The organism is Synechococcus sp. PCC 7335 (assembly GCF_000155595.1).
Classification (GTDB): domain Bacteria; phylum Cyanobacteriota; class Cyanobacteriia; order Phormidesmidales; family Phormidesmidaceae; genus Phormidesmis.
Genome location: NZ_DS989905.1, coordinates 55,484 through 141,789, shown reverse-complemented (window position 1 = coordinate 141,789; position 86,306 = coordinate 55,484). Strand labels below are relative to the sequence as shown.

82 protein-coding genes and 5 pseudogenes (1 of these 87 cut by a window edge) are annotated in these 86,306 nt (G+C 50.7%); 40 read left to right on the top strand and 47 right to left on the bottom strand.

The features are described from left to right. Positions 1 to 338 precede the first annotated feature (338 nt). The 4 genes from S7335_RS20425 to S7335_RS29555 all read right to left on the bottom strand — a co-directional run bounded on the left by S7335_RS20425 (position 339) and on the right by S7335_RS29555 (position 3,397). Positions 339 to 749 carry a hypothetical protein gene (locus S7335_RS20425; protein WP_157620599.1) on the bottom strand — a complete coding sequence of 137 codons (411 nt, stop codon included), beginning with the start codon at positions 747 to 749 and terminating at the stop codon, positions 339 to 341. A gap of 349 nt (positions 750 to 1,098) precedes the next feature. Continuing rightward, entirely contained in the window at positions 1,099 to 1,911 is an 813-nt protein-coding gene (gene istB, locus S7335_RS20420; RefSeq protein ID WP_083785156.1) for an IS21-like element helper ATPase IstB, read from the bottom strand. Next, complete coding sequence (locus S7335_RS29560) at positions 1,826 to 2,548, bottom strand: hypothetical protein (protein ID WP_071777033.1); 723 nt, start codon at positions 2,546 to 2,548, stop codon at positions 1,826 to 1,828. Before S7335_RS29560 ends, istB begins: the two co-directional genes overlap by 86 nt. A gap of 54 nt (positions 2,549 to 2,602) precedes the next feature. Beyond that, positions 2,603 to 3,397 (bottom strand): DDE-type integrase/transposase/recombinase, encoded by a 795-nt coding sequence (locus tag S7335_RS29555; RefSeq protein ID WP_006458193.1) that lies wholly within the window; start codon positions 3,395 to 3,397, stop codon positions 2,603 to 2,605. Between the two features lie 188 nt (positions 3,398 to 3,585). Here S7335_RS29555 and S7335_RS28970 point away from each other — a divergent pair. Further along, a pseudogene (locus S7335_RS28970) lies at positions 3,586 to 3,717 on the top strand (IS982 family transposase); the annotation flags it as partial. A gap of 143 nt (positions 3,718 to 3,860) precedes the next feature. Here the strand turns inward: S7335_RS28970 and S7335_RS20410 are convergent. Beyond that, entirely contained in the window at positions 3,861 to 4,202 is a 342-nt protein-coding gene (locus S7335_RS20410) for a DUF5615 family PIN-like protein (RefSeq protein WP_006458298.1), read from the bottom strand. Next, positions 4,199 to 4,432: a DUF433 domain-containing protein gene (locus tag S7335_RS20405; RefSeq protein ID WP_038019613.1), complete on the bottom strand. Its 234-nt coding sequence runs from the start codon at positions 4,430 to 4,432 to the stop codon at positions 4,199 to 4,201. Before S7335_RS20405 ends, S7335_RS20410 begins: the two co-directional genes overlap by 4 nt. Positions 4,433 to 4,629: 197 nt before the next feature. Between S7335_RS20405 and S7335_RS20400 the strand changes: the two are divergent. Beyond that, positions 4,630 to 5,450 (top strand): annotated as a pseudogene (locus tag S7335_RS20400) (IS1 family transposase). Positions 5,451 to 5,663: 213 nt separating this feature from the next. Here the strand turns inward: S7335_RS20400 and S7335_RS20395 are convergent. Then, positions 5,664 to 6,164 (bottom strand): DUF3368 domain-containing protein, encoded by a 501-nt coding sequence (locus tag S7335_RS20395; RefSeq protein WP_006458039.1) that lies wholly within the window; start codon positions 6,162 to 6,164, stop codon positions 5,664 to 5,666. Beyond that, positions 6,161 to 6,280, bottom strand: a complete 120-nt coding sequence (locus S7335_RS28025) for a UPF0175 family protein (RefSeq protein WP_006458346.1) — start codon at positions 6,278 to 6,280, stop codon at positions 6,161 to 6,163. Before S7335_RS28025 ends, S7335_RS20395 begins: the two co-directional genes overlap by 4 nt. 89 nt (positions 6,281 to 6,369) lie before the next feature. On the opposite strand from S7335_RS28025, the gene S7335_RS20390 reads away from it, so the two are divergent. Continuing rightward, positions 6,370 to 10,314: an Ig-like domain-containing protein gene (locus S7335_RS20390; RefSeq protein ID WP_006457754.1), complete on the top strand. Its 3,945-nt coding sequence runs from the start codon at positions 6,370 to 6,372 to the stop codon at positions 10,312 to 10,314. Positions 10,315 to 10,417: 103 nt separating this feature from the next. Further along, positions 10,418 to 11,398: a tyrosine-type recombinase/integrase gene (locus tag S7335_RS20385; RefSeq protein ID WP_006458341.1), complete on the top strand. Its 981-nt coding sequence runs from the start codon at positions 10,418 to 10,420 to the stop codon at positions 11,396 to 11,398. Between the two features lie 361 nt (positions 11,399 to 11,759). On the opposite strand, the gene S7335_RS28535 is transcribed toward S7335_RS20385, so the two are convergent. Beyond that, entirely contained in the window at positions 11,760 to 11,957 is a 198-nt protein-coding gene (locus S7335_RS28535) for a hypothetical protein (protein WP_198011487.1), read from the bottom strand. 12 nt (positions 11,958 to 11,969) lie between these two features. Here S7335_RS28535 and S7335_RS20375 point away from each other — a divergent pair, with 12 nt between their 5' ends. From S7335_RS20375 to S7335_RS26280, 4 genes and pseudogenes are all read left to right on the top strand, one after another. Then, the gene (locus S7335_RS20375) at positions 11,970 to 12,719 is read left to right on the top strand and encodes an IS6 family transposase (protein WP_006457764.1); all 750 of its coding nucleotides are present in this window, start codon (positions 11,970 to 11,972) and stop codon (positions 12,717 to 12,719) included. Between the two features lie 75 nt (positions 12,720 to 12,794). Further along, a pseudogene (locus S7335_RS20370) lies at positions 12,795 to 14,828 on the top strand (glycogen/starch/alpha-glucan phosphorylase); the annotation flags it as partial. A 321-nt stretch (positions 14,829 to 15,149) separates the two neighbouring features. Next, the gene (locus S7335_RS20365; protein WP_006457833.1) at positions 15,150 to 15,593 is read left to right on the top strand and encodes a DUF2267 domain-containing protein; all 444 of its coding nucleotides are present in this window, start codon (positions 15,150 to 15,152) and stop codon (positions 15,591 to 15,593) included. Between the two features lie 310 nt (positions 15,594 to 15,903). Then, entirely contained in the window at positions 15,904 to 20,199 is a 4,296-nt protein-coding gene (locus S7335_RS26280) for a PAS domain S-box protein (RefSeq protein WP_227500081.1), read from the top strand. 36 nt (positions 20,200 to 20,235) lie between these two features. Here the strand turns inward: S7335_RS26280 and hypF are convergent, their stop codons facing one another. Beyond that, complete coding sequence (gene hypF, locus S7335_RS20350; RefSeq protein ID WP_038019305.1) at positions 20,236 to 22,548, bottom strand: carbamoyltransferase HypF; 2,313 nt, start codon at positions 22,546 to 22,548, stop codon at positions 20,236 to 20,238. A gap of 87 nt (positions 22,549 to 22,635) precedes the next feature. Next, positions 22,636 to 23,043, bottom strand: a complete 408-nt coding sequence (locus tag S7335_RS20345; protein WP_006458177.1) for a hypothetical protein — start codon at positions 23,041 to 23,043, stop codon at positions 22,636 to 22,638. 285 nt (positions 23,044 to 23,328) lie between these two features. On the opposite strand from S7335_RS20345, the gene S7335_RS20340 reads away from it, so the two are divergent. Together S7335_RS20340 and S7335_RS20335 are read left to right on the top strand one after the other, a co-directional pair. Next, on the top strand, positions 23,329 to 23,676 hold the full coding sequence (locus S7335_RS20340; protein ID WP_227500080.1) for a hypothetical protein: 348 nt from the start codon (positions 23,329 to 23,331) through the stop codon (positions 23,674 to 23,676). Further along, a complete protein-coding gene (locus S7335_RS20335) occupies positions 23,657 to 23,902 on the top strand; it encodes a hypothetical protein (protein WP_050766026.1) in 246 nt (81 codons plus the stop codon). Before S7335_RS20340 ends, S7335_RS20335 begins: the two co-directional genes overlap by 20 nt. On the opposite strand, the gene S7335_RS29260 is transcribed toward S7335_RS20335, so the two are convergent. After that, complete coding sequence (locus tag S7335_RS29260; RefSeq protein ID WP_255346486.1) at positions 23,895 to 24,029, bottom strand: hypothetical protein; 135 nt, start codon at positions 24,027 to 24,029, stop codon at positions 23,895 to 23,897. The two genes, S7335_RS20335 and S7335_RS29260, sit on opposite strands and share 8 nt — an antisense overlap. 179 nt (positions 24,030 to 24,208) lie before the next feature. Between S7335_RS29260 and S7335_RS20330 the strand changes: the two genes are divergently transcribed. After that, positions 24,209 to 24,697 (top strand): universal stress protein, encoded by a 489-nt coding sequence (locus S7335_RS20330; protein WP_006458211.1) that lies wholly within the window; start codon positions 24,209 to 24,211, stop codon positions 24,695 to 24,697. A gap of 137 nt (positions 24,698 to 24,834) precedes the next feature. Then, the gene (locus S7335_RS20325; RefSeq protein WP_198011472.1) at positions 24,835 to 25,011 is read left to right on the top strand and encodes a hypothetical protein; all 177 of its coding nucleotides are present in this window, start codon (positions 24,835 to 24,837) and stop codon (positions 25,009 to 25,011) included. A 39-nt stretch (positions 25,012 to 25,050) separates the two neighbouring features. On the opposite strand, the gene S7335_RS20320 is transcribed toward S7335_RS20325, so the two are convergent. The 3 genes from S7335_RS20320 to S7335_RS20310 form a co-directional block, all read right to left on the bottom strand. Then, a complete protein-coding gene (locus tag S7335_RS20320) occupies positions 25,051 to 26,613 on the bottom strand; it encodes an NAD(P)/FAD-dependent oxidoreductase (RefSeq protein WP_006458253.1) in 1,563 nt (520 codons plus the stop codon). A gap of 115 nt (positions 26,614 to 26,728) precedes the next feature. After that, positions 26,729 to 26,917, bottom strand: coding sequence for a DUF4278 domain-containing protein (locus S7335_RS20315; protein ID WP_038019302.1), 189 nt, complete (start codon positions 26,915 to 26,917; stop codon positions 26,729 to 26,731). 187 nt (positions 26,918 to 27,104) lie between these two features. Beyond that, entirely contained in the window at positions 27,105 to 27,641 is a 537-nt protein-coding gene (locus tag S7335_RS20310; RefSeq protein WP_006458301.1) for a universal stress protein, read from the bottom strand. A 61-nt stretch (positions 27,642 to 27,702) separates the two neighbouring features. Here S7335_RS20310 and S7335_RS29255 point away from each other — a divergent pair, with 61 nt between their 5' ends. The 3 genes from S7335_RS29255 to S7335_RS20300 all read left to right on the top strand — a co-directional run bounded on the left by S7335_RS29255 (position 27,703) and on the right by S7335_RS20300 (position 28,940). After that, on the top strand, positions 27,703 to 27,825 hold the full coding sequence (locus S7335_RS29255; protein WP_006457895.1) for a hypothetical protein: 123 nt from the start codon (positions 27,703 to 27,705) through the stop codon (positions 27,823 to 27,825). A 149-nt stretch (positions 27,826 to 27,974) separates the two neighbouring features. After that, complete coding sequence (locus S7335_RS20305) at positions 27,975 to 28,670, top strand: 2,3-bisphosphoglycerate-dependent phosphoglycerate mutase (RefSeq protein ID WP_006458267.1); 696 nt, start codon at positions 27,975 to 27,977, stop codon at positions 28,668 to 28,670. 21 nt (positions 28,671 to 28,691) lie between these two features. Beyond that, the gene (locus S7335_RS20300; protein ID WP_157620595.1) at positions 28,692 to 28,940 is read left to right on the top strand and encodes a hypothetical protein; all 249 of its coding nucleotides are present in this window, start codon (positions 28,692 to 28,694) and stop codon (positions 28,938 to 28,940) included. A gap of 122 nt (positions 28,941 to 29,062) precedes the next feature. On the opposite strand, the gene S7335_RS20295 is transcribed toward S7335_RS20300, so the two are convergent. Beyond that, entirely contained in the window at positions 29,063 to 29,287 is a 225-nt protein-coding gene (locus S7335_RS20295) for a hypothetical protein (protein ID WP_006458007.1), read from the bottom strand. A gap of 233 nt (positions 29,288 to 29,520) precedes the next feature. Between S7335_RS20295 and S7335_RS20290 the strand changes: the two genes are divergently transcribed. Both S7335_RS20290 and S7335_RS20285 read left to right on the top strand, forming a co-directional pair. After that, positions 29,521 to 29,706 carry a hypothetical protein gene (locus S7335_RS20290; RefSeq protein WP_006458228.1) on the top strand — a complete coding sequence of 62 codons (186 nt, stop codon included), beginning with the start codon at positions 29,521 to 29,523 and terminating at the stop codon, positions 29,704 to 29,706. 138 nt (positions 29,707 to 29,844) lie between these two features. Next, positions 29,845 to 30,111, top strand: a complete 267-nt coding sequence (locus S7335_RS20285) for a hypothetical protein (protein ID WP_006457825.1) — start codon at positions 29,845 to 29,847, stop codon at positions 30,109 to 30,111. An 81-nt stretch (positions 30,112 to 30,192) separates the two neighbouring features. On the opposite strand, the gene S7335_RS20280 is transcribed toward S7335_RS20285, so the two are convergent. Next, positions 30,193 to 31,200 carry an alpha/beta fold hydrolase gene (locus tag S7335_RS20280; RefSeq protein WP_006457824.1) on the bottom strand — a complete coding sequence of 336 codons (1,008 nt, stop codon included), beginning with the start codon at positions 31,198 to 31,200 and terminating at the stop codon, positions 30,193 to 30,195. 500 nt (positions 31,201 to 31,700) lie between these two features. On the opposite strand from S7335_RS20280, the gene S7335_RS26275 reads away from it, so the two are divergent. The 3 genes from S7335_RS26275 (at position 31,701) to S7335_RS20265 (ending at position 36,204) form a co-directional block, all read left to right on the top strand. Then, positions 31,701 to 33,524 (top strand): ATP-binding protein, encoded by a 1,824-nt coding sequence (locus tag S7335_RS26275; RefSeq protein ID WP_006458114.1) that lies wholly within the window; start codon positions 31,701 to 31,703, stop codon positions 33,522 to 33,524. A 129-nt stretch (positions 33,525 to 33,653) separates the two neighbouring features. Beyond that, positions 33,654 to 35,612 carry an ATP-dependent zinc metalloprotease FtsH gene (gene ftsH / locus S7335_RS20270; RefSeq protein WP_006458408.1) on the top strand — a complete coding sequence of 653 codons (1,959 nt, stop codon included), beginning with the start codon at positions 33,654 to 33,656 and terminating at the stop codon, positions 35,610 to 35,612. Continuing rightward, a complete protein-coding gene (locus tag S7335_RS20265) occupies positions 35,596 to 36,204 on the top strand; it encodes a DUF3122 domain-containing protein (RefSeq protein WP_038019296.1) in 609 nt (202 codons plus the stop codon). Before ftsH ends, S7335_RS20265 begins: the two co-directional genes overlap by 17 nt. Here the strand turns inward: S7335_RS20265 and S7335_RS20260 are convergent. The 3 genes from S7335_RS20260 to S7335_RS20250 form a co-directional block, all read right to left on the bottom strand. Next, positions 36,151 to 37,467: an FAD-dependent oxidoreductase gene (locus S7335_RS20260; protein ID WP_006458108.1), complete on the bottom strand. Its 1,317-nt coding sequence runs from the start codon at positions 37,465 to 37,467 to the stop codon at positions 36,151 to 36,153. The genes S7335_RS20265 and S7335_RS20260 overlap by 54 nt on opposite strands. 62 nt (positions 37,468 to 37,529) lie before the next feature. Then, complete coding sequence (locus S7335_RS20255; protein ID WP_006458303.1) at positions 37,530 to 39,065, bottom strand: NAD(P)/FAD-dependent oxidoreductase; 1,536 nt, start codon at positions 39,063 to 39,065, stop codon at positions 37,530 to 37,532. Between the two features lie 259 nt (positions 39,066 to 39,324). Beyond that, positions 39,325 to 40,620 (bottom strand): trans-acting enoyl reductase family protein, encoded by a 1,296-nt coding sequence (locus S7335_RS20250; RefSeq protein WP_006457787.1) that lies wholly within the window; start codon positions 40,618 to 40,620, stop codon positions 39,325 to 39,327. Positions 40,621 to 40,754: 134 nt separating this feature from the next. Here S7335_RS20250 and S7335_RS20245 point away from each other — a divergent pair, with 134 nt between their 5' ends. Further along, positions 40,755 to 41,105 (top strand): SDR family oxidoreductase, encoded by a 351-nt coding sequence (locus S7335_RS20245; RefSeq protein ID WP_006457853.1) that lies wholly within the window; start codon positions 40,755 to 40,757, stop codon positions 41,103 to 41,105. A gap of 56 nt (positions 41,106 to 41,161) precedes the next feature. Here the strand turns inward: S7335_RS20245 and S7335_RS20240 are convergent, their stop codons facing one another. Then, positions 41,162 to 41,911 carry an IS6 family transposase gene (locus S7335_RS20240; protein WP_006457764.1) on the bottom strand — a complete coding sequence of 250 codons (750 nt, stop codon included), beginning with the start codon at positions 41,909 to 41,911 and terminating at the stop codon, positions 41,162 to 41,164. Positions 41,912 to 42,508: 597 nt separating this feature from the next. On the opposite strand from S7335_RS20240, the gene groL reads away from it, so the two are divergent. From groL to S7335_RS20225, 3 genes are all read left to right on the top strand, one after another. Continuing rightward, positions 42,509 to 44,134, top strand: coding sequence for a chaperonin GroEL (gene groL / locus S7335_RS20235; protein WP_006457968.1), 1,626 nt, complete (start codon positions 42,509 to 42,511; stop codon positions 44,132 to 44,134). Positions 44,135 to 44,234: 100 nt separating this feature from the next. Then, positions 44,235 to 47,045: a cation-translocating P-type ATPase gene (locus S7335_RS20230; protein WP_006458482.1), complete on the top strand. Its 2,811-nt coding sequence runs from the start codon at positions 44,235 to 44,237 to the stop codon at positions 47,043 to 47,045. A 163-nt stretch (positions 47,046 to 47,208) separates the two neighbouring features. Next, on the top strand, positions 47,209 to 47,769 hold the full coding sequence (locus S7335_RS20225) for a hypothetical protein (protein WP_198011471.1): 561 nt from the start codon (positions 47,209 to 47,211) through the stop codon (positions 47,767 to 47,769). On the opposite strand, the gene S7335_RS20220 is transcribed toward S7335_RS20225, so the two are convergent. From S7335_RS20220 to S7335_RS20210, 3 genes are read right to left on the bottom strand one after another with little or no spacing between them, the layout of a single operon-like run. Beyond that, the gene (locus S7335_RS20220; protein WP_006458138.1) at positions 47,756 to 49,303 is read right to left on the bottom strand and encodes a WD40 repeat domain-containing protein; all 1,548 of its coding nucleotides are present in this window, start codon (positions 49,301 to 49,303) and stop codon (positions 47,756 to 47,758) included. The genes S7335_RS20225 and S7335_RS20220 overlap by 14 nt on opposite strands. Beyond that, complete coding sequence (locus S7335_RS29250) at positions 49,282 to 52,194, bottom strand: HAD-IC family P-type ATPase (protein ID WP_006457990.1); 2,913 nt, start codon at positions 52,192 to 52,194, stop codon at positions 49,282 to 49,284. Before S7335_RS29250 ends, S7335_RS20220 begins: the two co-directional genes overlap by 22 nt. Positions 52,195 to 52,223: 29 nt before the next feature. Next, on the bottom strand, positions 52,224 to 52,646 hold the full coding sequence (locus S7335_RS20210; protein WP_006458124.1) for a hypothetical protein: 423 nt from the start codon (positions 52,644 to 52,646) through the stop codon (positions 52,224 to 52,226). A 315-nt stretch (positions 52,647 to 52,961) separates the two neighbouring features. Here S7335_RS20210 and S7335_RS20205 point away from each other — a divergent pair, with 315 nt between their 5' ends. From S7335_RS20205 to cydB, 3 genes are all read left to right on the top strand, one after another. Beyond that, positions 52,962 to 53,939: an NAD(P)/FAD-dependent oxidoreductase gene (locus tag S7335_RS20205; RefSeq protein ID WP_006457847.1), complete on the top strand. Its 978-nt coding sequence runs from the start codon at positions 52,962 to 52,964 to the stop codon at positions 53,937 to 53,939. A gap of 113 nt (positions 53,940 to 54,052) precedes the next feature. After that, the gene (locus S7335_RS20200) at positions 54,053 to 55,492 is read left to right on the top strand and encodes a cytochrome ubiquinol oxidase subunit I (protein WP_006458481.1); all 1,440 of its coding nucleotides are present in this window, start codon (positions 54,053 to 54,055) and stop codon (positions 55,490 to 55,492) included. 48 nt (positions 55,493 to 55,540) lie between these two features. Beyond that, on the top strand, positions 55,541 to 56,554 hold the full coding sequence (gene cydB, locus S7335_RS20195; protein ID WP_006458225.1) for a cytochrome d ubiquinol oxidase subunit II: 1,014 nt from the start codon (positions 55,541 to 55,543) through the stop codon (positions 56,552 to 56,554). A gap of 138 nt (positions 56,555 to 56,692) precedes the next feature. Here cydB and S7335_RS20190 read toward each other — a convergent pair whose 3' ends face one another. From S7335_RS20190 to S7335_RS20175, 4 genes are all read right to left on the bottom strand, one after another. Further along, positions 56,693 to 57,160, bottom strand: a complete 468-nt coding sequence (locus S7335_RS20190; protein WP_006457852.1) for an Hsp20/alpha crystallin family protein — start codon at positions 57,158 to 57,160, stop codon at positions 56,693 to 56,695. A gap of 139 nt (positions 57,161 to 57,299) precedes the next feature. Next, the gene (locus S7335_RS20185) at positions 57,300 to 58,223 is read right to left on the bottom strand and encodes a lysophospholipid acyltransferase family protein (RefSeq protein WP_038019292.1); all 924 of its coding nucleotides are present in this window, start codon (positions 58,221 to 58,223) and stop codon (positions 57,300 to 57,302) included. Positions 58,224 to 58,268: 45 nt separating this feature from the next. Further along, the gene (locus S7335_RS20180; RefSeq protein WP_006458223.1) at positions 58,269 to 58,874 is read right to left on the bottom strand and encodes a pentapeptide repeat-containing protein; all 606 of its coding nucleotides are present in this window, start codon (positions 58,872 to 58,874) and stop codon (positions 58,269 to 58,271) included. Positions 58,875 to 58,907: 33 nt separating this feature from the next. After that, on the bottom strand, positions 58,908 to 59,426 hold the full coding sequence (locus S7335_RS20175) for a pentapeptide repeat-containing protein (protein ID WP_006458289.1): 519 nt from the start codon (positions 59,424 to 59,426) through the stop codon (positions 58,908 to 58,910). Between the two features lie 247 nt (positions 59,427 to 59,673). Between S7335_RS20175 and S7335_RS20170 the strand changes: the two genes are divergently transcribed. The 3 genes from S7335_RS20170 (at position 59,674) to S7335_RS20160 (ending at position 62,885) form a co-directional block, all read left to right on the top strand. After that, complete coding sequence (locus tag S7335_RS20170) at positions 59,674 to 60,876, top strand: HlyD family efflux transporter periplasmic adaptor subunit (protein WP_006458106.1); 1,203 nt, start codon at positions 59,674 to 59,676, stop codon at positions 60,874 to 60,876. After that, positions 60,873 to 62,060, top strand: a complete 1,188-nt coding sequence (gene devC / locus S7335_RS20165) for an ABC transporter permease DevC (protein WP_006457889.1) — start codon at positions 60,873 to 60,875, stop codon at positions 62,058 to 62,060. Before S7335_RS20170 ends, devC begins: the two co-directional genes overlap by 4 nt. Before the next feature lie 114 nt (positions 62,061 to 62,174). Next, a complete protein-coding gene (locus tag S7335_RS20160; RefSeq protein WP_006457769.1) occupies positions 62,175 to 62,885 on the top strand; it encodes a DevA family ABC transporter ATP-binding protein in 711 nt (236 codons plus the stop codon). Here S7335_RS20160 and S7335_RS20155 read toward each other — a convergent pair. The 4 genes from S7335_RS20155 to S7335_RS20140 form a co-directional block, all read right to left on the bottom strand. Beyond that, entirely contained in the window at positions 62,882 to 63,271 is a 390-nt protein-coding gene (locus S7335_RS20155) for a hypothetical protein (protein WP_038019290.1), read from the bottom strand. The two genes, S7335_RS20160 and S7335_RS20155, sit on opposite strands and share 4 nt — an antisense overlap. Before the next feature lie 135 nt (positions 63,272 to 63,406). After that, positions 63,407 to 64,090, bottom strand: coding sequence for a phosphoribosyltransferase (locus tag S7335_RS20150; RefSeq protein WP_038019288.1), 684 nt, complete (start codon positions 64,088 to 64,090; stop codon positions 63,407 to 63,409). Further along, positions 64,087 to 64,857, bottom strand: coding sequence for a hypothetical protein (locus S7335_RS20145; RefSeq protein ID WP_006458262.1), 771 nt, complete (start codon positions 64,855 to 64,857; stop codon positions 64,087 to 64,089). Before S7335_RS20145 ends, S7335_RS20150 begins: the two co-directional genes overlap by 4 nt. A gap of 332 nt (positions 64,858 to 65,189) precedes the next feature. Continuing rightward, positions 65,190 to 65,939 (bottom strand): IS6 family transposase, encoded by a 750-nt coding sequence (locus tag S7335_RS20140; protein ID WP_006457764.1) that lies wholly within the window; start codon positions 65,937 to 65,939, stop codon positions 65,190 to 65,192. 12 nt (positions 65,940 to 65,951) lie between these two features. Here S7335_RS20140 and S7335_RS28530 point away from each other — a divergent pair, with 12 nt between their 5' ends. Continuing rightward, positions 65,952 to 66,095, top strand: a complete 144-nt coding sequence (locus S7335_RS28530; RefSeq protein WP_198011486.1) for a hypothetical protein — start codon at positions 65,952 to 65,954, stop codon at positions 66,093 to 66,095. A gap of 116 nt (positions 66,096 to 66,211) precedes the next feature. Here S7335_RS28530 and S7335_RS20135 read toward each other — a convergent pair whose 3' ends face one another. Both S7335_RS20135 and S7335_RS20130 read right to left on the bottom strand, forming a co-directional pair. Further along, positions 66,212 to 66,667 (bottom strand): hypothetical protein, encoded by a 456-nt coding sequence (locus tag S7335_RS20135; protein WP_006458317.1) that lies wholly within the window; start codon positions 66,665 to 66,667, stop codon positions 66,212 to 66,214. A 96-nt stretch (positions 66,668 to 66,763) separates the two neighbouring features. Continuing rightward, complete coding sequence (locus S7335_RS20130) at positions 66,764 to 67,081, bottom strand: DUF1830 domain-containing protein (RefSeq protein ID WP_006458281.1); 318 nt, start codon at positions 67,079 to 67,081, stop codon at positions 66,764 to 66,766. A 239-nt stretch (positions 67,082 to 67,320) separates the two neighbouring features. Between S7335_RS20130 and S7335_RS20125 the strand changes: the two genes are divergently transcribed. The 5 genes and pseudogenes from S7335_RS20125 to S7335_RS20110 all read left to right on the top strand — a co-directional run bounded on the left by S7335_RS20125 (position 67,321) and on the right by S7335_RS20110 (position 71,893). Beyond that, positions 67,321 to 67,611 (top strand): Nif11-like leader peptide family natural product precursor, encoded by a 291-nt coding sequence (locus S7335_RS20125; RefSeq protein WP_006458005.1) that lies wholly within the window; start codon positions 67,321 to 67,323, stop codon positions 67,609 to 67,611. 161 nt (positions 67,612 to 67,772) lie between these two features. Continuing rightward, positions 67,773 to 70,250 (top strand): phosphoketolase, encoded by a 2,478-nt coding sequence (locus S7335_RS20120; protein WP_006458110.1) that lies wholly within the window; start codon positions 67,773 to 67,775, stop codon positions 70,248 to 70,250. Positions 70,251 to 70,394: 144 nt separating this feature from the next. Next, positions 70,395 to 70,772, top strand: coding sequence for a response regulator (locus S7335_RS20115; protein WP_006458401.1), 378 nt, complete (start codon positions 70,395 to 70,397; stop codon positions 70,770 to 70,772). A gap of 110 nt (positions 70,773 to 70,882) precedes the next feature. Further along, positions 70,883 to 71,047 (top strand): annotated as a pseudogene (locus S7335_RS29550) (helix-turn-helix domain-containing protein); the annotation flags it as partial. 312 nt (positions 71,048 to 71,359) lie between these two features. Continuing rightward, positions 71,360 to 71,893, top strand: a complete 534-nt coding sequence (locus S7335_RS20110) for a CBS domain-containing protein (RefSeq protein WP_006458372.1) — start codon at positions 71,360 to 71,362, stop codon at positions 71,891 to 71,893. A 35-nt stretch (positions 71,894 to 71,928) separates the two neighbouring features. On the opposite strand, the gene S7335_RS26270 is transcribed toward S7335_RS20110, so the two are convergent. Next, the gene (locus S7335_RS26270) at positions 71,929 to 75,489 is read right to left on the bottom strand and encodes a PAS domain S-box protein (protein WP_006458239.1); all 3,561 of its coding nucleotides are present in this window, start codon (positions 75,487 to 75,489) and stop codon (positions 71,929 to 71,931) included. Between the two features lie 54 nt (positions 75,490 to 75,543). Next, positions 75,544 to 77,466, bottom strand: coding sequence for a response regulator (locus S7335_RS20100; protein ID WP_006457957.1), 1,923 nt, complete (start codon positions 77,464 to 77,466; stop codon positions 75,544 to 75,546). 922 nt (positions 77,467 to 78,388) lie between these two features. Here S7335_RS20100 and S7335_RS29545 point away from each other — a divergent pair. Beyond that, positions 78,389 to 78,490: pseudogene (locus S7335_RS29545) on the top strand (hypothetical protein); the annotation flags it as partial. 73 nt (positions 78,491 to 78,563) lie between these two features. Here the strand turns inward: S7335_RS29545 and S7335_RS20095 are convergent. From S7335_RS20095 to S7335_RS28520, 4 genes are all read right to left on the bottom strand, one after another. Continuing rightward, a complete protein-coding gene (locus S7335_RS20095; protein ID WP_006458271.1) occupies positions 78,564 to 78,893 on the bottom strand; it encodes a DUF433 domain-containing protein in 330 nt (109 codons plus the stop codon). Between the two features lie 334 nt (positions 78,894 to 79,227). Further along, positions 79,228 to 79,332 carry a YHYH domain-containing protein gene (locus S7335_RS29540; RefSeq protein WP_227500101.1) on the bottom strand — a complete coding sequence of 35 codons (105 nt, stop codon included), beginning with the start codon at positions 79,330 to 79,332 and terminating at the stop codon, positions 79,228 to 79,230. 188 nt (positions 79,333 to 79,520) lie between these two features. Further along, the gene (locus S7335_RS27450) at positions 79,521 to 79,775 is read right to left on the bottom strand and encodes a YetF domain-containing protein (protein ID WP_157620591.1); all 255 of its coding nucleotides are present in this window, start codon (positions 79,773 to 79,775) and stop codon (positions 79,521 to 79,523) included. Positions 79,776 to 79,971: 196 nt separating this feature from the next. After that, positions 79,972 to 80,160, bottom strand: a complete 189-nt coding sequence (locus S7335_RS28520) for a hypothetical protein (RefSeq protein ID WP_198011484.1) — start codon at positions 80,158 to 80,160, stop codon at positions 79,972 to 79,974. Positions 80,161 to 80,172: 12 nt separating this feature from the next. Between S7335_RS28520 and S7335_RS20085 the strand changes: the two genes are divergently transcribed. After that, entirely contained in the window at positions 80,173 to 80,922 is a 750-nt protein-coding gene (locus S7335_RS20085; protein ID WP_006457764.1) for an IS6 family transposase, read from the top strand. A 52-nt stretch (positions 80,923 to 80,974) separates the two neighbouring features. Here S7335_RS20085 and S7335_RS20080 read toward each other — a convergent pair whose 3' ends face one another. From S7335_RS20080 to S7335_RS28010, 3 genes are all read right to left on the bottom strand, one after another. Then, positions 80,975 to 81,562, bottom strand: a complete 588-nt coding sequence (locus S7335_RS20080) for an alpha/beta fold hydrolase (protein ID WP_006458266.1) — start codon at positions 81,560 to 81,562, stop codon at positions 80,975 to 80,977. Between the two features lie 156 nt (positions 81,563 to 81,718). After that, a complete protein-coding gene (locus S7335_RS20075; protein ID WP_038019283.1) occupies positions 81,719 to 82,138 on the bottom strand; it encodes a GNAT family N-acetyltransferase in 420 nt (139 codons plus the stop codon). A 289-nt stretch (positions 82,139 to 82,427) separates the two neighbouring features. After that, positions 82,428 to 82,628, bottom strand: a complete 201-nt coding sequence (locus S7335_RS28010) for a hypothetical protein (protein WP_006458488.1) — start codon at positions 82,626 to 82,628, stop codon at positions 82,428 to 82,430. Between the two features lie 717 nt (positions 82,629 to 83,345). On the opposite strand from S7335_RS28010, the gene S7335_RS28005 reads away from it, so the two are divergent. Then, entirely contained in the window at positions 83,346 to 83,645 is a 300-nt protein-coding gene (locus S7335_RS28005) for a hypothetical protein (RefSeq protein ID WP_157620589.1), read from the top strand. A 480-nt stretch (positions 83,646 to 84,125) separates the two neighbouring features. Here S7335_RS28005 and S7335_RS20070 read toward each other — a convergent pair whose 3' ends face one another. Both S7335_RS20070 and S7335_RS20065 read right to left on the bottom strand, forming a co-directional pair. Beyond that, positions 84,126 to 84,455 (bottom strand): helix-turn-helix domain-containing protein, encoded by a 330-nt coding sequence (locus S7335_RS20070; RefSeq protein ID WP_006458107.1) that lies wholly within the window; start codon positions 84,453 to 84,455, stop codon positions 84,126 to 84,128. Further along, positions 84,448 to 84,837, bottom strand: a complete 390-nt coding sequence (locus S7335_RS20065; RefSeq protein ID WP_038019281.1) for a type II toxin-antitoxin system RelE/ParE family toxin — start codon at positions 84,835 to 84,837, stop codon at positions 84,448 to 84,450. Before S7335_RS20065 ends, S7335_RS20070 begins: the two co-directional genes overlap by 8 nt. Before the next feature lie 154 nt (positions 84,838 to 84,991). On the opposite strand from S7335_RS20065, the gene S7335_RS28000 reads away from it, so the two are divergent. Next, a complete protein-coding gene (locus S7335_RS28000) occupies positions 84,992 to 85,162 on the top strand; it encodes a hypothetical protein (RefSeq protein ID WP_157620587.1) in 171 nt (56 codons plus the stop codon). Positions 85,163 to 85,257: 95 nt separating this feature from the next. On the opposite strand, the gene S7335_RS20060 is transcribed toward S7335_RS28000, so the two are convergent. Together S7335_RS20060 and S7335_RS20055 are read right to left on the bottom strand one after the other, a co-directional pair. After that, positions 85,258 to 86,007 (bottom strand): IS6 family transposase, encoded by a 750-nt coding sequence (locus S7335_RS20060; protein WP_227500079.1) that lies wholly within the window; start codon positions 86,005 to 86,007, stop codon positions 85,258 to 85,260. Between the two features lie 233 nt (positions 86,008 to 86,240). Further along, positions 86,241 to 86,306: the end of a F0F1 ATP synthase subunit gamma gene (locus tag S7335_RS20055; protein ID WP_006457790.1), read on the bottom strand. 888 nt of this gene lie beyond the right edge of the window; the window shows 66 of its 954 coding nt (coding positions 889-954); its start codon lies off the right edge, out of view; the stop codon is at positions 86,241 to 86,243.

Below are 86,306 nucleotides of genomic sequence, written 5' to 3'. Positions count from 1 at the left end.
GACCGCCACAACAGGCGGCGTCAATACTGACTGTACAGCTCTAGGCTTCAGAACAGGCTTATAAACTTCAACCGTTATAACGCAGATAATCGCAATCAACAGCACCCATTGTAGTGATCGCGCCACACTCTATACCCTTGCTGTCTCAAGATGTTTACAGAACTTGTCTCTGAGTAAGAGGGTAGTGCCTATCGCTACGATTTGTAGATGCGTTTTTATCAGTTCACGCTCTCAACCAGCACGGTAATCTTATGTAACTTAAGCCTACTTATCTAAAAGCTCCTGAGTTACATAAGATTACTGCAACTCGCTTGAGTGGGTAGTCGAACGAGTCGTGCTTATGACTTCGCTGACAGATTAGGTAGTGCTACCAGCTGCGGGCTGCGATAGCGTAGATAGGCCACATCTGTAAGTACCTTCCGGTCGTTTTTCCTTAGGTGGTTGTACTCTGCTTTGAGCTGAGGTCGAGCCAGGATCAGCGACTTCAGCGTAGCGACTTCAACCCCAAAGAGTTCACCTTTGCCAACGACCTGACTGTAGGTTATTGGATCGTGCGCTAAGTCCCAGAGAATATCACCGCCCTCAACGAACTCGAATTGCTGGCCACAGGCCGTGTAGGTGTTCGCAAAAAGTGGCTCGTACAAGTGCTCAGGTTTGCCATACGGGCAGTCGAACCCGTCCCAGGCTCGTCTCACCTCAGCCGAGTAACGCTTCCTCCCCGACTTCCCTAGCAGTATGCAGTCGTTCATAGAAACGATAGTGACGATACAGCGAGTACCGTTTTCGTTGACGTACTCACCTGCGACCGCCGAGCGGATAGCGGGACAGCGTGTTGTTATTGAATACCTTGAACAGACGTTTAATCTCGCGTTCTACCTGTGGCTGTTTAGGCAGTATTAAATGTCAAGTGACATAGGCGAGTAGACGACAGGAGGTTGTCGAGTTGGTGCCGCGAGTAAGCGCCTGTCAAGACTCACAATGAGACGACAGTAAGCGATCTAAATGACAGATGGCGATCTGAACGACAGATGGCGATCTAAATGACAGTCGGTGATTACTTTTAAGCTATCGAGGTCTATAAGTGTTTTTTGGCGTCAATTAGTTCTGATTGCGAGCAGCGGCTTGTTGCTGCCGATAACTCTCAGCTTTAATCTCGAAAATGACCGCGTGATGCACCAATCGGTCAACGGCCGCGACCGTCATCATCGAGTCAGGGAAAATGCTGTCCCATTTGCTAAACGGCTGATTGGCCGTGATGAGTAGGCTCTTGCGCTCATAGCGATGAGCAATCAGCTCGAAGAAAACAGAGGTTTCGGCCTCAGACTTTTGCACATAGCCCAAGTCGTCGAGAACAAGCAGGTCAAAGCGGTCAAGTTTCTTCAGTCTGGACTGTAGCAACAGTTGTTGTTTATCTTGCTGAAGCTGTTGGACTAGCTCCAGTGCATTGAAGAACTTCACGCGCCGTCCGGCCTCTAGCATGGCTTGCGACAACCCAAGAGCTAAGTGCGTTTTTCCCACCCCGCTCGCCCCGAAAAGTAAGCAATTGGTGGCACTATCAAGCCAGCTATCGTCATCAGCTAACTGCATCAAGGGCGCTGGATTGAAGCTCGGGCAGTGCTCGAACTCAAAGCTGGTTAAACTTTTTACGGCGGGCAGTTGCGCTTCCTTTTTTGCTCTTTTTAGCCGCATTTGGTTTCTTCTGTCTGCCTCTTGTTGGCACAAGCTGAGTAAAAATTGTGCGTAAGACCATTGTTGCTGTAAAGCCTGGCTCTCGGTAGCTTCCCAGTGGGTAAGTATGTTGGTGAGCTTGAGTTGTTTGAGCAGACTACTCAGCTCTTGATATGGGCTGACTGTCGTTGCTTTCTGTGGTGTCGCTACTGTTGTCGTCTGCGCTGCTGAGGAGTTGGTCATAGCTATCGAGCGAATGTTGTTGCGTTTCTATCGGTGGTAAGGCGGCTACTGAGCTAGGGATGAACTGTTGCTGTAGACGTCTCAGCGTCAACTGCTGCTGTGCCAGCGCTTTGTTCATGTAGTCTGCAACGGCCTGTTCCTGGTCATAGGTGGCGGCGATGTAGAGCGCTTCGACCATCAGCACAGCCGCCTGGTCGCGCTCGAACTGCGCCTTCAATTGCTGCCAAAGCTGACGAAACTCAGCGGTCGGCAACAAGTCGCTTTGCCACTTGCAAAAGATGAAGGCACGTGGCTTCTTTCTCAGTCCGCCTATCAGATGCCGATAGTCGATACAACGCCCGCGTCGCTGTCCTTTACCACTAGCCCGCATTCGGGTGAGTTCAAATACCTGCTGCCGGGCAAAGTAGCCGACTAGACGGTCATGATAGAGATGAATTTCGATGCGCTGACCTATCAGCCTGGACGGTACGCTGTAGAGAATGCAGCGCACGTCTATCGTGCTATGACAGCTCACCTTAGCGCTGAGAATCTCGTAGTCGGCTACTCGACGTTTGGGCAGCGATTGCAGCACCGCTTTCTCGGCTTCATACTTGTCCTGGCACTGTCGGTTCAGTCCAGCAGCAGCTTGGTCTATCACCGCTTGGTAGTCGGCAATACTGGCAAAGTCGCTGCTGCCGCGCAGGTAGATGGCCTACTTGATCCGGTTCTTTAGATGACCGTGTGGACTTTCGACTGAACCATTTTCATTCGCTTTGCCCTTGTTGTTTCTCGTCGGCACCATCCGGTAGTGCTCGCACAAGTCATCGTAGAACCGCGTTAGTTCCTTGGTGCGATGTCCACCCGAATTACGGTAGGCCGCGCTTAGGCTGTCAGTGCGATGCTCCTTCAGTGCCCCACCGCTAGCTGCTAGCGCATTCTGCAACCTTTCGGATAGGGCTACGAAGCTCTCACCACCCTGAATAATTTGCGCATATTGCCAGCGGTAGGACCCCGCGTCGCTTTGCGGCGCTAGGGAATGCCTACCAAGACAACCGCTGTAGGCCAAACGGTAGTGGTAGATCAGGTGCTCGAACGGCTCGCCGCCAATGGTGATCTCCATTCCCTTTAGTTTGGTGAAGTCCGAGAGTCTCATCACCCCTGGTTCGTGACGTAGCATGAACATCACTTCTGGCTCTGGCCCGTGCAGCGCTTTCCACTCTCGCACTCGGCGCTGCAACGTCCGCAGTACTTGCGGATACTCGCCCGGATACTGCTCTTGCAGATACTCGAATAACGTGGTTGGCTTTAGTCTTGGTTCCCGGCACAGTATCGGTTCTAGTTCTCGCTTCCAGACCTCTGCTAAAGGGTCTCGGCGCTGCGGCGCTGCAATCGTAACGCCCCGGTTGGAACGGTGGCGATCTGCATCAATCCGTTGGCCCGTGCGCTCTGATATTTTAGCTATCGTCGGCGATGCCGACTGGGTCAGCCCCAGCTTCCTCGCGTTCATATAGGCTCTCTTCTGGTATAAGTGAATGGCTTTGGGCACAGAACATAGCTCTCTTTCGTAGGAGATCTACCTGTGTCTTTTTCTTGGCTTTTCGGCAAGTTGCCGTTGCTAGTCGGTCTCACTTCGCTCTAACCGAACACGACAACCCGGTTTTACAACCCGCCTATGTCACTGTCGCCTAATACTCACAGATTGAGCATTCTCGTCATCGCAGTCCCGTCAACTGTTGGGCGAATATCATCTGTGGCCTGATTGCTTATTGCCATCAACCGAAAAAGCCTACACTCCATATGGAGTGGGAACTGCTCCCTGCGGCTTAACCCGAACTCACGTTAGTTACATAAGAAAAAGAGAGCGCTTCAGATTATCGAGCAGCGATGAGCCAACGGATCGAGAGCTAGCGGTTGCTCACAGGGTTGAGTACGATTGCATAGACCGAGCAGGTAGCATCTACTCAATGAGTTTATGTGTTGTCGCTAATCTCTACGATCGTTTCTCCTTGTTGCAGCTCTTTCAATGCATCAGGCAGAGTGTTTAGAAGCAACCGTTTCAGGTTGCGATTTGTGACGTTCCCACAGGTCAGCCATAAAATCTGAGGCGGGGGCCCTAGACGGCAGACTAAATCAATGAAGTCACTATCTTTCGTCAAGATGACAACGCTCTCAGCTCTTGCCGCTTCAAAGATCTCGATGTCTTGTGCGTCTCTAAGCAACAGTTCTCTTAAGGCAAAAGCTTCCAAACTAAATCGAGCCTTCAGCCAATTAGCTAGAATTGGAGGTAGCTGAGCGTCGATCCAAATTTTCATGCGGTCAGTCTAGGAAAGTCGGTGCGTTTGGCTGCAAAGAGTAAGCACGCTTGAATGTCTGCTAGTTCTAAGTCTGGGAAATCCTCTAAAATCTCAGTTGTGTTGACGTTCTCAGCTAGCATTTCAAGGATGTCGGTGACCCGAATTCTCATGCCTCGAATGCAAGGACGACCGCCGCACTGACCAGGCGTTTGAGTGATACGAGTTAGTAAGTTGTTCGTTGAATTCATAATCATATTAGTGAGGTGAGCTTTTTGCTATAAGCTTACTTAGCTTTCTTGTGGGATGAGCGTTTCTTTTTCTTCTTTGTGACTTCAAGTTTTTCGCGTTCGGTACGGATGCGCTCTAAGAGGGTGGTAGCGGGTTCGTCGTTGAGGGTAGTCCTAAAAGGATAAAATTAAGACGATGCTGCTATCCACTCTGGCTCATCGTAGACCACAAGCCGACCTGTCCTGCTTGTCACTCAAAGCAAGTGGTTAAGAACGGTAAAATTCACACCGGGAAGCAGAACCATAAATGCCGAGACTGTGGCCGTCGTCTTGGTGCGCATTCCCTAGCGCCGCAAAGCGACGCGGGGTCGCACCGCAGTTTGTTGAAGACCCTCAACAAAAACGGATTAGTGATGCCACTAAAGCCCTGATTGATGACCTCTTGCTAGAGCGGCTATCGATGGCTGGCATTGCCAGAGTAGCGAAGGTTTCAGAGCCCTGGCTGCAGCAGTATGCGAGCGAGGAATACGCCGATGTGCCCCGTCAGGCAAAGACAAGCCCCAAAAAAGGGCCGCTAACACTGGAGTGCGATGAAGCGTGGTCGTTTGTTGGCAGCAAAAGCAATAAACAGTGGATCTGGTTAGCGATTAATCGAGATACTCGAGAGACCATCGGCATGCATATTGGTGGTCGTAACCGTGAGGGTGCGCGTTCTCTTTGGGCCTGCTTACCACCTGTCTATCGTCAGTGCGCCGTTTGCTACACTGACTTTTGGGAGCGGTGCGACCCCGCGTCGCTTTGCGGCGCTAGGGAACGCGCACCAAGACAAGCGTATGAAATCGTTTTGCCGAGTAAGCGACATCGTGCAGTTAGCAAGAACAGCGGTCAAACCAACCATATCGAGCGATTCAACTGTACGTTGAGACAACGAGTTTCAAGGCTCGTCAGGAAGTCACTATCGTTTTCCAAGAAATTAGAGAACCATATCGGCGCTATCTGGTACTTTATTCATCACTACAATACCTCCTTACTGCTTTAGGACTACCGTCGTTGAGGTCTTGGGGGATGAGTTTGCCTCGGAAGGCTTTAGCGAGGATGGATTGATCGAGTTGTCTGCAGTCGGTTGAGATATCTTCTAATTCGGACTCAAAATACCTTGTATACTTTTTGTGTTCTCTCAGTATTCTGAGAATCACCTCTTGTTCATCTTTGGGAGGTGTCGTTAGAGTAAAAGATGACCTCGCAGTTCGATCTACTCAGTCTCCTCTCCCGAAGCGACCATAACCTCTCTGTAGAGCTGACTGCTGATCCGAAACCCAGCCTTACGAATTAATGCGTCTACAGTTGGACGAACTACACCAACCAGTCCCTGCTTTTTTGCTGCTAACAAAATACCTAGCATTCCAGTAATAGAAAGGCCCAAACGACTTGCTTCGCATCTACCTAAACGCTCATCAATCAACAGCGCATCTGCATCTAACCCCAGCGCCAGTGCGATCGCCTCCGACTCACCCTTATCCAACTTATGAACCGCTTGTAGCTCATCTATTAGACGGTAATTTGTCGAAGGCTGAATTTCTAACCAGCTTAGCGTTAGCAATTGAGAAATTTTCGGCTCGTCTTGACCGCCGCGTCTAGGTCCACACGCTACCGCCTCTGGAATTACTATCTGCCCATACAAAGCTTGTAGCAAAGAGAGCTTGCCAACGATGGCTAACCCGCTGAGCGCAGACGTATCGCTGACAACGATCAAAGTAGTCCTTGCACCTTTAGTTGCTCGATATCTTCTTTAAACTCAGCCACATCGTAGTGAACACAGATGCCTCGATCTGCAATCAGACGCTGAAAGCGAATCTGTGACATATCCATATGATTGCTGCTGCCTACGCCACTTACTGATTTAAACTGGCAGCGGGTAGAGATAACTGAGCGACCTATTGATCGAGGAACCTAGGCCCATGAGTTTTGACGCAGTATTTAATCTAGCCGACCTCGATGGCACCAACGGCTTTGTCATCAACGGTATTGCCTTAGGTTACAGCTCTGGCAATACAGTCAGTAGTGGGGGCGATGTCAACGGCGATGGCTTCGATGACTTGATTATCGGCGTACCCGATGTCGGCGCGAGCTTTGTGGTATTTGGGGCCGAGGATAGCTTCGCGCCTAGTCTAGAGCTCTCAGCCCTTGATGGCAGCAACGGCTTTGTTATCAACGGTATTGGAGGCTCTTCAGTCAGCAGTGGGGGCGATGTCAACGGCGACGGCGTTGATGACCTAATCATCGGCGCGCCCGGTGCCACCTCGAATGGAAAACGTAGGGTCGGTGAAAGCTATGTAGTGTTTGGTTCTGAAGGTGGCTTCGCGCCTAGTCTAGAGCTCTCAGCCCTCGATGGTAGTAACGGCTTTGTTCTCAATGGCATCGATGACGGTGACAGCTCCGGCTCTTCAGTTAGTAGTGCGGGTGATGTCAACGGCGATGGCTTCGATGACCTGATTATTGGCGCACCCGGTGCCGACCCGAATGGAAACAATAGGGCTGGCGAGAGCTATGTAGTGTTTGGTTCTGAAGGTGGCTTCGCGCCTAGTCTAGAGCTCTCAGCCCTCGATGGTAGCAACGGCTTTGTTCTCAATGGTATCGGTGCCTTTAATAGCTCCGGCCGTTCAGTCAGTAGTGCGGGTGACGTTAATGGTGATGGCTTAGATGACCTGATTATCGGTGCATCCTCCGGTAACACTTATGTTGGCGAGAGCTATGTAGTGTTTGGTTCTGAAGAGGGCTTCGCGCCTAGTCTAGAGCTCTCAGCCCTCGATGGCAGTAACGGTTTTGTTCTCAATGGCATCGATGACGGTGACGCATCTGGCCGTTCAGTCAGTAGTGCGGGTGATGTCAACGGTGATGGCATCGATGACCTAGTTATCGGCGCGCCCAACGCCGACCCGAATGAGATCCGTAGTGCTGGCGAGAGCTATGTGGTGTTTGGGTTTGAGGGCGGCTTTGCGCCCAGTCTGGAACTCTCAGCCCTCGATGGCAGCAACGGCTTTGTTATCGAAGGTATTGATAGAGATGACCGTTCCGGCAGTTCAGTCAGTAGTGCGGGTGATGTCAACGGCGATGGCTTCGATGACCTGACTATTGGTGCAGGCTATGCCGGCGAGAGCTATGTGGTGTTCGGGGCTGAAGGCGGCTTTGCGCCTCGCCTAGAGCTTTCGGCTCTCGATGACAGCAATGGCTTTGTGATCAGCGGTATTTATGCAAGTGACCGCTTCGACTATTCAGTCAGTGATGCGGGGGACGTCAACGGCGATGGCTTCGATGACCTGATTATTGGCGTAAGCTATTCCGACCCATATGGAATCTACAATGCTAGCGCGAGCTATGTTATCTTCGGTCAGCTGGCTAGGCCCGCACCATCAGCAGCGGATGATATCGTCACCACTGATGAAGATAGTCCTATTAGTGGCAACGTCTTAGACAACGACAGCGATGTTGATAGCAATTCTCTCATGGTCACTGCCGTTAACGGCGCGGCAGCCAATGTGGGCGGTGAGATTACCCTGTTTTCTGGAGCGCTACTTACCCTGAACGCAGACGGTAGCTTCGTCTATGATCCGAACGGTCAGTTTGAAGCTCTTAGCGATGGCGAGACCGATAGTGATCGCTTCATCTACACCTTCAGTGACGGTACAGTAACAGGCAGAGCCACTGTCACAGTGACTATCGATGGCAACATAGGATTTAACGCAGCATTGAATCTAGCCGACCTCGATGGTAGCAATGGTTTTGTGATCAACGGCATTGATGACTTTGACCTCTCCGGCCGTTCAGTCAGTAGTGCGGGCGATGTTAATGGCGATGGCTTTGATGACCTCATCATCGGCGCACCCAATGCCGACCCGGATGGAAAACTTGATGCTGGCGAGAGCTATGTGGTGTTTGGTGCTGCGGATGGCTTTACCCCTAGTCTGGAGCTTTCGGCGCTTGATGGCAACAACGGCTTCGTGATTAACGGCATAGATGCATATGATATCTCTAGCTATTCAGTTAGTAGTGCGGGCGATGTCAACGGCGATGGCTTCGATGACCTGATTATCGGCGCACGTTTTGCCGATCCAAATGGAAACACTAATGCCGGCGAGAGCTATGTAGTGTTTGGTGCTGCGGATGGCTTTACTCCTAGTCTGGAGCTTTCGGCGCTTGATGGCAACAACGGCTTCGTGATTAACGGCATCGATGCATATGATATCTCCGGCCGTTCAGTCAGTAGTGCGGGCGATGTTAATGGCGATGGCTTCGATGACCTCATCATCGGCGCACTCCTGGCCGACCCGAATGGAAGACTTGATGCTGGCGAGAGCTATGTAGTGTTTGGCGCTGCGAGCGGCTTTGCACCTAGTCTGGAGCTTTCGGCCCTTGATGGTAGCAATGGTTTTGTGATCAACGGCATCGATGACGGTGACTACTCCGGCCGTTCAGTCAGTAGTGTGGGCGATGTCAACGGTGATGGCTTTGATGACCTCATTATCGGCGCACCCGATGCCGATCCGAATGGAAGATTTTTTGCTGGCGAGAGCTATGTGGTGTTTGGGGCCGGGGACGGCTTTGCACCTAGTCTGGAGCTTTCGGCCCTCGATGGCAGCAACGGCTTTGTCATCGACGGTATTGATGACGGTGACTACTCTGACCGTTCAATCAGTAGTGCAGGCGATGTCAACGGCGATGGCTTTGATGACCTGATTATCGGCGCAGACTATGCCGACCCAAATGGAAACATTAGTGCTGGCGAGAGCTATGTGGTGTTTGGCGCTGCGAGCGGCTTTGCACCTAGTCTGGAGCTTTCGGCCCTCGATGGTAGCAATGGTTTTGTTATCAACGGCATCGATGACGGTGACTACTCTGACCGTTCAGTCAGTAGTGCGGGCGATGTCAACGGCGACGGCTTCGATGACCTCATTATCGGCGCACCCGATGCCGATCCGAATGGAAGATTTTTTGCTGGCGAGAGCTATGTGGTGTTTGGGGCCGGGGACGGCTTTGCATCTAGTCTGGAGCTTTCGACTCTCGATGGTAGCAACGGCTTTACTATCAATGGTATCGATAGAAGTGACGCATCTGGCCGTTCAGTCAGTAGTGTGGGCGATGTCAATGGCGATGGCTTCGATGACCTCATTATCGGCGCACCCAATGCCGACCCGAATGGAAACACTGCTGCCGGCGAGAGCTATGTCATTTTTGGTCAGGCGTCTAAGACCGATGGTTCTCCCGCCAATACCCGCTTCGGTACCAGCGGTAACGATGCGCTCATTGGCGATGTTTTGGCCAATAGCATTGATGCACTTGGAGGTGATGATACCGTTGCTGGCAAAGCGGGTAACGACATTCTCTTCGGAGGAGATGGCGACGACATCCTTCGAGGTGACGCAAACAGCCGCAAGCCTCAGGATAATGAAGGCGGTGGCGATGACATCATCTTTGGCGGTAACGGCAGCGATCGCATCGGCGGGAAAGCAGGCAATGATATCCTCATTGGCGACGCCGGTAATGACTTCATCTGGGGCGATGATGGTGATGACATCCTCTTCGGTGGCACTGGCAACGATACGCTAGTTGGCGATAACTTCTCCGATGGCAGCGGCAGCGATCTGTTCGTCTTCGGCGCTGGCGACGGCACCGACACTCTCCTCGACTTTGAAGTCGACATCGACCGCATTGGTCTGGTAGAGGGTGAACTCACCTTTGCTGAGCTGGCCATCTCTCAAGACAGCGGCAGTACCGTACTAGGCGTAGTGAGTACAAGCGAGACTATTGCTATTCTCAACGGCGTTCAGGCATCGAGTCTGAGCGAGAGTAGTTTTGCCGTAGTTACAGATGTCTCGAATCTAGAGGAAGCCATGGCTTTTATCTAGCTATGCCTGTTGAAGTTGAACATGCTATGCATTTGACGGGTGTATTGATAGGCGATCGCGCACAGTGACATAGCGAACTAGAAATATAGGGAGTGGTTTTTCGATGCTTCGTGAGGTTCCTCAGCCTAAATTCATCGAGGTCGGTCAGCCCGCGGTGCCGCCGTCCGCGCCGCCAGCTGACTTGAACTGGCAGCGGGTAGAAGAGTTCTTGCGGGTGCGTGAGCTGGCTGAGAACACGCGCAAAGTATACGAGCGGCAGCTGCGGCAGTTTTATGAGTGGGTGAAAAAGCCCTGGCAGCAGGTGACTCACCGCGATATCGACCGCTATAAGCAGCATCTGAAGGCGCTACCGAGTAAGCGGGGTGGTTCGCTGTCGCCTGCGACTATCAATCAGTCGATTAACTCGCTGAAGAGCTTCTTCAAGTGGCTGACGGTGAAAGACTATATTTCACGCAATCCTACACTAACCATTGAGCAGTTGAAGGACGCACCGAAGCCACCGAAGGACTTAGATGAAGCTGAGGTCGATGCGCTGTTCGATGGACTGAACTACAGAGGGGAGTCTGAGGTTCGAGACCTTGCTATCTTGCAGCTACTCAGTCATGGGCTTAGGGCTGGCGAGGTGAGTGCGCTCAATATTGAAGACTACGATGGAAAACGAGTCCATGTACTAGGTGCGAAGTGGGGTAGTGACGGTAAGGTGCCTTTGAAGCCGGAGGCGATCATGGCTTTAGATAGCTACTTAGGCTGGCTGGTAAGACAGGGCATGGCCACGACGCCTGAGTCTCCTTTATTGGTTAGCTTGTCTAGGAACAGCAGAGGCAAGCGACTGGGTTATCGTGGCATCTATGACTTGGTTAAGGAGTTGGCTGCGGCTAGTGAGCTGGAAGATGTTCATCCCCATCGTCTCAGGCATACCTGTGCAACGTCTTTGGTGGCGCAGGGAATGGATAGTATTTTGGCGAAGCGGTTGGTCAGGATTAAGTCAGATCGCGTCTTTGCTCGGTATAGCGATCACGCCCTCGATATGAAGATGGAAGAAGCCTTTGATGAACTGTATGGACAATCGCAAGATAGCCGATGACCCCACCTTGATGTCTTATCTACAATTATAGAAAGGAGCTTGAATAGCTATGAATACAAGGAAAGTTGGACTAGCGGGGGCATACGCGCAAAAAGTTACGGTTATGAGTTGAGAGACTGAAATCGGACTAGATTACTTTCCATTGGTGTCCTGGAACCCCTAATTTTCCGCTCAATAACTTTTCTGAAAGCCATAAAAATCAAAGATTAGTTGTTGTACGGAGCAAACAGCCAAATCAATAAGAGCCTTGAAAATTCTCTGTACACAAAGGTTTCAAGCGGAACCGTAACTTCCTGGCCAAATGCCTCCGCTGGTCCTATTGATGCTGACGTGGCATACAGGCTTAGCATCGCCACTAAAACTACTGCTGAAAGCTGGTTGGATATGCAGCAAGCATACGACCTTTGGCAAGCTGAACAGACGATACTGTCAGCCCTGAGTAGCCAAAATAAAGGATTCGGCCAGCTGATAGGCTAGGTGCGATCAGCTCTACCTCTACCTCATGGATTGTCCGCATTGCCACTCGCCTCATATCTCGCAGCTCCAGCGCAAAACCCATCTAGGCTATACCATGTTTCGCTGCAAACGCTGTCGCCGGACGTTCAATCAGCGCACAGATACGCCATTTAATTTTGTGGAAGTCCCAACAGACATTATCTTCCAGGTGTTGCTCTGCCGCGTCCGCTATAAGCTCAGCTATCGGGATGTGGCTGAGTTCTTTTTGCTTAGAGGCTTTCAGTTTACCCACGAAACTGCAAGGGATTGGGAGGAACGTTTCCTACCTCATTTTACAGAGCAGATTAGAACAAAGCGAAAGGGCAAAGTCGGCAAATTATGGATGATTGACGAGACTTACGTGAAAGTCTGTGGGCAGTGGTGCTACCTCTACCGAGGCATTGATGAAGATGGCAATCTGGTAGACGTTCGCCTTAGCAAAACTCGCGACATGGCTGGCACCAAAGCCTTCTTTGCTCAAGCCATCGATCTGCACGAGGACGCTCCTGACAAGGTCGCGACCGATGGCTTAGCATCTTACCCACGGGCGATTGAAGAAGACTTAGGTGAGAAAGTTCAGCATGAAGTCCGCCCCTGCACAGCCAATCCAGTTGAACAAAGTCATCGGCGCATCAAACGCCGCTATTATCCAACCCTGGGGTTCGGTGAGTTTGAGGCTGCGCAGAGATTTTGCAGAGCAGTCGATGAAGTTGGCAACTTCCTGAGGCCTCGTAGCCGAATGGCAGAATTCGTGTGCCTTGGCGATCGCAGAGCGCAGTTACTGAAGGGAGTTGAAGAATTGGAAGATCTGTTCCAAGCTTCCTAAACAGAAATAGGGGTAGGTGCGATCACACTACTGATGAGCAGGTGAATTGTGGCTACTCAGTCCTGACAAATTCGTTGGCAGGTCGAAATTGCTGATAAGTGGCTGCGCTTTGGCAATCCCTGGGAAATCGTGCGGCCTGACTGGGCCGTTCCGGTAAAGTTTGGCGGCCATACCGAATGCTTTATTGATGACAAGGGCAATGACAAGGGCAATGAGCGCCGCCGCTGGGTGGCGGGGTGGGAAGTGAGGGGCGTTCCTTACGATACGCCGGTATTGGGCTATCGGGTCGATACGGCGAATACGCTGCGGCTGTGGAAGTCAGAGGCACCAGAGTCTTTTGACCTGGGTGCATTCAACCGGGGTGACTACTACGGCGCAGTCAACAGCAGAGTAGCTTCTGAGAATCTGAGTAAGGTGCTCTACCCCAACGATGAAAAGATTGGCGGCAAGCAGCTGAGGCTACAACAACAATACTTTTTTGCGTCCTGTTCTTTGCAGGATATGCTGCGAATGCTGGCAGAGCAGTCACTCCCAGTTGAACAATTTTCGCAGAAGTTTACAATTCAACTCAACGATACCCATCCGGCGATCGCAGTTGCTGAACTGATGCGGTTGCTATTAGATAAACATTCTCTCGATTGGGAGAGCGCTTGGGCGATCACCCAGCAATCTTTTGCCTATACCAACCATACACTGCTGCCAGAGGCGCTAGAAAAGTGGCCAGTCAGCTTCTTTGAGACGCTGCTGCCACGACACCTCGAAATCATCTATGAAATCAACGCCCGCTTCTTGGAGACTATCCGCATTTGGTGTAAAGGTGACAACGAGCGACTGGCCAGAATGTCTTTAATTGACGAGAGCGGCGAGCGCTATGTGCGAATGGCTCATCTTGCCTGTGTGGGCAGCTCGTCGATCAACGGCGTAGCGGCGCTGCATACCGACCTGCTAAAACAAACAACACTCAAAGACTTTTACGAGTTCTCTCCAGAGAAGTTCAAGAACGTGACCAATGGCGTTACCCCCCGCCGCTGGATCGTGCTGAACAATCCGCGCCTGTCAGATCTGATTACTCGCAAAATTGGGCATCGCTGGATTACGCATTTAGAAGATATTGCTCAAATAGAAGAGTTTGTAGAAGACGTAGGCTTTCGGGCCAATTGGCAGCGCACTAAGCAGGCAACCAAGCAAGATTTGGCTAAGCAAATAGAACAGCAGCTTGGCCTGGTCGTCGATCCTCAGTCTCTATTCGATATTCAAGTCAAGCGGATTCACGAATACAAGCGGCAGCATCTCAACGGGCTACACATCATTACTTTGTACAATCGCCTCAAGCAAAATCCCAACCTGGATATGCCCCCGCGCACCTTCATCTTTGCGGGCAAAGCGGCCCCTAGCTACTATATGGCCAAACTGATGATCAAGTTCATCACGTCTATAGCTGATGTGGTGAATCGAGATCCGGCGGTGCGCGATCGCCTAAAAGTTGTTTTCATACCCGACTTCAATGTCACCAACAGTCAAAAGATCTATCCTGCCGCCGACCTTTCCGAACAGATTTCTACCGCTGGCTACGAAGCGTCTGGGACAGGCAACATGAAGTTTACGATGAACGGGGCGCTGACAATTGGCACCCTAGACGGCGCTAATGTCGAGATTAGAGAGGCGGTCGGAGCTGACAATTTCTTTTTGTTTGGGATGACGGTCGATGAGGTGAAGGCGCTGCGGCATCAGGGCTATCGACCGCGCGACTATTATGAACAAGACCTAGAGCTAAAAGAAACAATTGACTTGATTGCATCGGGCTATTTTTCTAAGGGGGATGGCGATCTGTTTCGGCCCTTGGTAGATGAGCTGCTCGGGCGAGATGCTTATTTACTTTTGGCTGATTATGCTTCCTATCTAGCGGCTCAAGCACAGGTAAGTCAGACGTATTCAACGCGCGATCGCTGGTGTCGTATGTCTATTCTCAATAGCGCTCGCAGTGGCCAGTTCTCTTCTGATCGCGCGGTCAAAGAGTACTGTCAAAAAATTTGGCAAGTAAACCCAGTGCCAGTGGATTTGACGGCCTACAGTTTCGATGCGGGCAGCTGTCAGCTCCCTCAGCCGTAGCTTTGTTCTAGAGGGTTTGTTTGTAAGGGTTCATCTCCAAAGGTTCATTCCACAAGTGCATCTCCAAAGATTCATTTCCATAACCTCACGACTTGCTCATAAGTCCTAGGTAGGGTGGAAGTGCAGTTAGCGCAAAGGGATGACAGTATGTCCTCACCTACCGATCAAACAATCCTCATTCCTGATCCCATTCCTGAGAGGGGCGATCCAGCAACAGAACGGTTTCACCTCAGAAGCATGTCTTTCTATCTACGCTAAGAGAGAGGCTAAGAAACAACGCTTTTTTAAGCAGTAGAAAATACACAGCAAATAGGTATAGAGATGTCTGCAACAGGTTTAGTCACTTTCGATAAAACACTACAGGTCACTAATATTTGGCTCAATGAGCTAGCTGAAGAACTGGGCTGGGACGATCGGCACAAAGTGTTTCAGGCGCTACGGATAACACTGCATGGACTACGCGATCGCATTTCGGTCAATCAGGCGAGCAAGCTGGCCGCTCAGCTGCCGGTGCTGCTAGTGGGGTTCTTTTATGAAGACTGGCAGCCAGCCGCGACGCCTCATAAGGAGCGAACCAAAGCGGCTTTTTTCGCCCATATGAACGGTCAGCTAGAAGAGATTTATCCCGATATTGATAGTGAGTATGCGGTCAAGGCGGTGTTTAGGCTACTCGCCAAAAAGATCTCGCCCGGTGAGATTGAAGATATCAAAAGTATGCTGCCTAAATCACTAAGAGCGCTTTGGCCAGTTGCCGTGCAGGCATAGGTGAGGTCGTAGATCATTCCTTTCAGCGCGGTATAAATCCGGCTGAAAGGAAGAGATGAATTGCCTAGTGAAATTGCAGAGGTATTGCAGCATCCTTTGTGGAAAAGCTGCTACATCGAGAGAACACCAGCAAGGCATTGCGCCAGGATGCTTAGTGCATCACGCGCCTTATGAAAGGTTTTATGAAAGTTGCGCTGATCATTACTGTCTCTTAGTGTTGAGTGACAATTGATACTCAACTTAACAATCGATACTAGACAAAGTGCTTTCATCAAACGCCGTAAGCCCCACGCCGTAAGCCCTAACTGTCATGCAGATAATGCCGCAAACCAAAGCGCCGACTTCTTCTGTGTATCAGGCACTAGATATTCAGCCCTTAAAGGTCAATCCGCAAACGCCCTTAAATGAAGTTATTCACTTAATGACTCAGGCTTCCGCGCATTGTCATATCCCTTTGCAAAATCGCAACAGCTTAGAGCCTTCGGCGATGGCCCAGCACACCGACTGCGTACTAGTGATGGACAATCACCAGCTGGTTGGCATTCTGACAGAAAAAGACATTGTCAGGCTGAGCGCCACCAATACGACTATCACAGGCCGCACTGCGGCAGAGGCAATGACCCATCCAGTACGGACGTTGGCTGCGGAGGAAGATCTGGATATCTATTCGGCGCTGAGCAGGATGCATCGCCACAACATTCACCATCTACCCGTGGTGGAGGCCCAAGGCGAAGTGATCGGGTTGGTCACCCCTGAGCGGTTGCGTAGCCTGATGAAGCCAGCCGATTTCATGCGGTTTCGATTGGTGCAGGAGGTGATGAAAACTGAGGTAATCCATGCGCTGACGAGCGCGTCGATGATGCAGATAGTGCATCAGATGCTGACGCACCAGGTGAGCTGCGTGGTGATTGTGGATGCACCTAAGGAGCAAGCTGAGGGACAGGTTACTACAGAGCCAGCAACTACAGAGCAGGTAAATAGAAGGCAGGCGAATGCGCTAGTCCCCATCGGCATTGTCACTGAACGAGACGTTGTTCGGGTTCAGCGTTTAGGGTTGGATTTAAAGGAAACTCAGGTACAGGACCTGATGAGTGCGCCGCTTTTCTTAGCGAGTCCGCAAGACTCCCTATGGGAAGTAGACAAAATTATGAGAGCCCATAAGGTGAGGCGGTTGGTGGTAGCCGATACGCAAGGGCGACTAGCTGGCATTATCACTCAGAGTTCCTTGCTGCCAGTAAATCCTACTGAGCTGTATCAGGTGCTAGAGCTACTGCAAGATCAAGTAGGTCAGCTTGAGCAGCAAAACGCAGAGCTGCTGCAGCGGCGTAATCAGGAGCTAAAGAGCCTAGTTGCCCAGAAGGTTTCTAGGCTGCAGCGCCGCGAGGAGACGCTGCGTAATCTGGCTTTAGGCGTTGGGACGGAAACGGGAGAAGACTTTTGGCGATCGCTGGTCACCTACCTCACTGAAGCTCTACAAATGGATTATGCCGTAGTCGGCAAGCTTGAGGGGGACAGCCGCGTGCAGACACTGGCTGCGTATGGTGATGGGCAAGTCCTACCCAATTTTAGCTACAGCCTTGAGGGAACGCCCTGCGAAGACGTGGTTACTCGACAGGTGTGTGTCTCTCATCAGGCGGTGCAGCAACAGTATCCGCAAGATCAGATGCTAAAAGAGCTACAGGTAGAAAGCTATCTGGGCACGCCGCTACGAAACACCAAAGGCCAAGTGGAAGGACTACTCGTGGTCATGAGCCATGAACCTAGAACAGAAACAGGCTTTTTAGAAGAGGTTTTGAGCATTTTTGCGGTGCGGGCTAGCACTGAGATAGAGCGTCAAAAAATGGCTGCCGAACAGCAGAGCTTCTTTTCGCTTCCGCTAGACTTAACCTGTATTGCCAGCCTGGATGACGGCCACTTCAAAAGGCTCAATCCCGCTTTTGAGGAAACGCTGGGCTACTCTACAAACGAGCTATTGTCTAAGCCCTTTCTAGAGTTCGTCCATCCAGAAGATAAGGCCGCGACAAAAGAGGTCGCAGCGCAGCTATTGACGGGCACTTTGATTACCGCTTTCGAGAATCGGTATCGCTGCAAGGATGGTTCCTATCGATGGCTGCTGTGGGCGGCAACAGCCGTGCCTGAACAGCGGTCGATCTACGCGACGGCGCGAGATATTACCGAGCGAAAAGAGATGGAACGCACGCTGCAAGACAGAATCAAGCAGCAGATGACTGTGGCGGAGCTAGGACAGATAGCTTTGTCTTTAGATGACTTAGCTGACTTAGACGAGTTGATGAATGCGGCGGCGATCGCAGTGGCCCAAACGCTAGATGTTGACTATTGCAAAGTGTTAGAGCTGCTGCCAGACGGTGAGTCTTTACTGCTAAAAGCAGGCGTAGGCTGGCAGCCTGGGCTGGTTGGCAACCTAGTTATTGGGACAGAGTGCAGCTCTCAGGCGGGCTATACTCTCAGATCTGATCGCCCAGTTGTTGTCGCCGACTTACGCACAGAAACGCGGTTTAGTGGGCCTGAGCTACTGAGCAACCACAATGTTGTGAGCGGCATGAGCGTGATTATCTTCGGGCAGCAGCAGCCCTACGGCATTTTGAGTGCTCATACGACTCAGCTCAGATCTTTTAGCGACGAAGATACGGCTTTTTTGCAGTCGGTGGCTAACCTACTGGCACAGGCTATCGAGCAAAAGCATGCTCAAGCCATTGTTGTTCAAAGTGAACAAGACTATCGAACGCTAGCCGAAAACTTACCGGGAATGGTCTATCGAGTTTTCCCTGATCAGCAGTGGCGGATGATGTTCTTAAACAATCAGTGCCAGACTCTCACGGGCTTTACCCAAGCAGAACTTCAAGGCGGGGAAGTCTGTTCGATTGATTCTCTAATTGTGCCCGAAGATCGGCCCCAGGTGATTGAGGTTGTGCGGGCGGGCGTGGCCCAGCAGACTCCCTTTCAGGTTGAGTATCGCATTCGAGATAAAGCGAGAGATATTCGCTACTTTTGGGAAAAGGGACAGCCCATTGCCGCCAACAACGGACAGCCTGCCCATATCGACGGCGTTATTTTTGACATCACCAATCGCAAGCTAGCCCAGCAAAGAATAGAAGAACAAGCCGCCCTGTTGGACGTGGCGACTGATGCCATCTTTGTCTATAGCCTGAGCGGCGAAATCTTGTTTTGGAACAAGGGGGCAGAAGCGATCTACGGCTGGAGCGCTGAAGAAGCGCTGTCACAAAACGTATATCAGCTTTTGTACCCTGAAGACAGCCAAGAGAATGAGGTCAGCTTAGAAAGGCTAGCGCCAACCGGAAGCTGGCAGGGAGAACTCCAACAGATCACCCAGCAAAAACAAATTATCACCGTGATGAGTCGCTGGACATTGATGAAAGATCAGCAGGGAAATCCCAAGTCTATTTTAAGTGTGGATACCGATATCACAGAGGCTAAACAGCTCGAAGCGCAGTTCCTTAGAGCGCAGCGGCTAGAAAGTGTTGGTACCTTAGCTAGCGGCATTGCCCATGATTTAAACAACATTTTGACTCCGATCTATGGGGTTGCTCAGCTGTTGTCTATGCAGCTTCCTGACGCCGATGACCCAATCCGACAACAGCTTCAGCTCTTGAAAACTAGTGCCAAACAAGGCTCTAGAATGGTGAATCAGGTGCTGTCTTTCGCGAGGGGGAAAGAGGGCGATCGCGCCCCGCTGGCCATCAAGCATTTAATTGTAGAACTGAGGAACTTTGCCACCCAGACCTTTCCCAAGTCGCTGACAATCACGGCGAATATTCCCAATGATCTACGGATGGTCAACGCAGATGCCACCCATCTCTATCAAGCGCTGATGAATCTGTTGGTGAATGCTCGGGACGCTATGCCAAACGGCGGTCAGCTGACGCTATCTGCGGTGAACCTCGATCTGGATGAGGCATTTGCCTCTAGTCACATAGATGCCAGCGTAGGCCCCTACTTGCTAATTACGGTCAGCGATAATGGTGTTGGCATTCCAGCCGACCAGCTCGATCGTATCTTCGAGCCATTTTTTAGCACCAAGCAGTCTATCGGCGGCACCGGGCTAGGACTCTCGACCGTTCACGGTATTGTCAAGAATCACGATGGTTTTGTCACAGTTTATAGTGAGGTGGGTAAAGGGACTCAGTTCAAGATTTATCTACCCGCGATAGAATCAACAGATACGAATGAAGACACAGTCTCGTTTCCCTCCGGTAACGGCGAACTGTTGCTGGTTGTAGACGATGACAAGCCGATCTGTGACGTGGCCAAGATTGCCTTAGAAAAGCACAACTATCAGGTGCTCGTCGCCGAGGGTGGAATCGAGGCGATCGCGAAGTATACAGAACACAAAGCCGACATTGAAATGGTTCTTTTAGACATGACGATGCCTGACTTGGACGGTTCTACGGCCATTCGCATCCTGCGTCAAATAAATCCTAACCTCAAGATCATTGCCGTCAGCGGGCTACCCGGCAACGAACGAGTCGCGGCCGCCCTAGGCGACAGTATCAAAGCCTTTTTACCCAAGCCCTATTCGGCGGCAGTACTGCTACAGACCGTCCATGAGATTATCGAGCGCGAATAGTTATCGACATCATAGCGAAGGGATAGCGCCAATTTATCAGCGCCTAGCATGAGGCAACTGCCGCCATGCCGCCTTTACCTGTCCAACGGCTAGACCGCCGTCATTCGTTGGGACTTTTTGAGACCAGTAGGGCGTAAATCCAGCGCTGCTAAGCTGGCGAATGGTGCGCTCAATTAGCACTTTGTTTTGAAAGCAGCCCCCTGCTAAAACCACTTGTTGGATGCCCATCTGCCGAGAAACATCTACGATCATTTTCGTCAGCGTGTTGTGGAACTTGGCGGCTATGACTGGCGTCATTACCGCGTCTTGAATGTCTCTTACCATAGCTTTGAGCATGGGTCGCCAGTCGATCAGCACAGGCTGAGTATCGTATAGAACAAACGGATAAACGCCCCTGACAGAAGACTGCGATGCCGCAAACTCCACGGTTCTGGCGGCCTGGCCCTCAAAGCTAATGTAGTGATGCAGATTCAACAGTGAGGCCACCCCGTCAAACATCCGCCCGATACTCGAAGTCGCTGGCGTATTGACTTTTTGAGTCAGCATCTTTCTAAGGATAACCAGCTGCGGTCGGGTAAAAGACTGCATCGGAGCTAGGTCGGTCATCTCAAACGCGGCGGCGCCGTAGCAGGCATAGAGTAAGCCCAGCGCCGAGCGGCGAGGCTCTAGGCTACACTGTTCTGCCCCTGGCAAGTCGTAGGGCAAACAGTGAGCCATCCGCTCAAAACCGTGATCAGTCACCTGCAGAAATTCACCGCCCCAGATGGTACCGTCTGTCCCGTAGCCAGTGCCATCCCAGGCCACTCCTAGCACAGGCGCTTGCAGCTGGTGTTCGGCCATGCAAGCAAGAATATGGGCGTAGTGATGCTGCACCGGAATCAGCGGGACTTTCCACTTTTTCGCCAGGGCTTGGGCGAGCTGAGTAGAGCCATAGTCGGGATGCTGGTCGCAGGCGATCGCATCGGGCCGCGCCTGATGCAGGCTCAAAAAATCATCCGCTGTCTGCTTCAGCTGGTTTCTCGCTTCAGCATTGTTCAAATCACCAATATGTTGGCTTAGCATAATCTCTTCTCCAATAGATAGGGCGATCGCACTCTTGAGATGGGCGCCGACTGCCAAAACGCAGGTGCTAGCGGGTAGTTGATTAGCAACGTGAATCGTCTGGGGTGCGTAGCCGCGCGCGTGGCGTAGAATCTGCGGCCGATCCTGCACGATTTGGACAACAGAGTCATCGACGGGGCGCTGGATGGGACGGTTGTGAACTAGAAAGGCATCGGCGATCACGCTCAGCTTTTCCAGCGCGGCCCGATTGTCAGTGCAGATCGGCTCGCCAGATACATTGCCGCTAGTCGCCACCACCGGGTGGCCATAGGCACCCAACAACAAATAATGCAGCGGCGTGGTCGGCAGCATTATCCCCAAGAAAGGAGACTGTGGCGCAATCAAGCGTGATAGCTCGGATACGTCCTGGCGACGCGGCAGTAGCACAATCGGCCCCGGCGCAGCGGTCAGCAGTGCGGCTGCAACCTCAGAGATTTGGGCGTGACGACGCGCGGCGGCAAAGGTGGCACATATCAGCGCCAAAGGCTTGTGAGGGCGCTGCTTGAGCTGTCGCAGTCGGGTGATCGCTTCGTTGTTTCGGGCATCTACCAGCAGCTGAAAACCACCCAGCCCTTTGATCGCGACAATTTTTCCCTGCTTTAGAGAGGCGATCGCCTTTTGTAAAGGCGCTTGCTTGTGTTCTATGCCGTCTGCCCAAAAAGAGAGAGAAGGGCCACAGCGATCACAGGCATTGGGCTGAGCGTGAAAGCGCCGCTGGGTGGGCGTAGCGTACTCTGCCAAGCACTCAGGGCACATCTCAAAGGCGCGCATCGTGGTCTGGGCGCGGTCATAGGGTAGCGCCTCGATAATGCTATAGCGGGGCCCACAGTGGGTGCAGCTCGTAAACGCATAGCCATAGCGCCGATTGCCGGGATTGAAAATGTCTTGCAAACACTCAGGGCAGATGGCCAAATCTGGCAGAATCTGGCCGCCTGCCGCTGTTGCATCAGTCGTTGAAGGCCAGATTTCAAATGTTGTTGACCCTGCCGCTGGAATCTCTTTTTGTTCAATCGATTGAATGTCGGCATGAGCAGGCAGTGATTGACGAAGTCTATAGAGAAACTGTGCGATCACTTCTGGATCTCCTTCTAGATCAATCACAACGCCTTGAGACGTATTTTTCACCCCCCCGCAAAGGGCCAGCTCTGTTGCAAGTCGGTATACAAAGGGGCGAAATCCCACTCCCTGCACTCGGCCTCTAATCACCAAGCGACGAGAATACTGATTTAAAATAGCCAGTTTTATCATCTAAATACTTGCAACCCGATCATCACAACCTGATTCAGTGCGGAATAGAAATATAAAGTGCGAGAAATTCTACTCTCGTGAACCCGCTTACTCTCGCGAACTCTCTTCCTCTCGTGAAACTTCTTTGGGCAACAGGGCCACTACGCCGCCCACAATGCCTAAGGCGCTCGCCATCATGCCGCCCATCCCAAAAACGAGATTGAGCAGCGAAACCAGCAGAATGGTAATTCCCATCGACTGGCGATGACGAGGATAGGCATAGAGGATGGCGGCACTCACAATCACAATCGCCCCGGCGATCAGCCCCAGCCACGGCCAGCCCAGTCCAAAGTGGCCCAGTATGCCACGACCCCACAGCATGTGGTGATGGCCCCAGCCACCGGGCGAGCGACCCGGCATTCGAGTAAAGCTGCCGTACATAAAGCGGCCAGACAGAAGCATCCAGAGGCCACCCAGCAGCGATAGCCAAAAGGCAGTCAGCGTTTTCTGAGTCATGGTTTTAATCTCCTAAGGAATTGCTGCAAATAAGTTCAGGATTTTAAAGCGTGGCGAACGTTGATTTGCTGATGCTCAACTCTAGAGAGATAGTATGAGGAACTTGTGATGAGAAAGTTGTACCGAAAGCTCGTCGATCAGACCAGATAGAATATCCGGTGTCTGAAAAATCCAGTGTCCGAAAACGGGTGATAGTTAGCGCCCTCACAAGATCCTCAAAAAGACGGCCTAAGCTACAAAGGAATAATTAGGAGCAAAGGCCAGGAGCAAAAGATCGAGATGAAAATGAAACAACTCCTGACTCAAGCGCTGAAAACTGGCGATATTACCGTGATTAGCAATGTCACCAGTGTCACCGCCGTTGGGACTAAAGTGGCACGAGTAGAAGAGATTGCAGGGCACGAGCAAGAAAGCCCATCGGCGGTGCATGTAGACTTTAAGGTGAAACAGCCAAGCCATCTCCCAGCGGTGCTTGAAGACACCGAATCCTTGGGCCTGATCCTCCAACTAGAGGATGCCGTAGAGCTGGGGCTGCTGCTGGTCGCCATGGGGATGGAGCACAAGTCTCCTGATGAAATTGAGAAGTTGACAGCGCGTCTATCGAACCTGATCGATGTGTTTGAACCCGCATGAGTTAGTGACCACTCCCTTTGGTCGCGCTTCGAAAAACGTCATCACCGTAAAGGGTGAAGTCATTGATGTCTATGAAGTGACTGCCCAACCAGGCAATCGGTCAGGTACACATCTATTGCTGAAAACGAATGGAGACTTCCTAGAGGTGCGTTTAGGCCCCAGCTGGTATCTCGAAGAGAAAGATTTCAGTCAAAGTCAGGCGACGTTGAATTTACACCTCAGCTAGAGTAACCTGCGGTGACGATCGGACTGATTCGCAAGCTGTTGGACACAACATCTTCAAAGTGGCGTTCGCCCCCTTTGGAAAGCTGTCTTTGATGGGTGTCACCCCGACCGTGAAACGGGTCTGGCATTAGAAAATGCTGACTTTACGTAGGTGAGCTATCAACAATTCCAGATCTCGATTCCAGTTGTCAGCCCTCATATTGCGGGTGTGGCCGTTAAATAAAACAATCTCAGGGTTTGAGTACGCGGTCTCGACTTCTGTAATCAAGAGAGAACCGTGTCTTTACCAGAATTCTAAGAGGACATTATGTATCATAAAATTTTAGTCGCTATCGATAACTCTCCCATGGCTCAGCCTGTTTTTGAGCGCGCCCTCTCCTTGGCAAAGGAGAACTCGGCAACCCTTCTATTACTGCATGTGCTATCGAGTGATGAACAGTCTAGTCCCCTGATGTTGCCAACCGATGACGATGAGCTGGATTGGATAATCGGATCTGACATCGGCCTGAAAAAATGGCGCGAGCAATGGCAAAAGTATGAAAGCGAGTGTCTAGGAAAATTACAGGCATTGGCTGCTGAAGCCCGTAGTGCCGAGGTGAACGTCGAATTCCGACAAATCACAGGTGGGCCTGGTCGAACGATCTCTCAACTGGCTAAAACATGGGGCGCGGATCTCATCGTCATTGGTAATCGGGGACATTCCGGGCTCAGTGAGCTACTCCTGGGTAGCGTCAGCAACTATGTCTTACATCATTCACCCTGCTCGGTTCTGACCGTAAAAGCTAAGCTAGCCTGAGGCGTGTTCAGGGGTTTGCATAAGAATTAAGCGAGCAACAACACCGTTGGCTAGATCATCATCAGCCCCATCACAAGATTCTCAACTAGATGCCCAACCTACAGTGAAGCGCTCAAGCATAAAGAATTGAGATGAGAATGAAACAACTCCTGACCCAAGCGCTTAAAACTGGTGACATTACTATTATTAGCAATGTCACCAGTGTCACCGCCATCGGGACTAGAGTCGCACGGGTAGAAGAGATTCCAGGGCACGAGCAAGAAAGCCCGATGGCTCAAGCTAAGTGCGGACTGCTATCAGTATTAAAACTGTAGAAGCTGTAGGGAATGAGCTTTGGCTGTTAGGTATCGAAGTCAAGCAGATTGTTCTACTAGCTGCGGCCGCAGCGCGGCTAGCCGCGCTGTGGATTTTCCGGTTATCAGCTCTACCACATTCATCCCATTGCCAATCACACCAGGCACGCTGGGATACCCTGCACTCGCACCGACTAAATACAGATTCGGTAGCTCAGTGCGATAGCCAATTCGCCGCAGTCCTACCTGGCTTGGCGTCAGTTTCGCACCGTAGATATTTCCCTCTGGCTGTCCTAGGAAGTGTTCGCTGGTCGTCGGCGTGCCGTATAGTCTCACGCGGATGTAGTCGTCGATATCTGGAATCAGGTCTCGAACGCTATGCATGACTAGCTGATAGATTTCTTCTTTGGTCTCTTTGTAGCTTTTGCGGTTGCGATCGCGCAGCACTTTGAACATTTCATAAGGGCAAACGGTTGAGATTTCGAGAATGTGATGTCCTTCGGGGGCCATGCCTGGTTCGGAAGACTTCATTGTCGGGCAAGACAAGAATATCCAGGGGTGGTTGAGCTGTCCAGCCAGCTGCTGCTCATACGATCGGTTGAGATTACCGTGGGGATAATACCAAATGTTCCAGTTGCCAATACCGTAGTCAGCCGGATTGAACCCACCATCTAGTCCCAAGTAAATATTGAAGGCGCTGGTGGAATACTCGTAGTCGGTCAGGCGATGCCGCTCGGACGGACTTAGGGCCTGATTGCTATGCATTAGCTCGACAGTCAGCTTGGGGTCTAGATCGCTGATATAGGTCTCAGCACAATAAAACATGCCGCCAGCAACGATAAATTGTATCTGGCCTGCTTTCACTTCGATATGCTCGACTGGCGTAGAAAGACGAACAACGCCGCCACTTGCTGTAATCTTATCGACCACCGTGTCGACCAAATGCTTGAAATGGTACTGAGGGTAATAAGCGCCCTTGGCATAGTCAGAGACTAGATTGACATGCGTTATCAGCGCAATCTCTTCGGGGGGTAGGGCGTAGTCGCCGCTTTGCCCCGCGAGCAAGTCTTGCAGCTTAGGAGAAAGACCCACATGGTCGTAGAGATCTTGCAGTGTCCACAGCCGCTTTGAAAACAGGTTGAGGTATTTGGGCAGCTTCAGCCAGTCAGCAGTCTTAAAATCGTACCAGCGCATCTCTCGATTGATGTCTGCCATTTCCTGGTGCAGCCGCTTAACCTCGTCACAATAGCGATTGATTGCAGTGGCCTCTTCCGGGAATGTGGTGAGCAGGCGGCGGCGAAACTTCTCCCAACCTAGCGGAATGCGAAAGTCTACTTCCGGCGTAATCACCCGATCGATACAGTCTGGGTCGAGCGAACTGAAAGGCACCTCGCGCCCGATATAGTTCAAAAAGCGATCGACCGTTTCCCCTGGGCCACACTGATAGATGTAGTGAACGTCCGCGCAGAAGTGATAGTCGCCGCGTTCAAAAGTATGGCAGCATCCGCCCGGCAGATAATGCTGTTCTAAAACGGCCACTCGCTTTCCCTGCTGAGCTAGACAAGCCGCTGCTGAGAGTCCACCTAGCCCGGCGCCTAGTACGATATAGTTAAACTTTTCCATGGCTGTTTCTCAGGTTGTAAAGCGGCTTTAGTCTCGGAAAGATTACCCCAGTTGCAAGATTTCGCTTGAGGCGATCGCACCAACTGGGAAATTCAACTGGGCTGCGTTAGTCTGCTCAGGCAGCTTGACCTCTATGGTAAGGAACGCCACGATACTTGAGATCAGCGCGTGGCTGAGGAATAGACTTGCGTAGCTGATGGAAATGAAGCTCTGCACCCCGGTACTTACCCACTTCTTTGCTATCAGAAACAGGTACCTTAGGTGGGTTGAACTCGTAGCTAACACCGCGATATCTAAGTTTCATCATGCTTACCTCTCAACGATTGATCGCCTATTTGCTTGTATGGGCACAAAGCTGAAAACAAACTCAAGGCTGAACGCGACAAGCGTTCCGTAGAAAGGCTAGAGCAGGTTTAAAGAAAAGTGCTTAGGCCCTTCTGATACTTTTAGAGTAAGCGAATAGTGTGAGTATCTTATGAAGATAGAGCCATCTAAACAACACCAAGTGGAGCAAACTCTGAGCGGTCTAAGCGAGACTCTGAACCTTGCTTATTGTTTGGATGAACAACGGTCACTGAGCAAGGCGAATGGTGAACCAGATAGTTGCTGACGCTGCCAAGCACTGAACTTTCTGTTGTAGAAGGATCATGATTACCCACCACCATCAAGTCAATACCGTCTTCCTTCACCGTCTTAACCAGCGTAGGGCCTGGATGTCCGTATGGCTGCTTGTATTGGGCGCTAACCCCTGCCGATTTTGCCTTGCCTTGGTACTTTTTGAGTAGCGCCTCATATCGATTTACAAACTGATTCCACTTATTTCTATACTCTCTATGGGCAGCTTCATTAATCTCCATTGAGGTATCCGCCCAAGTATGGGGCTGCTGCGGCGCGGTAGGCGAGTAAACGTCTAAAACATGAATCAGCGTTAGCTCCGCATTCAGCGCTTTCGCCATTTCTAGCGCCAGGTCAAATGCCCATTCGCTCGCTGCTGATTCATCGATCGCTACCATAATTTTTTTCAGCATAGTCATGATTCTCCTTTAAGTCTGTTCTTACTTTCTATGCTACGAATCTGAGGAAGTTATGATGAGTACCACTGCCAAGACCGCTCAAAATAAAGTGCATTTACCGAACTATAGCTTTGATCACTTTGCAGACACCCCTAACGATCGCACCTCACAAAAACCTCAGGTTTTGTCGGTTCAATAGCTGCAATGCTTGTACTGCACTAGGCTCTTAACGATTTAGCTGTATCTAAACGCCTCTGATTAATCTGATCAAATAAAGTACATAAAGCAATTGTTCGAGTCTCGCCGATAATCCTGCAAAAAATAACGCTGCAAAAGAAGAGTGTTGTCATGGCTAAGCTTATTTTGATTCGTCACGGACAAAGTACCTGGAATGCCGCCAACAAGTTTACGGGTTGGGTAGACGTGCCGCTCAGCTCTTTGGGGCGCGAGCAGGCAATGCTCGCCGCGCATAAACTCAGTGCCTACCGCATCGATTCTTGCTTCACCAGCCTGTTGATCCGGGCGATCGAAACGGCTGTCATTTGCTTGACTGAACGAGATGGCGTCTTTAAAGATAAAAGCCCAGTGCTAAAGCACAATGCTGACGACCCGCAGTGGCACGGGTGGGATTGTTATGAGGGCGATCGCACAGAAGAGATTCCGGTTTTTCTATCGGCGGCGTTGGACGAACGCTACTACGGAGACTTGCAAGGATTAAATAAGACCCTCTCAACAGAGACCTTCGGCATCGATCAAGTTCATCGCTGGCGACGGTCGTTTTCGGTTCGTCCGCCCGGCGGCGAAAGTCTTGCAGATACGGCGGCCAGAACAATCCCCTATTTCAAAGATCGAATTCTCACCCATCTACAAAACGGCGATAATGTCTTGGTTTCAGCGCACGGGAATTCTCTGCGCTCTATCGTTATGGTGCTTGACGGGTTGAGCCAGCAAGCAGTGTGTGACTTGGAGCTAGCGACGGGCATTCCTATTATCTATGATGTCAGCCCTGCCGGAGAGATTACCAACAAAACAATATTGAGCTGAGGTAGCGCTTGCTAAAGAAAAATGATGTCTCTCCAAAATCAGGATTTGGGTCAGGATTTAGAGCTCGTTGCCCTTGATGGTAGGCGTGATCGCCTCCTTACTACCACACCAGGCGACAGCTTTCCGCTAGGGGCAGCGGTACGAGTAGGCGGCATCAACTTCTGTCTGTATGCACCTGAGGCGATCACATTTAATCTGTTGCTTTTTGATTCTTCCGCCTCTCGAATTATCGATACGAAGTTGACTGCGCCCGCAGATTTTGTGCGGTAGAGACCCGCCGAACGTGAACCGATCTACCTTTGAGGTGGGTGATCGCTCGACGGTGATATTGATGGCTACAAGGTAGGAGATAGCTATGGTAAAAGATAGCTATGGCAAAAGATAGCTATCTGCTAGCTCTGATGGGTAGTTTCCCAGCGGACTCGCCACTGTTCCATTGCCAAAATGCCGAAGATCAACAATATCTTAATCGGCACAGGGGAGATGCCCAGACAGGCCAGCATGCTACCGACCGCGATGAGCCCTTCTAGGAATCGGGCATGTTTGTTGCTGGTAACAAAGAAGAGATAGCCCATTGTGACCGAGAGAATTAGCGTAATCGTAAAAGTAGTCCACATAACCACTCCTTTGCAAAAGGCGGCTAGAAAGATAATGACTGTGCCTGCTGCATAGTTTTAGATTAAAAAATGAATATGAGAAAGCTGTGAGCAAATAAAATTGCCATGCTGATTTGAAATCAGGCGGGCTGCTGCTCTAGTAAAGCTCAACGCAGCTAAGAACTCTCACAATTTCCTCATGTTCTTCAGACAGCATAGTCGGCGATGCGATTCGAACTAGGAAGGTAAAATCTATGACCATTCGAGAAAAAGAAATTATGACCCTTGCCGGTCAGCTACTAGCGGGGATGTTGGCTAATCCTCACATATACACCATGCCTAATGAAGAATCAGGACAGGGGCAGCAGGAGCATCTGCTAATTGTTAATGCCGTTGCGATGGCTGAAGGGTTGATCGAGAAAGTGAAGCAGGTAGCTTGAGAGGATTCTGGTATTTCTCTAAACAGAAGTACTACGACGTCATTGACATACGCCATTGACAAAATTAGATACCGAAGCATCAGCGATCGCACTAGCCATTATGATCACAAAAAATCTAGCAAGGACTACTTCGTATCTATGAAAGTCGCTGTGTTTAGCACCAAGCCCTACGACCGCCAGTTTTTAGCAGGCGCAAATTTGGAAGGTGACCATGCGCTCACTTTTTTTGAGGCTCGGCTAACACCAGAGACGGCGGCGCTAGCGGCTGGCTTTCCGGTGGCGTGCGTCTTCATTCACGATCAGCTAAACGAAGAGACCTTAAGCGCGATCGCCGCTGGTGGCACTCGTTTAATTATCCTGCGAGCCGCTGGGTCTAACAACGTCCAAGGCGCAGTGACTGCCTGAGGTACGTGGATGATGATATCTACGATGAGGACGAATCTTGAGATTCTGTCTGGAATGAATGCAGCATAGCAAGCTAGCTGGTTATGCTCTATTGGTAGCGGCTGCGATTACCCGCACTTTTTCTACCATCAATGTATTGAACTTGCCGGGCTCATCGGCGAACGGCTGGTGTCCAGAGTTCTCGAACCAGATAATTTTCTTCGAGGGTGCGCTTAAGGCATTGAAGTAAGTCGTGCTGATTTCTGGAAAAACAAAGCGATCGCGCCGTCCCAGAAAAAAGAACACAGGCATTTGTAACGCGGGGACAGCTTCTATTAGATTGATCGTCGATACTTCAGCCCACATAGCATCGAGGGAGAACTGAAAGGCAGTCATCACATTGAGTATTTCGAAGATGGTTGTCTCTGGAACCCTAAAAAAGATTTGGCCAAGATGCCATAGCGCTTTGACGGTGGACTCTCCTTCTAGCCGGTTGAGCCAGGTGCGCTGTGTCCATAGCTCTTGGGCGGTGTGAGGCGGCGGGCCAATATCACGCAGCGCCTTCAGTGCCTTGTGATCATTAAGACGCTGCGCTTCGGCAAGTGAAAAATGATAGGTTGATACTTCGCTGGCTGGCCAGTCACCAATCTGTCCGCTACCGACGTAGGCGGCAACTTTATTGGGAAATCGGGCGGCATAGAGTACACCGAGTACAGACCCCCAGGAGTGCCCAAAGATGAAAACTTTTGATTGGCCGACACGTTTGCAGACGGCGTCGACCAACTCATCTAGGTCAGTGCTCAGTTGCTCTACCGTCATGGAATCTCTGGGAATCTTCTGGCTATACGATCTGCCGCTACCCCGCTGATCCCAATAGACAACGGTAAATGCCTTCTCCAGAGGAGCATTGAAACGGCGAAAGAAAGACGTTTCGGAAAAGCCAGGGCCGCCGTGAAGCAAAATCAGCAGCGGATTAGCGAGACTTTCGCCACGAATCATCACCCACTGGTCAAATCCGCCCAGCAAGAGATAGCTAATTTCGGCAATGCTGCCCGGTATGACCGCTCCATCCGCATCGAGGAAGGGGGCCGTTTTACCCAGATATTTCATTCGCTTCCTCCGACTCAATTGTTGAGAGATCTTACAAAAGAAGAAAGAACAACCTGTCTTTGCCTCCTCACATCGTAATCTTGAGTCAAAAATATAAAGAACTTGTGAGAGGACAAAAACCTAAGCAAAATCTAGCTATTTATCAGGCCAGTTACCATTGCCTTACTTTGCGTCAGTAAGAGTATTTGCCCCTGATAGTCCGTTCTCCTACAAGATGTTCGGTGCTTTTTTGTTCTTCAGATAGGGGGCCGTATACACACAACTATGAGACATTGGCTGAGTGACATAGGTTACCAACCCACCTCCACCTACAGGATCAACCGATAGGGTGGGGGAGGTTAATGGTTAGCTGATGCTAACCATCGTCACAAGTCCCTCATACTTGTCAAATAAAATCAGTGAAAACAATCTAGCTTATCAAGATTGACTCCTATCTCAGCAGTCGGTATAGCTACGTACTCTGTCAGTCTGTACTTAATGAGAAGCTGCTGTGACCTCGTATGACACACTTTGACCTTCCGGGATCGTCACCTCACTCGTCAAAAATAGATAGATCAAAAACAGATCAATCAGCGATCGCCAGCAGCGCTATCATTCCGGTGCCGCTAATGCTGCCGCCAGAAACGCTGCTCGATAGAGCAATCGTCTGTGTGCAAGCGGCTCAAACGGACTATATTCTAGTCGTCAAGCAGCAGCGGCCGCTAGGCGTGGTGACCAATCAGCTGCTCTTGGAGACAATCGCTGACACATCGGCGATCGCCAAGACGACGCTAGCAGCCATCACGCCTCCACAGCCAGTGATGCTAAAGGCCACTGAGCTAGAAGATACTCAGGCGATCGCCAAAAAGATGCAGCAGTCTCAAACCTATCACTTGCCTGTCATAGACGATACAGGGCAACTATTGGGCATCGTGACTCACCGCAGTCTGCTACGGGCAATGAACCTGACTATTGGCCAGCCACAAGAGCCAGTAGCCCCCAGGGCCATACAGCCAGAAGCTGACCCAGAATTGAAAGCGGCCTACGTACAGCTAGAGAAAGACCATATCGCCCTATCGACGGCGTATCAGAAGACAACGCAGGCCGAGCAGGCACTACGACAAGTCAACACCAGCTTAGAGAGTAGGGTAGAGGCGCGAACCGCCGACTTGCGACAGGCCGAGTATCGCTGGCGGATGCTACTGGATAATGTCAATCTGATCGTCGTTGGTCTAGATCGCGAGGGTAGGATCGCCTACGCCAATCCTTATTTTCTCTCTTTAACCGGATACGAAGACTCAGAAATCATTGGCACAGATTGGTTTGAGCGTTTTATACCCGCCGAGGATCGAGCCGATTGCAAACGATACTTTGAACAGCTATTTTGCCAAACCGAAACCGTTACGCTTGCTGATGACCTGCGTCATACCAATGTGATTTATGACCGCAATGGCCAGGAAGTTCTGATCAACTGGAACAACACGCTACTCTCCGACGGTCAGGGTCGGACTATTGGAACTGCAAGCATCGGCGAGGATATCACCGAGCGGGCCGAGATTGAGAAGATGAAAGCCGAATTTATCTCGGTTGTCAGCCACGAGCTGCGCACGCCGCTAACGGCGATTCATGGCGGAATTAAGCTGCTGACTAAGGGGTTGGTTTCTAGCAGCTCAGAGCAAGGAAAAGCGCTGCTGAACGTTGTTGCTAACAGCTCAGAGAGGCTGGTGCAGCTGGTCAACTCTATTTTAGAGCTGGAATGGATGGCATCTGACAAGAGTTTATTAAAAAAGCGATCGCTCAATACACAAGAGATTACTCAGAAAATTGCTCAGTCTTTTGAAACAGTCAGCGTCCTAAAAGACATCACGCTTACGGTGAACGATCCAGGCATTGAAATAGTTGCAGATGGCGATCGCCTGGTTCAGGCTCTAAACAACTTAATACACAATGCGGTTAGATTTTCACCCGAAAAGTCCAAGATTTGGCTGAGCGTAGAGCTAGAAGAGCCTCCTACCCCAGAAAAACAAAAGCAAAAGAAGCAAAAGCTAGAGAACCAGGAGCCAGAAACTCAGAAATCAGAAACCCAGAAACCAGAAACCCTGAACCAGGCAGTCCGCTTCAAAGTTCGAGACCAAGGGCGCGGTATTCCACCCGAGAAATGCAAGATAATTTTTGAATCCTTTACGCAGGTGGATGCTTCTGATACGCGACGTGAAGGGGGTACCGGGATTGGTCTGAGCATCTGTCGCCGCATTGTTGAACAGCACGGTGGCACGCTCGCCGTTGAAAGCACGCTAGGTGAAGGTAGCTGCTTTTCCTTTACGCTGCCAGTAGCGTCAGCATGAGCCTACAAAGTGACAGCAAATCACCAGAAAGGTAGTAATCGCGATCGCTCACAAGTTCATCAGCTTCTCTACATACACTGAACCTACTCCGGCAGGATATCCACAGAAATTACGCTTGGGTTCAGTCATATGTCTAAAAATACACCGCCCCTTTCCAACCGCCCTGACAACGCTGCCCCTAACAACAGAGCTTTTGCAAGTAGCTTATTTCTGTTACTGGCCTGGTTGTTTATTGTCATGGCGGTCGTTGTCCGCGCCCCGCGAAAAGACCGGGTGCCCTACAGTCAGTTTATTGAGCAGGTAGAGAGCGGTCAGGTGGCTGCGGCGAGTATAAGCAGTCAACAGATTGTTTATACGCTAAAGCCGTTACCAGATTTGGCGCCAGTAACAGCAGATGACGCACCTATCCAGCGGATAACAGTGCCCTTACAAAATGACGCTGAGCTACCCGGAATACTGCGATCGCACAACGTAGAAATAGAAGCGGTTGCCGACAGTGGCATCGGCAGATTCTTTGGGCTGCTGCTGCCACTGCTGCTGCTGTGGATGATTTGGGCCAGCTTCTCGAATCGCACTCAGGGCGGTGGTCTGCTTAGCGTGGGCAAAAGCAAAGCCCGCATGTATCTAGAAGGCAGCAGCTGCGTTAACTTTGACGATGTCGCAGGCGTAGATGAGGCCAAGGCCGAACTGCAAGAGATTGTAGACTTTTTGCAGCATGCCCAAAAATACGTGAGCTTGGGTGCAAAGATTCCAAAGGGCGTTTTGCTAGTGGGGCCACCCGGCACGGGGAAAACATTGCTCGCTAGGGCGATCGCTGGTGAAGCAGGCGTTCCTTTCTTCAGCATCTCAGCTTCTGAATTTATTGAAATGTTTGTGGGCGTGGGCGCTTCGAGGGTCAGAGATCTCTTCGAGCAGGCGAAGCAGCAGGCTCCGTGCATCGTATTTATTGATGAGCTGGATGCGCTTGGCAAATCTCGCGCATCGAACAATCGGTTTGCGGGCAATGACGAAAGAGAACAAACGCTCAATCAGCTACTAGCAGAGATGGATGGCTTTGTCCCTAACGCAGGCGTCATTCTCCTCGCCGCGACCAACCGACCCGAAGTGCTAGATCCGGCCTTGCTCAGAGCAGGCCGCTTTGACCGCCGCATCGTTGTAGATAGACCAGATAAGAAAGGGCGAGAGGCCATTCTCGCTATCCACGCAAAAGACGTTCACCTAGCTGAAGATGTCGCCTTAGATAAGCTGGCCGCCCGCACCCCCGGCTTTGCGGGAGCTGATTTGGCCAACCTAGTGAACGAGGCAGCGCTGCTCGCCGCCCGTCGTGACCATGCTGCTGTGACGATGGCCGATTTTAATGAAGCTTCAGAGAGAATTTTGACCGGGGTAGAGAGAAAGTCTCGCGTGCTCAACCACGTAGAAAAGCGGACGGTTGCCTACCACGAAGCTGGACATGCGATTGTGGGAGCGCTGATGCCCGGCGCGGGCGTGGTTGAAAAAATCTCGATTGTGCCGCGCGGCATTGCGGCCTTGGGCTACACGCTGCAGCGACCAGAGGGCGATCGCTTTTTGATGGTCGAAAGCGAGATTCGCGGTCAGCTAGTGACCTTGCTAGGCGGGCGTGCCGCCGAAGAGATCGTCTTTAATCGGCTCTCTACGGGCGCTAGTGACGATATTCAAAAAGCAACTGACTTGGCGGAGCGCTGCATTACCCTGTATGGCATGAGCCCCATTCTTGGCCCCATTGCCGTCGACCGCAGCCAGTCGCCGTTTCTAGAAGGTTATGCACAGCCGCGTCGAGCCATTAGTCCTCATCTATCCGAAGCAATAGACGAAGAGATGATTACTCTAGTCGAGGAAGCGCACCAGATGGCGGTGGAAATCTTGATCAGAAATCAAGATGTGCTAGAGGAAATTGCTCAAAAGCTGCTGGAAGAAGAGACTTTGGAAGAAAAAGCGCTCAAAGCGTTCTTAGATAAAGTTCATTCACCAGCGACTTTGTCTACCTGGCTCAACCGAGATGCAGAAACCTTGCCACAGCCAAGGATATATTCACCGGAGGAACCCTATCGTGAAACTGCTTATTAGCTTCGTTGCTTTGTCGGTGGTCGTCGGTTTGGGGTGGCGCATCATCGCTTATCCAGCCTCAATGCATTACTTCTACAAGAAACCGCTCAAGCTGGCGCTGCTGCTGGCCCTGATTCTTGTGCTGATCGGCTGGTTCGCAACGCCAGTTGCCGTGGCTGAGGTCAGCTTTTTGAAAGAGGCTAACCAGTGGATTTATCAGTCTCAAGTGGAGCTATTGGACGAGTACAACCATGCTTGGGAGGTGACCGCACTCAAGCAGATGGAGGGCGATCGCGGCTTTTATCTGCGGCTAGTAACAGTCTCGCCCAGCGTCCAGCTCGATGCAGTTCAGCCGCTGGTGGTTACCACCGATACCGGCGAGCAGTTTAGCGTGCCTAACGTGACTCGCCAGCAGTTTATGGGCGCTCTGCCCGATCCGAATGTAGGACAATACGACATCCAGAGCCTGCTATACAAAGCCAAAAAAGCGCGATCGCTCCAGCTTCAGCTACCGACGCGAGCGGGTTCTCCGATTGTGCTTTCTGTGCCTTCAGATGCGTTAGAAGAATGGTCGATCGTAGGCACCTGCGAATATCTGGTCTGCGCTCGGTGATCTTGAATGTGACGTTGCAGGTGATGCCAAAGGTGACGTTGAAGATGATTGATCGGCAATCAGTGCGGCCACCTTCATTGCTGAGGCGATCGCGCCTTCATGCAGCCCATCGCCTAAATAGGCCCCCGCATGGTAGGTATTGTTCTCTCCGTTCGTTGCAACAATCTCGTTGCGGTAGCGTACTGCCTCAACGGTATATAGCGGCGTGTGGTGCGTTTGGATATGGATGGCCTGGTTCGGATCTATCAGCTCAGAGAGATTAAAAGCGAGAGAGTATCGCTGGGGTGAAGTGACGCCGCAGAGCTGGTTGAGCGCCGCGTTGTAGCCCCAACCCGTATCCGTCTGAAAAAAGTCGAACTCCGAGGGCCGCTTAATACCGTAGGGATCGTACAGGCTGGTGTCACGATGAAGCGTCGTTTCTATATGGTTAGCTTGCCAGCGACCAAAGCGTTGGCGTTCGGCAGCCGTAGGAGACGCCAACAGCTTTAGCACCTGGTCGGGCGGAGTGGCAAAGACAACTTTATCGAACTGCTGTGGCCCTTCTGGGAGAAGAATAGTAACGTTGGTCTGAGCGCGGGCGATCACGCGTACATCCGCATTTAAAACAATCCTGCCGCCAAATCTCTCTAAGATCTTTTGAATATAAGAATAAACACCGCCCTTAATCCGAAACCAATCGGTAAAAATGTACCGCCGCAGAACGGGCATCGCAATCTCCGCTGGAAAATTATCAATTCGCTCAAAGGCCATCGAGTAGCTGTACATCGTTAGCAGCTTTAGCCATGTGTTTCTCGCATTTTCATCCGATAGATAGGCCGAGAGTGGGCGATCGCGAAAGTCTTGCAGATCGCAGAGCTGCATCTTTGCCCAAAACGCGGCAGAGCGGGCGTAGAGCGTATCTAGGCGAAGATACTCTAACAGGCGCTGAATCCCAGTAAAATTGCTGCGGATAATGCCAGCCGAAAGAAAGTGGCGTCCACCTTTAAAGAATAGCGCCGAGCCAATATTAACCGGCTCTAGTTCGACGTCTAGCATCCGCATCAGTGAGAAAAAGCTGTGAAACACCGCCGGAAATTCTAGAACGCCATTTTCCAGCACCTGCTCGCAGTTTGAGCGATTGGGCCACAAGTTTTGGTTCAACGTTTGAATATGTCCGCCTAGCGCTGCCTGACGCTCGAATACAGTCACCTCATGTCCCTGCTGATCAAGCAGATAGGCTGAAGCCATGCCGCTAGCGCCGCCGCCAATGATTGCAATTTTCATCACCTATTCTCCTAAAGTTATTTCGCCAAGATTTACTCTCCTAAAATTTGTCCTTCTAAAATTTACTCTCCTAAAATCATGTCGCCAGATAGCCTTTGATACAGCAGAGCGCCTGTCCAAAACGTTGGCGCAAAGCCAGGGTAGCCAGAAGAGGCATTGCAAAAGTAAAAGTGCTTTAGCGAGCTGCGGTGGCTCAATCGCCCCAGGCCCATGTTCTTGGGCGTCAGGCTAGAGCCGTAGGAGTTGCCCGCCGGACAGTTGCAAAAGCGTTCGTTCGTAGTGGGGCTACCCGTCACCTTAAAAACAATATGCTCTCTGAGATTAGGAATGTAGTTCGCTTCAACAATGTCTAGAATGCGCTCTAAGATCTCTGCTTTCTTTTGGACGTAGAGTTTGCGGCTCGTCGATAGCAAGTTGCGGAAAGTATCGTAGTTGGCGACAGTGAGAAATTCAATAATCTGGCAGTCTGCTGGGCAGTCTCGTTCGGCATTGGTCAGCAGCGTTGGTGTGGTGATGGCAAAGCTAGGAGAAGAAAAATCACTCTGCTCGTACATTTGCTCAAAAGCCACGTTTAGGTTGGGCTGCTCGGTGTGAAAAGTATTCCACTTTCCGAATCCGTAGTCTCGCAAATCGATGCCCTTGACGACGCAGTACGCCATAAAGTTAGAGGGCGAATAATCATAGCTCAGCTGCTTTTGCAAGGAATGAGAGAACTTTTCGAGACCGATCATCTTAGCGGCCCGTTTCGGATCCATGTTGCAGATGATCGTATCAGCAATAAATTCTTCATTTTGATGCGTTTTCCGGTTGAATGTCTGAACGCCTCTGACCGTTTTGTTCATCATCAAAAAGTCAACCACTTCTTGGTATAACAACACTTCTCCACCCCGACTCTCAATCGCGGCGACTAGTGCGTTTACCACAGAGTCAAAATGGTGGGTCGGATAGAAGGCGCCTTCTTGATAGCTGGTGAATAAGATGATCCAGGCATAGAAAGAAAGCTGGTTAGGAGGAAGCAAAAAGTCGGGCCACTGTAGCGCTAGCAGCGTCTGTGCGGCCTCGGGCAGTGCAAACTGATCAAACGCATCTTGTAGGGTGTAGTTCATATATCGCGCGGTGGCGATCGCCTCTCCAAGATGGCTCAGCAGACTAAGCGGCTGCATGGGAGGAGAGAGTAGTCTTAGTCCGGCGCGAATTTTTTGGACTTCGTTAAGAAATAGGTGAATGCGATCGCGATCCTCTGGAAACAGTTGATCGAGCCGCTGCTGAAGCACCGCCATCTCTGAAGGAATCTCTAGCTGATATCCCGGCATGTGCATATGGTCAAAGCCATCGGGGTCATAGCGCTCGAAAGTAATCTTTTCATCGAGCCCTAGCCGCTTTAGCACCCGGTTGACAGTGTGCCCTTCGCCACAGTCCCAAACGTAGTGAAGCTGAGCGTTAAATGTATATTGCTTGGCCAGCGTAAAAGTGTGACCAAATCCGCCGGGATGCTCATGAGACTCTAGGATTCGCACTCGCTTACCCGCATTTGCCATCAGCGCACCAAAGACCAACGCCGATAGGCCGCTGCCTACAATTAAATAATCTGTTTTCATTGTGCTCCTTCGACTCAAGCTTGGGTAATTGGCTCGGCATAGATAGCTCGCGCAGTCTGTTGCTTGTTACCTATTGCTTATGGCTTGTTGCCTTAGAGCCTACTCAAAGAATTTGGGGAACTTATGTGGATAGCGGCAACATCCCGGTAGTAGCCATATCAAGATGCAACATTATCCAACAGATTTGTCATGAAGAGAAAAGAGAATCTACCACGGAAGCTTCATGAACGTCCATGTTTATAGCTTCAGGCACTCCAGCTCAAAGCACCTCAAATGTTAATCCAGCCGCCTGCTCTAGCCGCTCTATCAAACTGTTGCCAAACATCGATGCGGGCGTCCAAAATCCCCCCGGCTTATCAGCGCTAGCAAAATCCTGCGCCATACATAGCCCTGCCTGGCCTAAAATCTTTGCCGTAGACCCATAGCCGGGGTCTTGATCGCCCATCACCTTAACCTCAATGGTTTCGCCTTTGTTGGTAACACCCCAAAAGCGCAAGTCATAAAATCCCTGCGCCTGAGACACCTGACTCGGCCCTTCTCCTGGCTGCGGGATAATTGTGTTGTTTAGGAGCCAACGGGTAGGCGAGAAAAGCATGGCTACCGCTAGGACACCCATGGCCAAATTAAGGCCCTGAGCCGTTAGCCAGCCAGTAGCTTTGGGCCCTGTCAATACCGCCTCTTCGTACTGGAAGCCTTTGCCGTAGGGGTAGCCCAGCAGGGCGTTGGAGCGTAGGACGATACGAGTGTTAACAGCTGCCATTACAAAGGGGGACACCCACGCCTGAAAGTCTGGGTCATATTGCACCGGAACCAGGGTTGGTGGATGTACCGCAGCCTGTGGCGTCCCTGTAGATATTTCTGTAGATATCTCTGGGTGCGTATCTGGGCGCGTGTCTAGGCACGTATCTGGGCATAGAGAATAAGGATTATCCAGTTCCTGACGCAGTTCGGGGCTGATCCGAGTTTCTTGAATCAAGTTCACGCCGCTGGCAACGGTGCCGCCAGAAACGCCCCCTTGGGCTGATTTAACTCGCATTTTGATGCGATCGCACGCCTGTCCGAACCGCTGCTGCGCCTGCTGTTGCAGATAGTAAACCCCCAGATCAGACGGGATAGAATCAAACCCACAGCAGTGGACAATGCGCGCCCCGGAGGCTTTGGCAATCTTTTGATAACGCTCGATCATTTGCCGAATCCACTGAGGTTCCCCGGTCAGATCGCAGTAATCGGTGCCCGTTTCAGCGCAAACTTTTACCAAAGGCTCCCCATACAGGGCATAGGGGCCAACTGTGGAAATCACAACTCGGGTCTGAGCACACAAATCCTGTAAGCTAGCTTCATCAGTGACATCAGCCGTCATATAGGGTAGGCCATCTGCCTCAGTACCCAGTTCGGTAACGAGAGCTTCGAGCTTGGCCTTTGATCGACTGGCAATCGCCCAGTTAACGGACTCATTTACCCCAACTTGGCTAAGCAAATAACCGCACAGAATTCGACCTACAAATCCCGTTGCGCCAAAAACGACTAAATCGTAGCTAGACTTGCGATCGCTCATCACACCTTCTCCGTTGATACAACCCAGTCCGTAAGCCGCTAAATTTCGCCCATTTGTTCTTCTACTTATTCTTTCATCCCATTGTTCTCATTGGCTAGCAGCAGTTTTTTAAGGTTTCCGTGCCTGGGCTCACCATGACTCAACTTAACGCCGCAACAGTTTTGATTACCGGAGCCGGAGGCGGTTTTGGCCAATCACTGACCCGACAACTGTTAGCGAAGGGCTGCCAGCTAATTTTGACCGACCATCCGTCTGTCAATCTGTCATCACAGCTCAACACGCTACAAGCAGAGAGCGTTACGGGGAAGGTGATGGCTTGTCTAGATCTTGATTTGGCAGATGATGCTGGGTGCGAAGCCCTCTACGCCGACACACAGCAGCTGAATGTCGTTCCTGATGTTTTGATTAACAATGCTGGCATTGCTCTACTAGGCTTCATGGTTGACCTTCCGCCTGAGCGATGGGAAAGAATTTGTCAGGACTGAGTAGCCACAATTCACCTGCTCATCAGTAGTGTGATCGCACCTACCCCTATTTCTGTTTAGGAAGCTTGGAACAGATCTTCCAATTCTTCAACTCCCTTCAGTAACTGCGCTCTGCGATCGCCAAGGCACACGAATTCTGCCATTCGGCTACGAGGCCTCAGGAAGTTGCCAACTTCATCGACTGCTCTGCAAAATCTCTGCGCAGCCTCAAACTCACCGAACCCCAGGGTTGGATAATAGCGGCGTTTGATGCGCCGATGACTTTGTTCAACTGGATTGGCTGTGCAGGGGCGGACTTCATGCTGAACTTTCTCACCTAAGTCTTCTTCAATCGCCCGTGGGTAAGATGCTAAGCCATCGGTCGCGACCTTGTCAGGAGCGTCCTCGTGCAGATCGATGGCTTGAGCAAAGAAGGCTTTGGTGCCAGCCATGTCGCGAGTTTTGCTAAGGCGAACGTCTACCAGATTGCCATCTTCATCAATGCCTCGGTAGAGGTAGCACCACTGCCCACAGACTTTCACGTAAGTCTCGTCAATCATCCATAATTTGCCGACTTTGCCCTTTCGCTTTGTTCTAATCTGCTCTGTAAAATGAGGTAGGAAACGTTCCTCCCAATCCCTTGCAGTTTCGTGGGTAAACTGAAAGCCTCTAAGCAAAAAGAACTCAGCCACATCCCGATAGCTGAGCTTATAGCGGACGCGGCAGAGCAACACCTGGAAGATAATGTCTGTTGGGACTTCCACAAAATTAAATGGCGTATCTGTGCGCTGATTGAACGTCCGGCGACAGCGTTTGCAGCGAAACATGGTATAGCCTAGATGGGTTTTGCGCTGGAGCTGCGAGATATGAGGCGAGTGGCAATGCGGACAATCCATGAGGTAGAGGTAGAGCTGATCGCACCTAGCCTATCAGCTGGCCGAATCCTTTATTTTGGCTACTCAGGGCTGACAGTATCGTGCAAAGGGTTCCTCCCGAACCTTTTCTTGTGTTTACAGAGTTTGCACAGACCTTCAGACCTTCACATAGCTGGCTCTTCCTGAGCCTGAGGTTAGGTGGGACTTTCCTCTAACTCTTACTAGAGAGACCTTGCCTTGAGTTGTCTATGTGGGAAGGAGGATTCTCTACAACCTCCATATACATAATAACAATTTCCACCACTATTTGGTGGCTTTTCCAAGATGGTTTTATCTATTAGCTCACGCCGCCTATAGGTTCACAACTTCCTCATATTGCTCTTTTAGAGTGAGCTGTAGTTAAGTAGATATAGGAAAGCTTGCGCTCTAGATATTGGCCAGACATTCAGATATCCACATCAAAGCTGAAACAAAAAGAACCGGATTTGTTTTAGACAAAGACTTTATTGAAACTATTGTAGCGTCCTTAGTTTAGGAGAACAATTTACCATGCCCAAGGCTATTCTTCACAGCGATGAAGCTCGCCGCGCCTTAGAAGTAGGCATCGATATTTTGGCAGAAGCGGTTGCCGTGACTTTGGGACCTCGGGGACGTAACGTTGTGATCGAAAGTAAGTTTGGCGCACCCGAAATCATCAACGATGGCGTGACGATTGCCAAGAGTATTGAGCTAGAGAATCACCTGGAAAATACGGGCGTTTCACTCATTCGTCAGGCCGCTGCCAAAACTAACGATGTTGCCGGAGATGGCACGACCACAGCAGTTGTGCTAGCCCGCGCGATGATTAAAGAAGGGCTCAGGAATGTGGCAGCTGGTGCCAGTGCGATCGCCCTCAGAAGCGGCATTGAGAAAGCCACTGATTTTGTCGTGGGCAGGGTTAAGCTGCACGCCCAGCCGGTACAAGACAACCAGGCGATCGCGCAGGTGGCGACCATTTCGGCGGGTAACGATGCGACGATTGGAGAGATGATTGCCACTGCAATGAAGGAAGTCAGCCGCGACGGGGCCATCACCCTAGAAGAAGGCAAGTCAATGACGACAGAGCTTGAAATTACCGAAGGAATGCAGTTTAAGCGCGGCTATCTTTCTCCTTACTTCGTCACTGATTCGGAGCGGATGGAAGTCGTCCTAGAAGATCCTTATATTTTGCTGGTAGAGGCAAAAGTTACTCGTATACAAGACTTATTGCCGACGCTAGAACTGGTGATTAAGACTGGAAAACCGCTGCTGATTGTCGCTGATGAGATTGAGAAAGACGCACTGGCCACGCTTGTAATCAATCACCTCAAGGGTGTTTTAAAAGTTGCGGCGGTCAAAGCGCCGGGCGTAGGCAGCAATCGCAAAGAGATTCTGCAAGATATCGCCATATTGACAAACGCAGAGCTGATCAGTGAAGAAACTAGCATGACGTTGGATCAAGTGACGCTGGAAATGCTGGGTGAGGCTCGCCGCGCTACCCTGACTCAAGAAAATACAACGATTGTTGCAGACGGTAATGAAGAGGCCATTTCTGGCCGCTGTGCTCAAATTAGTCGACAGATCGATAGGACTGAGTCTGAGTACGAGCAGTCGCAGCTACAAGAGCGCCTGATGAAGCTGTCGGGCGGTGTCGCAGTGATTAAGGTCGGTGCGGCAACTGAGACCGAGATGAAGGATCGTAAGTACAAGCTTGAAGATGCGATCAATGCGACCAAAGCCGCAGTGGAAGAGGGGATTGTGCCTGGCGGTGGCGCGACGCTGGCGCATATTGCCCCGCAGCTTGAAACCTGGGCAAGGGATAACTTGACAGAAGAAGAGCTAGTCGGTGCGATGATCGTGGTGCGATCGCTGTATGCCCCACTTCATCGGATCACGACCAACGCCGGGCAAAAAGGCGACGTGATGGTAGAACGGGTAAAAGAACAGCCATTTGAAGTCGGCTATGACGCGATCGCCGATCAGTTTGTTGATATGCTTGAGTCTGGCATTGTCGATCCGGCTAAGGTGACTCGCAGTGCATTGCAAAATGCCGCTTCTGTTGCCGCCATGACGCTGACGACTGAATGCATTGTGGCCGAACAGCCCGAGCATGAGGAGAAAATACCGATTGGGATGGCTGGCCAGGTTGCCTACTAGCCAGAGGCTAGCTTTTTGATCAAGCAAAATCAAAATTCTCACGACCCATTCTTTCAGACTACATCGAGACTAGAGCATCTTTTTTGAGACACAAAAATCCGTGACTCAGCCGACTCAGCCCCCCTCAACCGATTTTGATTTGGAAGACTGGCACCAAATGGAAGCGGCGGCTGTCGCGCAGCACTTCAACAGCTCGCTCAGTCAGGGCCTGGTTGAGGCTGACGCCAGATCAAGGCTGGATCGCTATGGCCCAAATCAACTGCCAGAGACTGCGCCTCGCTCGGGGATCAGCATCTTTTTTGCCCAGCTGATTACGCTACCGGTTGCGCTGCTAACGGCGGCCGCCGGACTCTCTTTGGTTACCGATGGCAGACTGGATGCGGCAATTATTATGGGCGTGGTCGGCATCAATGCAGTCATTGGCTATATCACCGAAAGCCAGTCAGAAAAGATTATTCGCGCCCTCAGAACGCAGGAATCTTTGGACACTGACGTGATTCGAGCGGGACAGACCCAAACGATTGAGACGAGTTCGGTCGTGCCAGGAGACTTGCTCAGCCTGCGCGTGGGCGAGACGGTGGCCGCGGATGCACGGGTGGTCCTCAGTCAGGGGCTGACGCTGAATGAAGCCGCCTTGACGGGTGAGAGTCGTCCGGTTGAAAAAACGGTGCAGGCGCTAGCCGCCGGAGAAAGACCGCTGGCAGAACGCGGCAATATGGTCTATAAAGGCACGCTAGTCACCAGCGGCCAAGGTCAGGCGATCGCAGTGGCAACTGGCCCCAAAACTGAGCTGGGCAACATTCAACAATTGGTCGATAGCGCGACCGCAGCCGATACGCCTTTGCAGAGCCAGCTCAACCAGCTAGGCACGCAGCTAGTCGCGCTGAGCTGCGGCATTTGTGCCCTGATATTTGGCATCGGGGTGGTGCGAGGATACGCGCTGCTGCCCATGCTCAAAATTGCGATCTCGCTAGCGGTGGCGGCAGTACCAGAGGGCTTACCGGCGATCGCGACCACAACGCTGGCGTTGGGCATTCGAGAGATGCGCCGTCGTCAAATCTTCATTCGGACGCTGGCGGCGGTGGAATCACTAGGGGCGATTCAAACGATTTGCCTCGATAAGACGGGCACGCTCACAGAAAATAAGATGGCGGTTTCTGCCGTGCAGGTCAACGCTAGTCACTTTCACGACTTCTCTATTCAAAACGGACCTCAAAGTGGACCTCTTCAAAGTGGGCTTCTTCAAAGCGAGCAAGAATCTCAGAGCGTCGGCACAGAATCAACTGCCGATTCTCTCACAGATGCAACAAACTCGGAGATAGACTATAGCTTGCTGAAGCTCATGGAGATTGCTGTTTTGTGTAGCGACGTTCAGCTAGAGATACAGGCCGACGGGTCTGCTTCGATGACGGGCTCAGCCACAGAAACGGCGCTGGTCGATATGGCGACAGCCGCCGGACTAGATGCCGCCGATCTGCGCCGCCAGTATCCCCTAATTGCTAGCTACCTGCGGACGCAGACCCACCCAGTGATGAGCACCGTGCATCAGGTGATAGCAGCAGAGCAGACAACAATTCTGACGGCGGTAAAAGGCAATCCAGCGGCGGTACTGTCGCAATGCGATCGCCAACTGCAAGGAGAACAAGTCGTCATGCTAACCGAGGCCGATCGGCAACGAATAGAACAAAACAATCAACAGCTAGCCGATGAAGCGTTGCGCGTATTGGGGTTTGCGTATCATCAAGAGACACTTTCAGTAACAAACTCCAAGCCAAAAACAAAGAACAACCTGATCTGGATAGGACTAGCGGGCCTAAGCGATCCTATTCGCGCGGGCGTCTCGGACTTTATCGCCGCTTTTCAGCAGGCAGGTATTAGAACCGTGATGATCACTGGCGACCAGAGTTCCACCGCGCGGGCGATCGCGCAAACGCTCCACATCAGCCGCCAGACAGAAGTGAGCGTGATGGATGCGATCACGCTGAGCGATCTATCAACTAACCCGCCTGTTGGCTTCGAGCAAATCGACGTATTCTCTCGGGTGAGTCCGGCGCACAAGCTAGCAATTGTACAAACCCTGCAGGCCGCTGGCACTATTGTGGCGATGACGGGCGACGGCATCAACGATACGCCCGCGCTCAAGACCGCTAACGTAGGCATCGCGATGGGGGCAGGCAGCAGCCACGGCGTTCATGAAGTCGCGGACGTGGTCATCGGTGACAACAACCTGAAAACGTTGGTCGACGCGCTGAGCCGAGGCCGCACCACCTATCTTAATATTCGTAAGTCTGTTCATTTTTTACTCTCTACCAATCTCAGCGAGATCATGGTGACGGCGCTGGTCACCGCTATCGCCGTAGGCTCGCCGCTGACGGTGATGCAGCTACTTTGGCTGAACCTGGTGACCGATGTGTTTCCAGGCTTGGCGCTGGCCCTAGAACCGCCCGAAGATGACGTGCTCACACAGCCACCGCGCGATCCGCAATCGCCCATCGTCAAGACCGCCGACTTTGGTCGCATCGGGTTCGAAGCGGTGATGATCTCTATCAGTGCGCTGGTTGCCTATGCGTATGGCATTGAGCAGTACGGCGTGGGTGTTCGAGCTGGCACCATTCTGTTTATGGCCCTGACGATTGGACAGGTGCTGCACACGCTCAGCTGCCGCTCTGAGCGCAGACACTTGTGGATAGATCGCCAGCTACCCGCTAATCCTTATGTCACTGGCGCGATCGCCCTGACCCTGGCGCTGCAGCTGCTGCCTATGTTCATCCCTAGCTTGAGAAACTTACTGACGCTGACGCTGCTAGCGCCCACAGACTGGATTGCGATTGCCCTCTGTGCGCTGCTTCCTCTGCTAATCAACGAAAGCAGTAAACCTAATTCCAATGCCAGTAACTTAGCGACCCACTGATTATTCACCGTGCGGTTACACCACAAGTTTCTCAGACTCTTTACCTAATCTTAAAAGTGGGTTCGCTAGCGAGCTGATCAGCGAATCGACTAATGTAATGAGAGGAATCATGAGAAGATTTATAGGCACGAAAACGAGGCAGATTGGGCTTTTGAGCTTAGTGATGATTTTATCTCTAACAACGGGCTGTCGTTTCTTCGGCAGCGATATTTCAGAGGATAACCGCTCAGGAGAAGATAAAATTTCAGCCGAATCTATCATCTCAACAAAAGATGTTAGGGATTTCTTATCAAAACTGTTCAATGAAAAAGAAACGGGAATATGGCAGTGCGTCTACCCAGAAAATGGCGAGCACGAGCGAGTTGAACTGGTCGAAGCGATGCCAAACGCCAATGTAGAAAAGGTGATTGAACAGCTCAACGGCCGCTTTCAATCCTCTAACCAGCCTATCATTGAGCAATCGCAGATAGAAGCAGACACCGTCACGATTACCGTAACCGACGACCAACAGTTAGGAGAGCGAATGGGGTCATCTGGGGCAAGCTGCTACTTGGCCACTGTGACTTATTCACTCACTTCTATACCAGGCGTTGACTATGTATGGTTCGATATCACAGAAGGCTCTCATGCCGCGCCTGGAAGATATGGTCGCGAAGACTTTAGTGAGCTGTGGCCACTACAAGCTGTCGCCAAGCCTACGTCGAATGGCTCTAAAAGCCAATAAATACACCTTGTTCATCTATCGTTAGTCCGAGCACTCTACCCTCAAAAGCAGTCTGCTCTGTGCCATCAAGGCTGTCGTACAGATGGCTTTTGCCATCGTCGGCATAGAGCACCAGTCCCTGATTGCCCGTTGCCGTCAGGCCCAGCAACTGCCCCTGAAAACTGCTTTGCAAGCTGCCTTCTAGATTGTATAGGCGATAGAAACCTTCCGCAGAGGCATTTAGCCCAGGAATTTCCATATCTAATGTGATAATTCTGCGCTCGTCAGAAATAAACCCAACAAACATTCCTTCTAGCGTAGACAGCTGCCGACCATCGATATCGTAGAGCCAGCTTTGCTGGGTAGGACTCTCAAGCACCAACCGCTGAGCATCGGAGGTGATGCCGACTAACCTACCGGCAAACAGGCCCTGCTGTTGACCATTGAGCGCATATCTATGCGTTCCCGCGTTGGAATAGGTAAACAGCGACTGTCCATCGCGAGAAAACGCAATAAAGTCTCCCTTCAGGGTCGCCTGCTGCTGGTCATCCAATCCATATAGCCAGGATTGTGACGATTCTCTAGAGTCAGTCACCAAAGCAGTTCCATCGGGGGAGAAGGTCGAAAACTCTCCTTTAAAGGTTGCTCTTAGCGTCCCATCTAGATCGTATAGCAAAGAGCGACTCGCGGGTTGCTCAAGACCATAGGTAACTGTTACTACCCCCTTACTGTCAGGCGTAAATACCTGGAATACACCTTCAAACGTAGCGTCTAGAGAGCCGTCAAAATTGTAGAGACGAGATTCGTCGTTGTCGGTAACGACCAGCTTTTGCTCGCTGGGGACAAAGCCTCGAAAAAATCCCTCAAAAGTTGCCTGCAAACTGCCTTCGGCGCTGTAGAGTAGGAATCCTGGGCGATCGTCGCTAACCGCGATCAAATAGTCTCCATCTACCGTGCCCCACTGAATAGTCCCGGCAAAGGTAGCCTGCTCGACTCCGTCTAGATTATACAGATATGACTTTCCCTGAGAATAGGTAATGATGCTCTGCTGGTCGGGTGTGAATCCCTGAAAGTGTCCTTTTAGGGCAGCATGCTCAGTCCCATCTAGGGTATACAAGTACCACTGAGACGCCGAAACAGAGTAAGTAATGACGCGCTGTCCGTCCGGCGTTATCTCAAAAAAGATGCCCGCAAACTCGCTGGCAACGCTGCCGTCAAGATTGTATAGAACAGTGCGTTCATTCCTTAACTGGGACTCGCGATCACTTTCTTCTTTTCTCTCTGTTGTCGGCTCGTCAGCCTTTATAGGCTTTTCATTTTGATCAGTCTGAGGCGTTTCAATTAGCGTGTGCCTAGATAGGAAGAACCCGAAAGGTGCGCTAGTAGCGTTGGCGGCGCTAGGCAAACAAATCAGCAGGATGGCTAACCCTCTGGCGGCGTGCTTGCGCAGCAAACATCCGTGAGACTTCTGCAAGTTTCGAGAACCATTTGTTGCCATTAGCTGTGCCTTTGTTAGTTGGTTATGGAAAGTGTCTATATCAAAGGCTTCTTCCATTTCAATAGCCACTCTATGAGTACAACGGGTAATCCCAACCCCAAACACAACAGTCCTTGACTAGCGCTGAGCGGCACCGTATGGAACAAATGATTCAGTAGGGGCAGCTGACTAAACAAAATTTGCCCGACTAAAACGCAGGCAATGCCGATAGCCGGGGCATACACCAACGGCTCCTGCTTTCGGCGTAGCTGCGCCCATACGGATGGAAGAAAGCGGCTGATACAGAGCAGATAGAAGATTTCGGCGGCAACGAGAGTTTGCACGGCCATGGTGCGAGCGATCGCAGATTCTCCGGTACGAGAGAGCGTCCATTCAAAGACGCCAAAGGTGACCGCCCAGTTGAACAGAGAGATGAGACCGATTCGCCAAAGAATACTATGAGAGAGTAGGGGCTGGTGAGGCGGACGAGGAGGCAATGTCATCACCCCTTTGGGACGCGGCTCAAAGGCTAGCGGAATAGACAATGCGCTAGAACTGACCATATTGATCCAGAGAATTTGCAGCGGCAGAATAGGTAGCGCGGTGCCTAGCAGCACGCTAGCTAGAATTGTCAGCGACTCACCGCCGTTGACAGGTAAAACGAAAGCGATCGCCTTTTTCAAATTTAGATAAACGGTTCGACCTTCTTCGACGGCAGCCTCAATTGAGGCAAAGTTATCGTCGGTCAAGATAATATCGGCGGCTTCTTTGGCGACCTCAGTGCCAGAGCGTCCCATCGCAATCCCAATGTCGGCTTGCTGTAGAGCCGGTGCGTCATTCACCCCGTCTCCTGTCATCGCCACCACATGACCGTTGTGCTGAAGCGCCTTAATCAGCCGCAGCTTTTGCGACGGTGCCACGCGAGCAAACACCACACTGTTTTCTACCGCATTCCTAAAGCTTTCGTCGTCCATTTGGCCGATAGCCTGCCCTGACAGCGCTGGTACCGCCTGCGGTAGGGCTTGCTCGGTTTGCGGTAGGTCACTTGAATACTGGTTACTCGAATGCTGGTTATTTAAATGCTGGTTACTCGAATGTTGGTTATTTAAATATGTCTGAAACGGACTTAGGTGCATCTTTTGGGCGATCGCTTTGGCCGTCGTCATATGGTCACCCGTCACCATCTTGACCTCAATGCCTGCCTCCTGACAGGACTGCACAGCCTGAATAGCTTCTTCTCGGGGAGGATCGATCATGCCTTGCAGCCCCAAGAAGACTAAGCCAGACTCAATCATCTCCCTTTCAAGTGTTTCTGTTGTAGCCGGCAATGACTTTTTTGCAAAAGCAAGTACCCGAAGGCCCTGACGGGCAAACGCTTCAGCCATCTCTTCGATCGCAGCAGGGTCGAGTTCAACGGGTTTACCGTCGCGGTCTTGGCTCTTGTCAGCGCGACTCAAAATCACTTCTGTTGCACCTTTTACATAGGCAACTCTCGCTGAGCCGCTCTCGTGTAGACTGGCCATATAGCGGTGCTCTGACTCAAAAGGAATACTGTCTAGCTGCGGCTGACGCTGCGACTCCATCGGCCTTGAGTGCTGCGAAGCCTGAGCGTTTGGCGATAGGGTATTCTCTATTCCGGCCTTATAAGCAGCGACAATCAAGGCCCCTTCGGTAGGGTCTCCTGTCAGCGTTGGCTGCTCCGTGTCGGAAGATTGCAAACTCGATTCATTACACAGCAAACCGCAGGTTAAACATTCTCTTAGCGCAGGTAGATTGCTCAAATCAACGGGTTTCTCTTGATAGCACACGTCACCATCTAAGCGATAGCCCGTCCCGCTAACGGTGTAGTGCTGCCCCCCAGCATATATCTGCCTAACGGTCATCTGATTTTCAGTGAGCGTTCCAGTTTTGTCAGAGCAAATCACCGTGGCATTGCCCAGCGTTTCTACCGCAGGCAGCTTACGAATAATGGCATGGCGCTCTGCCATGCGCGAAACCCCAATCGCTAAGGCAATTGTGACCAGAGAAGGCAACTCTTCAGGAATGCCGCTCACAGCCAGTGCAACTGCCGTCTGAAAGGTTTGGTTCAGCCCTTTTCCCTGTCCTAAACTAATGGCAACGATCAGCATCGACAGCGCCAAAATAACATAGAGCAACTGCACGCTAAACTGCTTCAGCTTACGAACCAATGGCGTTGTGACATCCTCTCCTTTTTCAATCAGCTCTGAGACTTGTCCGGTCTGGGTAGCCTCTCCAATGGCAATCACCAATCCCTCACCCTGACCAGCCGTTACAATCGTTCCAGCGAAAGCTAGATTATGGCGATTACCCAGTGGAATGTCATCTGCTAACGGCGCGATCGCCTTGTCGACGGGTACAGATTCTCCGGTTAGCGCGGATTCATCTATCCGCAAATGATTAGCTTGGCTCAATCGCAGATCCGCCGGAACTTTATCACCCGCCTCAATCCGCACTAAATCTCCTGGCACCAAATCAACTGCTGAAATTTGATACGGGTTTTCCTGTTGCTTTTGAGGTTCTCTTATACGAATAACGGTAGCTTCTGTCACGATAGACTTTGCTAACGCCTCCATAGCCTCTCCTGCTTTTGCCTCTTGAACGTAGCCAACTACCGCATTGATTAAAACAACAGCAAAAATGACGCTCGCATCTATCCAGTCTTGTAGCAGTAACGAAACGGTGCCTGCGGCTAACAGAATATACAAGAGAGGCTGATGAAACTGCCGCAAGAACTGAACAAGCGGAGAGGGCTTTGGGGGCGGGGTCAGCTGATTCTTGCCAAACCGCGTCTGTCGTTGCGCGGCTTCCGCGAAAGTTAGTCCTACTTTTAGATGACTTCTCAATATCTCAGCGGTTTGCTGTGTAGAGAGAGAATGCCACGGCTGGTCGAGTTCTCGCTGAACCAGTTCTGGCTGCTTTGAAAATTCTGGCGCAATGACTGTAGACATAAGCGCTTAGACCTCAATGGTTGAGCACTTCACTTGGATATTTCTGGAGGGCGATTGCTCCGCTGGCCAATGAAGCAAGGCAGAGCGGCCAGTATCAGCAGCATCAGGTAGTAGACAGTGCCTGAAACAGGATCGCGGCTTTCCAAATACTCAGAAATAGAAAGTCCTCGCAGCTGAAGAACTGCGCCAAACTCGGCAAACAACAACAGTCCTAAGGCTGTGAGCCCCATGCACAATCTAGCTGGCAAGTCACTAGGCACGGCCCAACGACGAATAATAAAAGCAGCGGAGCCAACCATCACGATGAGCATGATAGGCATTTCCATCAGCTCAGCGGCTCTAGCACCAAAACGAGGGACGACCCATAAGATACGGGCCACACCCAGCACAAACCCCGCAGAGAATACGGCTAAGAAATAGAACAACCCTGCTTTTAACGCTAAGAAAGACATTAGCTTTCAACCCTCAAGCCTATCAATCTTATTTATCGTTGATGAATATGAGGAAGTTGTGTCGCCTGTCTCACTGCCTATCTCACTGGTCAGCGATCAGAACACTTCGAATCTCTTCACAAGTTCCCCACAACTTATCTTTAGCGTATATAGCTGAAGTAATCATAATCATCTAGTCGCTCTAATTAAAAGTGTCAGATCCAGAAACGCCCATTGAAATGAGAATGCCGCCAAGACCCTCTATGCGAGCTAATCCTTAGCACTGCGCTCAAACGTTAGTGCATACATAAGAACATCCACAAAACAGGCTTTGCTATGTTAGATACTGCTGTGAAATCTGGCTCAAATCCAAACAAAACCCTTTATGATGTCGTGATTATTGGCGGTGGCCCAGCCGGGCTCAGCGCCGCCATCTATGCCGCTAGAGCCAACCTAAAAACCGTTGTCTTAGACAAAAATCCAATGGCGGGGGCGCTGAGTATGACCCATCGAATGGAGAACTACCCCGGCGTGCCGCAGGCGGTTTCTGGAGAAGAACTGCTGTCTCGCTTTCATCAGCAGGCCGAAGGCTTTGGCGCTGAGATTGTTCAGACTCAGGTATTTGGCGTCAATTTGGCAGCGGAGATCAAGGAGGTAATGACGACCGAGCGGAGCTACTGTGGCAAAACCGTTATTGTTGCAACCGGATCGATGGGCCACAAGCCTAGGCTCAAGGGAGAGGCCGAATTCATTGGCAGAGGCGTCAGCTATTGCGCCATTTGTGATGCTGCTTTCTACAAAGGAAAGACCGTTGCGGTAATTGGCGAACCGCCCGAGGCGATTACTGAGTTAGAAATTCTCGCGAGATCGGCTGGCAAGATCTATCTCTTTTTGAAGGGGCAAGCTCCTTCAGAAGCACAGATGGAAGAGATTCTCAGTTTGCCAAATGTCGAAGTCGTAGAGCACAAGTCTATTGCGACTATTTTTGGTCATGACTATGTAGAAGGCATTACCGTCGCCAATGCGGCTAATGATAAAGAAGTGCTTGATGTGGCAGGTGTGTTTGTCTATCTCCATGGCAATCTGCCTATCGTGGATTTCTTAGGGCAGTCGATCGCGCTCACGTCGGCAGGATACATCAAGGCAGATAGGGAAACGATGTCTACCTCGATTGAAGGGGTTTATGCGGTTGGAGACGTGATTGCTCAGGAAATTCGGCAGGTGGTGATCGCAGCGGCGGAGGGCTGTATCGCGGCGCTATCGGCAGATCAATACATTCATCAAAGACAAAAAGTGCGATCGCAATGGTCTTAACGATGGAATCATAGCATTCCACTAAAGCTACACAGTTTCTGTACAGCGCAAAACGCGATTCAAATTGTCTTGTGCTGCTTTGCGAGGTTTTCTTCTCGAAGGTTTTCTTCTCAATGGACTTTCTGCCCGATTCTTATATTCTCTCTCGAATGCAGTTCGCCCTGACTGCAATCTTTCACATGCTCTGGCCGGTACTTACCACAGGCATGGGAATCTATCTTGTCGTGGTCGAAATCCTATGGTTAAAGACGAAGAATCCTGACTATTACTACCACGCTAGGTTTTGGTCGAAGCTCTATGTGCTGAACTTCGGCATCGGCGTTGCGACTGGCATTCCAATGGAATTTCAGTTTGGAACAAACTGGGCACCGTTTTCTGAAGCAACCGGGGATTTCTTTGGCAGTATTTTAGGCTTCGAGGCTTCGATGGCCTTCATGCTAGAAGCGGGTTTCTTGGGCATCATGTTATTCGGTTGGGAGCGGGTAAATCCCTATGTGCATCTGTTTTCTACCGTGATGGTTGCGTTTGGGGCCAACCTCTCGACCTTTTGGATTTTGATTGCCAACTCCTGGATGCAAACGCCTACGGGGGGTGAGTTTATTGACGGAAAGTTTATCGTTCATGATTACTTTCAAGCCATGTTCAATCCGTTCATGCGTACCAGCGTATTGCACATGTTTTTTGCCACGCTAGAAACGTCCTTATTTGTGATTGGCGGCATCAGCGCCTGGTACATACTCAAAGGACGAAATCAAGCCTTTTTCACGCGCTCGTTCAAGATTGTCTTAGGCTGTGCGATCACCGTTGCCCCGATTCAAATCTACATCGGTCATATCAGCGCCGAACAGGTTTATCACTATCAGCCGACTAAGCTCGCTGCGATGGAAGCTCGCTGGGAGACCATTCCAGCCGGAGAAGGCGGCGACTGGAGCCTATTAGCCTTGCCTAATGACAAGGCCGAGAAAAACGATTTTGAGATAGCCGTACCCGAAGCGCTGGGACTGATCTTAGAGCTAAAACCGAAGCTCTCGGAGCCGGTACAGGGGCTTAAAGCGTTTGCACCGGAAGATCGGCCTCATCAAATCGGCCTAATCTACTACGCTTTTCGGATCATGATTGCAATCGGCTTTTTCTTAGCGGCTCTAATGCTGTGGAGTACATGGCAGTGGTGGCGCAAGCAGCTATCGAGCGAGAATATCAGTAGACAAAAGTGGTTGATGCGAGCCTGGATTTTTGCCGCGCCGCTAGGCTACATCGCTACTGATTCAGGTTGGATTGTACGCTGTGTCGGCCGGCAACCTTGGACGGTATATGGAGAAATTCGCACCATTGACGCGGCTTCTCAGATTCCAGCCGAGGAGGTCTTCGCTTCGCTGATAGGGTTCGTTGCGCTCTACGGGCTGCTATTTACAACAACCCTATATTTTGGCAGACGAATCATTCTAGAAGGCCCTAACTTAGCGCTGCCGTTACCCTCAGAAGACATTGTAATTGTCGATACTGAGCCTGCTGAGCTACAGCCAAACCAACGCCCTGCTGAAGCTCAGCAATAGGATTGTCTTCAAGCAGCCATCAGCATAGTCATATATCGAAAACATTCAATGGAAACGCTTGATTACTTTTTGCCCCAGGTTTGGTTTTTTATTTTAGCCTTGTTTCTGTTCCTTTATGTCATTTTAGATGGGTTCGATTTAGGGGTAGGCATTCTCTCTTTGAGTGCTGATGGTGAGGAAAAGCGTGGCATGCTGATGACTAGCCTTAGCAATGTGTGGGATGCTAACGAAACCTGGTTGGTGCTGATGGGAGGGGCTTTGTTCGGTGCATTTCCAGTCGCTTATGCCACTATTCTCAGTGCGCTCTATATTCCTATTCTGACTATGATCTTTGCGCTGAGTATTCGAGCCGTTGCCTTTGAGTTCAGAGAACTATCGCGACGCAAGCGGTTTTGGAACAATGCCTTTGGCGTCGCTAGCTTTGTTGCCGCGATGAGTCAGGGATTTGCATTAGGTAGCGTGCTTTCTGGGATTCAGGTCGATAGTGCGGGGCATTTTACTGGCGGTGTTTGGGATTGGCTTAATTGGCGATCGCTGCTGGTTGCGCTCACCTTAATACAGGGCTATGTTCTGATTGGCTCTACGTACCTCATCCTAAAAACAGAGGGTGAACTGCAAGAGACTCATTACCGCACAGCAAAGATCGCAGCGTTTACGACCTTAGCAGGCGCTCTACTGATTACCATCACTACGCCGATCTTCTCAGAAGGGCTAAGAGTCAAGCTTTTGAGTAGTAACCTAACATTTGCATTTGTCGCCATTCCATTACTGGCCGTTTTATTGATTGGGCTACTCTTACGCAGCCTATTCGCAAAAGCCGAAAACACGCCCTTTATTTGGACGCTGCTGTTGTTTTTGCTGTCGTTTCTGGGCATCGGCTTAATTGTGTTTCCCTACATTATTCCAACCAAAATCACGATATATCAGGGAGCAGCATCGCCTAGCGCTCTGGTATTCATGCTTATTTTTGTAGGCTTCTTGATTCCAATTATGTTGTTTTACAACATCTATCAGTACGTCGTGTTTAGGGGGAAAGTCAGTAGCGCTAAATACGGTGAGTAATGACGACATCAGCAAGTTTTTCAGCTAGAGATAGCTTTTGCTCTGTACTTTGCTCTGTACATTGGTACATTGCTACAAAGTATAAGAATTGGCCCTGCGAGTACGATAACTCACAGGGCCAATTTTATATCGCAGCATCTAGGCGACCTTGATTTTCACGGATTCGTTAGTTTCTTCGGGCGCTTTCGGCAGCGTTAGCCTCAACACGCCGTCCTTATACTCAGCGACGGCCTGATCTTTCTCTACGCGCTTAGGCATCGGAATGACGCGCTGAAACTCGCCATAGTAAAACTCAGAACGTCGCTCTCCTTCCTCCTCGGTTTTAGTTTCAGATTTACGTTCGCCTTTCACCCTGACCGCTTCGTCCATAACCTCAATGTCTAGGTCTTCTGCCTTCATACCGGGCACTTCGAGCTTCAAAAGCACCTCGCTCTCTGTCTCTTCTAGCTCGGCAGAAGGCACAAAAGCAAACCCGTTGCTCTCGCCCAAACCGTTTGGCGTAAACTGCTCTAGCAGTCGATTCATTTCCTGGCGAAGCGTATCAATTTCGCCGAATGGTTCCCAACGCTTGATTTCACCAAAAGGATGCCAACGTTTAATAGCCATATCACATTCTCCAAAAGATTATACGAATAGAATTGAACAGTTTATTCAACTCTATTTAGAGCTTAGAAAGAGAAGCTGAAGAAGTTGTGAGGAAGATAGGGCCTGGCTGGCTGTATCTGGCTATATATCTAGGGTAGATTTAGGGTAGATGCTCTGTGACCAAGTCATCCAGTGATCGCTGCATTTTGAGCAACACTTGTTCATAGCAGCTATTGACGTAGTCTAAGTCTCGTACCGCCTTAGTGCCTGTCCGCTCAAACCGGATGGGTTTGCAGATGCGCGTATGGATTTTGACGGGTAGAGGAATGTTGGGAAGTGGGCCAATGGCTAATCCCCAAGGCAGTCCGAGATAGATCGGAAAAACTTGAGGATCTATGTCTAGAGGCCAAGTTATTACCCCTTGTTTGTGGAGACATTTTAGCTGCGGGTAGATGTCTGTTAGGACCCTTAGGGTAGAATGTGCTCCATCAGAAATCATCGGAACAATTGGAACAGCTTCTTTGATTGCTAGCTTAACGAAGCCCTTGCGGTTATGAAAGTAAATCTTGTGGCGCATGTCATAAGGTCGAAACATATCTTGGATGCCACCGGGGTAAACCGCAATGCTAGTGTTGCGACGAAGGGCCGTGATCGCTAGCTGAGGTTTTGCTTGGATAGCTCCCAGTTGAGCTTCTAAGTGAGCCATTGTCGGCCAGGCTTTCCAAATGGTAGGCGTCATCAGCCCGTACAGCGGTTTCTCTGGGCCAAAGCGACGAAACCAGTCGTACATCATCATGTACATATCGGGAGAGGCGATGCCACCGTTGTGAGAACCGACCAGCATCACTGGTTCGCCGTTGGGAATATGTTCCCAGCCATCTGTTTCTACGCGGTAGTAATAGGTGTAGAACCACCTCATCAGCGGCATGATTTTCCGAATCATGTGAGGACTGCGATTCTCTAGCGATTGCCCATCTAGATGACTCATTGAGCTGGCCTGGTGGTACAGCTCAGCAAAGCTTTTCAGGGCGGAAATAAGTGAGAGATGATCTTGTAGCCATTCTTGTAGTGGCAAAGAAGTCATGTCGTGAGCATCAAACAAAGTTCAGAGACTCCTAGATCTACGTCGCTAAGATTTAGCTGCAAGCGCGGCACCTTGTAAGCTAGTACCGCTCAAATTGGCATTGTCGAGCACTGCATTGGTGAGAATAGTCTGGTGTAAGTTCGCACCTGCGAGATTAGCGCCCTGTAAGTTGGCCTGGCTAAGATCGGCCTCAACCAAGCTCGCATGACTAAGATTAGCCCCTGACATGTTAGCTGCCTGCAGTCGTGTCGCATTCAAGATCGCGCCGGATAGGTTCGCGCTTGCCAGCACCGCACCGCTGAGATTGACCTTACTGAGGTTAGCGCCGCCCAGGTTGGCGCCACTAATCGTAATGTCCGCCAAATTAGCTTCGCCTAGCTTGGCCCCGCTGAGATTAGCCCCAATTAGGGTGGCCCCGCTTAAGTCTGCGGCTCTTAGATCAGCGCCGCTGAGATTGGCCCCAATCAGGTTCGCTTTGTTCAAGTTGGCGCTAGAGAGACTCGCCCCGCTAAGATTGGCCCCTACTAGGTTCGCCCCTGGCAGCCCAATCCCTTCAAGGTGGGCTCGATACAGACTAGCGCCAGTGAGATCCGCCGATTCAAACTGGCGATCGCCCGCGGCATATTGGGCTAGCAAGTAATCGACGTTCATAGTGGTTTCTCCTTTCTTTGACAGCTTGTGATCTCATTCAGGCAGCTTCGCCCGGCTCAAGTTAGCTTCGCGTAGGTTTGTTTTACTCAAGTCAGCCCCGCGCAGATCCGCGTCTTGCAAATTAGCCCCGTATAGGTTGGCGCCCTGCAAATCCGCCTGCTGAAGATTGGCCCCAGACAGATTCACCCCCGCCATCACAGCGCCGTTGAGAGTGGCCGCCGATAGCGTCGCCTGCGATAAGTTCGCCCCGGTAAGAACGCCTTCAAAGAGATTGGCCTCACTGAGATTGGCCGCTTGCAGATTAGCCCCACTGAGATTAGTCACAATCAGGGTGGCACGCTGTAAATCAGCCCCGCGCAGATTCGCCATCACCAAAAAAGCACCGCTCAAGTTAGCCGAAACCAGACGAGCCGCCGATAGATCGCTCCGAATCAAATTAGCGCCGCTCAGCTTGCTACCCGTCAGGTTGGCACCGCTCACGTCGATTTGGCTGAAGTCTCTTTCGCCAGCCGCATAGCGCTGTAGAATATCCGCCTCTTTTACCTTTTGCATAGCCTCTACCCTTGCTTTGGCCCGTCCACACAGGATCCTCAAATAATCTGCCTACCTTGAGGTTGTTGAAACTAAACCCAGGCGGATCTCACCATTATTTGCTTGAGACATATTTGCTTTAGATACATCTACTTTAGAGAATATCGAAAGAGAAATCGCAATCCGTTAACAAAATCAACAACACCTCAAGATAAACATCAAGATAAACAGCAAAGTCAACAACACCTAACATTAAGGAGTTTTTGAGATGGGTAGTACTCTCTCTAAGCCATCAGCTCGCCCTTGGCTAGCGGCTGCGATCGCGGCTTTGCTGCTAGGCTCGGTCGGGACTTATGTTGTTCTTTCTTCTGCTTTTAATCGGGGCGTTAGCCCAGATCCTACCACTGAGATTGCTCCGGCTAGGGCGGTCACTGCGCTAGGCCGCTTAGAGCCCCAAGGCGAAGTCGTCAAGCTGTCGGTGCCCAACGCCGCCGATAGCCGAGTGAATCAAATCTTGGTCGAAGAAGGCGATTGGGTGGATGCCGAAGAGATTATTGCTGTTCTTCAAGGGCTCGATAAGAAACAGGCCGAGCTAGCAGCGGCGCAACAGAATGCGGCTATCTATTGGGCGAAACAAGTGCAGGCTAGAACAGGTGAGGCCAAACTGGCTGATATTGCTGCTCAGCAAGCGGTGCTCACTCAGCTAGCGTCCCGGCTGCAAACTGAAACGGCTGAGCGACAGGCTGAACAAGTCCGCGCCCAAGCCGCGCTGCAAAATGCGGAACAGAACTACTATCGATACGAGCAGCTACATCAGCAAGGTGCCGTCGAAACAGCGGTGCTAGACGACCGACGAGAAGTGTTTGAGACCGCTCAGGCGAGCTTGAATGTGGCCAAAGCCCGATTGGCAAATACCGTGTCTACGCTACAGGCACAGCTACGGCAGGAGCAGGCTTTGCTCGCTAGGCTCCAAGAAGTGCGCCCGGTAGATCTTCAGGTGGCGCAGGCCGAGCTGAACTATGCGATCGCCCAGGTCAAGCGAATTGAGGCTGAGCTAGAAGATCTGTATGTGCGCGTACCGAGGGCAGGTCAGATCTTGAAGATCAACACTCATATCGGCGAGCAGGTCAACATTAGTGAAGGCATCGTCGAGCTAGGACAAACCAATCAAATGACTGCGATCGCCAAAGTGTACGAAACCGATGTCAGTCTTGTACAGCTCGGGCAGCGAGCCACCATCGTCAGCGAGCACGGGGGCTTTGAAGGCGAAATTCATGGCGTTGTCGAGCAGATTGGCATGCAGATCAACAAACAAGACGTTTTAGGCGCTGATCCCGCTGCTGATAAAGACGCTCGGGTGGTCGAGGTGAAAGTTCGCATCGACCCTGAAGACAACGACAAAGTCGCCGCGCTCACCAACTTGCAAGTTCGCATTGAGATCGACCTAGAGCGCCCGTTAGGTGAATTATGAAACGCTTTCTTCTAAAGAACTTTTTCAAGCAGTCTAATCAGGAGCCGCCGCTGGGATGGGCGCAGCTGAGTCATCAAAAAGTACGGCTGCTGGTGGCGCTGACGGGGGTGGCCTTTGCCGATATTTTAATTTTCACCATGCTGGGATTCCAAGAAATGTTTTTGGAAGGCTCTACCTTCGTGCATCGGCATCTGCAAGTCGACTTGGTGTTGCTAGAGCAGCGCACCGAAGCGCTGTATGTAGGCCAGCCGTTCTCGCGCCGACATCTGTATCAGGCAGATGCGATCGAAGGCGTTGCCGCTGCTAATCCGCTCTATCTTGGCAGCGCGGATTGGATCAACCCCTGGGATAGAGAGAGCACCGCCGTCATGGTGCTGGCCTTTGATCCTGAGCGTCCGGTTCTAGACCTACCCGAAGTCAGCCAGCAGATCGACCAAATCAAGCTGCCGAATGTTGTCTTACTCGATAGAAAAGCGCAGCCCAAAATCGGCCCGGTTGCCGAAACCATAGACCAAGGCGGCGAAGTCACCACCGAGATTTCGGGATACCGGGTGCGGGTCGGCGGCTTGTTTACGCTAGGCAGCAGTATCTTTACCTATGGGCACCTGATCGCCAGCGACTGGACATATCAACGGCTAATCGGCTCAGACTCTCTCAACGTCGTTAACTTGGGCGCGCTAACGCTAGAACCGGAGGCGGATTTAGAAACGGTTCAACAAACGCTCAATGCCCGACTGCCCGAGTCGGTCAAAGTCGTCACCCCCGAAGAATTTATCAAAACCGAGATTGCCTTTTGGCGCAAAGATGCGGCGGGCATTATCTTCAGCTTTGGCGCCATTATGGGCCTGGTGGTGGGCGTTGTGATTGTCAATCAGGTGCTGTATTCCGACGTCAACGATCATCTACCTGAGTATGCCACCCTCAAGGCCATGGGCTATTCAGATCGGCAGCTGCTAAACGTTGTTTTTCAAGAAGCGATTATTCTGGCGCTGCTGGGCTTTATCCCTGGCTATGGCATTTCGATCGGCATGTACGAGCTGCTGGCCTTTTTGACCAAAATTCCGCTGGGAATGAGGCTAGGTGTTGCGGTGCAAGTCTTTACGGCAACGGTTGGCATGTGTTTGGCCTCAGCCGCTATTTCGATGCGTAAGCTGAATGCTGCTGATCCCGCCGATGTCTTTTAAAGCTGTTGTTTTTAGTATCTTCTGGCCGTGTTATTTGTCAGTATCTTTAGCTGATATTCTTTGCCAGTATTTTTGGCCAGTATTCTTTTAGATCTGTTGTTGGAGCGCTTCGCCATGACTCGATCACCCGTCATCTCCATTCGCCAGCTTAACCACGCTTTCGGTAAAGGTGAATTGCGAAAGCCGGTTTTATTTGATGTTGATTTAGACATTTGCTCCGGTGAGATTGTGATTTTGACCGGGCCTTCGGGCTGCGGCAAAACAACACTTTTGACGCTGATTGCAGGGCTGCGATCGCTTCAGTCCGGGCGCGTTTTGGTGCTAGGCCAAAACCTTTACCAGGCCAGTAAACAGCAGCTCATGAGCGTTCGCCAACAGATTGGATTTATCTTTCAAACCCACAATCTGTTGTCTTGCCTCACCGTCAGACAAAATGTGGGCATGTCGCTCCGTTTGCATCCCGAGCTGACTTTGGCAGAGCGAAGGGAGCGCTCCGAGGCGATTTTGGCAGAAGTCGGACTGGCCCACAGAATCGACTACTATCCCGATAATCTCTCAGGCGGACAGCGGCAGAGGGTCGCGATCGCCCGTGCCCTGGTCAGCGAACCCAAAATTGTACTCGCCGATGAGCCCACCGCCGCCCTAGACAGTAAATCTGGCCGCGACGTCGTCGAAGTTATGCAGCGATTAGCCAAACAGCAGGGCTGCACCATCCTGCTCGTTACCCACGATACCCGCATCCTCGATATCGCCGATCGCCTCGTCCATATGGAAGATGGACGATTGGCCCGCAATACGGCCTTGGTAAGCCAGACGGCAGCTTAGATCAAGCTAGGCGGACAGTAGCCTAACCCAGACACGAATCTCTCTCGAAAATGTTCGATTTCTACACCTTGAGGTGAGCCGTGAGAGATGATGGTGACGTGATAATCGTTCATCACTGAGCGTGGATCATGGCCTGAGTCGAGAGCGCTAGCGACTTGTCGGAGATAGACAGAGGTTGGACAAGGAATCCCATTCTCGTTCAGAACGGCCTGACAGTCTTTGGCGAGAACGATACTTGTGGTTGCTTTGAGCCGGACGCGAAGAACCCAAAACTCATTCAGGAAGATTACCGTAACGCAGTCTATTTCTCTTTTTAACTTTTTCGACAGGTAAGCCAGGACTCGCTGAGTCAGGCTAGCATTGCTCAAGCAGAAGAGAAAATCCATCGCAGATCAGTCCTACCTAGAATGACAGCTTGAAATTAATCAGAGAAGTTGAGAAAGTTGTGAAGAACACAACTCAGTTTTGATCAGGTTCAATTACTATCGCTGGGTACGCTGCCAACTGCAGCTGAATGAGCGCTACACACTTTTGACACTTCTAGCATTTTCAACTTCACTATGTGCTTTAGCAGCTGCTAGTAAGTCGATCACCTGTTCGTCGGTAGTTTGTGCAAAGTTCTCGTACCACAGACCAATAGAAGAAAAGGGACTAGGCGTGTGCAAACACACCAGCTGATCGACCTCTACTTGTAGATCGCGACAAGTTGATGACGGTGCAACGGGCACTGCGACAACAATCCGTCTGGCCTGCTGAGCTTTTACTGCTGTGATCGCCGCCCGCATCGTAAAACCTGTTGCTAATCCATCGTCTACTAAAATCACCTCGCGACCCAGAATTTGAGCAGCCGACTGATGCCTGCGGTAGGTCTGTTCGCGGCGCTGTAGCTCGCGTCGCTCTAGGGCGACGACATGCCCAATCATCTCGTCTGAAACGGCCAGCGCCTGGATCAGCCCTCGGTCAAATATCTGCACTCCACCCGGGGCGATCGCCCCCATAGCCACTTCTTTGTGTCCAGGTAGGCCCAGCTTACGAACTAGGCAAATATCTAGCGGTAGGTTGAGCGCGTGGGCCACTTCATAAGCGACCGGAACGCCGCCTCTAGGCAGACCCAGCACCAGCAGGTTGGAGCGATTAGCGTAGGCGCTAAGCTGTTTGGCTAGCTGCTGTCCGGCAGTCTCTCGGTTTGAAAATCGGGGAATCATGATGATTTTGTAGTGAGTTGTTTCCACGTAGAAGAAAGCGCCTGCTGAGTGCGGCTATTGGCCTGACGCACAGAGCGCTGTAAAATCTCCCAATGATCGTGTAGGAAGTTAATGGCTTCTGCTAGCAGATGCTGATTGGGGTGGTTGGTGGCCGCGATGTCATCTCCAGCGGCTTTGATTTTTACATGAACCACCTGTGGGGTATCGTCAGCAGAAATTTGATGATGGAGGCGGTCACTAAGTTCATGCACGAGCTGCCGTACCTGACATTGTTTTTCGCTCAAAAAGCCTCTCAACCCGCTGGCTTCGCTCTGTAGATTTGCCTGAGCGTCATCTTCTACAACCACCGCTTTAGCCGTAATTGTTTTGACCTTTTCGGCAGCTAAAACAGCGCGATCACCAATTTCTTTAGCAATTTTCCCAGCCAAAATGTAGTGAGTCACCTCTCCGGTCTGCCAGTCGAATAAAAAGTCTTCTACCCAGCCGTCGAATTCTTCTAAATTATCTTTAGTCGAAGCAGCGATCGGCAGCTTTTTGAGACGATGGAGGAGTGGAGGGCTTTGGATCAGCAGTCCACGGGTGGAGACAGCTTGAGTGCTGACGCCTGCAACTTGAATCAGGGGAATGTAGCCGCGATCGCTAGAAAGGTAGACAATGCGCCCGGTATCATCGACCCAGACGTCTCGAATAGGGCCTAAGTATTCGGATGTGCCACTGTCTATAGCAACTAGATCAACCATCTGGCTATAGCGGATAAGGTTCAGCATGTTTTCATTTCTCTTGGGGGCAGCTCAGCTTAAATCAACAAGTTGAAGAGCTTATGAGGGTTTTTAAAACATAGTTTTGTTGCTTTGATCGGCTGCGTCTTCATACGTTCCGCAGCTTTGCTTTCTATGCTGCCGATCACAAGCTGTCACTTAAAGCTTTCAGCCTGTGAGCTGTGCCTCGGCTAAGTGGCCAACGCTATAGCTACAGCCCATATTCCATCACTTACTCACTTGAGAGGTAATGCGATGCCAGATAAAAGAATTTGTCAGGACTGAGTAGCCACAATTCACCTGCTCATCAGTAGTGTGATCGCACCTACCCCTATTTCTGTTTAGGAAGCTTGGAACAGATCTTCCAATTCTTCAACTCCCTTCAGTAACTGCGCTCTGCGATCGCCAAGGCACACGAATTCTGCCATTCGGCTACGAGGCCTCAGGAAGTTGCCAACTTCATCGACTGCTCTGCAAAATCTCTGCGCAGCCTCAAACTCACCGAACCCCAGGGTTGGATAATAGCGGCGTTTGATGCGCCGATGACTTTGTTCAACTGGATTGGCTGTGCAGGGGCGGACTTCATGCTGAACTTTCTCACCTAAGTCTTCTTCAATCGCCCGTGGGTAAGATGCTAAGCCATCGGTCGCGACCTTGTCAGGAGCGTCCTCGTGCAGATCGATGGCTTGAGCAAAGAAGGCTTTGGTGCCAGCCATGTCGCGAGTTTTGCTAAGGCGAACGTCTACCAGATTGCCATCTTCATCAATGCCTCGGTAGAGGTAGCACCACTGCCCACAGACTTTCACGTAAGTCTCGTCAATCATCCATAATTTGCCGACTTTGCCCTTTCGCTTTGTTCTAATCTGCTCTGTAAAATGAGGTAGGAAACGTTCCTCCCAATCCCTTGCAGTTTCGTGGGTAAACTGAAAGCCTCTAAGCAAAAAGAACTCAGCCACATCCCGATAGCTGAGCTTATAGCGGACGCGGCAGAGCAACACCTGGAAGATAATGTCTGTTGGGACTTCCACAAAATTAAATGGCGTATCTGTGCGCTGATTGAACGTCCGGCGACAGCGTTTGCAGCGAAACATGGTATAGCCTAGATGGGTTTTGCGCTGGAGCTGCGAGATATGAGGCGAGTGGCAATGCGGACAATCCATGAGGTAGAGGTAGAGCTGATCGCACCTAGCCTATCAGCTGGCCGAATCCTTTATTTTGGCTACTCAGGGCTGACAGTATCGGCGTGACCGCTTGACCGGCAAACGTCACTTGGCCAATTGGCGCATAGCCCTCTCCAGTTACCTCAAAGCGATCGCCAGGTAAACTATCCACGCAGAAACCCATTCGCATCCCACGCAGAAACCTACTCGCACCGAGGCTTTGCTCGACGCGACCTCAGGTGGTGATGCCTTCGATGATGAGATTGGGTTTCTCTCATCAAGCCTCTGAGCGATAGAATAAGCAGCGGTATGGAAAGGCTAATTCCAATGGCCTCAACGGCAAATAGACCTAGCGACCTGGGATCAGGTGAAGTGGGAAAGATCGCTCCAAGATCTAAGCTATATACAAGCAAATACAAGACTGCGCAGACTGCGCCGATCGTGAAGGCCCAAGGCTTGCCCTGGAGCACAAAATAGCTGGCTGCTATACTAACAAAACCCAATAGCGTTAAAAAGATATTGAGTAGCGTTAGAACATACAAATGAATATGTGAAAAGCTGCGGGTTTCGATCAAACCACCAGGGATTAAAGTAGCTAATAGTCCTGTAGATAGGGCTAGAAGGACTGCGACCAGGTAGCGATCAACATGGATTCTCACTAGATGCCTCCTTGTTGTTGGCGTTTCCTGTTGACATAGAGTTGGACCAGGTAGACCTCTATAAGCCTAGTTTGAATGTTTCAGCGCTTCGGGCAGCTAGCTGGCCCATATAGCTAGCTGCTCGCATGGAATTCTGTCTGCAAGAATTGACGTAATCGGGTTGCCAGTATGAACTTCGAGGTGGTCTTGTAAGCCCGCTTCGAAGAAAGCATGCCCTTGGGGCGGCACCGCTCTTTCGAGGAAGCTACCTGCGGCAGTCGCCATGCGAATAATTTGAAATTGCTGAGTGTGGTTGGTGTAGCAGCACTGAATGCTGCCGTTACGAGAAAAATGCACGGTCTTAATGGCTACAGTCCGTTGAGAGGTGATTCGAAGATCTCCTGAAGGGTTAATCTCGACTACGTTGTTTCTCATGGTTTCGCATGCTCATAGAGAGTTGGCGCAAAAAACCTCGAAGGAGGCCTGCTGCCAACCGCTGCCGATAGAGTATGAGAAGAATATGGGGTTTTTATGATGATCTATCAACAAGCGCTTTGGTAGGGGTATGCAGCCATCCTCACGACTTCCCCAAGATTTTCCTCTATAACTCGAAGAGAACATTTAAAAAAGCGCCCATATGACTAGCGCTAGGCGACTTAAGGGAGATATGGATGATGTCTAAAGAAAATGTACTGCACTTTCTCATCAAAGCTGCTAAGGAAGAGCAGCTAATCACTCAGCTTCAAAAGACTTCGACCCAAGATGAATTGGTGGGCGTGGCGAATGAAGCCGGCTACGATTTCTCATCAAAGCATGTGGATCAGGCGTTAAAAGATCTCAAAGAACAACCAGGCTTTTTTGGCGCACTCGCTGAAGCGGCTCTTCGTATCTTTAGCCCTGCTCAAGACGACTATCCCAAGACCGGGGTACAGCCTTTTAGCGGTGATCCTAGAAAAAGCCACTAGCGTGAACGCGCAGCTATAGCAGAGTCAGACTTTGTTCCGGCTGAACTTTGCCTCTGTTTTGCTCTGCCTTTACCTAGCGTTGTTTATGCCCAGCTTGGTCTCTTTATCGTTCTATATAGCTTTGGACGACTGGCCACTTAACTAAAAGGAAATTTACTGTAATGACTGCTTCAGTCCCTGCTCAGATCAGCGTTGAAAATTTACCACTTTCTACTGAGGAACTGCGAAAAATAGATGCTTTCTGGCGAGCCTGTAACTATCTTGCAATCGGCATGATTTATCTGAAGGATAATCCGCTGCTAAGAGCACCGCTGGCCGCAGAGCATATCAAGCCGCGCCTGCTAGGGCATTGGGGCACCAGCCCCGGTTTGAGTCTGATGTATGTCCACTTTAGTCGCCTGATCAAAAAATACGATCTAAACGCTATTTTCATGGCCGGGCCGGGACATGGTGCGCCAGGTGTGCTGGCGCCTGCCTACTTAGAAGGAACCTACTCTGAGATTTATCCGGATATAAGTGAAGATGCTGAGGGAATGCAAAAGTTTTTCAAGCAATTCTCTTTTCCAGGACACATTGGCAGCCACTGTACGCCAGAGACGCCGGGATCGATTCATGAGGGGGGCGAGCTAGGTTATAGCCTCTCTCACGCTTATGGATCGGTGTTTGACAATCCAGATTTGATTACGCTGGTGGCCGTAGGCGATGGCGAAGCTGAAACGGGAGCGCTGGCCACTTCCTGGCACTCTAATAAGTTCTTGAACCCTGCTCAAGATGGCGCAGTGCTGCCAGTATTGCACCTCAATGGCTATAAGATTGCGAACCCGACCATTCTCTCTCGCATTTCTCATAGAGAGCTATCGTCTTTGTTCGTGGGCTACGGCTATACGCCTCACTTTGTAGAAGGAGATTGTCCTGAGCTGGTCCATCAGCAAATGGCAAGCGTGATGGAAGACTGCGTGAGCCAAATTCGCGCGATCCAGGCCGAGGATCGCAGCATCCAGCATGATGATATTCACGCCGGCGACCAGTCCGGTAGCCAGTCCAAGACTCATCGACCCGAGCGTCCCCTCTGGCCGATGATTGTCATGCGCACACCGAAGGGATGGACGGGGCCAGATGAGGTAGACGGGCACCAGGTGGCAGATTTTTGGCGATCGCACCAAGTCCCACTCTCAGGCGTAAAAGACAACCCAGAGCATTTGCAGATGCTTGAAAACTGGCTACGCAGCTATCGCCCAGAAGAGCTATTCGACAAATCGGGCCGATTGATCGAAGAACTTAGGGAACTGCCGCCCAAGGGTGATCGCCGTTTGAGCGCCAATCCGGTGGCCAACGGTGGGCTATTGCGTAAGCCGCTAAAGCTACCGAACTTTAGAGACTACGCAGTGACGGTGGGTCATCCTGGTAAGACTCAGGTAGAAAACACCCGCTTGATAGGCCGCTTTCTTAAAGACGTCATCGCTCAAAATCTGACTGACTTCCGGCTATTCGGCCCAGACGAAACCCTCTCTAACCGGTTGGGTGAGGTCTTTGAGGTAACTAGCCGCGTATGGATGGGCGACTATCTGCCAGCAGATGCCGACGGCGGCTTTTTGTCGCCGACGGGTCGGGTGATGGAAATGCTGAGCGAGCATACACTACAAGGCTGGCTAGAAGGCTATTTGCTCACAGGTCGCCATGGGATGTTTCATACCTATGAGGCCTTTGCTCACGTAGTCGATTCGATGTTTAACCAACATGCGAAATGGCTAGACATTTCTAAAAACGTCGTCCCCTGGCGCGCCCCAGTAGCATCGCTTAACATTTTGCTCTCTTCGGTAGTTTGGCGGCAAGACCACAACGGGTTTAGCCATCAAGATCCGGGCTTTATTGATCTGGTGACGAACAAGAGTCCAGATGTGACGCGCATTTATTTGCCACCCGATGCCAACTGTTTGCTGTCGGTAGTCAACCACTGCCTGAAGAGTACGGACTATATCAACGTGATTGTCTCTGATAAGCAAAAGCACTTGCAGTACTTGACGATGGACGAAGCGGTGCGACACTGCACCAAAGGCATCGGCATTTGGGAATGGGCCAGTAATGACGACAGAGGCAAAGCACCTGATGAACCCGATTTGATCATGGCCTGCTGTGGTGATATTCCAACAATGGAGTCGCTAGCGGCGACAGCAATCTTACGAGAAGAGTTTCCCGACTTGCGTGTGCGCTTTATCAACGTGGTCGATTTGTACAAACTCATTCATCCCAAAGACCATGATCATGGGTTATCTGACCCAGACTTCAATACGCTATTTACGACTGACAAGCCAGTTATCTTCAACTTTCACGGCTATCCTTGGCTGATCCATAAACTGGTTTATAGCCGCGCTAATCAGGAGCGAATTCATGTACGCGGATACAAGGAAAAGGGGAATATCAACACGCCGCTAGAGCTGGCGATCAACAATCAAATCGATCGGTTTAACCTGGTAATTGATGCCGTTAACCGAGTGCCCAAGCTCGGATCGAGAGGTGCCTATGTGAAAGAAAGAATGCAAAACGAGATTATTGACCATGTGAGCTACGCTCGTCTGCATGGAGAAGATAAGCCTCAGACTAGCAGCTGGACATGGCCAGCATGGGCGGTAGGACAATAAATATCCTCTGGTATTTGTTCTCTAGCTAGTTGCAGCTTGACAGAGCTAGTTAGTCCCTGCTCTACTAGCATCGCTATGTTCAAAAGATGCTTTGAAAATCACAGCTGCTAAGATATTTACTTTTAACATCCATTGAATAAAACAATGACCCGACAGATTTTAGTGGTTGACGACGACGACTCGATCTTAACAATCGTCAAGTTGTCGTTGGAGTTTTGTGAAGGATGGGTCGTTTCAACGATTGATTCGGCCACAGAGGCGATCGCGCTGGCCGAATCTGAATGCCCTGACGCGATTGTGCTCGATGTGATGATGCCCGAGCTGAATGGCGCGGAAGTCCTTCAAGCACTGCGCTCTAAACCCGCAACACAAGACATTCCGATTATCTTTCTGACTGCAAAGGCAGACCGAAAGCAACATCAGTCACTTAAAGATCTTGGCGCAGCTGGTGTTTTGGTAAAGCCTTTTGAGCCAGATATGATTGCCGACCAGATCAAGACACTGCTTCACTGGTCGGACTAGTTTTTTGCGATCTATAGCATGTGCTGTTTCCTTTCTAGTCAGCGTCACTTACTTTGGTTCAGTCTAAAGCTGATTGATGCCATAGCGGTCTTCTCCTTCGAGAGAAAGCGCTTGCTGCCTTGGAGACAAAGAAAGTTGGCGAAGTCAGCGAAATGTTCGGTGTTCATCGTGATACCTTACGGCGCTGGAGAAACCAGTTTAACGAGACAGGTATAGCAGTTCTCTTCAAAAAGAGACTTACCGCTGCTAGAAACTGCACTAAGCAGTCCCTTTGAAACAGCAGTGTTGAACCTGACCATGTTGCGTTCTTGAGCCCCTATAGAAGTAAATAGTGAAGTAAGAAGAGCAGCCAGCATAAGCTGTTGTTCGAATCGAACAAATAAATAACAGCCATGATGATTTGCAGAAACCCTTCACTTAAAACGTTAGATGAACAATTTGGGGAACTTGTGAGCAAAAAGCGCACAGTATTGCTCACAAGTTCCCCAAGTTATTTAGCGATAGTTGTGGAGATAAGATTGTTAGATAGCGAAGCATACGGTGGCCGCATATCACCTGTTAGCGTTTTATAAACAAGGAGTTTCACTATGTGGACTGTTGCCGATATTATGACCAAGACCGTGTTTACGATTCGGAGCACTGCTAAGGTGCAGCAGGCGATCGCACTTATGCAAGGAAAACAGGTGCGATCGCTTGTCGTTGAGCGGGAAGTCGCAGGCGGTGCCTATGGCATCATCACCGAGCGAGACATTGTTTATAAAGTAACCGCTGCTGGCATGGACCCAGCCAATGTCATGGTCGGTGAGATTATGCAGTCAGACTGCGCAGTGACCTCACCGCAACTAAGCTTGCCAACAGTGGCTAGAGAACTGCGCGACAAAGGGCTACAGCGACTGCCTGTCGTCGAAGACGGGATGATGGTAGGCGTTGTTTCGATTAGCGATATTGTGATGAAAAGCGATGTAACCTCGGTTGATTTGCCAAAGGACTTCGCCCATAGTGTAGAAGTAGCCTTGCGACATCAGCGGCTACACTGGAACGAAGCCGGACAGACAGACCCAGAGACTGAAATAGCGCAGCGTATCTTGTCCGAGCTGAACGCGGAGGAGGCTGAGCGCTGAGTCATCGGGGCCGAACGCACTTCGTAATGTTTTTCCTATGGCAGCTGATTGCGCAACTTAGGTAGCGTGAAATAAAAAGCGCTCCCTTTTTCAAGTTCGCTTTCCACCCAAATTTTGCCGCCGTGCTGTAGCACAATTTGTTTGCAAATCGCTAAGCCTAGCCCCGTGCCGCCTAGCCGCCGCGACTCTCTCGAATCCACCTGTTGAAAGCGCTCAAAGATCAGCTCTGTTTTATCGGCGGGAATGCCAGGGCCGCTATCCTTAGTGCAGAGCAAAACATCTTGTTCTCGTTCTGTTGCGCTCAGTATCACATTGGCTCTAGAAGGAGAGAATTTGATCGCGTTACTCAGCAAATTAGTCAGCGTTTGAATGATGCGATCTGGATCAAGAGAGATAGTGATATCGATAGGCTCGACTACTAATTTGACATTTAGCTCAAGGGCCATTGGCGCCATCGCCTGAGCGGTATGCTGCATTAGCTCTGCCAAATTGCAGTCTTGCCGGGTCATGCTAACGCGGCCCGACTCGATGCGCTCTAGATCTAGCACGTCGTTGATTAGGCGACCCAAGCGATCGGTGTTTTTGAGGGCGATCGCCACTAACTCTTTCTCTTTGGAGTTCGAGTCTCCTATCATCATCGACATCAGCTTGAGCGAACCGTGAATAGAGGTGAGCGGCGTCCGCAGCTCGTGGCTAACCATCGAGATAAACTCGTTTTGAAGGCGCTCGTTAGCTTTGCGATCGCTAATATCACTAATCAAACCAAAGAACCCTTTTACTTTTCCATCAGCGCCTTGATCAGGAATGTAGGTAGCAGACAAATCGATCACTTCGCCCGCTGCTCCGGCAATCGCTAGCTCGTACTGCACCGCTTGCCCAGCCAAAGCTTTTTCGATGTAGGGCTGAGTCTGTTGATAGTAGCTGTCGCCGATAATCTCTCGAACCAAACGACCCATCATCGCCTCTACCGATTGGCCAAACCAGTCTGCATAGGTTTTGTTGATAAACCGATAGCGTTGGTCTGCATCTACGTAGCAAATCAGCACAGGCAGCGCATCTGTAGTTAGCCTAAGCTGTTCTTCGCTACGCCGCAGCGCCGCCTCTGACTGCCGCCGTTCGGTAATGTCTTTTAGCATCACCGTAAAGAGTAGGCCTGTTTTGGTTTGACTTCTAGAGATAGTGGCTTCCGCTGGAAACTCTTCACCATTCTGGCGTTGACCAAACACGTCTCGGCTACGCTCTGCCATTTGCCGAGAGGCGTCGGATGCAAGGCCAAAGCTGCGAATGTGCTGCTTATGCACTCGTCTAAAAGCATCGGGCAGCAGTTTCTCTAGCGGTTCGCCAATAATCTCTTTGGCGGCGTAGCCAAAAATCTTCTCAGCGCCCTGGTTGAACATCACAATCTGCTGCGCTTCGTCAATAGAGATAATGGCATCACCTGCCGTTTTCAAGATATTACCTAGCTGCTGCTGGCTTTCTTTAAGGGCGTTTTCAGTGCTGATTCTCTCTTGAATCTCTAGCTGCAGGCGTTCGTTCGTTTGGGTGAGCTGTGCGGTGCGCTGTTTGACGATGGCTTCTAGATTGTCGAGTAGCTGGGCCTGGGCGATCGCTACACCCATCTGATCGGCCAGCTGTTCCATCAGCTCGATCTCAAACGGTTGCCACTGTCGCGCTACTTCGTTCTGGCTAGCGACCAACAGGCCCCAGGGTTGATTTTGCACATAAATAGCCACTTCTAGGCTGGCGCGAATTTGAAACTGGTTCAAAAACTGATGGCTACACAGCGTACAAGGATGCTGAGAGAGATCTCCACTCGCGCAGATCTGCGGCACGCTAGGATCGGGAATTATCGCCAGTGCCAAACCTGATACTGGTTGACCAAGCAGGGCAGGCTTAATGCCCGGTAGCGTCGATTCTTCAATCACCTGGCCGCTGGCGTCGCCTTCGCGCTCGATCACCAGGACACGATCGCAGTTCAAGATCGACTGCACCTCAGTCACCGCCGTTTTCAAAATCTCTTCTATTTCTAGAGACTCTCGAATTCGGCGGGTCACGTTGCCAATCAGCTGACCCTGCTGATACTGACGCTTGAGTGCTAGCTCGGTCTGACGCTGTTGAGTGATATCGCGCGCGGCGGCGTAGATAGTGCCTTCTGCCGGAGAGGCGATCGCATTCCAGTTTAGCCAACGATAGCGGCCATCTTTGCAACGATAGCGGTTCTCAAAAGAGATCGTGGGTTTTCCCTCACTTAGCTGCTGAATCTCCCGCAGCGTCGCAGTCAAATCATCAGGATGGATAAACTCCACAAATGGCTTTGCCATCAGCTCATCATCGCTATAGCCCAGCACCTGTGAGAAAGCGGGATTTATCCGCTTAAAGTAGCCATCTAGCCCTGCAATGCACAGCATACTATTGGGCGTGACTACAAAGAACTGCTCTAGCTCGTGCTGGGCCTGCTGACGATCTTGAACCTCTAGGCGCAGACTTTCATTCGCCTTGACTAGCTCGGCGGCCTGATCGCCTACTTGCGCTTCTAGTAACTGGTTGGCCCGCTGCAATGCTGACTCTAGACGCCGCCGCTCATCGACCTCTTTTTGCAGGACTTGATTGGTCTGCTGAAGCTGTAAGTTTGCCTGACTAAGGCGCTCTGTCTGGGTTTCGCTGAGGGTTTGAAGCTGTTCTAATTCTTCGAGCATCTGCAGCGGATCGAGTGGCTCTAGTAGGCTAGTTTGCGTGATGATGCCAGCTAGCCTACCCGCATGATCTCCTACGACCAGTCGGCGCGTATGCCGCGCTTCCATCATTCGATTGACCGACCACAGCGTATCTTGAGGGGTCACCAAAAACAGCGGCGTGCTCATCACCGCTTGAGCGAGAGTTTCAGACAGCGGTAGCCCCATTGCCTGAAACTGTACAATGTCTCTTTCGGTGATGATGCCGATAGGTTTCTTAAGCGATTGGCCAGACTGACACTTCGCCTCCGTAATTACGACACAGCTGACGCGGCGCTGATGCATTTGCTGGGCGATCGCGGTCAGATTTTGACCGGGGAGCGCGGTCACTACCGCTGTGCTCATTACATCGCCAACCTGCCGCACCTTCAAAAAGTTAAAAGGTTGCATGGCGCGGCGCACGGTGGTCTGAGTCACTATCCCGACCAGCGAGCCGCTGTCTTCTACAATCGGAACCTGACGAATGTGGTTCTGTTTTAGATAGCTCAGTACCGTAAAAACGGTTCCGATCTGCGATCGCCGGAGTACCTTTACGGGCTGAGTCATCGCCGCTGAGATTGGCATTGCACTTAGGTCAGCATCTTCTGCAACCAGCCGCACCAAATCTCGTTCTGTAAAGATACCGAGCAGCCGATCTGCTAAAACGATTAGGGCGCAGCTAAATCGACCGATAGCCTCAAACTCGCTGGTTCCAGCATCTGGCTGCAGCGAGCTATCGACAATGCCCATGCATTCAATAACAGAGGCGATCGCTGTATCGGGAGACACCCTTAGCGGCTGGCGATCTAAAATCTGCTCTAGGTTCAGCAATTGCAAGTTTCTTTGCTTTTCTTTTTGCTTTTCCGTCAGCTTTCTGTTTGGCATAAAGGTATAGGACGCATTCGCTAAGAAGAACGCTAACAGATTGGACTATAAAAACTACAGCAGCGCCGGCACAGCTCTACCCGTCCGCTTTAGTCGGTTGATCAGTCTTGTTGGCAGCTCTGTTGCCATAGTTGTTTTACTGATGAAGTCGTCGGCACCGACATTGAATGCCTGATGCTGTGTATGGTCTTCATCGTGAACGCTTAGAAATAAGATGGGTAGCTGCTGCCATCTTTCGTCCGCTCGCAGGACGCGGCAGATCTCTAGACCATTGGTCTCAGGCATCTCGACATCGATTAGCAGCAGGTCTGGCCGGACTGATTCTAGCGTGTCAAAGAGCCGATCTGCATTCTCTAACGCCGTGGTTTGAAAGCCCCAAGGCGACAAAATAGTTTGTAGCAGTGCTAGCACTTGTGGGTCGTCATCGATGGCAACTACCTTGAGCGACTTGCCTGCTGCCTTTAGAGCTTGCTGAACCGTTTCTACGGCGTGGCCAGCAGAGGCCGATCCTTTAAGAAGAACGTCAGCGCCCTGTTGGACTAGCTGGAGCCTCTGGCCAAAGTCTTGGATGTCGGTGATCACCGTGGTCGAGGTCTCACTCTTCTGTTTTGCCACCGCAGCCAACAGCGTCACCGCTTCATCAAAACTCTCTGCCTCTGTCCAAAGCAATAAGCCCGTTAGGGATTGTTCCTTTACGGTCGCGATAGCTTCTTTGTAGTCTAAGGCAATCGCGCATCTGAGCCCAGCCGCGATTGCCGCTGCCTCTAGCTCTGCATGCAATGCTGATGGCGCACCGACTGCCAAAATTTGAGGAGCGCTAGCCGTTGCGTCCGCTGCGATCTGAGCGCTAGAACTGTGCTTTATCTGCTCGCGCAAGTTGCTGACCAAAGCTGAAAAGTGAAGCCCTTGCGGCTGGGTCAAAGGACTCTCTAGCTTTAGCAATTGTTCTAATTCGCGGGCGATGCGCGAGCCTTCTGCAAAGCCAAAGCAGCCCATAGAGCCCGCCAGCTTATGAGCCTGCGATCGCCCCGCCGCCTGCAGCTCGGCGCTGAGCTGGCCAGCTTTGACTGCCGCAGCGGTAGCCTCTAGAACATCGAGGCGTTCTTGTATGGTGTTTTGATGTTTTTCCCAGGCAGCCGCGATCGCCTGCATCAGCATTGGCTGGGACGATCGGTTCGACTTCGATGCTGCCTGCGAAGCAGAGAAAGTGACAGCCATTCCTGGCTTGATAGCCTTGAGCCGATAGCCCAGTCCATACACCGTTTGGATAAAATCTTTAGGTGCACCACCCGCCTTCAGCTTTTGACGCAGTCCTTTAACGTGCGTTCTGACCGCATCTTCACTGGGCGGATCTTCAAACGACCAAAGATTGTCAATAATTGCATCTATGCTAAAGACCTGATTAGGATGGCGCAAGAACAGCTCTAGCATAGTGTATTCTTTGGGCGTCACCCGCAGCGGTCTATCTTGGTAAAACACCTCAAAAGTGTTGGGATCCACTCGCAGATCGCCCTGCTGCAACACCGCCGCTAAAGTGTTGTTATCTCGTCGCCGCAGCGCTCTAATTCGAGCGAACAATTCCTCGAAGTCAAAGGGTTTGACCACATAGTCATCAGCGCCGGCATTGAGCGCTTTTACCTTCGCTTTACTATTGTCTTCAGCTGTCAACATTAAAATGGGGCTAGTAATTTTTTGCTGTCGCAGTCGCTGACAAAGCGAGATTCCTTCTATGTCTGGCAGTCCCATATCGAGAATGATGAAATCATAGGAAAACAGATTCACACATTCTTCGGCGCTCTCGCCATCGGTGGCAATATCCACCACATAGCGTTGCTTAATCAATTGCTCGGCCAAAATATCCATTAAGGCGGCATCATCATCAACTAGCAATATGCGCATAGAGTCTTTCGGTAAGCGAACATCGGCGGGGCCATTCATCAGTTTACCAACGATCTCTACCGGCATTTGCTTACGCATCAAGACGCTGTACCGTAGACCCTTTCATTTCTTTTTAAAATATCTACTCTTTAGCTTACTTTCTATCACTGACTGACTCTACTTGTCTGTTTCTATGTGCTTGTCAAGATGTAAAATCACTGATTCTTCGGATGCTAGTCCCAAGAGCCATTGCGTCGAAAGGATTCTGCAGGCCGATAATCGACCTGCTAAACTAGAGAATAAGCAACAAAGTCATTCCACTGCCCGTACAGGCGGTCACTATCCTTACCCGCACGGGCAGAGCAGTGGGCCGATGTGGCTGAGGTAGCCAGAGCCGAAGCGCAGTGGGAACATTTTACTGTCCAAATTCAGGGGGGTTCACTTCAGATGCCACACTCCATGAATAGCAGCGGACAGCACTTCCATAGAGAAAGACTACCGGCGTTGCTGATTCAGAGTATGAACTGATGGCCGAACGCTAGAAGGCACATTCTGAACCTCACGGATTCATACCGCCATTCAGCAACGCCAGACTACCTTTGGCCGACAGCTAAAGGTGGTTGAGATATGTACGACAATCTGCAAGCGTTACATCCGACCTGTCATCACCGCGAAACACGATGGGACGAGCTGGGGTAGTTCCATCGTGTCCTTAGCATCCAGGAAACGGGACGAAGCCGCTGTGTACTCCGAAAGACTCAGACACGGTGCTGAAGGCGGACAGGGTTCTGTGAATGCCTTTGCCTAGCTAACTGCAACACCCCTATTGTAAGGTCAACCTTCCAAAGTTGGAAAGAACTTTTTTCTGGCCTTCCTTCGTTGGAAAGGGTTGAATCTCCCCAACAGACATACTACAAACACGTTCAGCAAAGGAAACAAATCCATGCAACTGACTTACCTCGGCCAACGTTACACTGCTTCTTCCGCTGCCATCGATACTGTTTAAACTAATACTGAATTAAAATTTATGGGCCATTCTTTCAAGCGCAGAGTGCCGACAGCTATGCCTGCTCAAGCACCTAAGCAGTGCTTGACGTATCGAGGCTGGAGCTACTGGGCGTAAACAGCTAGTAGCGACGCTGCTCTCGACTAAAGAATAGCGCCATGGACGTTTTCATCCATGTAGATAGGAAGTGTCACTTGAGTAATCCCTGAGAGCGCAGCCGAGCAGCAAACGCTGATTCTCCGGTAACCTGCTCTTGTTTTTGAATAACGTCTTCCCTGCGTTCAATATCTTTATCTAGCGCTTGGCGGTTATCCCAGTAGTAAGCCAGCGCGGCATAGATCTGACTCATGCTCAGATAACGGTGGTTGATTTGAATCTCTTCTGCTGTCCAGCCATAGCTTCTCTGCGCCAAAACAACCTCGATTACCTTCATCGTTGTGCCCTCAATAATCGGCACGTCTTCTGGCGTCAGGACGATATGAGGATATTGGGTCGAGCGGGGAGGGTTAGTATCCAACATGGTCAATTTCTAGCGTGACGCTGATGTCACTATTATGGCTGTGTTCTCTGAGCTATGGTTTCTTCTAGTAGGAGATTGCCCTTCGGACGAGCAGCGATCGCCTCCCGTCTGAAGTCCTTATCAACGCTGTCTTCTAAAGTCCCAGGCATTATCGGATTGGGATGAGACCGAAACACCAGAGCGTTATGCTGCGCGATCGCTTCAGCCTCCAGATAGGCAATGCGATCACATTGGCTGGGATACTGGCGATAGTTGACTCGCCGTTGCGTTTCACTCTGATAGTGTCACCATTTCCCACCGATATAACCGTCTATTGTCGTTGCCCTCCGAAGAACTAACTGGGCCTCGAAGCTTCTGAGCTAGACGAGCCGCCGTTATGACAGTGGTAATCGCCTGTACTGCGATTGGTATGGCACCCGCCTGCTGCTGGTACGCCCAGAATGCGCAGAGGACGAGCTATGGCACTGCTAGTAGGCTAGGGAACAACAGGGCAGGGATAAGTAATCATCGCTTATTCGCATATGAGTGAAAGACGCAAGCTGAGTGAGTTCAGAGTGCCCAGCCTACCGGCACCACCTTAGCGCTGTCGAATTTCTCAGTCCTCGCGTTGACGCCCTTCAATAATCACTATACCTTTGGCGGAAACCCAATGACACTCTCTAGCTGAGCATCTGAATAGTCTTTGTCTTTTCGAGGAATGACGCTTAGGGTGGCATCAGTTTCCAGAATGATCCACTTGGCGTCTTCGATATCATAGAGTCCGGCCTCTCTCAAGGCGGCTAGCATCTCGTCCTTGGTAACCCTTTCCTTGACCATAGCGTCCTCTATGTAGTTACCGTCGTGCGCCAGTAAGGCGGGACGAGCTTTGATCATCTTATGCATAACTTTTGCATGCAAGGTGGCTTTAGTGAGCAGCCACTGAAATAGTAACAACAGGATGATCGCTAACAGACACTCAGTAATGCTAAAATGACTCCGGAGGCTGAAATAGAGCCTATGGCGACGGTCACTACCCAGTCAAAGTTGTTCATTTGAGAGGTAGAGCGTTTCCCAAAAATCCGAACGAGCAGGATGATGCTTACATAGATAATCGGCGCTGAAATGTGAACTTTGACGATACCTTCCCAGCCGATACTGTCAGCCCTGAGTAGCCAAAATAAAGGATTCGGCCAGCTGATAGGCTAGGTGCGATCAGCTCTACCTCTACCTCATGGATTGTCCGCATTGCCACTCGCCTCATATCTCGCAGCTCCAGCGCAAAACCCATCTAGGCTATACCATGTTTCGCTGCAAACGCTGTCGCCGGACGTTCAATCAGCGCACAGATACGCCATTTAATTTTGTGGAAGTCCCAACAGACATTATCTTCCAGGTGTTGCTCTGCCGCGTCCGCTATAAGCTCAGCTATCGGGATGTGGCTGAGTTCTTTTTGCTTAGAGGCTTTCAGTTTACCCACGAAACTGCAAGGGATTGGGAGGAACGTTTCCTACCTCATTTTACAGAGCAGATTAGAACAAAGCGAAAGGGCAAAGTCGGCAAATTATGGATGATTGACGAGACTTACGTGAAAGTCTGTGGGCAGTGGTGCTACCTCTACCGAGGCATTGATGAAGATGGCAATCTGGTAGACGTTCGCCTTAGCAAAACTCGCGACATGGCTGGCACCAAAGCCTTCTTTGCTCAAGCCATCGATCTGCACGAGGACGCTCCTGACAAGGTCGCGACCGATGGCTTAGCATCTTACCCACGGGCGATTGAAGAAGACTTAGGTGAGAAAGTTCAGCATGAAGTCCGCCCCTGCACAGCCAATCCAGTTGAACAAAGTCATCGGCGCATCAAACGCCGCTATTATCCAACCCTGGGGTTCGGTGAGTTTGAGGCTGCGCAGAGATTTTGCAGAGCAGTCGATGAAGTTGGCAACTTCCTGAGGCCTCGTAGCCGAATGGCAGAATTCGTGTGCCTTGGCGATCGCAGAGCGCAGTTACTGAAGGGAGTTGAAGAATTGGAAGATCTGTTCCAAGCTTCCTAAACAGAAATAGGGGTAGGTGCGATCACACTACTGATGAGCAGGTGAATTGTGGCTACTCAGTCCTGACAAATTCATCCGGTTTAGATAATTCACGGATAAGTTCGTCGATGACGCTATCCGGGTCACGTAGCAGTGCTTTCCTAGTTTGCCAGAAAAGCAGCCTTAGCAGCCAAGGTAACCTACGCGCAATCAGAATCTGCATTTTGTTAGAGCGGCTAACCCCTTCAAAGCGGTTAGGCGTATGAGGTGGACTGATACCGCTTATGAGTCCGACAACACTGAGACGGTGAGGAAGCTTGTAGGCGCAGGCGAGTGCATGAGGAACACCGCCTGAAAGTCCAACGACTGCGAACTTGTCTATGTTGAGCTGGTCGGCTAGCTCAACGACATCTTCCGTCCAGTCAAGCAGCGTTCGAGCAGCCTTGAAGTCTGAGCGTCCAAACCCTGGACGGTCTGGGAAAATCAAACGCAGTCCGAGACGTTCAGCGATGCTGTTAGCACTGGCTAAGGTGCCTTCTATCCGAGAGCTAGGAGAGCCATGAAAGTGTAGAACTGCATTGCCGTTGGGTATCCCGTACTCCGCGTATGCAAGAGTACGGCTGTCATTCAGCGTGATCTGGTCATCAATACGGTGAGTCATATGCGACCTGAGTGACTACCTCTTCTACCTTCTACGCTGTCATATATTACGCAAACTGTGCAAAGGTTCAAGATGCTGGTAGCGAACAGCTTTAGCAGATGTTAGATGCACTAAAACCCTTCCTTAGAGACACAACAAATAGACCCGTTGCTGTACCTATCCGTCCGACGCACCTCTTTGCTGGCTCATATATTTGGCAACGGACTTCGGAATCTTGAAGCCAAATCTTCGATATAAGCTATGAGCATCTGCTGTAATAAGCATCCACTGCTCAACTTGAAGCTCAGGATGCTGCATCATGTGTTCGATTATGAGCTGCCCGATGCCGTTTCCTCTATGCTCTTCTAATACAAAGACATCTGAGATGTAAGCAAAAGTCGTTTTATCTGTGATGACTCTGCCAAAACCAACAGTATTGCCACCGCTATCATATGCTCCAAAGCAAACTGAGTTTTCGATAGATGCTTGAACAGCTTCAAGTTGCCGCCCTTTTGCCCAGTAGGAACGATTGCAAAGAAAGTCATGGATAGTCGCTGCATCCAACCTATGCTTGTCTGTTGATATCGAATAGCTCACGACGATACGTTAGAACAGCTCAAACACAGAGTGTTTCTAGTTTCTCATTTCAAAGAGCTTTTCGCACCCTCGAAGCTGATAAGGCGATCGCTTTCTTTCGCACTACTGCTTTTCTTCTCCGGTGTGATCGCCCCTTTGTCTAAAGTGGTTATCGCCCTTGTTGTCTGAAGGCAAGTTGATTCTGCTGAACGCCGTTATGGGCCTACTAAGAGAAGCTAAGGTCTCAAAGAAGCTAAAAGGACTCTATGACAAATTATTTGGCATTGTATAGGAGCAATTGTATATGGCATCACCTCAAAGAACCTGTAGCCGCGTGAGTGGTTAATGAATGAGAGATGTTCAAAGGTGCGCCTAACAGTTGACTAAAGCTCTCTCTATTCGATAGTTGAGCATCTAGATATCGATAGTTCCCTGTATTGAGGGAGGGCCGCCATTCTGAAGCGGTATGGTCAGTTAGTGCGAGTCCCCCTTGCGGTCGCTGCTTTCCCACGGTGCGATCGCTACTGCTTTACCTTCCAGAGCGCTCACACCCGTCTGAAGTCGTTAAGGCTATCTCCTGAAATCTCAAGGCATTTTAGAGTTGGGATTTGACCCAGTGTGCCACATTATTTGACCGTGCCACGTTGTCGAGTCTCAAATTAAATGACCGCACGTCTCAAGATAAATGACTGTGTATTTCTAACCCTAATAGTACGGCTGCTTAGCGTCCATGCCTAGAGCGATATCGATAGTGCGAGTAAGGTAGGCCCGGTATCTAGTTCTTACTCACAACGCTATTATATCTATTTTGAGTATAAAACAATTACGGAATTATGAGTATAGATATAGATAGGTAATGATAGTAAAACAGCAGTAGAGCGGATCGCTTCCTTTGACACTACTGCTTTCCTTCTCCAGAGCGATCACCCCCTGTTTGAAGTCATCAACGCTGCCTTCTAAAGTTCCAAGGCATGATGGGATTAGGATGAGACCAAAACGCTAGACTGTTCTGCCGCGCGATCGCTTCAGCCTCCAGATAGGCAATGCGGTTGCAGTTACTCAGATACTGGCGATAAGCAACAGTTTGACAAAATACGGGCGGAAATCGCAGCAGAGCAGGCTCATCTTGAGAAGAGTCTATAGTGAACTGGAACTGAACCGATGATTTAGGTACTGGTGACTACAATGGTAGCTACGCTTAGAGCATCGATAGCAGGACTGCGGGTGGTTGACCAAGCCCGACGAAAGAAAGGCTCAACCAAAGAGCGTATATCGTGTCCTACTGAGAACCGCCCTCTCGCCGCCGTCAGCCAGACTCGTCTGTACGACAGCAGCTATCGCACTTGACGGGTGTAACCGCAGAGCGCCTGAGTATGATGCGATCGCCTTCAAGCACAAAGCTTCACTTTCCAATGCGGCTGTGTGCTTACTGCTATGCAGAATCGCCTCACCACAGACTCAGTTGGCAGGTTGCCGAGCGATCACATTGCAAAGTCCACCATCGATGACCTTTAGAGGTGCGCCCTGAGTGTCGAAAAACATTTCAGTTACCAAGTTGTTGGTGAAGCGGGAAGTGCGATTTTTTACGGAGAGGCTAGGCCAACGCTACTACCTTCCGTCCTAAGAGATGTGTGTTGTACAGAGGTCGTAGAGGAGCTAAGTCGCTTCACTAGGACTTACGCATATCTCAAAAAGCTGATAGTTTTAGAGTAAGCCAGAAACGTTATTGGATAACCTTTCCAGGCCGCTGCTCACCCGCAGCGTGGAATAACGCTTGGTTTCCACTGGGATGTGGATCAAGAAGTGAATCACATCCCAGCTAGGAATCGAGGGGTTGACAAAGCTAGTAACGCTAAAAAGCTTTCGATACAAGCTTTCTTCTGGGGCAGGAGTTTTGCGCTAACAGTTTGTTAGGGCAATTTTGTCATGCCAAGTTTTCGGGAGTACATCTTTCAATTGCGTAAGTCCTATTCATAACTATGTCGCGCATTCTACAGAGAACTGAATTTCATGCTGAGACGACCTGAGTTTTTGCATTGTTGTCGGACTGAGCATCAGAGATGATGCGAATCTCAATGCTGCTACCCAGTAAATTGAGAAATCGAAAGAGGCGCTCTATAGAGAAACCGGATAACTTACCGCGAACCAAAGCAGAGACTTTGGGCTGATCTACACCTAATAAGCTTGCCGCTTCTGCCTGAGTCATCTTGCGTTTCGAGATAATGTCACTGATTTGATCGGCGAGTTTTGCTTTAACTAACAGCTCATCAGAATCAGGTAAACCGAGGTCTTCAAAGACATTGCCACAACTAGGGTATACCTCTATGTTTTCAGTCATTCGAATAGTCCTGTGTACTTTGCTTTGAAATGGTTCTGTAGTGCTCTTCCGCGCGCTTAAGTCTTCTTTTCACCAACTCTATATCTTGTTGAGGGGTCGCAATACCGCGTTTTGACTTCTTTTGAAAAGCATGAAGGACGTAGACGATGCCCTCAAACTTCACCGTGTAAATAGCACGGTAAGCATTTCCATCAAAACTCTCAACAATTTCCAGAACACTAGAGCCTCTAAAGCCCTTCAAAGGTTTTACATCAGGATGTTTTTTTCCTTGCTGAGCGCGGTAAAGCGCAAACCCCATGGACTGTTGAACATCCTTAGGAAATGTTTTCAAGCTGATGAGGGAACTCCCTATCCACTCAACAGAGCTTATCTTTTGAGTCACAGACCATGTACTTCATTAGTCAGTATGCTAATTCTAGCATACTGACTAATGAAGTAACAAAGTCTTTAGCCTGCACTCTCGCGGACAATAATCCACAGCTTCTATAGTGGCAAGGTAGTCGCTGTCAGCAGTGTATGTACGTGCAATCGGTGCCATGGTCAAAGCAAAGGGATGCAGCGGGCTAAAACCGTTGCCATGGCGAGTGATGGCTGTGCTCTACCGTCAAGTCTTATGGAATGCATTATCAAGTTTGCGCGTAGCGGTTGAGCATCAGATTAGCGGGGTAGAATGCGTCCGAATTGCGGCAGTGCAGTTCCTTAACTGAAAATGTCAGAACTGGGTAGCCAAATAATATAGTCAAATTGGCATTGCTGCGATCGCCTACAGCGGGCTGCGCCATCGCCCCCTCTTCAATCTGGCCTAAGCAGCCTTGAATAACGCTTCTAATTCCTCGATCCCTTTGACGAATCTTTGCCTACGCTCACTGAGACATACGAACTCTGTCATGCGCGATTGCGGCCTCAAAAAGTTTCCCACTTCATCTACCGCTCGGCAGAACCGCTGGGCCGCATCGAACTCGCCGAAGCCCAGGGTTGGGTAATAACGGTGCTTGATTCGCCGATGGCTCTGCTCTACAGGATTGGCGGTGCAGAGTCGAACCTCGTGCTCAGTGCCCTTGCCCAATTCTTCTTTGATTGCCCGAGGATAGGATGCCCAACCATCGGTGGCTACCTTCTCGGGTGAGTCCTCGTGAAGGCCGATGGCCTGGGCAAAAAAGGCTTTGGTTCCAGCCATATCACGAGTTTTGCTGAGACGGACGTCTACCAGGTTGCCATCCTCATCAATGCCCCTGTAGAGATAGCACCACGCTCTTTTTACTCGAACATAGGTCTCGTCAATCAACCAGATCTTACCGACTTTACCCTTTCGCTTTGTCCGTATTTGGTCGGTAAAATAAGGCAAAAACCGTTCCTCCCAAAACCGCACTGTTTCATGGGTGAATTGGAAGCCTCTCAGCAGAAAGAACTCGGCTACATCCCGATAGCTGAGCTTATAGCGGACGCGGCAGAGCAACACCTGAAAGATAATATCGGTGGGAACTTCGATAAAATTGAAGGGGCTATCCGTGCGCTCATTGAAAGTCCGGCGACACTGCTTGCACCGAAACATGGTATAGCCTAGATGGGTTTTCCGCTGGAGTGGTGAGACACGAGTCGATGGGCAGTGTGGGCAATCCATGAGCGATTGGTAAGGATGAGCTGATCGCCCCCAGCCTAGCAGTCAGCTGGCCGATGCTATATTTTGGCTACTCAGGGCTGACAGTTAAGAAAAACTTTAGCATGGTGGAAAATTAGAATGTTAACAATTGGGAAAGGTTGTGGTTAAACTACTGGCAAAAAGCATTAGCCCAGTGCAGCCGCACCACCCACAACTTCCAGAATTTCCTGGGTAATCGCGGCTTGGCGAGC

Coding starts and splice junctions, on each gene's coding strand:
- S7335_RS20425 (WP_157620599.1), bottom strand. CDS start 749: ATGAACGACTGCATACTGCTAGGGAAGTCGGGGAGGAAGCGTTACTCG.
- istB (WP_083785156.1), bottom strand. CDS start 1,911: ATGACCAACTCCTCAGCAGCGCAGACGACAACAGTAGCGACACCACAG.
- S7335_RS29555 (WP_006458193.1), bottom strand. CDS start 3,397: ATGAACGCGAGGAAGCTGGGGCTGACCCAGTCGGCATCGCCGACGATA.
- S7335_RS20410 (WP_006458298.1), bottom strand. CDS start 4,202: ATGAAAATTTGGATCGACGCTCAGCTACCTCCAATTCTAGCTAATTGG.
- S7335_RS20405 (WP_038019613.1), bottom strand. CDS start 4,432: ATGAATTCAACGAACAACTTACTAACTCGTATCACTCAAACGCCTGGT.
- S7335_RS28025 (WP_006458346.1), bottom strand. CDS start 6,280: ATGGATATGTCACAGATTCGCTTTCAGCGTCTGATTGCAGATCGAGGC.
- S7335_RS20390 (WP_006457754.1), top strand. CDS start 6,370: ATGAGTTTTGACGCAGTATTTAATCTAGCCGACCTCGATGGCACCAAC.
- S7335_RS20385 (WP_006458341.1), top strand. CDS start 10,418: ATGCTTCGTGAGGTTCCTCAGCCTAAATTCATCGAGGTCGGTCAGCCC.
- S7335_RS28535 (WP_198011487.1), bottom strand. CDS start 11,957: ATGGGTTTTGCGCTGGAGCTGCGAGATATGAGGCGAGTGGCAATGCGG.
- S7335_RS20375 (WP_006457764.1), top strand. CDS start 11,970: ATGTTTCGCTGCAAACGCTGTCGCCGGACGTTCAATCAGCGCACAGAT.
- S7335_RS20365 (WP_006457833.1), top strand. CDS start 15,150: ATGTCTGCAACAGGTTTAGTCACTTTCGATAAAACACTACAGGTCACT.
- S7335_RS26280 (WP_227500081.1), top strand. CDS start 15,904: ATGCAGATAATGCCGCAAACCAAAGCGCCGACTTCTTCTGTGTATCAG.
- hypF (WP_038019305.1), bottom strand. CDS start 22,548: ATGATAAAACTGGCTATTTTAAATCAGTATTCTCGTCGCTTGGTGATT.
- S7335_RS20345 (WP_006458177.1), bottom strand. CDS start 23,043: ATGACTCAGAAAACGCTGACTGCCTTTTGGCTATCGCTGCTGGGTGGC.
- S7335_RS20340 (WP_227500080.1), top strand. CDS start 23,329: ATGAAACAACTCCTGACTCAAGCGCTGAAAACTGGCGATATTACCGTG.
- S7335_RS20335 (WP_050766026.1), top strand. CDS start 23,657: ATGTGTTTGAACCCGCATGAGTTAGTGACCACTCCCTTTGGTCGCGCT.
- S7335_RS29260 (WP_255346486.1), bottom strand. CDS start 24,029: ATGCCAGACCCGTTTCACGGTCGGGGTGACACCCATCAAAGACAGCTT.
- S7335_RS20330 (WP_006458211.1), top strand. CDS start 24,209: ATGTATCATAAAATTTTAGTCGCTATCGATAACTCTCCCATGGCTCAG.
- S7335_RS20325 (WP_198011472.1), top strand. CDS start 24,835: ATGAAACAACTCCTGACCCAAGCGCTTAAAACTGGTGACATTACTATT.
- S7335_RS20320 (WP_006458253.1), bottom strand. CDS start 26,613: ATGGAAAAGTTTAACTATATCGTACTAGGCGCCGGGCTAGGTGGACTC.
- S7335_RS20315 (WP_038019302.1), bottom strand. CDS start 26,917: ATGAAACTTAGATATCGCGGTGTTAGCTACGAGTTCAACCCACCTAAG.
- S7335_RS20310 (WP_006458301.1), bottom strand. CDS start 27,641: ATGCTGAAAAAAATTATGGTAGCGATCGATGAATCAGCAGCGAGCGAA.
- S7335_RS29255 (WP_006457895.1), top strand. CDS start 27,703: ATGAGTACCACTGCCAAGACCGCTCAAAATAAAGTGCATTTACCGAAC.
- S7335_RS20305 (WP_006458267.1), top strand. CDS start 27,975: ATGGCTAAGCTTATTTTGATTCGTCACGGACAAAGTACCTGGAATGCC.
- S7335_RS20300 (WP_157620595.1), top strand. CDS start 28,692: ATGATGTCTCTCCAAAATCAGGATTTGGGTCAGGATTTAGAGCTCGTT.
- S7335_RS20295 (WP_006458007.1), bottom strand. CDS start 29,287: ATGTGGACTACTTTTACGATTACGCTAATTCTCTCGGTCACAATGGGC.
- S7335_RS20290 (WP_006458228.1), top strand. CDS start 29,521: ATGACCATTCGAGAAAAAGAAATTATGACCCTTGCCGGTCAGCTACTA.
- S7335_RS20285 (WP_006457825.1), top strand. CDS start 29,845: ATGAAAGTCGCTGTGTTTAGCACCAAGCCCTACGACCGCCAGTTTTTA.
- S7335_RS20280 (WP_006457824.1), bottom strand. CDS start 31,200: ATGAAATATCTGGGTAAAACGGCCCCCTTCCTCGATGCGGATGGAGCG.
- S7335_RS26275 (WP_006458114.1), top strand. CDS start 31,701: ATGACACACTTTGACCTTCCGGGATCGTCACCTCACTCGTCAAAAATA.
- ftsH (WP_006458408.1), top strand. CDS start 33,654: ATGTCTAAAAATACACCGCCCCTTTCCAACCGCCCTGACAACGCTGCC.
- S7335_RS20260 (WP_006458108.1), bottom strand. CDS start 37,467: ATGAAAATTGCAATCATTGGCGGCGGCGCTAGCGGCATGGCTTCAGCC.
- S7335_RS20255 (WP_006458303.1), bottom strand. CDS start 39,065: ATGAAAACAGATTATTTAATTGTAGGCAGCGGCCTATCGGCGTTGGTC.
- S7335_RS20250 (WP_006457787.1), bottom strand. CDS start 40,620: ATGAGCGATCGCAAGTCTAGCTACGATTTAGTCGTTTTTGGCGCAACG.
- S7335_RS20245 (WP_006457853.1), top strand. CDS start 40,755: ATGACTCAACTTAACGCCGCAACAGTTTTGATTACCGGAGCCGGAGGC.
- S7335_RS20240 (WP_006457764.1), bottom strand. CDS start 41,911: ATGTTTCGCTGCAAACGCTGTCGCCGGACGTTCAATCAGCGCACAGAT.
- groL (WP_006457968.1), top strand. CDS start 42,509: ATGCCCAAGGCTATTCTTCACAGCGATGAAGCTCGCCGCGCCTTAGAA.
- S7335_RS20225 (WP_198011471.1), top strand. CDS start 47,209: ATGATTTTATCTCTAACAACGGGCTGTCGTTTCTTCGGCAGCGATATT.
- S7335_RS20220 (WP_006458138.1), bottom strand. CDS start 49,303: ATGGAAGAAGCCTTTGATATAGACACTTTCCATAACCAACTAACAAAG.
- S7335_RS29250 (WP_006457990.1), bottom strand. CDS start 52,194: ATGTCTACAGTCATTGCGCCAGAATTTTCAAAGCAGCCAGAACTGGTT.
- S7335_RS20210 (WP_006458124.1), bottom strand. CDS start 52,646: ATGTCTTTCTTAGCGTTAAAAGCAGGGTTGTTCTATTTCTTAGCCGTA.
- S7335_RS20205 (WP_006457847.1), top strand. CDS start 52,962: ATGTTAGATACTGCTGTGAAATCTGGCTCAAATCCAAACAAAACCCTT.
- S7335_RS20200 (WP_006458481.1), top strand. CDS start 54,053: ATGGACTTTCTGCCCGATTCTTATATTCTCTCTCGAATGCAGTTCGCC.
- cydB (WP_006458225.1), top strand. CDS start 55,541: ATGGAAACGCTTGATTACTTTTTGCCCCAGGTTTGGTTTTTTATTTTA.
- S7335_RS20190 (WP_006457852.1), bottom strand. CDS start 57,160: ATGGCTATTAAACGTTGGCATCCTTTTGGTGAAATCAAGCGTTGGGAA.
- S7335_RS20185 (WP_038019292.1), bottom strand. CDS start 58,223: ATGACTTCTTTGCCACTACAAGAATGGCTACAAGATCATCTCTCACTT.
- S7335_RS20180 (WP_006458223.1), bottom strand. CDS start 58,874: ATGAACGTCGATTACTTGCTAGCCCAATATGCCGCGGGCGATCGCCAG.
- S7335_RS20175 (WP_006458289.1), bottom strand. CDS start 59,426: ATGCAAAAGGTAAAAGAGGCGGATATTCTACAGCGCTATGCGGCTGGC.
- S7335_RS20170 (WP_006458106.1), top strand. CDS start 59,674: ATGGGTAGTACTCTCTCTAAGCCATCAGCTCGCCCTTGGCTAGCGGCT.
- devC (WP_006457889.1), top strand. CDS start 60,873: ATGAAACGCTTTCTTCTAAAGAACTTTTTCAAGCAGTCTAATCAGGAG.
- S7335_RS20160 (WP_006457769.1), top strand. CDS start 62,175: ATGACTCGATCACCCGTCATCTCCATTCGCCAGCTTAACCACGCTTTC.
- S7335_RS20155 (WP_038019290.1), bottom strand. CDS start 63,271: ATGGATTTTCTCTTCTGCTTGAGCAATGCTAGCCTGACTCAGCGAGTC.
- S7335_RS20150 (WP_038019288.1), bottom strand. CDS start 64,090: ATGATTCCCCGATTTTCAAACCGAGAGACTGCCGGACAGCAGCTAGCC.
- S7335_RS20145 (WP_006458262.1), bottom strand. CDS start 64,857: ATGCTGAACCTTATCCGCTATAGCCAGATGGTTGATCTAGTTGCTATA.
- S7335_RS20140 (WP_006457764.1), bottom strand. CDS start 65,939: ATGTTTCGCTGCAAACGCTGTCGCCGGACGTTCAATCAGCGCACAGAT.
- S7335_RS28530 (WP_198011486.1), top strand. CDS start 65,952: ATGGGTTTTGCGCTGGAGCTGCGAGATATGAGGCGAGTGGCAATGCGG.
- S7335_RS20130 (WP_006458281.1), bottom strand. CDS start 67,081: ATGAGAAACAACGTAGTCGAGATTAACCCTTCAGGAGATCTTCGAATC.
- S7335_RS20125 (WP_006458005.1), top strand. CDS start 67,321: ATGTCTAAAGAAAATGTACTGCACTTTCTCATCAAAGCTGCTAAGGAA.
- S7335_RS20120 (WP_006458110.1), top strand. CDS start 67,773: ATGACTGCTTCAGTCCCTGCTCAGATCAGCGTTGAAAATTTACCACTT.
- S7335_RS20115 (WP_006458401.1), top strand. CDS start 70,395: ATGACCCGACAGATTTTAGTGGTTGACGACGACGACTCGATCTTAACA.
- S7335_RS20110 (WP_006458372.1), top strand. CDS start 71,360: ATGTGGACTGTTGCCGATATTATGACCAAGACCGTGTTTACGATTCGG.
- S7335_RS26270 (WP_006458239.1), bottom strand. CDS start 75,489: ATGCCAAACAGAAAGCTGACGGAAAAGCAAAAAGAAAAGCAAAGAAAC.
- S7335_RS20100 (WP_006457957.1), bottom strand. CDS start 77,466: ATGCGTAAGCAAATGCCGGTAGAGATCGTTGGTAAACTGATGAATGGC.
- S7335_RS20095 (WP_006458271.1), bottom strand. CDS start 78,893: ATGTTGGATACTAACCCTCCCCGCTCGACCCAATATCCTCATATCGTC.
- S7335_RS27450 (WP_157620591.1), bottom strand. CDS start 79,775: ATGCATAAGATGATCAAAGCTCGTCCCGCCTTACTGGCGCACGACGGT.
- S7335_RS28520 (WP_198011484.1), bottom strand. CDS start 80,160: ATGGGTTTTGCGCTGGAGCTGCGAGATATGAGGCGAGTGGCAATGCGG.
- S7335_RS20085 (WP_006457764.1), top strand. CDS start 80,173: ATGTTTCGCTGCAAACGCTGTCGCCGGACGTTCAATCAGCGCACAGAT.
- S7335_RS20080 (WP_006458266.1), bottom strand. CDS start 81,562: ATGACTCACCGTATTGATGACCAGATCACGCTGAATGACAGCCGTACT.
- S7335_RS20070 (WP_006458107.1), bottom strand. CDS start 84,455: ATGACTGAAAACATAGAGGTATACCCTAGTTGTGGCAATGTCTTTGAA.
- S7335_RS28000 (WP_157620587.1), top strand. CDS start 84,992: ATGGTCAAAGCAAAGGGATGCAGCGGGCTAAAACCGTTGCCATGGCGA.
- S7335_RS20060 (WP_227500079.1), bottom strand. CDS start 86,007: ATGTTTCGGTGCAAGCAGTGTCGCCGGACTTTCAATGAGCGCACGGAT.